This window comes from uncultured Psychroserpens sp. (genome assembly GCF_947492715.1).
Lineage (GTDB): Bacteria > Bacteroidota > Bacteroidia > Flavobacteriales > Flavobacteriaceae > Psychroserpens.
The window spans coordinates 1038085-1153427 of the sequence record NZ_CANLNS010000001.1 but is presented as its reverse complement, the minus strand read 5'-3'; the positions used below and the strand labels follow the sequence as shown (position 1 = coordinate 1153427).

General features: G+C 33.5%; 102 protein-coding genes, 1 tRNA gene and 1 pseudogene (1 of these 104 running past the window's edge). 77 read left to right on the top strand and 27 right to left on the bottom strand.

Annotation, left to right across the window (positions count from 1 at the left end; translation table 11 throughout):
• A protein-coding gene (locus Q0787_RS05130; RefSeq protein ID WP_298901184.1) for an outer membrane beta-barrel family protein crosses the window boundary here: on the bottom strand, positions 1 to 395 show its beginning. Its footprint begins 2020 nt before the window's first position; 395 of the gene's 2415 nt are visible here — the first part of the coding sequence; its start codon is at positions 393 to 395; its stop codon lies beyond the left edge, outside the window.
• A gap of 155 nt (positions 396 to 550) precedes the next feature.
• Between Q0787_RS05130 and lepA the strand changes: the two genes are divergently transcribed.
• From lepA to Q0787_RS05110, 4 genes are all read left to right on the top strand, one after another.
• On the top strand, positions 551 to 2347 hold the full coding sequence (gene lepA, locus Q0787_RS05125) for a translation elongation factor 4 (RefSeq protein WP_298901183.1): 1797 nt from the start codon (positions 551 to 553) through the stop codon (positions 2345 to 2347).
• A gap of 96 nt (positions 2348 to 2443) precedes the next feature.
• Positions 2444 to 3949 carry a LytTR family transcriptional regulator DNA-binding domain-containing protein gene (locus Q0787_RS05120; protein WP_298901182.1) on the top strand — a complete coding sequence of 502 codons (1506 nt, stop codon included), beginning with the start codon at positions 2444 to 2446 and terminating at the stop codon, positions 3947 to 3949.
• A gap of 101 nt (positions 3950 to 4050) precedes the next feature.
• Positions 4051 to 4815, top strand: a complete 765-nt coding sequence (locus tag Q0787_RS05115; RefSeq protein WP_298901180.1) for a hypothetical protein — start codon at positions 4051 to 4053, stop codon at positions 4813 to 4815.
• A gap of 23 nt (positions 4816 to 4838) precedes the next feature.
• On the top strand, positions 4839 to 5582 hold the full coding sequence (locus Q0787_RS05110) for a hypothetical protein (protein WP_298901178.1): 744 nt from the start codon (positions 4839 to 4841) through the stop codon (positions 5580 to 5582).
• 90 nt (positions 5583 to 5672) lie between these two features.
• Here Q0787_RS05110 and Q0787_RS05105 read toward each other — a convergent pair whose 3' ends face one another.
• A complete protein-coding gene (locus tag Q0787_RS05105; protein ID WP_298901177.1) occupies positions 5673 to 7520 on the bottom strand; it encodes a sodium:proton antiporter in 1848 nt (615 codons plus the stop codon).
• A gap of 136 nt (positions 7521 to 7656) precedes the next feature.
• Between Q0787_RS05105 and Q0787_RS05100 the strand changes: the two genes are divergently transcribed.
• From Q0787_RS05100 to Q0787_RS05080, 5 genes are all read left to right on the top strand, one after another.
• Positions 7657 to 8505 carry a universal stress protein gene (locus Q0787_RS05100; protein WP_298901176.1) on the top strand — a complete coding sequence of 283 codons (849 nt, stop codon included), beginning with the start codon at positions 7657 to 7659 and terminating at the stop codon, positions 8503 to 8505.
• Positions 8502 to 10709, top strand: coding sequence for a SulP family inorganic anion transporter (locus Q0787_RS05095; RefSeq protein WP_298901175.1), 2208 nt, complete (start codon positions 8502 to 8504; stop codon positions 10707 to 10709). The genes Q0787_RS05100 and Q0787_RS05095 overlap by 4 nt, the downstream gene beginning before the upstream one ends.
• 130 nt (positions 10710 to 10839) lie before the next feature.
• Complete coding sequence (locus Q0787_RS05090; protein WP_298901174.1) at positions 10840 to 11700, top strand: MBL fold metallo-hydrolase; 861 nt, start codon at positions 10840 to 10842, stop codon at positions 11698 to 11700.
• A gap of 7 nt (positions 11701 to 11707) precedes the next feature.
• Positions 11708 to 13327, top strand: a complete 1620-nt coding sequence (locus tag Q0787_RS05085) for a S8 family peptidase (protein ID WP_298901173.1) — start codon at positions 11708 to 11710, stop codon at positions 13325 to 13327.
• 16 nt (positions 13328 to 13343) lie between these two features.
• Positions 13344 to 15209, top strand: coding sequence for a M1 family metallopeptidase (locus Q0787_RS05080; RefSeq protein WP_298901172.1), 1866 nt, complete (start codon positions 13344 to 13346; stop codon positions 15207 to 15209).
• Positions 15210 to 15271: 62 nt separating this feature from the next.
• On the opposite strand, the gene Q0787_RS05075 is transcribed toward Q0787_RS05080, so the two are convergent.
• From Q0787_RS05075 to Q0787_RS05025, 11 genes are all read right to left on the bottom strand, one after another.
• Positions 15272 to 15910: a peroxiredoxin-like family protein gene (locus Q0787_RS05075; protein WP_298901171.1), complete on the bottom strand. Its 639-nt coding sequence runs from the start codon at positions 15908 to 15910 to the stop codon at positions 15272 to 15274.
• Between the two features lie 27 nt (positions 15911 to 15937).
• On the bottom strand, positions 15938 to 16546 hold the full coding sequence (locus tag Q0787_RS05070) for a hypothetical protein (protein WP_298901170.1): 609 nt from the start codon (positions 16544 to 16546) through the stop codon (positions 15938 to 15940).
• Between the two features lie 91 nt (positions 16547 to 16637).
• Positions 16638 to 17069 (bottom strand): phage holin family protein, encoded by a 432-nt coding sequence (locus tag Q0787_RS05065; protein WP_298901168.1) that lies wholly within the window; start codon positions 17067 to 17069, stop codon positions 16638 to 16640.
• A 17-nt stretch (positions 17070 to 17086) separates the two neighbouring features.
• Positions 17087 to 17518 (bottom strand): TIGR02594 family protein, encoded by a 432-nt coding sequence (locus Q0787_RS05060; protein WP_366915877.1) that lies wholly within the window; start codon positions 17516 to 17518, stop codon positions 17087 to 17089.
• A 299-nt stretch (positions 17519 to 17817) separates the two neighbouring features.
• Positions 17818 to 18321, bottom strand: a complete 504-nt coding sequence (locus Q0787_RS05055) for an endonuclease V (protein ID WP_298901167.1) — start codon at positions 18319 to 18321, stop codon at positions 17818 to 17820.
• A gap of 25 nt (positions 18322 to 18346) precedes the next feature.
• A complete protein-coding gene (locus Q0787_RS05050; RefSeq protein WP_298901166.1) occupies positions 18347 to 18727 on the bottom strand; it encodes a hypothetical protein in 381 nt (126 codons plus the stop codon).
• A gap of 43 nt (positions 18728 to 18770) precedes the next feature.
• Entirely contained in the window at positions 18771 to 19883 is a 1113-nt protein-coding gene (locus tag Q0787_RS05045; protein ID WP_298901165.1) for a WG repeat-containing protein, read from the bottom strand.
• Between the two features lie 156 nt (positions 19884 to 20039).
• Complete coding sequence (locus tag Q0787_RS05040; protein WP_298901164.1) at positions 20040 to 20384, bottom strand: hypothetical protein; 345 nt, start codon at positions 20382 to 20384, stop codon at positions 20040 to 20042.
• A 129-nt stretch (positions 20385 to 20513) separates the two neighbouring features.
• Complete coding sequence (locus Q0787_RS05035) at positions 20514 to 21044, bottom strand: hypothetical protein (protein WP_298901163.1); 531 nt, start codon at positions 21042 to 21044, stop codon at positions 20514 to 20516.
• Between the two features lie 18 nt (positions 21045 to 21062).
• A complete protein-coding gene (locus Q0787_RS05030; RefSeq protein WP_298901162.1) occupies positions 21063 to 23747 on the bottom strand; it encodes a hypothetical protein in 2685 nt (894 codons plus the stop codon).
• A 138-nt stretch (positions 23748 to 23885) separates the two neighbouring features.
• The gene (locus tag Q0787_RS05025) at positions 23886 to 27620 is read right to left on the bottom strand and encodes a hypothetical protein (RefSeq protein ID WP_298901161.1); all 3735 of its coding nucleotides are present in this window, start codon (positions 27618 to 27620) and stop codon (positions 23886 to 23888) included.
• A 347-nt stretch (positions 27621 to 27967) separates the two neighbouring features.
• Here Q0787_RS05025 and Q0787_RS05020 point away from each other — a divergent pair, with 347 nt between their 5' ends.
• The 4 genes from Q0787_RS05020 (at position 27968) to Q0787_RS05005 (ending at position 31709) form a co-directional block, all read left to right on the top strand.
• A complete protein-coding gene (locus Q0787_RS05020) occupies positions 27968 to 28777 on the top strand; it encodes a LexA family transcriptional regulator (RefSeq protein ID WP_298901160.1) in 810 nt (269 codons plus the stop codon).
• A complete protein-coding gene (rnpA, locus tag Q0787_RS05015; protein WP_298901159.1) occupies positions 28778 to 29158 on the top strand; it encodes a ribonuclease P protein component in 381 nt (126 codons plus the stop codon).
• Positions 29159 to 29170: 12 nt separating this feature from the next.
• Positions 29171 to 30805, top strand: a complete 1635-nt coding sequence (locus tag Q0787_RS05010; protein ID WP_298901158.1) for a S41 family peptidase — start codon at positions 29171 to 29173, stop codon at positions 30803 to 30805.
• Positions 30806 to 30872: 67 nt separating this feature from the next.
• A complete protein-coding gene (locus tag Q0787_RS05005; protein ID WP_298901156.1) occupies positions 30873 to 31709 on the top strand; it encodes an OmpA family protein in 837 nt (278 codons plus the stop codon).
• A gap of 170 nt (positions 31710 to 31879) precedes the next feature.
• Here Q0787_RS05005 and Q0787_RS05000 read toward each other — a convergent pair whose 3' ends face one another.
• Both Q0787_RS05000 and rpiB read right to left on the bottom strand, forming a co-directional pair.
• Positions 31880 to 32326 (bottom strand): GNAT family N-acetyltransferase, encoded by a 447-nt coding sequence (locus Q0787_RS05000; RefSeq protein WP_298901155.1) that lies wholly within the window; start codon positions 32324 to 32326, stop codon positions 31880 to 31882.
• A gap of 9 nt (positions 32327 to 32335) precedes the next feature.
• The gene (rpiB, locus tag Q0787_RS04995; protein ID WP_298901154.1) at positions 32336 to 32770 is read right to left on the bottom strand and encodes a ribose 5-phosphate isomerase B; all 435 of its coding nucleotides are present in this window, start codon (positions 32768 to 32770) and stop codon (positions 32336 to 32338) included.
• A 610-nt stretch (positions 32771 to 33380) separates the two neighbouring features.
• On the opposite strand from rpiB, the gene Q0787_RS04990 reads away from it, so the two are divergent.
• From Q0787_RS04990 to Q0787_RS04955, 8 genes and pseudogenes are all read left to right on the top strand, one after another.
• Complete coding sequence (locus Q0787_RS04990; RefSeq protein WP_298901153.1) at positions 33381 to 34859, top strand: T9SS type A sorting domain-containing protein; 1479 nt, start codon at positions 33381 to 33383, stop codon at positions 34857 to 34859.
• Between the two features lie 198 nt (positions 34860 to 35057).
• Entirely contained in the window at positions 35058 to 37247 is a 2190-nt protein-coding gene (rnr, locus tag Q0787_RS04985; RefSeq protein ID WP_298901152.1) for a ribonuclease R, read from the top strand.
• Positions 37248 to 37326: 79 nt separating this feature from the next.
• Entirely contained in the window at positions 37327 to 37620 is a 294-nt protein-coding gene (locus tag Q0787_RS04980; RefSeq protein WP_298901151.1) for a YbjQ family protein, read from the top strand.
• An 8-nt stretch (positions 37621 to 37628) separates the two neighbouring features.
• Positions 37629 to 37733: pseudogene (locus Q0787_RS04975) on the top strand (acyl carrier protein); the annotation flags it as partial.
• A 238-nt stretch (positions 37734 to 37971) separates the two neighbouring features.
• A complete protein-coding gene (locus tag Q0787_RS04970) occupies positions 37972 to 38646 on the top strand; it encodes a head GIN domain-containing protein (RefSeq protein ID WP_298901150.1) in 675 nt (224 codons plus the stop codon).
• Positions 38647 to 38711: 65 nt separating this feature from the next.
• Positions 38712 to 39398, top strand: coding sequence for a LysE family transporter (locus tag Q0787_RS04965; protein WP_298901149.1), 687 nt, complete (start codon positions 38712 to 38714; stop codon positions 39396 to 39398).
• 128 nt (positions 39399 to 39526) lie between these two features.
• On the top strand, positions 39527 to 39940 hold the full coding sequence (locus tag Q0787_RS04960; RefSeq protein WP_298901147.1) for a hypothetical protein: 414 nt from the start codon (positions 39527 to 39529) through the stop codon (positions 39938 to 39940).
• A gap of 14 nt (positions 39941 to 39954) precedes the next feature.
• Positions 39955 to 40821: a hypothetical protein gene (locus tag Q0787_RS04955; protein ID WP_298901146.1), complete on the top strand. Its 867-nt coding sequence runs from the start codon at positions 39955 to 39957 to the stop codon at positions 40819 to 40821.
• A 49-nt stretch (positions 40822 to 40870) separates the two neighbouring features.
• Here the strand turns inward: Q0787_RS04955 and Q0787_RS04950 are convergent.
• Together Q0787_RS04950 and folB are read right to left on the bottom strand one after the other, a co-directional pair.
• Positions 40871 to 40941: transfer RNA gene (locus Q0787_RS04950), tRNA-Cys, on the bottom strand.
• A gap of 68 nt (positions 40942 to 41009) precedes the next feature.
• Positions 41010 to 41372 (bottom strand): dihydroneopterin aldolase, encoded by a 363-nt coding sequence (gene folB, locus Q0787_RS04945; protein ID WP_298901145.1) that lies wholly within the window; start codon positions 41370 to 41372, stop codon positions 41010 to 41012.
• Between the two features lie 63 nt (positions 41373 to 41435).
• Between folB and Q0787_RS04940 the strand changes: the two genes are divergently transcribed.
• From Q0787_RS04940 to Q0787_RS04910, 7 genes are all read left to right on the top strand, one after another.
• Positions 41436 to 42497 carry an AraC family transcriptional regulator gene (locus Q0787_RS04940; protein ID WP_298901144.1) on the top strand — a complete coding sequence of 354 codons (1062 nt, stop codon included), beginning with the start codon at positions 41436 to 41438 and terminating at the stop codon, positions 42495 to 42497.
• A gap of 90 nt (positions 42498 to 42587) precedes the next feature.
• A complete protein-coding gene (locus Q0787_RS04935) occupies positions 42588 to 43460 on the top strand; it encodes a hypothetical protein (RefSeq protein ID WP_298901143.1) in 873 nt (290 codons plus the stop codon).
• 306 nt (positions 43461 to 43766) lie between these two features.
• Positions 43767 to 44387: a hypothetical protein gene (locus Q0787_RS04930; RefSeq protein WP_298901142.1), complete on the top strand. Its 621-nt coding sequence runs from the start codon at positions 43767 to 43769 to the stop codon at positions 44385 to 44387.
• 197 nt (positions 44388 to 44584) lie between these two features.
• Positions 44585 to 46591, top strand: a complete 2007-nt coding sequence (locus Q0787_RS04925) for a glutamine--tRNA ligase/YqeY domain fusion protein (protein ID WP_298901141.1) — start codon at positions 44585 to 44587, stop codon at positions 46589 to 46591.
• A 92-nt stretch (positions 46592 to 46683) separates the two neighbouring features.
• Positions 46684 to 47175, top strand: coding sequence for a DUF1761 domain-containing protein (locus Q0787_RS04920; RefSeq protein ID WP_298901140.1), 492 nt, complete (start codon positions 46684 to 46686; stop codon positions 47173 to 47175).
• Between the two features lie 66 nt (positions 47176 to 47241).
• Positions 47242 to 48399 carry a GNAT family N-acetyltransferase gene (locus tag Q0787_RS04915; protein ID WP_298901139.1) on the top strand — a complete coding sequence of 386 codons (1158 nt, stop codon included), beginning with the start codon at positions 47242 to 47244 and terminating at the stop codon, positions 48397 to 48399.
• Positions 48400 to 48460: 61 nt separating this feature from the next.
• Positions 48461 to 48961 (top strand): hypothetical protein, encoded by a 501-nt coding sequence (locus Q0787_RS04910; protein ID WP_298901138.1) that lies wholly within the window; start codon positions 48461 to 48463, stop codon positions 48959 to 48961.
• Between the two features lie 55 nt (positions 48962 to 49016).
• On the opposite strand, the gene Q0787_RS04905 is transcribed toward Q0787_RS04910, so the two are convergent.
• Entirely contained in the window at positions 49017 to 49946 is a 930-nt protein-coding gene (locus tag Q0787_RS04905) for an SPFH domain-containing protein (RefSeq protein ID WP_298901137.1), read from the bottom strand.
• 77 nt (positions 49947 to 50023) lie between these two features.
• On the opposite strand from Q0787_RS04905, the gene Q0787_RS04900 reads away from it, so the two are divergent.
• Positions 50024 to 50707 carry an outer membrane beta-barrel protein gene (locus tag Q0787_RS04900; protein WP_298901136.1) on the top strand — a complete coding sequence of 228 codons (684 nt, stop codon included), beginning with the start codon at positions 50024 to 50026 and terminating at the stop codon, positions 50705 to 50707.
• Positions 50708 to 50737: 30 nt separating this feature from the next.
• Here the strand turns inward: Q0787_RS04900 and gltX are convergent, their stop codons facing one another.
• Positions 50738 to 52249, bottom strand: coding sequence for a glutamate--tRNA ligase (gltX, locus tag Q0787_RS04895; RefSeq protein WP_298901135.1), 1512 nt, complete (start codon positions 52247 to 52249; stop codon positions 50738 to 50740).
• 345 nt (positions 52250 to 52594) lie between these two features.
• Positions 52595 to 53635 (bottom strand): alkane 1-monooxygenase, encoded by a 1041-nt coding sequence (locus Q0787_RS04890; protein WP_298901134.1) that lies wholly within the window; start codon positions 53633 to 53635, stop codon positions 52595 to 52597.
• Between the two features lie 121 nt (positions 53636 to 53756).
• Here Q0787_RS04890 and Q0787_RS04885 point away from each other — a divergent pair, with 121 nt between their 5' ends.
• The 8 genes from Q0787_RS04885 to Q0787_RS04850 all read left to right on the top strand — a co-directional run bounded on the left by Q0787_RS04885 (position 53757) and on the right by Q0787_RS04850 (position 65496).
• Positions 53757 to 57245: a DUF4175 family protein gene (locus Q0787_RS04885; protein ID WP_298901133.1), complete on the top strand. Its 3489-nt coding sequence runs from the start codon at positions 53757 to 53759 to the stop codon at positions 57243 to 57245.
• Complete coding sequence (ybeY, locus tag Q0787_RS04880; RefSeq protein WP_298901131.1) at positions 57238 to 57648, top strand: rRNA maturation RNase YbeY; 411 nt, start codon at positions 57238 to 57240, stop codon at positions 57646 to 57648. The genes Q0787_RS04885 and ybeY overlap by 8 nt, the downstream gene beginning before the upstream one ends.
• Positions 57649 to 57727: 79 nt before the next feature.
• Positions 57728 to 59599: a tRNA uridine-5-carboxymethylaminomethyl(34) synthesis enzyme MnmG gene (gene mnmG / locus Q0787_RS04875; RefSeq protein ID WP_298901130.1), complete on the top strand. Its 1872-nt coding sequence runs from the start codon at positions 57728 to 57730 to the stop codon at positions 59597 to 59599.
• Positions 59600 to 59667: 68 nt separating this feature from the next.
• A complete protein-coding gene (locus Q0787_RS04870) occupies positions 59668 to 60528 on the top strand; it encodes a class I SAM-dependent methyltransferase (RefSeq protein ID WP_298901129.1) in 861 nt (286 codons plus the stop codon).
• Between the two features lie 219 nt (positions 60529 to 60747).
• The gene (locus Q0787_RS04865) at positions 60748 to 61266 is read left to right on the top strand and encodes an OmpH family outer membrane protein (protein WP_298901128.1); all 519 of its coding nucleotides are present in this window, start codon (positions 60748 to 60750) and stop codon (positions 61264 to 61266) included.
• 387 nt (positions 61267 to 61653) lie between these two features.
• The gene (locus Q0787_RS04860; RefSeq protein ID WP_298901126.1) at positions 61654 to 62169 is read left to right on the top strand and encodes an RNA polymerase sigma factor; all 516 of its coding nucleotides are present in this window, start codon (positions 61654 to 61656) and stop codon (positions 62167 to 62169) included.
• 52 nt (positions 62170 to 62221) lie between these two features.
• Positions 62222 to 63133 (top strand): FecR family protein, encoded by a 912-nt coding sequence (locus Q0787_RS04855; RefSeq protein ID WP_298901125.1) that lies wholly within the window; start codon positions 62222 to 62224, stop codon positions 63131 to 63133.
• On the top strand, positions 63130 to 65496 hold the full coding sequence (locus Q0787_RS04850; RefSeq protein ID WP_298901124.1) for a TonB-dependent receptor plug domain-containing protein: 2367 nt from the start codon (positions 63130 to 63132) through the stop codon (positions 65494 to 65496). Before Q0787_RS04855 ends, Q0787_RS04850 begins: the two co-directional genes overlap by 4 nt.
• Before the next feature lie 2 nt (positions 65497 to 65498).
• On the opposite strand, the gene Q0787_RS04845 is transcribed toward Q0787_RS04850, so the two are convergent.
• Complete coding sequence (locus tag Q0787_RS04845; RefSeq protein ID WP_298901123.1) at positions 65499 to 66653, bottom strand: DNA polymerase III subunit; 1155 nt, start codon at positions 66651 to 66653, stop codon at positions 65499 to 65501.
• Between the two features lie 192 nt (positions 66654 to 66845).
• On the opposite strand from Q0787_RS04845, the gene Q0787_RS04840 reads away from it, so the two are divergent.
• From Q0787_RS04840 to Q0787_RS04825, 4 genes are all read left to right on the top strand, one after another.
• The gene (locus Q0787_RS04840; RefSeq protein ID WP_298901122.1) at positions 66846 to 67916 is read left to right on the top strand and encodes a DUF2652 domain-containing protein; all 1071 of its coding nucleotides are present in this window, start codon (positions 66846 to 66848) and stop codon (positions 67914 to 67916) included.
• A gap of 15 nt (positions 67917 to 67931) precedes the next feature.
• Positions 67932 to 69119: a phosphoglycerate kinase gene (locus Q0787_RS04835; RefSeq protein WP_298901121.1), complete on the top strand. Its 1188-nt coding sequence runs from the start codon at positions 67932 to 67934 to the stop codon at positions 69117 to 69119.
• Positions 69120 to 69254: 135 nt separating this feature from the next.
• Positions 69255 to 70856, top strand: a complete 1602-nt coding sequence (locus Q0787_RS04830; protein WP_298901120.1) for a LysM peptidoglycan-binding domain-containing protein — start codon at positions 69255 to 69257, stop codon at positions 70854 to 70856.
• A gap of 20 nt (positions 70857 to 70876) precedes the next feature.
• Entirely contained in the window at positions 70877 to 71851 is a 975-nt protein-coding gene (locus Q0787_RS04825; RefSeq protein ID WP_298901119.1) for a DUF4837 family protein, read from the top strand.
• Between the two features lie 47 nt (positions 71852 to 71898).
• Here the strand turns inward: Q0787_RS04825 and tatA are convergent, their stop codons facing one another.
• The gene (gene tatA / locus Q0787_RS04820) at positions 71899 to 72090 is read right to left on the bottom strand and encodes a twin-arginine translocase TatA/TatE family subunit (protein WP_298901118.1); all 192 of its coding nucleotides are present in this window, start codon (positions 72088 to 72090) and stop codon (positions 71899 to 71901) included.
• 115 nt (positions 72091 to 72205) lie between these two features.
• Between tatA and Q0787_RS04815 the strand changes: the two genes are divergently transcribed.
• From Q0787_RS04815 to Q0787_RS04675, 29 genes are all read left to right on the top strand, one after another.
• A complete protein-coding gene (locus Q0787_RS04815; RefSeq protein ID WP_298901117.1) occupies positions 72206 to 73072 on the top strand; it encodes a M23 family metallopeptidase in 867 nt (288 codons plus the stop codon).
• The gene (locus Q0787_RS04810; RefSeq protein WP_298901116.1) at positions 73072 to 74574 is read left to right on the top strand and encodes a GH3 auxin-responsive promoter family protein; all 1503 of its coding nucleotides are present in this window, start codon (positions 73072 to 73074) and stop codon (positions 74572 to 74574) included. The genes Q0787_RS04815 and Q0787_RS04810 overlap by 1 nt, the downstream gene beginning before the upstream one ends.
• A gap of 28 nt (positions 74575 to 74602) precedes the next feature.
• Entirely contained in the window at positions 74603 to 76291 is a 1689-nt protein-coding gene (locus Q0787_RS04805; RefSeq protein WP_298901115.1) for a hypothetical protein, read from the top strand.
• 8 nt (positions 76292 to 76299) lie between these two features.
• Positions 76300 to 77352 carry a hypothetical protein gene (locus Q0787_RS04800; protein ID WP_298901114.1) on the top strand — a complete coding sequence of 351 codons (1053 nt, stop codon included), beginning with the start codon at positions 76300 to 76302 and terminating at the stop codon, positions 77350 to 77352.
• Complete coding sequence (gene rfbB, locus Q0787_RS04795; protein ID WP_298901113.1) at positions 77333 to 78361, top strand: dTDP-glucose 4,6-dehydratase; 1029 nt, start codon at positions 77333 to 77335, stop codon at positions 78359 to 78361. Before Q0787_RS04800 ends, rfbB begins: the two co-directional genes overlap by 20 nt.
• Positions 78361 to 79215: a glucose-1-phosphate thymidylyltransferase RfbA gene (gene rfbA / locus Q0787_RS04790; RefSeq protein WP_298901112.1), complete on the top strand. Its 855-nt coding sequence runs from the start codon at positions 78361 to 78363 to the stop codon at positions 79213 to 79215. The genes rfbB and rfbA overlap by 1 nt, the downstream gene beginning before the upstream one ends.
• Before the next feature lie 5 nt (positions 79216 to 79220).
• Positions 79221 to 79772 (top strand): dTDP-4-dehydrorhamnose 3,5-epimerase, encoded by a 552-nt coding sequence (rfbC, locus tag Q0787_RS04785; protein WP_298901111.1) that lies wholly within the window; start codon positions 79221 to 79223, stop codon positions 79770 to 79772.
• Positions 79762 to 80622, top strand: a complete 861-nt coding sequence (gene rfbD / locus Q0787_RS04780; protein ID WP_298901110.1) for a dTDP-4-dehydrorhamnose reductase — start codon at positions 79762 to 79764, stop codon at positions 80620 to 80622. The genes rfbC and rfbD overlap by 11 nt, the downstream gene beginning before the upstream one ends.
• Before the next feature lie 100 nt (positions 80623 to 80722).
• Positions 80723 to 81841 carry a GDP-mannose 4,6-dehydratase gene (gene gmd, locus Q0787_RS04775; protein ID WP_298901109.1) on the top strand — a complete coding sequence of 373 codons (1119 nt, stop codon included), beginning with the start codon at positions 80723 to 80725 and terminating at the stop codon, positions 81839 to 81841.
• Positions 81842 to 83230 (top strand): hypothetical protein, encoded by a 1389-nt coding sequence (locus Q0787_RS04770; protein ID WP_298901108.1) that lies wholly within the window; start codon positions 81842 to 81844, stop codon positions 83228 to 83230. It begins immediately after the preceding gene.
• Positions 83231 to 83232: 2 nt separating this feature from the next.
• The gene (locus Q0787_RS04765) at positions 83233 to 84702 is read left to right on the top strand and encodes an MBOAT family O-acyltransferase (protein WP_298901107.1); all 1470 of its coding nucleotides are present in this window, start codon (positions 83233 to 83235) and stop codon (positions 84700 to 84702) included.
• Between the two features lie 12 nt (positions 84703 to 84714).
• Positions 84715 to 86295: a hypothetical protein gene (locus tag Q0787_RS04760; protein WP_298901106.1), complete on the top strand. Its 1581-nt coding sequence runs from the start codon at positions 84715 to 84717 to the stop codon at positions 86293 to 86295.
• Entirely contained in the window at positions 86288 to 87334 is a 1047-nt protein-coding gene (locus tag Q0787_RS04755) for a GDP-L-fucose synthase (protein WP_298901105.1), read from the top strand. The genes Q0787_RS04760 and Q0787_RS04755 overlap by 8 nt, the downstream gene beginning before the upstream one ends.
• Positions 87312 to 88124 (top strand): 3'(2'),5'-bisphosphate nucleotidase CysQ, encoded by an 813-nt coding sequence (gene cysQ / locus Q0787_RS04750; protein WP_298901104.1) that lies wholly within the window; start codon positions 87312 to 87314, stop codon positions 88122 to 88124. Before Q0787_RS04755 ends, cysQ begins: the two co-directional genes overlap by 23 nt.
• A 10-nt stretch (positions 88125 to 88134) precedes the next feature.
• A complete protein-coding gene (locus Q0787_RS04745; protein ID WP_298901103.1) occupies positions 88135 to 88590 on the top strand; it encodes a DUF2061 domain-containing protein in 456 nt (151 codons plus the stop codon).
• Between the two features lies 1 nt (position 88591).
• Complete coding sequence (cysC, locus tag Q0787_RS04740; protein ID WP_298901102.1) at positions 88592 to 89194, top strand: adenylyl-sulfate kinase; 603 nt, start codon at positions 88592 to 88594, stop codon at positions 89192 to 89194.
• Positions 89187 to 90092 (top strand): sulfate adenylyltransferase subunit CysD, encoded by a 906-nt coding sequence (gene cysD / locus Q0787_RS04735; protein ID WP_298901101.1) that lies wholly within the window; start codon positions 89187 to 89189, stop codon positions 90090 to 90092. The genes cysC and cysD overlap by 8 nt, the downstream gene beginning before the upstream one ends.
• A gap of 15 nt (positions 90093 to 90107) precedes the next feature.
• On the top strand, positions 90108 to 91361 hold the full coding sequence (gene cysN, locus Q0787_RS04730) for a sulfate adenylyltransferase subunit CysN (RefSeq protein ID WP_298901100.1): 1254 nt from the start codon (positions 90108 to 90110) through the stop codon (positions 91359 to 91361).
• A gap of 23 nt (positions 91362 to 91384) precedes the next feature.
• Entirely contained in the window at positions 91385 to 92299 is a 915-nt protein-coding gene (locus Q0787_RS04725) for a DUF4296 domain-containing protein (protein ID WP_298901099.1), read from the top strand.
• A gap of 7 nt (positions 92300 to 92306) precedes the next feature.
• Positions 92307 to 93131 carry a sulfotransferase domain-containing protein gene (locus Q0787_RS04720; protein WP_298901098.1) on the top strand — a complete coding sequence of 275 codons (825 nt, stop codon included), beginning with the start codon at positions 92307 to 92309 and terminating at the stop codon, positions 93129 to 93131.
• A gap of 19 nt (positions 93132 to 93150) precedes the next feature.
• The gene (locus Q0787_RS04715) at positions 93151 to 94470 is read left to right on the top strand and encodes a polysaccharide biosynthesis C-terminal domain-containing protein (RefSeq protein ID WP_298901097.1); all 1320 of its coding nucleotides are present in this window, start codon (positions 93151 to 93153) and stop codon (positions 94468 to 94470) included.
• Positions 94471 to 94710: 240 nt separating this feature from the next.
• Positions 94711 to 95922 carry an O-antigen polysaccharide polymerase Wzy gene (gene wzy, locus Q0787_RS04710; RefSeq protein WP_298901096.1) on the top strand — a complete coding sequence of 404 codons (1212 nt, stop codon included), beginning with the start codon at positions 94711 to 94713 and terminating at the stop codon, positions 95920 to 95922.
• Positions 95919 to 97157, top strand: a complete 1239-nt coding sequence (locus Q0787_RS04705; protein WP_298901095.1) for an O-antigen ligase family protein — start codon at positions 95919 to 95921, stop codon at positions 97155 to 97157. The genes wzy and Q0787_RS04705 overlap by 4 nt, the downstream gene beginning before the upstream one ends.
• Positions 97154 to 98245: a glycosyltransferase family 4 protein gene (locus Q0787_RS04700; protein ID WP_298901094.1), complete on the top strand. Its 1092-nt coding sequence runs from the start codon at positions 97154 to 97156 to the stop codon at positions 98243 to 98245. The genes Q0787_RS04705 and Q0787_RS04700 overlap by 4 nt, the downstream gene beginning before the upstream one ends.
• A gap of 8 nt (positions 98246 to 98253) precedes the next feature.
• Positions 98254 to 98802, top strand: coding sequence for a putative colanic acid biosynthesis acetyltransferase (locus Q0787_RS04695; protein ID WP_298901093.1), 549 nt, complete (start codon positions 98254 to 98256; stop codon positions 98800 to 98802).
• Position 98803: 1 nt separating this feature from the next.
• Positions 98804 to 100018: a WcaI family glycosyltransferase gene (locus Q0787_RS04690; protein WP_298901092.1), complete on the top strand. Its 1215-nt coding sequence runs from the start codon at positions 98804 to 98806 to the stop codon at positions 100016 to 100018.
• A 73-nt stretch (positions 100019 to 100091) separates the two neighbouring features.
• On the top strand, positions 100092 to 101402 hold the full coding sequence (locus Q0787_RS04685; RefSeq protein ID WP_298901091.1) for a UDP-glucose/GDP-mannose dehydrogenase family protein: 1311 nt from the start codon (positions 100092 to 100094) through the stop codon (positions 101400 to 101402).
• Positions 101402 to 102388, top strand: a complete 987-nt coding sequence (locus Q0787_RS04680; protein ID WP_298901090.1) for a UDP-glucuronic acid decarboxylase family protein — start codon at positions 101402 to 101404, stop codon at positions 102386 to 102388. The genes Q0787_RS04685 and Q0787_RS04680 overlap by 1 nt, the downstream gene beginning before the upstream one ends.
• A gap of 1 nt (position 102389) precedes the next feature.
• Positions 102390 to 103745, top strand: coding sequence for an undecaprenyl-phosphate glucose phosphotransferase (locus Q0787_RS04675; RefSeq protein ID WP_298901089.1), 1356 nt, complete (start codon positions 102390 to 102392; stop codon positions 103743 to 103745).
• Here the strand turns inward: Q0787_RS04675 and Q0787_RS04670 are convergent.
• The gene (locus Q0787_RS04670; protein WP_298901088.1) at positions 103742 to 104899 is read right to left on the bottom strand and encodes a glycosyltransferase family 4 protein; all 1158 of its coding nucleotides are present in this window, start codon (positions 104897 to 104899) and stop codon (positions 103742 to 103744) included. The two genes, Q0787_RS04675 and Q0787_RS04670, sit on opposite strands and share 4 nt — an antisense overlap.
• A complete protein-coding gene (locus Q0787_RS04665; RefSeq protein ID WP_298901087.1) occupies positions 104896 to 106215 on the bottom strand; it encodes a phenylacetate--CoA ligase family protein in 1320 nt (439 codons plus the stop codon). The genes Q0787_RS04670 and Q0787_RS04665 overlap by 4 nt, the downstream gene beginning before the upstream one ends.
• A gap of 103 nt (positions 106216 to 106318) precedes the next feature.
• Between Q0787_RS04665 and purD the strand changes: the two genes are divergently transcribed.
• Positions 106319 to 107590, top strand: coding sequence for a phosphoribosylamine--glycine ligase (gene purD, locus Q0787_RS04660; protein ID WP_298901086.1), 1272 nt, complete (start codon positions 106319 to 106321; stop codon positions 107588 to 107590).
• 1 nt (position 107591) lies between these two features.
• Here the strand turns inward: purD and Q0787_RS04655 are convergent, their stop codons facing one another.
• Positions 107592 to 107819, bottom strand: a complete 228-nt coding sequence (locus Q0787_RS04655) for a uracil phosphoribosyltransferase (protein ID WP_298901085.1) — start codon at positions 107817 to 107819, stop codon at positions 107592 to 107594.
• Between the two features lie 97 nt (positions 107820 to 107916).
• On the opposite strand from Q0787_RS04655, the gene Q0787_RS04650 reads away from it, so the two are divergent.
• Positions 107917 to 108840 (top strand): DUF6427 family protein, encoded by a 924-nt coding sequence (locus Q0787_RS04650; protein WP_298901084.1) that lies wholly within the window; start codon positions 107917 to 107919, stop codon positions 108838 to 108840.
• On the opposite strand, the gene upp is transcribed toward Q0787_RS04650, so the two are convergent.
• Positions 108829 to 109488, bottom strand: coding sequence for a uracil phosphoribosyltransferase (upp, locus tag Q0787_RS04645; RefSeq protein WP_298901083.1), 660 nt, complete (start codon positions 109486 to 109488; stop codon positions 108829 to 108831). The two genes, Q0787_RS04650 and upp, sit on opposite strands and share 12 nt — an antisense overlap.
• A 71-nt stretch (positions 109489 to 109559) precedes the next feature.
• On the opposite strand from upp, the gene Q0787_RS04640 reads away from it, so the two are divergent.
• Positions 109560 to 110168 (top strand): DUF4254 domain-containing protein, encoded by a 609-nt coding sequence (locus tag Q0787_RS04640; protein ID WP_298901082.1) that lies wholly within the window; start codon positions 109560 to 109562, stop codon positions 110166 to 110168.
• A gap of 96 nt (positions 110169 to 110264) precedes the next feature.
• A complete protein-coding gene (locus tag Q0787_RS04635; protein WP_298901081.1) occupies positions 110265 to 111284 on the top strand; it encodes a glycosyltransferase family 9 protein in 1020 nt (339 codons plus the stop codon).
• 189 nt (positions 111285 to 111473) lie between these two features.
• On the opposite strand, the gene Q0787_RS04630 is transcribed toward Q0787_RS04635, so the two are convergent.
• Entirely contained in the window at positions 111474 to 112529 is a 1056-nt protein-coding gene (locus Q0787_RS04630) for a ferredoxin--NADP reductase (protein WP_298901080.1), read from the bottom strand.
• Between the two features lie 112 nt (positions 112530 to 112641).
• Here Q0787_RS04630 and Q0787_RS04625 point away from each other — a divergent pair, with 112 nt between their 5' ends.
• The 3 genes from Q0787_RS04625 to Q0787_RS04615 are packed head-to-tail and all read left to right on the top strand — an operon-like array spanning position 112642 to position 115276.
• The gene (locus tag Q0787_RS04625) at positions 112642 to 113046 is read left to right on the top strand and encodes a DUF2059 domain-containing protein (RefSeq protein WP_298901079.1); all 405 of its coding nucleotides are present in this window, start codon (positions 112642 to 112644) and stop codon (positions 113044 to 113046) included.
• 25 nt (positions 113047 to 113071) lie between these two features.
• Positions 113072 to 114553 (top strand): DUF5687 family protein, encoded by a 1482-nt coding sequence (locus Q0787_RS04620; protein ID WP_298901078.1) that lies wholly within the window; start codon positions 113072 to 113074, stop codon positions 114551 to 114553.
• A 15-nt stretch (positions 114554 to 114568) separates the two neighbouring features.
• Positions 114569 to 115276: an ABC transporter ATP-binding protein gene (locus Q0787_RS04615; protein ID WP_298901077.1), complete on the top strand. Its 708-nt coding sequence runs from the start codon at positions 114569 to 114571 to the stop codon at positions 115274 to 115276.
• The last annotated feature ends 67 nt before the right edge of the window (positions 115277 to 115343 follow it).

The following is a 115343-nucleotide window of genomic DNA, read 5'->3' as shown; positions in this document are numbered from 1 at the left end:
ACATTGAAAATGAGGCGATCTGCCTCTCGTTTTAATGTTGGCTTTTTTACAGTAATATTGACTTCATCTAAACCCTCTACACTTTCTGTTAGTTGAATCGTTCTTAAGTCTAAATTACCATTAAGTATAATTTTTTGCTGATAATTATTGAACCCAATAAAACTCACCTTAATAACATAAGTATTAGGTTCGAGGTTATTGAAATTAAAAGTTCCGTTTTCATCTGTTGAAGTTCCCTTTAAAATCTCACTTTCATCTGCATTTAATAAAATAACATTTGCAAATTCTATAGGTGCGTTTTTATCATCAATGACTATCCCAGAAACGGATAGACTCTGCCCATAACTCAAAAAAGAGCATACAAATAATAGTAAAATATTGAGTAGGGTTTTCAAAATTAATTAGGGTTTTGCCTGCAATATAACATTTGTTTTTAAATCCTTTTTACGGTTTTACCACACTTATTAGGGTTTTTGTAAACATTTATAGCGTTTTATGCATAATAAATCAACTATATTTGCAAATCTTTATTGAGATGAATTAGGATGTTATGAAGCACATTAGGAATTTTTGCATTATTGCACATATAGATCACGGAAAAAGCACACTTGCAGACCGTTTACTTGACTTTACAGGCGCAGTAACCGCTCGCGAAAAACAAGATCAGTTGTTAGATAGTATGGACTTAGAGCGTGAGCGCGGTATTACAATTAAGTCGCATGCCATTCAAATGGAATATACATTTGAGGGACAAGAGTATGTGCTTAATCTTATTGACACTCCTGGTCACGTTGATTTTTCTTATGAAGTATCTAGATCTATCGCTGCCTGTGAAGGAGCTCTGCTCATAGTAGATGCCGCACAAAGCATACAAGCACAAACCATTTCTAACTTATATCTAGCCTTAGAAAATGATTTAGAAATAATTCCTGTTCTTAATAAAGTTGATTTACCAAGCGCCAATCCTGAAGAAGTAACAGATGATATCGTGGACTTATTAGGCTGTGATCCTGAAGAAGTTATTCATGCTAGCGGAAAAACAGGGTTTGGTGTTGATAATATTTTAAAAGCGATTATTGAACGTGTTCCCGCGCCGAAAGGAGATCCAGACGCGCCCTTACAAGCCTTGATTTTTGACTCAGTATACAATACTTTTAGAGGTATTGAAACCTATTTTAGAGTCTTTAATGGTGAAATTAAAAAAGGGCAAAAAATTAAGTTTGTCGCTACAGGTAAAGAATATTTTGCAGATGAAGTTGGCACTCTTAAACTGAATCAAGTTGCAAAGAAAACTGTAAAAGCTGGTGATGTTGGATATTTGATTACTGGAATTAAAACGGCTAAAGAAGTAAAAGTTGGTGATACCATAACTGATTTTGAAAACCCTACAACCAACATCGTAGAAGGGTTTGAAGATGTAAAACCTATGGTGTTTGCTGGAATTTATCCCGTTGATACCGAAGATTACGAAGAACTTCGGAATTCTATGGAAAAATTACAATTAAATGATGCATCTTTAGTATTCCAACCAGAAAGTTCTGCCGCTTTAGGTTTTGGGTTTCGTTGTGGATTCTTGGGAATGCTACACATGGAAATTATACAAGAACGCCTTGAACGCGAATTCGATATGACTGTAATTACAACAGTTCCTAACGTGTCGTATCATGCGTATACTAATAAAAACCCAGACGAAGCTTTTGTTGTAAACAACCCTTCTGATTTACCAGAACCTACAACAGTCAATCGTGTTGAAGAGCCTTTTATTAAAGCAACTATTATCACCAAAGCTGATTTTGTTGGTAATGTGATGTCACTCTGTATTGAGAAACGAGGCATGATTATGAATCAAACTTATCTCACCCCAGAACGTGTTGAATTAACTTTTGAAATGCCACTCGCAGAAATCGTCTTCGATTTTTACGATCGCTTAAAAACAGTATCTAAGGGTTATGCATCATTTGATTATTCTCCAATAGGAATGAAAACCTCTAAACTTGTTCGTTTAGATATTTTATTAAATGCACAAACAGTAGATGCGCTTTCAGCTTTAATTCATGCAGACAATGCACATAATATTGGTAAAAAAATGTGTGAAAAGTTAAAAGAATTGATACCAAGACAACAGTTTGATATTCCAATCCAAGCAGCTATTGGTGCAAAAATAATTTCTCGTGAAACTGTAAAAGCCCTACGTAAAGATGTAACTGCAAAATGTTATGGTGGAGATATTTCACGTAAACGTAAACTTTTAGAAAAGCAGAAAAAAGGTAAAAAACGAATGCGTCAAGTAGGTAACGTCGAAATACCTCAGCAAGCATTTATGGCTGTATTAAAACTTAACGACTAGCCATTAAAATAAAAATTATACCATCAACGGAAGAACTTTACTTCCGTTTTTGTATTTTTAGGTATGAGGAATTGGGGAAACTTCATACTTATCGCTATGCTTTTTGTTTCTTTTTTTGGTTTGGCTCAAGTCACACCAAAATCTGAAATAAGAACATTATTAAACAAAGCTCAAGAGTTTCATAAAACAAATCAAGACAGTGCTTTACATTATGCCGAAATCGCCTATGCAAAAAGTATTGTGCTTAATGATGTCACTTTAATTGCGAGGTCTATTGTTTATAAGAACACCTATCTTCTTGTTCAAAAAAAGTATGATGAGGCAGAGCAACTCTTTCAATACAATTTTAATCACTTAGACTCGCTTCCCGAAGGATTAAAAGGTGACACCTATTATAATTTCGGATCTATAAAGTACCTAAAAGAAAATTATGATTTGGCTCTAGAACATTACTTTAACGCCATAATTCATTACAAAAAAGGCGCTGTTGATAAAGGGCTTCGAAAAGCATATTTACAAATTGGTGTTATCTACAGCAAACTTAATAGGGATGATTTAGCCGATTATTTTTATAATAAATCCCTAGCTTCTGGAGCAGATAATCATTCGGCAAAAGGAGAAAACATATTGCCTACCACGCATGACGAACAAGAAAAGTTAATCATGTCAGAAAAACTGCTTTCTGGAATTAAAGATAAAAGTAACTCGAGATTGGCCGCTATTATTTATTACAATATGGCACAGAGTTATATTGAACTCCAAGATTATGAAAACATTATCAAGTATAATCTCGAGTCTGTAAAAATTAAAGATCGCATAAACTATATGGCTAATAAAGACAAAAGCTATGCCTATGTTGGAGAAGCCTATTTCAATTTAAAAAACTACAATTTGGCAATCGAATATCTTAATAAAGCTCTTAAGAATTCTGAGAAGCGACAGTTTAAACTAAAAATTAACGACTTGTTATATCGCGCCTACGAGCACATAGGCGATTATAAAAATGCGCTACGAGTTTCTACAACAATAAATACAGTAAGAGATTCCCTCAATTTATTAGAAGAACGCGAACGTATTGCCGAAATCACTTCGAAGTTTGAAACCGAAAAACAAGCCAAAGAAATCCTGTTGCTTAAACAAGAAAACCAGGCTAAAGAATTACTTATTTCCACCAATGAAAAGAATATCTGGAAATGGACCTTATTGGCATTATTAGCAACATTAATTGCGGTGTTTTTAGGGCAAAAATTGATGGGATCCATAAAGCGACTTAAAACCGTTGAATACGAAAAGGAACAAATTGCTAAAAAAGTTGAAGAGATTGCTGTTATTCTAAACAATAAGTCTAAGATCTATTTAGATAAATTAAAATACATAAAATCTGATGGAAATTATTTGGAATTTGTTACAGACGACAAGACCATCATTGATAGAAATAAACTTAAAGATATTCTTAATGCATTACCGCCAAATTTCGTTCGTGTACATCGATCGTATGTCATAAATAAAAACTTCATAGATGCATTAAATAGTAAATCTCTGTTTTTAAAATCCAATATAGAAATCCCCCTTTCCAGAACCTATAAGGCAAACATTGCCTAATACCTTGGGTTAAACATGTTGTTTTTTGTGTTAGTTATCACATTTTGGAGCATTGAAGTGTTCTATCATATAACTTTAATCTAAACCAAAATTCACATATTATGAAAACCAAGCATTTATTAGCAATGGTGTTGCTCCTATTTATATCGAGCATAACAACACGAGTTGAGGCTCAAAATATCTTTGAAAATAATACTGAATATAATTCGCTATCTCTTTCTTCTGAAACCATCGATTTAAGAACTTATGAAATTAACCTAGACGACGAAATACAATATGACATTTCCAATGCACCTAAAAGTATTACACAATTCGAAGCTCAAAAAAATGCTGTAGCATATGCTCTTAATATGATAGCATTTGGCGTGGGGTTTGGTTTTACCGATTTAGAGACTCTATGGTGTATGCATGCTGAATATTATCTTAGATTGGCATTAGTTCAAAACGCTGCTTTTTATGGCGCTTTTGGAATAGGTTACAGCAGTATTAATGGCGATTTCCTAAACACCAATTTGCTTAACGTCTCTTTAAAATTACTCATGGTTTCTCTATTAGCAAAACAGTTCCAGCAAGTGTTTTTGCAGTATGGGATTTTTGCAAAATACGCTTTCGGAAAAAACAAGTTTAATGATGGTTTTAAAAATGATCTCAATGTCTTAACTGCCGGATTAATTATTGGACTCCATATTTTACTAACAACGCGATGGTCTTTAATGGTTCAAACCAATGTATTGACTTATGAAGAACAAACCATCAAAACAGAAGGTAGTGAAACAAAAAGCGATTCAACCTTTGGGTTAATAAACAAAAATAACATTCTCGCATTATCATTGGTATACACCTTTGGAAACCGCAACCGCAAGTAATCAATTTTTTAAAACCACATATTATGAAAACAATCAATTTAAAACTAATCATGCTCCTATTTTGCTTAGGAGGATTTATGACAATTCAAGCCCAAGGGCTTTACAATTTAGCTACCTTAGATCACGATGACGATGCTCCGCTTAAGTGGTCTAGTGGTGTTGATTTTGGCTACGATGATGTTGTTGACACATTTGATGAAGGTGTTGCATGGGCAAATAATACTATTGGTGGAAGTGCTGGATTTGGGTGGAGTGATAATGACGGTAACAGTGAAACATCATTCTGTGTTGGTGCTGAATATTTACGTAGAATCACAGGTGATAGACAAAACCCAAATGGTGCAGGTTACATAGGAGCTTATGCAACATATCATAACGCAAGTGCTGATAATTTTGATGAAAGTATTTTTAGAGTTGGTCCTAAGTATACTTACTTTGATCGCTTAACAGCATTTAATGAAGTGCAACTTATTTATGGTGCCAATGCTTACTATGAAACAGGAACTCGTGATTTTTCTGGATTTGAAGAAGATGTAACGGGTTATGGAGCTAGCCTATATACAGGTGTAAACATTAGGCTATGCAATAAAGCGTCTCTCGGTGTTGAAGTTCCAGTGGTGTCTTATTTGAGTAGAACATTCGAGGCTAACGGAACCGAGTTTGATCAAGACAATTTTAGGATAGGTATTAATAAAGACAACATGGTGTCTGCGACATTAAGATGGGTTCTTGATGAATTAGATAAAGTCATGACTGAAGAGAAGTAAACGAAAAGAAAATTTATGGTTAATTATAGATAATCATAATTTGTGGAGAACCCTTGCTTTTGACTTTTAAAGCGAGGGTTTACCATATACTTATTCTTCGTGGGTCACCTCTTCTATATCGAAAGGTTTTCCTAAATAGACAAGTTTAGAATTTTCACCAATAGTATCCACTTCCTTATTATAAGACGAAATAATATGAATCTCATTGTCACCGTCTTTAACAAACAATGGAATCATGTCTTTATTGGTGTTAGTGATATCAATTAATGCGTTATAGTGTTCTTTATCATTAATACTTATTTCTTGTATTGATGGGTGTCGCTTTGCGACTTCAGAGAGTGAGTTATAATCATCGGTATGCGAAAATAACCCTTCATGAGGGATGTTGTTTTCATCTAAGACCTCTTCTCTTGAGACCAATCTAAACGATCCATTTTCTCCAAACTGTTTACTAAACTTATTGATGGCATATTTGTTTATATCTGTGTTTCCTGTGAGTGCCATAAGATATCCAACATCATTTAATTCTATATTATCCATTAATGTATCTGAATAGATATTAGTGCTCAATGCCTCTAAACCTAATTCTTTAGCTTTTGCGATATTACTTTCGTTGCTATCAATAAGTACTACATGTCTGCCGTTTGACTCTAAATAATGCCCTAATAAGCGGGATACTTTTGAAGCTCCAACAATTAGTATTCCATTAGATTTAGTAAGAAAAACGCCTACCCATTTTGCAAATAATCTTGCTGTAGTTGCATTTAATAAAACTGTACCAAGCACAATCATAAACACTAAAGGTGTAATATATTGTGCGCCAGTAACACCTTTACTTGCTAATTTAAGTCCGAAAAGGGAAGCAATACCTGCGGCAACAATACCACGAGGACCAACCCAACTTATAAATAGCTTTTCATTTAATTTTAACTTAGAACCATGTGTACTTAAAAACACGCCTAGAGGTCTAATTACAAATACTACTGCTGCAAAAAGTAATGCTGTTTTCCAATTATAAATAAGTAAGAGTTCATCAAAGTTAATATTCGCTGCCAGAAGTATAAATAATATTGATATGAGCAGTACACTTAAAGACTCTTTGAAGTATAAAATGTCCTTTAGGTAGGGAGAGTTTGAATTTCCTAAAACCATTCCCATAACTACAACTGCCAATAAACCAGACTCATGAGCAAATGCATCAGACAACACAAAAACACCCAATACTGCAGCTAATGAAAATACATTCATAAGATAATGTGGCACTAGTTTTTTATTTAATATAAAGTTTAATGCATGCGCAAACGTAAAACCAAATGTAGAACCAAAAAGTACAATTTTTCCAAATTCAATTAGTGCAGTCTTGGTAAATTCTCCACCTGCATCTACGCTTATAAACTCATACACTAATACAGCAACTAAAGCCCCAATTGGGTCAATTAAAATACCTTCCCATTTTAATACAGCCGAAATGTCTTTCTTTAAAGGAATGTTTCTTAAAATAGGCGTAATTACTGTTGGCCCTGTAACAATAATTAACCCAGAAAATAAGAACGAAATCTCCCAGCTTAAATTAAATATAAAATGAGCGGCTATTGCAGCACCAAAAAAGGTGACAAGAGACCCTACTGTTATGAGTTTGGTAATTACTGGACCAACATTTTTTATTTCACTTAATTTTAATGTAAGTCCGCCTTCAAAAAGAATAATACTAATGGCAAGAGATACAAAATAGAATAGGCTTTCTCCAGGAAACAACCCTTCCTTTTGATTCCATATAGGCTCAATCCATTTTGTGCCATCTCCAGATAAAAATTCGGCTGCAATTGGTCCAACTAAAAGCCCAATTAAAATTAGCGGTAAAATTGCTGGTATTTTAAATTTCCAAGCTACCCATTGCGCCAATATTCCTAAGATAATAATTCCTGCTAATTCTAACATAAATTCAAAATTTTGAAACCTAAAGGTAAATCAATTTTAACAACTTCAAAAACAATAAAAATACGAGTAAGCATTTATTGTTTCAGTAAGCCCAAAAAAAATATTACCTTACCGCCCGAATTGATTTTTATAGCCCTTGACTGACAAAATTTTCCATACCATTGGGGTAGGAGTTGCTTTTTCTCCCAACCTGAAGGCTAATATTTATGAAGCGGCACGATTGTCCTTGCTTTTTGAGAGCACTCTGGTGCTTATTCATGTTGGCGAATTGTCTGAAGAAAAAGAACAACAGCTTCTAGATATACTTCAGCCTTTTATAGATCAAAACCTCAACTATGAAATGGTTTTTAAAACAGGAGACCCTGTTGATGTTATTCTATCTATTTCCGAAGAAAAAAAAGTAGACCTTTTAATTTTAGGAGCGCTTCAAAAAGAAAATCTTGTACAGTACTATTTAGGAACTATCGCTAGAAAAATAACAAGGCAAGCAAAATGTTCTATTTTGTTACTCATTAAACCATCTGTAGAGCGTATTGCTTGTAAACACATAGTGGTTAATGGTCTTGATGACCCGAAAACAAAACAGACAATTTCTACCGCCTATTTTGTGTCACACAAATTAGGATCTAAGCGCATTACAATCGTAGAAGAAATTACAAAACAAGAAGTTGCTGTTAGCGTAGATGATGATAAATCACTTCGGAAATCGGCAATCGTTAAAGAACGTCTTAAACATAGGGAAGAGTCTCGTGTAAGAAATATTATTTCTGAAGTTCCTGATGCCTATAAAAAAGATTTAGAGACAAAAACACAATCTATTTTTGGAAAAAGAGGTTATAGTATTGGGCATTATGCTCAATTTATAAGAGCCGACTTATTAGTGATGAATGCACCAATGAAATCTGGTTTTTGGGATCGTTTATTTCCACATGATATCGAATATATTTTATCTGAATTACCAACTGATGTTTTAATAATTAGATGACGCCAAAGAAAAACAATACAGCCCTTTTTTTTAAGCAACTCCCTAAAAATATCTTTTCAGGGTTTGTAGTAAGTCTTATTGCTTTGCCATTAGGTTTAGGCCTTGCTATGGCTAGTAATGCACCTGCCATCGCGGGAGTTATTACAGCTATCGTTGGAGGTGTTATTGTTTCTATTTTAGGAGGTAGTCATGTAACGATTACAGGCCCAGGAAACGGCTTGGTTATTGTAACACTTGGAGCTATTAGTACTTTAGGGTTGGAAGCGGCATATGCTGCTATTATTTGTTCGGGAGTTTTGCTAATGCTTCTTGGGTTTTTACGTATGGGCAACCTTGCCGATTTTTTCCCCTCATCAGCTATTCAGGGTATGTTAGCTGCCATTGGGCTTATCATTTTAGGAAAACAATTTCATATAATGTTTGGTCATGAAATTGTTCGAGATAGTCCGATAAGCTACCTCATCGAAATTCCTTACACAATAAAAGATGCTTTACATTATGAAAACACAGGCTTAATTTATGCGGCAGCAGCTGGTATTTTAAGCTTGTTTATCATGGTTTTCTATTCTAAAATAAGAAACAAATACTTACAACTCATTCCTGCTCCAATGTGGATTGTTATTTTATCGATAGGCTTTAGCTATTATTTTGAAATGGTGTTACATCAAGACAACCCAATTGCTAGAGAATATATGGTTCCTGCGATTCCTACATTTTCTGAAATCACAACGCAATTACCAAAAGTCTCTTTTGCAAATATTGGTGGCTTGGCGTTTTGGGGAAGTGTTATATCGTTAACACTAATTGCGAGTATCGAGTCTTTGTTAAGTATTAAAGCAGTAGATAAATTAGACCCTGAAAAGAGACGCTCAAACGTTAATAGAGATTTAAAAGCCTTAGGTTTAGGAACTATTGGAAGTGGGTTTTTAGGTGGTTTAAATGTGGTTACAGTTATTGCAAGAAGTTCTGTAAATGTTAATAATGGCGGAACCAATAGATCGGCTAACTTTTCTCATGCCTTTTTCCTTGTTGTTTTTATCGTACTCTTTAGCACACAAATGACAAGAATTCCTTTGCCTGCCCTAATGGCTATTCTTGTATATACAGGTTATAAATTGGCGTCACCTGATTTAATTAAAAAGATCTTTTCCGTAGGGAAAGAGCAACTTATTATCTTTTTTGTTACGCTTTTAATAACCTTAAAACTTGGGTTAATCATTGGGATTTCGGCAGGTGTACTTGTTACTGTTATCATCCATTTTATCATCAACAAAAATGTAACACTATTTTTAAGACACTGGGTAAAACCAAATGTCTTAATGTTTAAAGAAGAAGACGCAACATCCAACTATTATGTGAGTGTCAAGCATTTCTGTTCTTTCGCCAACTTTTATAGACTGAAACAAAAATTAGATGCTATTTCAGAAGATAATGATGTTATCGTAGATTTCTCTATGTGTGAGTTCGTTGATCACACGGTCATGGAAAACCTTCATAACTATCAAAGTGCATTTGCAAAAAAAGGAGGGCATTTTGATATTATTGGATTAGACATGCATGATGCCGATTCTAAACACCCGTTTGCTTTAAGGAAACTTGCTGCAGTACCTAAACTCTTTGGATACAACCTAACCAAAAGACAAGAAAACCTAGAAACAATAGCTAAAGATTACAGTCTCTCATATAGTGCCGATAAGAATAAAAACACCGATTTTTTAAGCCCTTTCTTGTTTTTTAAAACGAAACAACCAAAGCATATTTATAATGAGTTAATCGATAGCACCAATCAATTTAAGTTGTTTGATATCGAGTTTTCGGAAGGTGAATTTATCGCTAAAGAAGTCGTAAGAGCATCAATGTTACACATTGATCTAAATACGTCTATTCCTGTTTTCTCATTAGACAGAGAGACCTTAATAGACAAGGTATATGCTATAGCTGGGTTTTCTGATATTAACTTTGAACAACATCAAGACTTTTCGAAACGCTTTCATTTAGTAGGTGAAAACACAGGTACAATTAAACAGTTTTTTAATGACGATTTAGTTCATTTCTTTGAGAGCAATCCATATTATCATATAGAGTCTAATGGAAATAGTTTACTTATTTTTAGTAAGCAACGTTTAGCAAGTACAAAAGAAATAAAAGCGCTTTTAGATTTTGGAAAACGACTAAAATCTGTGATTTCATCTGATATTCTTTAATTTTAGAAACCAGACACTCGTCACAACAACTCTCATAAGTTAATATCGTATTGCTATTGCATTACTATTCAATTCATAATAAACTGCTAAAACCTATCGTGTTCATTATCTTATTTATTAATTTGCATCCATGAATTTATATCCTGTTAATGCTGGAAATTTCAAACTCGACGGAGGCGCTATGTTTGGTGTTGTCCCTAAATCATTATGGACAAGAACCAATCCTGCCGATGCCAACAACATGATAGACATAGCGGCACGCTGTTTGCTTATTGAAGATGGAAACCGATTAATTTTAATCGATACAGGTATGGGAAATAAGCAAAGTGACAAGTTTTATGGCTACTACCATCTTTGGGGTAATGACTCTATAGATAACTCGCTAAAAGCATATGGGTTTCATCGCAACGACATCACAGATGTATTCATGACTCATTTGCATTTTGATCATTGTGGCGGAAGTATTCAATGGAATAAAGACAAAACTGGCTATGAACCCGCCTTTCAAAATGCACACTTTTGGAGTAACGAAAACCATTGGAAATGGGCAACTCAGCCCAATCGTCGTGAAAAGGCTTCATTTTTAAAAGAAAATATATTACCTATGGAGGACAGTGGGCACCTTAAGTTCACCAGACTCCCAGAAACTGATATACTAAAAAACTCTGCATTAGGTTTCGATATTTTTTTTGCTAATGGTCATACCGAAAAACAAATGATTCCTATGATTCATTACCAAGGAAAGACCATTTGTTTTATGGCAGATTTACTGCCTACAGTAGGGCATTTACCTATACCTTTTGTAATGGGGTATGATACTAGACCCTTATTAACTTTAGATGAAAAAGAGCGCTTTTTAAACCTAGCCGCAGATCAAAATTTCTATTTATTTTTGGAGCACGATGCTCATAATGAGATTATAAGCGTTCAACACACCGAAAAAGGTGTTCGACTAAAAGACACTTATACTACAAACGATATTTTTAATTAATATGACTATGAAAAATGTATTTAAACCCGTAATCTATTCAATATTCATTTCAACTATTATGTTGAGCTGTGGATCAACAACAGGCGTGCTTTCTACTCCTGTTGAAAATATAGATACATCACCTATTAAAGAATCTGAATTTACCGAACAAGAGCAAAACACTTGGTCGCATTTAGATTTGGCAAAAGACACCATTCCTGGAATGAGCGTCGATAAAGCTTATAAAGACATCATTAAAGGAAAAAAGGGGCAAACAGTAATTGTGGCTGTTATTGATTCTGGAACAGATATAGACCATGAAGATTTAGATGATGTTCTTTGGACAAACAAAGATGAAATTCCGAACAACGGAAAAGACGACGATAATAATGGGTATGTTGATGATATTCATGGTTGGAATTTTTTAGGAGATGCCTACGACGAACAATTAGAATATGTACGATTATTGGCATCTGGAGATAAAAGTAACCCACGATATGCCGAAGCTGAAGCCTTGTACAAGACTGAATATGAAAAATATTCTGGTTATAAAGCACAGTACGATCAAATTTACCAAGCCGTAGTGTCTGCCGATGATAAATTAAAAGCACACTTTGGAAAAGCTGATTACACAAAAAAAGAAGTCGCTGCTATTAAAACCGAAGACGAAGCCTTAGGACGAGCAAAACAAGTGGCTCAATTTATTTATAGCAACGATATTGAGTCTTTAGCTGCAGCCAGAAAAGAAATAAAAGGCGATTTAGAAGGTATTAATGAGCGTTTAAATGCTAACCTCAACAAAAACTTAAAAGGTCGTAAAACAGGTGATAATCCAAATGACTTAAATGATAAACCTGGTTATGGAAACAACAATCCTAGACCCTCTCGAAAAAGTGAAAGTCATGGTACACATGTTACTGGAATAATTGCTGCCGAGCGTAATAATGGAAAAGGGATGAATGGTGTGGCTAATAACGTAGAAATAATGGCCATTCGTTCAACGCCTAACGGAGACGAATACGATAAAGATGTGGCATTAGCTATTCGTTATGCTGCAGATAATGGCGCAAAGGTCATCAATGCGAGTTTTGGGAAATCATTCTCTCCACATAGTGATTGGGTAAGAGATGCAATTGTGTATGCTGCAGAAAAAGATGTGTTATTTGTGCATGCCGCAGGAAACGATAGTGCAGATATTGATGTGGTTAAAAACTTCCCAAATGATGCTGTTGGTACTGGTCCTGAAGTTGCAGATAATTTTATTACTGTAGGATCACTTACGCAAAATTATGGGTCTGATATGGTCTCTGGTTTTTCAAACTATGGTAAAGTAAATGTAGATGTATTTGCTCCTGGAAGTGATATTTATTCAACCATGCCTGAAAATGAATACGATTTAAATAGTGGCACCTCAATGGCCGCTCCAAATGTAGCTGGTGTTGCGGCCTTAATTCGTTCGCAATATCCAAGTTTAACTGCTGCTCAGGTTAAAAAAATCCTTATGGATTCTGGTCTTCCTATAAAAGCAAAAGTGACAGTTGGTGAAAATAAAGACGCTAAAACACTTTCAGAAATTTCAACTTCTGGGAAAATTGTTAATGCTTATAACGCATTAATCATGGCATCGCAAGTTGCAAATTCTAAATAAATTAAATTTTAGTATTATGAGATTTAAAATTGGTTCAATATTGTGTGTCTGTATGATATTGTTTTCTTCGGAAATCATCGCACAAAACAACACAATTACCTATAAAAAAGATGGGTATTGGCAACAACAAGCCGATTACACCATGAGTATTGATATGGATGTAGAATCCTATCAATTTAAGGGCACTCAAAATATAAAATACACAAATAATTCACCCGATGTTTTAGACAAAGTGTTTTATCACTTGTACTTTAACGCGTTTCAACCAGGAAGTGAAATGGATGCGCGTATACAAAGTATAAAGGATCCAGATGGAAGAATGGCCACTAATGTTGGAACAAAAGAAAATCCTATCTATGAAAGTAGAATTGCGAAATTAAATCCAGATGAAATTGGTTATATCAAAGTAAAGTCGTTAAAACAAAATGGAAAAACACTATCACACGAACTTTCTGGAACTGTTTTAGAGGTTAAACTCAATACCCCGATTCAACCAGGCGAAACTGTTGATTTTGATATGGTTTTTGATGGTCAGGTGCCTGTTCAAATTCGCCGTTCGGGACGTAATAATAAAGAAGGGGTTGCCCTCTCTATGGCACAATGGTATCCTAAATTAGCAGAATATGACGACGAAGGTTGGCATGCTAACGCTTATATAGCAAGGGAATTTCATGGTGTGTGGGGAAATTTTGATGTTAAAATTACCATTGACAAAAATTATACTATTGGTGGTACTGGTTACTTACAAAACCCCGAAGACATTGGACATGGTTATACTGATAAGGAAGTTGTTACTAAAGGAAAAAAGCTCACTTGGCATTTTATAGCGCCTAATGTTCATGACTTTACTTGGGCAGCAGATCCAGAATACATTCATGATCGATTACAAGTTGCCAATGGACCAATGCTTCATTTCTTTTATAAAAAGACAATGCCTCAAGAAAAATTAGACAACTGGAAAAAGCTCCAACCTATTTCAGCACGACTAATGGACTATTACAGTGAGCATGTTGGGAAATATCCATACAAACAATATTCTGTCATCCAAGGTGGCGATGGTGGTATGGAGTATGGAATGTGTACACTTATTGTTGGTGAAGGCAGCATTAATGGCTTAATTGGTGTTACTGCTCACGAAATGGCACATAGCTGGTTTCAGTTTATATTGGCTAGTAATGAATCTAAACATGAGTGGATGGATGAAGGTTTCACGAGCTATATTGAAGACCAAGCTTTGCATGCTTTAACAAATTCAAACAGAACCAATCCTTATACTGGTGGTTATAATGGCTATATTAATTTAGCCAAATCTGGTTTAGAGCAACCGCTTACAACACATGCCGATCGCTATGCTGTTAATCGGGCGTACTCGAGATCAGCTTATAGTAAAGGTGAAGTGTTTTTAGCACAACTAGGCTATATAATGGGTGAAGACAATTTAAAGAAAACCATCAAAAAGTACTTTGCCGATTTTTCGTTTAAACACCCAAAACCTATGGATATCATTCGGACTGCCGAAAAAATATCAGGCATGGAATTGGATTGGTATTTAATGGATTTTGGTCAAACGACCAACACCATAGACTATGCGGTTAAAAGTGTTGATGGAAATACGGTAACCTTAGAACGTATTGGCCTCATGCCAATGCCTATTGATCTAACTGTAACTTATACAGACGGTTCTACCGAAGATTTTTACATTCCGTTGCGTCAAATGCGTGGAGAAAAAGTAACGTCGGCAACAACAAAAGCCGATTGGGCTTGGGCGTATCCAACGTATAGTTTAGAAACCTCAAAGCCTGTAAAGGCTGTACAAATTGATCCTAATCAATTTATGGCAGATATCAATAAGGACAATAATACCTACTCTGTTTCTGAATAAATAAACTTTATATCATAAAAAAACCTCAGCAATAGCTGAGGTTTTTTTATTTCCTTTTTCATTTATAATGCATTCAAAATTGCTTTAGGGTCTGCTCGTAATTTATAATCTTCTTCAATGAAATGATACCTAATCTTTCCTGAAGTATCTATAACATAAGTTGCCGAAATAGGCAGCTCATTATTATCATTTTGCTGACTTTTATTTAAATCTATTTTAAACCTATTAGCATATAGCGCTACTAAATCTTCTGGTAATTGATAGGCTAAATTTAAAGATTTTGCTAAGGCATTGTTTGTGTCTGTTAACACTTCAAAGTCTAAGTTGTTTTTTTCGGTCGTAGATAAGGAATTATCAGGACTTTCAGGGCTTATGGCTACCAATTGAGCACCTCTACTTTTAAACTCTGGCAAGGCATCCTGTAAGGCTCTTAATTCGATATTACAGTAAGGACACCATCCTCCTCTATAAAATGCTACAATCAAAGGTCCTTGTTCTAATAAACTGCTTGAAGATACCTCAATTCCTTTGGCATTAGATAATGTAAACTCCGGAAACGTATCTCCTGTTTTTAACGCTTTATGCGTGAGTTCTGAGGCCGATAATTGATCAATCGCATCACGCATAATGAGCTTTACGGCTTCAGGATATTTTAAAGCAGATTGATCTGCATGGGCTTTTAGTATTTCGGTAAGAGACATCTATTTTCTTTTTGACATTGGTCTCTATTATTTAAATAGCCTTACACCAATACCAATGTTATGTGTAGGCTCTTGTAATTGATTAAGGTTTGCTCTATAACTCACAAACCATTTTCCTTTTCGGTTGTATTGTAAACCCAAACTGATATTATCAAAGCGGTTTTGGTTGCCTCCTATTTCAGAAAAGAGATACAGACCACTTCTATAGGTTTTTGGATATTCAATGGTTTTAGTCACTGTGATTTCTCTCGGCACTTTCAGTTTGTATGCTATCTCACTATCTAATAGTTGTCCGTCTACTAAGTTGTAACTAAAAATATCGATGTCATCATTACTAAGCGTATCTTTATAAGCTCTGGCTTTTACAAAGGCAGACGAATCTTTAGTTTGCGGCCTGGTTTTATATACCGTTTTAATATAATCTCGATCTACATAAACGGTTTGATATTTTATGGTTTGCACTTTAAAGGTGTCTATTTTAGTTTGCCAAACAGTATCTCTAACAATAGTTATTTGGGGGCTATCTTCGGTTTTAGAATTGCCTTTACTGCATTGTCTAAGCAGCATATTAAAAATGACAATCGCTAAAATCGTTAATAGCAGTGTTTTTTCTGTTGATATATGTGGTGTTTTCATAATTTGCTGTTTTAATGAAAGCCTCTGTCTCTAAGCGGTTTTGCTTCCTAAAACTCACTTAGAGACATCATAGGCTTAATGTTTTGTTACTTTACTCAGAATCGGGTTTTGATTTCGATTCATCATCTTCTGTAAGCGTTTCTATGGTTTCCTTAAGCAGTGTTAATTTGATTACATTAACTAAGGCTTTAAAAGGGTTAACACCATAAATAGTATTGTAGTTCTCTAAGATGGATTTGATCTCTGTAATAGCGATAAATCCAGCAATAATCTTTAAAAACGGCACCTCATTAACAATGTGCTTTTCTAAAAAGAACGCTGCTAAAATGACGAGGTTGTAGATAAAGAATTTAGAAATGGTGTGCCCAATTCTAGAACTACGAATAGGTATTTGATTTTTTAATGAGGCGTACGCGCCTGTAATAAAATCGACAATGATTAAAAACACCATTGTTACCATAACTGCAGTAACAGGAGATAGGAGTGCTAGCAACCAAAACAAAAATTTGATTACTTTTTCCATATCTATTGTTTTATAGGTTATTCTTTTGGTGCTAGTTGTCTATAATCTAGCACTCTATGTTTTGGGTATGCCTTGATACATACCATGTTACGTTGGTTTCCTCCAAGAACATACACATAGCTTTTTGTGGCTTTAATGAAAAATCCAACATGACCTTTCCAACTCTTAGGTGATTCGCGCCAAAACACGACAATATCACCTACGTTTGGCGTTGCTGTTGATGTGCCTATGCGCAACCAACTTCTTGCGGTTAGTTTCCCTGAATATTCATATCCAGAGGTTTTAGCCACCCAATTAGTAAACGCACTACACCATGCTGTTTCGTCTTTAAGTTTTGAGCCATCAAAACCAATTTCATTAAAGTATTTTAAAATTCTAAGGTTGTCTTTGGAGCCAACAGTTTCCTTAACGCCATACTCAGATAGCGCTTTAGTGATCATATTCATCATTTAAAATGGTATTTAATTTAAGTGAATAAAAATGTATTCACCTCAAGAAACATCGTGTTGATATTCACACATATGTTTAAGTTGATTTTAAGTAGACCAAACTCTATATCTAAGATATCTTTTGTTGATGTTTTTCTTAACCAGAATAGGATATATCTAGATTTTACGAGTTTCCACTTAACACGAATTGTTATTAACTAAGGTTAAACCTTGTTAGAAAAGCGAATACAAATATAATCATATTACAGAATGTATGCAAACATTTCACAAAGATTATGTATTAAATTTTGTAATTTGTTTTATGCGGTTTTAGTAATGCCGTCTAATATTTTGAGAAGTGTTGGATGCCTATGATTACCATGCATCTCTTTTATAAATTGTGCAGCTTCGGCGACATCTATACCAATGGCTGAAATGTGCAGTGGATTGTTGCTTGTGCCTCTTAGCACCTCTATAATGGTATTTTTATTGGCATGAAAGGCACGTTTAGCCACACCAATAATTGGAACCTGGTTGTGTAATGCCTCATATAAATATCCACCTAAACCAAACTGACCATCATTATCGACATACACATGACCATCAACCAAAATAGCCTGTAAGTCGTTACGATTTACTTTCGAAATTACCTCTAGCAGACAAGGTAATTCGCGTTTATAGAATTCGCCTGGTTGATAAGGCGCTATGTCTTCTAAAGTGCTAATAAGTGTTTCTTGAGGTGTCTCATCATCTTTGGTTAAAAAGGTGACACCTACACTTTTGGCGTAGTTATCTTTATAGTGAACGTCTAAGGCGAGATACATTTTTTTTATTTTGCGGATTAAATTATTATTCTGTGGTTATTTCTGCCCATTCGTAGTCATCACACAGCTGTCCTGTTTCGATAAAGTCTTTTAGTATTTGATAGGCTATGGTTTTGTGACATAGATTTGCGCTAGAGATACTCATTTCTTGCCCTCCAACATAATGTTTATGCATACTAATAGGATCATTATTAATCGTAGGTGAGAGATAGTCTGGGTGCTGCATAATAAATATACCTTCTTTAATTTTAAAAAATATCAAACGCTGCTGATCGTCAATATGGATTGCCGAATCCCCTGAACCTTCTTCCCAACTGTGATAGGGTTTATTTAAAACATCTTGCAAATGGTTTAAATCACTAAATTTTGCTTCTTCGCCAAAATTGTTTGTATATGTATAGGTCATATTTTTAATAGTGATACGTAAGAGTTCTATTTAATTAGTTTTATTAATTCTCGTAATATTTGATACCGTTTTCTCCAATATAATCAAAGTCTCCGTTTTCCATTTTAATCTTATATATTCTATAATCTTCTTTGGCGTTTAGGTCAATAAATTCTGGAAAAGATATCTCGTCATAATCCGTAAAAAAAAGCGCTTTTTTAGCATGGTTGTACATGCCTTTTTGCTGGTTTCTCTCTAATTTAAAAACATCATAGCCATTGTTATTTATGCTATCCATTTCCGTAGGTAAAATAACGTTTGAATCTTCATCTATAAGTCCGAATTTACCTTCTTTTTCAACAATAAACAACACCTTTTGTCCCATGGCGTTATAATCTTTAACCTGAGTTGGTTCTTCGTATAACATTCTATAAGCGACCTCTATAGCATCGTATTCGGGCTTGATGGTTTTATTGGATTTTATCAGGAGTACACCGTGTTTATCACCATTAGAAATACGATTTAAAATATTGCTTTCTTTTGTAATTGAAGTAACCATAGTGCTAAAAAAGTCATCGTCAAAAATGTCTTCGCCTGTGATGCCTATTCCTGTATTGTTTACGATAGATTCACGAGAAGTCTCCCCATTAAGCGTTATGTCCCAATGGGTTAATAGTCTTAATTCTTCTTCGTCTGTTGCAGCTTCAATAGCGTCATACTCGAGAGGGATAATGAAGTCTCCGTTATAATCTACCAGCCCATATTTATCGTCTCGTTTTACTTTTATGTATTGGTTATCGGCTTCCACTTCGTCATAGATAGGCTCTAAAATAAGTTGGTCTTTAAAAAACACACCAATTGTATTGCTATTAGAGGTCACTTCGAAAAAGACAAATTCGGTATCATAAGGATCTACAACCTCAGCATTTTTGTACTGATTAGAGCATTTGATATTGTCTTTATTAATGACATAAAAATGTCCGTTCTTTTTAACTAGAGCGCGATAACTGTCTAGATCTGAAAGCTCTGTTTGATAAAAAAAATCTACCTTATCATATTGTGGGTCGATAAGTATATCGCCCCAAATATTAGCGTAGCCCCAAAGTTTGCCTTTGCGGTAAGGTACGGGTTGGTTAAGCGATTGTTGGTAGTATTGCTCTAAAAAATCGTCTGTCATGAATTGTTGAGGCTTAAATTATAAACACGTTCTAAAATTAAGACAATTTGGCTTTAAAAAAAGCACACATTTAAAATGTGTGCTTAATCTTTTTTAACATAACACGGATTACAAATCCGTGTCATCTGATTGTCTTTCCTTTTATGGCATAATTACCTACTTATGACTATAACGATCTTCATCTGGATACCAATAGGTGTGTAAAGACGGTACCATAGTTCCATTTTCATAATCTGGCAATTGACTTTCTAAAGTGTTAGCTGTACTAAAAGTAACTATCCTTCGTTTTTCTTTTTCTACTAAAAAAGGTGCTGCTCCAACAATGGCGTATTTATGCTCACCAGTTGTAATATGCTTTATACTGTCAAAATAATAAATATTGCCGTAAGGTTTTCTTACTACTTGATTATCTGGATATAACATCAACTCTAAATCTGATGTTTCTTCCATTTTTCTTAAAAATTTTTCTGCTATTTCTAGCATTTCTTGTTCTGTTAACATCGTTTTTATTTTATTTTTAAATATAGAAAATTTACGACAAACTGTAATCAAAAAAAGCACACATCTCATAAAATGTGTGCTTTTTATAAATCATTTATTGGCACGGATTACAAATCCGCGCTATCGGGGTTAGTAAATTATCTTGTCTTTATTAACATGTATGGTAAAACCTTGCTCTATAGCTTCAACGTGGGCTATAGGACTGTCTGTAACGCGATAAGTTATTTGAGTTTCCCCTTCTTTAATATAATCCAGGCCCTCTAACTCTGTTTCTATCCACATAAATACATTTGATTGAGGTTGTTTAAAACGCACTGTAACACTTCTGACATCATTTAGTATTTCAGATTCCACAGTCATTGGTTCAATGTCTTGCGCCTTTCTGGTGTTAATATCTTTATACTTTGGTATGCCTTGCTCATCAAGACCATGCATAGAAGTTTTTAAATATGAAAACTCTATAGGATATCGATCTCTGAATATCCATACTAATGTTTTAACAAAATCTTCTGTACTACTTTCTAATAGTTGATTACAAAATATTTCCTCATTAGGAAAATGTAGTTCTCTCCATTTAGGGTCATCCCAGTCCTCTTTCCCTACGGCTGTTTTATATATGCTTCTATAATATAGCCATTCTGATTTGTTTCTATCTATCATAATAAATTGTTTTTGCTGTTATATAATTACTCGGTAATCTAATACATTTTTAAAAATATCTAATAAAAATTCTTCCTTAAAATCCTCTAATAGTATACGATCATTCAATAAGTTCATATCAAGATTAAACTGCTTAACCCAGTATTTTACTTTTCTTCTATAAATGTCCATAATATCATCTACTTCTCTTTTAGTAATTTTTGCGCCTTGTTTAAGTCTTAGGCTATATATCACATCATCAGCATTAATAGCTCGTATTTCTTTAAGTTGAAATTCAAAAAAAGTTGTAATATCGCTGGAACTAAACCTGGAAAAATTTGGGTGATTATGAGTATATACTGCTCCTTTTAAACTTTCTATTCTTGGTTTAGTAAGTACCCCTTCATCAAAAATATCATCCCAATCTACAAATCCATGTTTTTTAGAGGTTACTGGCTTAATTGTTCGGAATCCTTTCTTATCATTATGAACAAAAGCCCATTCCAATTGATCTTCCGGTTTCACTTTTCCAGTAGGGTTTGCAAGTTTAAGTATGTCTTCCTCTGCTTTTTTTACAACTTTAGAAACATCATCAACACTTTTGCTTAAAAATCTAGCATATAATCTTGCAACACCACCAAAACCAGAAAGCCCTCTGCCAGTGGTAGAACTAGCCATTTGGCGCATTTCTGTTATTATCTTGGTTTTTCTAACTGAGTCTAGTTTGTTGCCATCGATAACCAAATCGTCTAAATGGTTTTCTAGCTCCTTTTCATATTTTAAAAGATCGTCTGCACTCTTACGTAATCCACTCTTTATGGCTGCGGTAAGTTCGCCTCCTAAAGATAGCATTTCTAACCAAAATAAAAAGGTACTGAGTTCTTTCCAAAAAGGCGATTTATTTAAATCTGCCAGCTTTATCAACGCATTTACCGTGCCACTACTTATCTCAATAGCACCAGAAGCCAAACGTATCTTTGAAACCACACTTGCATACTTCCTCGCTTTATCAAATTTGTTAAACCTAGACGCTACTTTAGCGATCTTTGATAAATGCCTAAACTTAGCAATATTACCAACACCAGATAATGTGGTTATAATGTCTACACCATATTCTATACCAGTTACAACATTACTCCAAAAACTTTTATCTTCATTGGCTTTTAAGAAAAATGCTGGAATATACTTTGGTATTGGAATAGCGCTTTCTTGCTCGACATCTACAAGCATTAATGGATGGAAATAATGGTAGGTATAATTATTCTGTTCTTCTACTAATTGATTAATAGCCTTACCCGCTCCAGGATCAAACACACTAATAGCATTATCTACCCAAGTTTCATCCTCAGTCACATAAATGTTGTTATTGGAGATAAAATCAAAATTCTTGTTGCTACTATAAAACCCTATGAACTTTTCGGATTTATAGGGTATTGGCAATGGACCATCACTAGCTTTAAATAAAGTATTATCTAAATCTGTAAATGTACTTTTTACCCATGTATCATATAAAAACCAAATCAAAGAGACAAAATTCTCGCCATCCATCCCTTTATAAAGTATAGAAAAACGTGTTTCCTTGTTTTCTCTTTCTTTAATAAGTTTTAGCAAAAATGCATCTGGACTAGTAGATGTTTCTAGCAACCCTTTAAGTAAGTGCAACACAATATCTTCAGTATCTAGACCTATGTTGTTTATTGAGCCTTCTAAAACTTTATCTAGAACCGTCCATAAGAAATTTTTATCTAATTTCTTAAAATGAAAGGTTGGCACATAGTACAAAACCTCTAATATTTTATTATTGTTTCTTGTATTCAATAAATCATCTACAAAACTTGTATAGTCATCAAAAAAAGCCTGTCTTTCTCTGGTCACATCAAAGTCATCCAACTCATTGAAATAATAAAATATCGTGGCATTCAAAAACAAAAGTTGCGCCCCGAAATGATTGAATTTTAGCTCTAAAACAGGATCGCCTAAAAAGCTATTGTTTGGCACTCCTTTTTCATAATAATTATACCTTAGTTTTGTTTGCCTACAATTAAGATCAATTTTAGGAAAAAGATGCATTAAGCCTGGTTTTTGATTCTTAATAAATTCAACCTTTCTCTTAGCTAAAGAGATATTATTATATGCTCTAGAATATCCCGTGGGATCTAGTTCTGCCCAAACCGTCTCAAGCTCTTCTCCAGAGTAACCTTCTGCATCCTTAAATTGAAAAGAATATTCTCCTGATGGATTGTTTTTTAAATCTTTAGGATGGTATGTAATTTGTTCTGGTAATACTACCACCTCATTTAAAGGCAAATAAATACACTTTTCTAACTCTGAACTGTAATAAAATGTATAACCCACTTTTACTTCGGTAAACGACAAAGGGTTATTAACATGCCAATCTCCATAAGGTAGTTTCTTATATTGATAATGGTCTTCTCCATCTATTTCAATTGGTTTTCTTATATAATACTCTATTTCATCATTAGATATTGTTCTTAAATACAACCTTGAATAATAAGCATTATAAAGATGTTGCAATGTATAATAACCATCGTGGTTTTTTATCTTTTCCTTATCCACATAGATATAATCTTCCTCATGAAATGGAGCATTTAAATCAAAATCTTCGGTAATAATAATTGCTGGTCTATGTGTGGTTTTAGCCTCATTTTCTTCATCTTGCCTCGTATATCTCAGATATTCAATTATTTTATTAAAATCACTCATGATTTTCTTTTTTTATTGTTAAACATTCGTTTAAAACAAACCTCACCCTGTCCCTCTCTCAAAGACCTTGAGAGAGGGTAGGTTTTGATATACTGAAACAAGTTCAGTAGTAACAAAAAGGGTAAGGATGCTAAGTTATTAGACTAAGTCGTCTATGGCATTCTTAATAGATTGCATAGAGATTTGCGCCACAACTTGTCTTGGAGTGTCGTCGGTATTTAACTGTAAATAACCATTAACGATATCTACATTTTCAATATGACGTTCTCCATCACTTTCAGAAATACCAATCTCGGCATCGTTTAATTCAAACTGCTGTGATTGTGGTACCTCATCTGGATTTTCAAAATCAGAAAGATCATCTAAATACGGTAAGGCTTTATTAACGTTTAAGCCAATACTTTGTGCTTGCAATATGGTAAGCGCTGTTGGCACTCTAGTAGCCCAAGCTTTACCAAGTTTTTCACCTTCTGGCTGACGTAATTCTTCAACAAGAGATAAGTACAACTCGTCTTCTATTACAGGAACTTCTCCACCATTCCAAATCTGACCAGTTTGCATGTAATAACGAACCGCTTCTTCAAAGCCTGGACGTACTGTTACAATAACTCTCGCCATACCTGCTTGCATGAAATTTCTAAATAATGGATCGTTGGTTTCATCATACTGATATAAGTTAGACCAGTCTTGACGATTACCCCAATAGTAAGGATACAGGTTATACGACATGATATCCCATTCAAAGGCTTGCTCCATAAACTTCACAAAAGCTGAGTAGTTATCTAAAGCCTGATTTACATTAACTTCAAGATTACCAAAAGTTGCTGGGCCTCCACCTGTTGTTGTAAATAAGTTAGACTTTCCGTAGGTGTTTTGTGCACCTGGATTTTGGTCTATTAAATAAGAAATACAGTTTTTACGTAAGATCTTATTCTCAAACTCGCGATAGAACCCTGGGTTTGTCCCTTTAATTTGAACACCTAATTCGGTTTCAGCTTCAAGTTTTTCATTAAATGCTGCTAAAGCATCTTCATAAGCATCAATGATAGCCTTAAAAGTCTCTTGTTTCCATTTGTTTTCGTGTTCTGTTGTTAATCTACATCTAACTGATGCAGAAACATCTCCACTAATATGGTTACCAAGCGTATAAGATACTGGAACTTCATTAACAAATTCGGCAATAGGACCAGTTAACTGTAATGAGTATCTTCCAAACGAATTATTATACGTTTTTGTATAGTCTCCAATAGTTAACGACAAGATATTTCCTTGTAAATCACCATCACTAGATGCGTTAAAGATCCCTCTAGCACTAACAGTTTTGTAACCTTCAGGAACCTTAATTTTACCATTACCAGAATTAGATTCGGTATGACTTAAGGATGATCCTCCATTTAAATTAACATGGAACGATTCCCCAACAGAAATGTACTGTTTTGGCTTAGGGTTAAACTCAACGTTGTACTTTCCTGCCCAATATTTCAGTTTAGAATCGGTAAGCATTGTGAAATCCTTAAGGCTTTGCGTTGTTGATTTTCTTGGATCTGTAGGTTCAACTAACATCGTATCATTAGTGTTACCTGCATTATTTTCGGCCATTCCAAGTTTATGTAATTTTCCTGGCTGAGGTACCATAAATTCAAACATCAAACGCTTACCATAATTGATCACTTGGTTTTTAAAGATCTTATCTACCCAACGGAAAACACCTACCACGTGCTTGTCTCCTTTGCGGTTATCAAACCCATGAGAATTGTTTTCTTCGAACTCTTCGACAATTTTCTCGATACGTTCTTCTTTTACTTTAGTTACGATTCTATCAAGCGCGCGTTCTGTAATATCTTTAGAGTTTGTAATCGCTTGAAGCGTACTTTGCTCTTTAGAATTATGCGTTGCGTAATTCGCGTTAGCAAACAAACTAAGTTTCTCTGTTGGGTTATAATTAACACCTGCAGAAGCGCTAAAATCTTTACTGTCTGCAATCATCTTAGATACTTCATTTTGCATCTCAAAACGCTCTGTAGAAGTCGTATCGGTCAATTGCTCTCTTTCAGATTCAGAAGAACTTGTAAATGTGTCTTCTTTTCGACGTAAACGTCTTGTGCTACGCTCTTTAAACTCACGAGCCATGACGTTTTCGATATGCGCTACATCACCTTCCACATAACCTTGAGTAGATTGCTCTACTTTATTATAATCTGCAATACCTAATTGCTTTACGCCAAAACCACTTGGTACAAATGGTGTTTCGTTAGATGTTCCTGGATTTGGCGGATTATCATTATCATTTGGGTCAATGATTTCACCAATTAATACTCCCGAGGTACAAGTTCTTAATACAAAATCTGGTGTGCTAAACGTTTTAACCACGCCATTTGTAAATGTAATTGTACCAGTGAACGACTCTAACTGTGCTTGTTCTGAAAGACGAGGCCACCCTATATTAATGTTCTTTAAAAAGATCGTATTTCCTAACCTTAATACACTGTAGGTTTCTAAACCATTGTTGGTATGGTCTTGATCTGTGCGCTCTAAGGTATAATCGAAACTTGCAACCTGCCATGATGCATCTGGAACACTAATTCTAAGATCAGCGTTATATTTCAATCCAAAAGGCGGCTTCACAATTGGTTTAGAACACAATTGATATGAAAAATCTGGGAATGTATTTCCTGTATTTACAGGAACAACCACACCACCAACACTTACTAAAGTCGTGCCTTCATCTTCGGCGTTTTCTGAAATTGTATTATCATTCCCAGAAATCACCTCATGAATGTGTCCGTCAATATCTGTGAAGCCTTCATAGTCTTCAGTAAACGTATCAAATGTCGGTTGTTCGATGCGTTCCATACTTCCAGATTTTTCCTCTACACCTCCTAAAACTAAATCTGATAGCGTTTCAAAGCTTTCTGGGCTTAGTTTTGATTGTAAAAATTCAAAATCTAATTCTTTTCTGAAATCAAACTTGAAATCTGGTAATACAGGTTCTGGAATTGTATTAGGTTGGTTACATGGGTCTTTAGGATCGTAATCGACATTAGGGTCTTTAATTTCACACCATCGTTTCTTTTCGGCCTCTACATCTTTAGTGTATTGATCGAGAATAGGCTTAACCTCCTTTTGGTAACCAGCTTCTGCGAGCTCTAATGCTGCGGTTCTTTCCTTTTGATAGGCTTTTTCAACACGCTTTAACTCTTTAGACAATTGGTTTAATTGTTGGTTGTGAAACTCGGCTTGAGCAATACGTTGTTGCTTAGCCATATCGCTTGTTGGAACTGATGCTTTAGGCGCTTCATCTTTAGAGGCACTTACTTTCTGCTGATTAGCATTTTCAGATTCACTATCACCAAACAATGCTTTAGGTAATACGACTTTAGCATTTAATAAAGCGTCTAACCTATTTTTGTCTCCACCATAGTTAGACAGCACATGATTGGCAATCAATAACTGGATGATTGTTTCTTTGGCATAAAATGTTTCTTGCGTTAAGGTTTGATAAAATAAATTATCCCATAATCTACCTAAAACCTCTTTATCTTCTATTGCTCGAAGTGGTTGGATCATTTCCAAAAACTTTTCAACATCATAAGACAAACGGTTTTTAGCAATTGACACTGATAGCTCATATAATGCCGGATCAATTTTTTTGATGGCTTCTACAGATAAAGCCTCAAAAGATGCGGCGGCCGTTTTCATGGCTTGCCATTTTGATGCGCTATCTGTAAGACTAGCAACTGCAGTATCAAAAGCTCCCTTAGTAACACCATCGTCTCTAAAAACAAAACCATCTAATGGTTTGTTGTCGTCTGTTAACTCAGGGGCTCTCATCGATACAAATCGAAAGAGTGTGTTTTTAATTTCTGTACTCATTTTTAATTTTTTAAAGTTTATACTTGTTTTATTAAGCTCAATTAAGAACTGTTATCGTTTCGCTTTTCTAACAGTTAACCTTAACGTAAAGCCCTAATAACTAAAGGCATAAACTTCTATCGTATTCAATAAAATGTTGGAATACGATACTCTTTTAGATTTTAATAAGACATCTTTTGGATTTAAAATCTGAAGAAAATGCTAATAAAATCTCACAAATGTTTGATTTTTAACTAATTTTAGTATCTTAGCATCTAAATAGAGCACAAATATAAAACATTTTACAAATTAAAACAAACAAATTACAAATAATTTTGTAAAAAGTTATATTTAAAAACATCAAGATTATGGAACAGATCGATGAAAAAATCACAGCCATTATTAATCATTTTCATTTAAACAATTATGCGTTCTCTAAACGCATTGGTGTTACTGGAACCACTATAGATAGTATAGTTAATGGTAGGCCACAAGCAGATGGCTCTCGCAAAAAAACCAAACCTGGTTACGATGTACTCTCTTCAATTATTGACGAATTTAATATCAATCCCGATTACCTCTTTGGAAAAAGTAAGGTGATGTTAAAATCAGAGCTTCCAAATACTCCAACATATTCTGGAATGCCACAAGTTATTTCTACCACTCCTGATGGTGAAGAAAATGTAGTTTATGTTCCTGCAAAAGCGAGAGCTGGTTACTTAGATGGTTATGGCGATGCCGAATACATTGAAACCTTGCCTGCGTTTCATATGCCGCAATTAACAAATGGTACGTTCAGATGTTTTGAAGTCAAGGGAAATTCTATGGTACGTACATTTTTTGATGGTGATATGGTGTTTGGTCGCTATGTTGAAGATTTTAACGATATTAAAGATGGTCGGGTTTATGTAATTATTAGTAAAAATGATGGCGTGGTTTTAAAACGTGTGATAAACCGTATTGGAGAGCGAGGAAAACTTATCCTAAAGAGTGATAACAAAGATGGAAATTATCCAACTTATACTATTAATGCAGAAGATATTATGGAAGTTTGGTATGTCACCATGTTTGCTTCTAAACAAATGCCAGAACCTATCGATGTGTATGATAGGCTTCATGAATTGGAGAGCAAAGTTGTAGACCTTCAACAACTCATTTCTCAAAATTCTAAAAATTAAATGTCGCTTTCTTATTCTAATAAAGAAAAGCTGAAAAGCAAAAAATTAATCGAAGAGCTCTTTTCCGAAGGACAATCGATGGTCACTTACCCATTGCGCCTAGTCTATTTAAAAGCCAGCTTCGATGAGGAGGGCGTTCAATTTAAAACTGGAGTTTCTGTAAGCAAACGTCATTTTAAAAATGCTGTAGATAGAAACCAAATTAAGCGCTTACTTAGAGAAGCCTATCGTCTTAATAAAGCAGAGTATTTTAACAACATTTTATCGTCTTATGCGTTAATGATTTTGTACATTGGTAAGGATGGTACAGATTTTGATTCTGTAAACTCAAAAATGAAACAACTTTTAGATGCTTTTTCTAAAAAAGTATCCCAACAATAAATGATGGAAATCATGAGAAAACTACTACGCAGGCGGATAATCGTTCCGTTATTAGCTTTAACTATTTTTTTTGGTGGAACCGCTTTCAAAAGCGATTTTTTTGAAATTGCTAAACAAATAGAAATCTTCACTACGCTCTTTAAAGAGCTCAATATGAATTATGTAGATGAAACCAATCCTGGGGATCTTATGGATACTGCGATTAAAAGTATGCTTGAAGATTTGGACCCTTATACTAACTATTATAACGAACAAGATGTTGAATCTGCCAGAATAAATAATGCTGGCGATTATACTGGTATTGGAGCCAACGTGCTTACTTTAAAAGACAAGTTGGTGATCGTAGAACCTTATAAAGATTATGCTGCTGACAAAGCTGGACTCAAAGCTGGAGACGAAATTATTAAAGTTGATAATGTTGTAGTTGCCGATTTTAAAGATGATGCCGGAAACTTGCTTCAAGGTGCAGCCGGAACCAATGTAAATGTCACCTATCTTAGAGAGGGTAAAACCGAAACAGCAACTATTAAAAGAGAGGCTGTTGATATTCATGCTGTGCCTCATTATTCGATGGTTAATGATAATATTGGATATATAGTACTTAGAAAATTTAATGAAAAAACATCTGCTGAAACGATAAGTGCATTACGTGCTTTAAAAAATCAAGGTGCCGAAAAACTAATTTTAGATTTGCGTGGAAACCCAGGAGGATTATTGCGTGAAGCTGTAAATGTTACTAATATTTTTGTGCCGAAAAATCAACTTGTTGTAACCACAAAATCTAAAGTTAAAAAGTATAACAAAACCTATTACACTTCAAAAGAACCTATAGATACAGAAATTCCTTTAGTTGTACTTATTGATGGTAGTAGTGCTTCTGCTAGTGAAATTGTCTCTGGAGCTTTACAGGATTTAGATCGTGCTGTTGTAGTTGGCGCACGTAGTTTTGGGAAAGGTCTTGTTCAACGACCTAAGAAGCTCACATATGGTACACAAATGAAAATTACCATTTCAAGATATTATACACCTTCTGGCCGCTGTATTCAGGCTTTAGATTATTGGAATCGTGACGAAAATGGAAATGCAACAAGAGTAAAACAAGAAAATTATAATGCCTTTAAAACAAAAAAGGGACGTACTGTTTATGATGGTGGAGGTGTACAGCCTGATTTAGAATTAGATGCTACAAAACTGAGTACGATTACCAAGGCAATTATTGACGAAAACCTCATCTTTAAGTATGCAACGGCATATTATTATTCGCATGATGTTACAGACTTGAATAACTTTAGTTTGAAGGATTCAGATTTTAATGATTTCAAAAAGTTCTTAGCTGCTAATAACTTTAACTTTGAAACACAAACAGAAAAAGCCTTTGCAAATGCACTTTCAGTGGCAAAAGAAGAGTACTTAAATGAAGAAATCAATGCAGATTACACTGATTTGATTTCGGCTTTAAATCGTTATAAAAGCAAAGCAATTGACGACAATAAAACACAATTATTATCCCTGCTTTCTGATGAAATAGTAAAGCGTTACTTCTATCGTGAAGGTTTATATACCTACTATGTTGCCAATAATTTTGAAATTCAAAAAGCTGTTGAAATATTAAAAAACCCATCTAATTATTTGAGTTATCTAGATTGATACTGACTTAAAAATTTGATGAAAACGTTAAAAAAAATTATATTTAGTTATCTATTAAGGTATTAAAATGAAGAAAATACTCGTCATATTCTTGATGTTTACTCAACTTTTGTGTGCTCAAAAGGAAATGACTCATGAGGTATATTTTGAAACCGATAAGTATGATATTCCGCCTACCGAACATTACCGATTACTGTTGTTTTTATCGGAAATAGAAGCCTTAGATATTCAAAAAGTCTCTATTTATGGATTCACCGACGATCGAGGTAGTGATTCATACAACATGGTATTATCTCAAAATAGAGCTAACTCTATAAAAACTATTTTTTCGAATAATGAGTTTGACGAATCTATCATTACAAACGTTGATGGTAAAGGAGAAATACTACTGAAATTAGTTAAAGAAGAGGATATTCATAAAATTAGAGGCCTTAATAGAAAAGTTGAAATTATCGTTCAACCTTATAATCCGCCTAGAGTTCAAAAAGTTGTAGAAGAAAAACCAAAGGTTGAAGACATTATTAAAGGTGAATTAAAAGCAGGTGATAAATTCACTTTAGATAACATTTTGTTTAAAACAGGTTATAGTAAATTACTTCCTGAATCTAAACCAACATTAGAAAGTATCGCAAAAGCCTTAGTAGAACGAGAAGATATTTATTTTACAATTCAAGGCCACGTATGTTGTACCCAAAACAGTAGAGATGCTATAGATCGTAAAACTAAAAAACGTAATCTTTCTGTGGCCAGAGCAAAATATATTTATGATTATTTAGCTAAAAAAGGCGTAAGTACAAAACGTATGAAATATGTTGGTATGCGCAGAAAATTTCCGTTAGGTGGTGAACCAAAATTTGATCGTCGTGTTGAGATTTTAGTCACTTATGTTGGTGAGAGTAATTAGTCTTCTATAGACATTCCGAAACATAAAATATAGCCGTCAATATCTTCTATTTCAAAATCACGATTTCCATATTCTGTATCCAATTAACACTAAAGCCAAGTTTATCGATACAAAATTTAACCGAAGCTAAAACATCTTTAACGATAAACTGTGGTGCTATCCTATTTATTTTATGCTTTATAAATCATATCAATATGTGGAATCCCATCTTCAAGGTACTCCTCTCCCACTTCTTGAAATTCAAGTCTATTATAAAAGCGTGTTAAATACACTTGTGCCGAGATTTTTATTGTAGATGTATTATATTTTAATTTCACGGCATTAATAGATGCTTCCATAATATCATAACCATACTTATGAGTGCGTTCTTTAGCATCAACCACTACTCTACCGATACTAGCGTTTTCAAAATAATCACCTGGTTTAAAAATTCTAGTATAAGCAACAACCTTACTGTTTTTATAACCAATGACATGCAATGCATTTTGATCTTTACCATCTAAATCCTGATATACACAATCCTGTTCTACAACAAAGACTTCACTTCGTAATTGAAGTATATCATAGAGTTCTTGAGTGGATAACTCTTGGAAGGTTTTTACAGTAATCTCTATCATGAATTTAGATTAACAAGATACTGGAATTTTATTGACACGGTTTTGATGACGACCACCTTCAAAATCTGTATTAAGAAACGTATCAACAATTTGTATGGCTTGTTGTAATGCTGTAAAACGTGCTGGAATACAACAAATATTAGCATTATTATGTTGTCTAGTAAGTTCAGTGATTTCTTTGGTCCAACAAATACCAGCTCTCACTTTCTGATGTTTATTTGCGGTCATAGCTACACCATTAGCGCTTCCGCAGATTAAAATTCCGAAATCTACTTTTTGATTAGCAACATCATTAGCCACGGGATGTACATAATCTGGATAATCTACACTATCACTTGAGTTTGTACCATAGTTATTAACCATAAAACCTTTAGCTTCTAAATGTGCTACAATAGCTTGTTTATACTCGGTTCCTGCGTGATCGTTACCTATTGAAATGGTCATAATTTTAGGGTGTTGTTTAAAACCTTAAAGTTAATAATTGCTTATAAATAAATCGAAGGATAATGAAGTTAGTTATTCATAATATATAAGTTTGAATCGTAACTATTAATCTTTAAAAATCAAGCGTGTTAACTTCTTAGGTGTTTATACCTCATTACTTGTTAATATCTATTGGTAAGATTGTAAAACTTTTTCTTGTATGTGTCATCTTTTTTTTAAAGCAAAAACTGAAACATTAAAACCTAAAAAGTTAGTCCTTTTTTTTAGTCAAGTTATGAGCATTGTATTTAGAAGATACCAACACTAAAATAATAAATACTTATTAAATTTTAGTTGTCAACAGTGGTTATGAACAGTTGTTAATAGAACTATGAATTCTATTTAAAATAAGGAGTTTAGTAAAAGAACTAGTGTTCATTACTTATGCAATAAATCTGATAAGTCATATATCAAAGTAAAGTTTAAAAAAGTTATACTAACTATTAACAAGCTATAATAACCATCATTTTATTTTTAAATTTTTAAAAGAAAAAAGATGATATGTATATATATGTTGATAAGTAAAAAGTGTCGTTAATCTTTTCTACCTTTATAAGAAAATAGTGTGGTTATGAATATTATTAAATTTCTTTTCTTTTTACTATGTCCATTTTTAATTTTTGGACAAGTTCAAATTGGTGGAGATATTGATGGTGAAGCAGAATTTGATCGCTCTGGAGATAGTGTTAGTTTGTCTTCAAATGGTAATTTTTTAGCTATTGGAGCTACTAGAAATGACGGAAATGGTAGTTTATCTGGCCATGTTCGTATCTATGAAAATCAAGCTGGTGTTTGGACTCAAATAGGAAATGACATTAATGGTGAAGTTTCTGGCGATTTATCAGGAAATAGTGTGAGCTTATCGTCTAATGGTTTAATCGTAGCTATAGCTGCTCAAAGTAATAATGTTAATGGAAGTAGTTCTGGTCATGTAAAAGTGTATCAATATAATAGCATTGATACTTGGGTGCAAATGGGTCAAAATCTTAATGGCGAAGCTCAATTTGATGAATTTGGTAGCAGTGTAAAAATCTCGTCTAATGGCCAAATAATTGCTATTGGTGGCAGAGGTAACGATAATAATGGAAATAATTCTGGGCATGTAAAGGTGTATCAATACAATGGAATTGATGCTTGGGTTCAAATAGGAAATGATATTAATGGTGAAGCTTCTGGTGATTTATCAGGTAGTAGTATAAGTTTGTCCTCAGATGGCACAATTGTGGCTATTGGCGCGCCTTCAAATAATAATTTTGTTGGACACGTAAGAGTATATCAATATGATCAGGTAGATACTTGGGTGCAGGTTGGTAATGATATTGATGGTATAGCTTCTGGTGATATTTTTGGTAGTAGCGTAAGTTTGTCTTCAGACGGCTCTAGAGTAGCTATTGGTGCGCCTGAAAGTAATTCAGTTAGTATACAATCCGGTCAAGTAAGTATTTATGAAAATCAAACTAATAATTGGATTCAAATAGGTCAAAATTTAAATGGCGCATCTGATTTTAATTTTTTTGGTGCTGATATAAGTTTAGCTTTAAATGGTAATGTTTTAGCTGTAGGTGCTCCAGGAAATGACATAAATGGAAATGTTCTAAATACAGGTAGTACAAGTATTTATAGATTTATAAATAATAATTGGACACAAATCGGACAAGATATTTATGGTGAAGCAGATGGCGATCTCTCAGGAAGCGCGCTTATGTTGGTTTCAAATGGTAGTATTTTAGCTGTTGGAGCTACCGAAAATGATGATTCTGGCTCTGGATCAGGACATGTAAGAGTTTTTGATTTAAATCTAATTTTAAATACTGAAGATTTTGAATTATATCCATTTAAATTATACCCAAACCCAGCTAAAAACCAATTCACAATCCAGTTAGATGCTTCGGTTCAATTAAAAAAAGTATCTGTTTATAATACCTTAGGTCAAGAGGTGTTGATTTCCGAAAAACCTATAGTAGACACGTCAACCTTGACACCCGGAACTTACATTGTTGAAGTTTTAACCAACAAAGGAAAAACATCTAAAAAACTTATAAAAGAATAACTTTAAACCTTTAATACAATCAAAGAAAGACCTGTAAAATTTACAGGTCTTTTTCATTAATTTAACAGTCTCTAAACACGATTAAAAAATTAAACCGTAGATTTGCACAAACTTAATATCTTCACTCCTCCTTATATTAAGTTTTTTAAAGACTGAATTCCTAACACTTTTAGGAAATGAAAATGATTACAAATTATAATGACAAAAAAGAAAAAAAGGAAATCCAAAAAAGGGATTTCAAACCTTACAAATACAATTCTTAGTATTTTAAAAAAAGATAGAAACCAATCCTTTAATTATAAACAAATTGCTGCTAAACTTGGTGTTAATGATGCTAGTAGTAGAAATCAAATTATAAAAACTCTAGCCAAACTTGCCGCTAAACAAGAGATTGAACAAATAGATCGGGGCAAGTATAAAGCTATTATTAATACCGAGTATCATATAGGAATTATGGATATGGCTTCTCGAGGATCTGGTTATATTATTAGCGATGATTTTGATGAAGATATCTTTATTGCTTCCAATAATATGAATAAGGCCTTAGATGGCGATGAAGTAGAATTTTATGCTTACAAACGAAGAAAACGTGGTAAGATAGAAGGTGAAGTTACCAGTATTGTAAAGCGTGCAAAAACCGAATATGTAGGTGTCATACAAATCCATAAAAACTATGCTTTTGTAATTCCAGATGGAAATAAAATGCATACCGATATTTTTGTTCCAATTAATAAAACTAATAAAGCTGAAGAAGGCGATAAGGTATTAGTAACTTTAGAAGATTGGCCAGAAAAAGCCGATTCTCCATACGGAAGAGTCTTAAAAGTTTTAGGAAAACCTGGCGAGCATAATACAGAAATTCACTCCATTCTTGCAGAGTATGGTTTACCTTACGAGTTTCCTCATGAAGTCGAAGCATATGCAAATACCTTAGATACATCAATTACAAAAGAAGAAATCGCAAAACGTCGTGACATGCGTAAAGATTTAACCTTTACAATAGATCCTAAAGATGCGAAAGACTTTGATGATGCTTTATCCTTTACAGTTTTAGACGATGGTTTGTTTGAAATAGGTATTCACATTGCAGATGTGTCGCATTATTTACAAGAAGGTACGGTTTTAGATGATGAGGCTTACGAACGCGCCACATCGGTATATCTGGTTGATCGTGTGGTACCAATGCTTCCTGAAATATTATCAAATGGAGCTTGTTCACTTAGACCACATGAAGAGAAGTATACGTTTTCTGCAGTGTTTAAAATGAATGATAAAGCCGAAATTAAAGACCAATGGTTTGGTAGAACAGTTACGTATTCTGATGCACGTTTTGCTTATGAAGAAGCAGAATCAATTATAGAAACGAAATCAAATACAATACCTAAAGACGTGTCTTTAACAGGTAAGACGTATCAAGCAGATCAAGCTATTGCTGATGCTGTTTTAAAACTAGATGAATTAGCTAAAATCATGCGTCGAAAGCGTATGAGTACAGGAGCTATTTCGTTTGATAAAGTTGAGGTTAAATTCAATTTAGATGAGGATGCAAATCCAGTTGGTGTGTATTTTAAAACGAGTAAAGATGCTAATAAACTCATTGAAGAGTTTATGTTACTAGCTAATAAAAAAGTGGCCGAATTTATCGGAAAACAAAAGAAAACATTTGTGTATCGTGTACATGATGAACCAGACGATAGTAAATTAGCAGCATTGCAAAATGTTGTAGGTCGTTTTGGTTATAAACTCAATTTTAAAGACCGAAAAAGCATCTCTAATAGTTTAAATAATTTATTGAAAGATGTAAATGGTAAAAAAGAGCAAAACCTTGTAGATACTTTAACTATTAGATCTATGAGTAAAGCAGAGTACACTACACATAACATTGGCCACTATGGATTAGCGTTTGATTATTATAGTCACTTTACGTCACCAATTCGTCGTTATCCAGATGTTATGGCACATCGCTTATTACAACATTATTTAGATGGTGGAAAATCGGTTAGTGAAGACATTTATGAAGATAAGTGTAACCACTCGAGTACTATGGAAAATCTAGCAACTAAGGCTGAAAGAGATTCTATCAAATACATGCAAATCCGTTTTATGGAAGATCATAAGGATGAAGAATTTGTAGGTGTTATTTCTGGAGTGACAGATTGGGGAATTTATGTAGAAATTATTTCTAATAAGTGTGAAGGTATGGTAAGTACGCGAGATATGACTGATGATCATTACGAATTTGATGAAGATCACTATGCACTTATAGGTAAAAATTCAAAAACCATGTATCAGCTTGGTGATGAGGTTGTAGTAAAAGTTAAGAACACAGATCTTGTTAAAAAACACTTAGATTTTACGCTTATCGGCAAACCTGGTGAAAACTCGTAAATACTTATATGTAATTATCTCATAATTTTGTGTTGTAACATTTCAGAAAAAACAACTACCAATTAAAAAAGATATAATTATGATTCTAACCACAACAAATTCTATTGAAGGTTTTAAAATTGTTGAATATAAAGGCATTGTAACAGGAACATCTTCTGAATTAAAAACAAAGTTTTCTTTTAAAACTGAAAAGAACATGACAATTATAGAAGATCTTATGAATGAAGCTAAGGAACAAGCATTTCAAAAAATGCAAACCAATGCTCAACATTTAAATGCTAATGCTGTCGTTGGAATTAGTGTTGATATCGAAACTGTTGGTGGTTCTTATTTCTTTGTTTCTGTAACCGGAACGGCTGTACATGTAGCTTAAAAATGGGTTTAGATACTGTAGAATTAATCATGACGGTTGAAGATCTTTTTGAGATTCAAATACCAGATAATCATGCCGAAAATATTGCTACTGTGCAGCAACTAGCAGATTACGTTTTTGAAAAAATAAAGACGAAACCCACTTATGAAAACATGCCTAAAAAAGAATTTGAAGAACAGATTCTTAGACTAGTAGAAAATCTTACTGGAATTCCATACGAGGAGATAGATATGAGCGCGTCTTTTACTAATGATCTTGGTATGGATTAAATTTGTTATAAGTGTAACAATTATTCGACTATATCATCTGTTATATAGATATCAAACGTAAATACTATTAAAACACAACAATATGAAAACCTTTTTAACCCTCGCATTAATATTAGTTACTTCTATAACAACAGCTCAAAACCCAAAAGAAAAGGGCGTTGGAGATTTTAATGAAGTTAAAGTTTATGACTTAATTGCTGTTAATCTAGTGAAATCAAACGAAGCTAAAGTAGAAATAACAGGAGATGATATTGATGACGTTGTGGTTATTAATAAAGATGGGAAATTAAAAATTAGAATGAAAACTGATAAGAGTTTTAATGGCGATCGTACGTTTGTAACTGTACATTATAAAACCTTAGACGTTATTGATGGAAATGAAGGTGCATTTATCACATCTAACGAACTTATAGAACAAAATCAAATAGAACTAAGGGCACAGGAAGGAGCGCACTTAAAAGTAGGCTTAGACGTTGATCAAGTAGATATAAAAGCCGTTTCTGGTGGTATTGTAGAAACAAGAGGTAAAGCTATTTCTCAGGATATTACACTTAACACTGGTGGCGTTTATGAAGGTAAAGCCTTCGAAACTAAAAACACATCTGTAAATATAAAAGCAGCTGGAGAGGCCGATATTAATGCGTCTAAAACAGTAGATGCACGCGTTATTGCAGGTGGTGATATTTATATTTATGGAAACCCAGAAAGCATTAAAGAAAAAACAACTTTAGGCGGTCGAATTAAACGTATGAACTAATCTGTTTGCTAAACGCATTGAGTACGCGTCTTTTTTATTAGTTTTGTAGGAAAGCTATTTCCTATATGTTTGATGATATTTTAGCAGCTATTCCCTTCGGAATTATCCTAGCATTTACTATTGGACCAGTATTTTTTGTACTGCTGGAAACTAGTGCTACAAAAGGATTTAGAAGCGCTTTAATATTTGATTTAGGTGTTATTTTAGCCGATATCGTCTTTATTTTATTAGCGTTTTATAGTACCAATAACCTTATTGATAAAATTAAAGATGACCCCAACTTCCTTATTTTTGGAGGGATACTTCTTGCGGTCTATGGTTTTATTTCTTTTATAAAGACGTCTAAATCTTTTAGATCTATTGTGAAAGAATATCATCGTGTTGAAATTCAAAAGAATGCCTACGGAAAACTATTTATAAAAGGGTTCTTGCTTAACTTTATTAATATTGGAGTATTACTCGGTTGGCTTGGTTTTATTGTTATAGGAAGTACTATTACTGAATCTGAAAATGGCGTGCTTATTTTTATTATCACAATGCTGACGGTTTATTTTTTAACAGATTTAGTGAAAATTGCTTTGGCAAAACGATTAAAAAATAAATTAACACCACGACTCATTTTCAAAACTAAAAAAATCGTTGCTTTAGTGATTTTAGGTTTTGGAATTCTATTATTAACCCAAGGTTTGTTTCCAGAACTTTATGAAAAAAGTAAAGAACAAATTGAGCGTGTTAATCCTATTGGTAATTAATTCTAATTACAGTGCAAAACTCGACTAAAAAAACGCTTACATTTCCAATTAGAATAGCATTAATACTTCTAGTTTGCGCCATATTATTTAAGGTCCAACACTGGCCTTATGCTAGTCAATTGTTATTAATGAGCACTATTCCATTAGCGCTATTATATAGTCTACGGTTTTTAAACAAAAAAGAAAAAAAACGTATTGATATTGTAAAACTTGGGTTGGTTCTTGTATGGACCATAAATATCGTATTAAAAACGTACCACATTAACTTTATAGCTTATGGCTTTGAATTGGTCTTATTTGTTCTTTTTGTCTGGTGGTTTATTGAAGACGGACTACGCTACTTTTCAAAACGAAAATTTATAAATAATGGCTTTATAAAGTTCTTTTATTATGGGCTTTGTATTCTGACCATAACATTAATTTTATGGGGCACACTCTTTAAAATTCAACATTGGCCTTATGGTTCATTAATTTTGACATTTGGGTTTTTATTTTTAGTTATGATGCTCATAGTTGATTATGTTGTAATTAAAAGATCTTAACACCTCATAATGTTATGAATAACGAAGATATTTTATTAAAAGAACGTCTAAGGTTTTGCAAAAACTGTGTTCATAGAAAAAACAATTTGCAAACAGGTATTCTTTGTGGACTTACAGACCAAAAACCAGATTTCGATAGGTTTTGCAAAGATTACGTTGAAAACACAGCTGTTATAGAAAAAGAACGCGCCAGAGACCCAATGAAGCTCAATAGAAGTTCTACGTGGATTACAGCTTCTGTTGTAATTTCTATTGTATTGTTAGGGTTAAAAGTAGCACGATCGGTTGCACGATACAATAAAAATAACAATCCGCCAGAGCAATCACAATACGATAAATATTTTCAGGAACAACAAGAAAAAGCCTATCAAAGGCGACACCATGTTAATACTATTAATTATTTAAGTGATAGAAATAGACAGGCACATTTCAGTAAGAAACTAATTGAAGATACTGTAGTTGTTTTAAATAAAAAGATGACACTTAAATTACCAGATGGCTTTTATTTATCTATCGCAGATGATGATACACAGTTACCTGTTAGAGCAACCTCTAGAGGGTATTATTTTATTTATAACAAAGTGGATAAAAATGTAGACGAATCCCTTTTCCAGCAATGGAAGACGTTTAGAAATCGCTTAATTAGGCAATATCCTTCTAGTGAATTAAGCGTTAGTAATATTGACTCTTTAACCACTTCTGAACAGATTGATAGAGTGCATTTTGAAATTAAAAATAAGGTGGACAACATTATCGGTGTAGCAAGAATTATAGACCATAATAACGAACGCTATTTTTTTCAATTGATCTCAGACTCTAAAGGTGCAAGCTATTCTCAACTCTATAGGTTTTTAAACTACTATGTTAAGATTAAGAAGTAATCTGGCTGCATAAAACAAAAAAACCTTCAGTAATTACTGAAGGTTTTAGAGGCATCTAGCGGATTCGAACCGCTGTACAAGGTTTTGCAGACCTCTGCCTAGCCACTCGGCCAAGATGCCTTGTTCGTTGTTACTCACAAACGAGGAAGGCAAATGTATAAAAAATTACCATTTTACACTATAAACCCTTAGTTTTTTCGTCTTTTGGTCATTTTTATCGTTACGCTTTCTACATCACCACCAATAGGAGGGTTAAGTTTACTTACGCTTACAGTAGCTTTTTTAACTAATATATCCTCGTTAAAAATACGATCTAATATACGCTTTGCAACGGTTTCTAAAAGTTTAGATGCCCGCTCCATTTCCTCTTTAACAATCTTGTTTAAAAGCACGTAATCAACAGTATCACTCAATTTATCGGTTGTTGCTGAGGTTTGTAAATCGGCTTTTACTTCTAAATCAACGCGATAATCACTACCTATTTTAGTTTCTTCTTTTAAACAACCATGATGCGCAAATACACGAATATTCTCAACTTTTATGATTCCCATATACTAGTTTTATAAAAGCAAAGTTATTTAAAAAAAGAATGTAATTTTATCAAAAACAATTTCATGCAAATTGAATTTTCTTTTTCATCAGTTGTAGATATTCTTTCCATAGCTACAGCATTTATGTTAGGCTTATTATTTTTAACGATAAAATCTAAGAACAAAAGAGCAAATATATTTTTATGTTTATTTCTGTGGAGTTTAACTATAGAGGTTTATAATGCATTTTCTCACAATTTCACCGAAACAATTACCCCTGTATTAGAAACGACTTTATTTACAATTCTTTTTTTAATGTTGTACGTAAACCTTACAATAAATAATACTTTTAAAAAGTGGTTTTTAGTGTTATTTATTCCTGGAATGCTATTAAATATTGTTTTCTTTTTTAACAATGAAATGGACGATTTTAGACCTCTAGAGTATCTATTTAATATAGGCTTGTTACTTTACATTTTAAAAATTTTAAAACAACATAAAAACCATGTCACTAACTATTATTCAGATTTAGAACATAAAACACTGTCTTGGATTAAGGCTATAGTTTTTGTTTTTTTAGGATTTCATGCGTTTTGGATTACAGAAGATATAATTGCGTTTCAGAATGAAGATATTGCGACGCATTTTGTACTACTATCTTCTATTCTAACGCTTTTTATGATATACTGGATTGGCTATAATGGCTTTTCGCAATCTGAAATTTTTAAAAACAAATTATTCACAACTACAGAAGAGATAATACAAGTTAAAAATGAAATAGCGTCGCCTTCCGATGAAACAAACCAGAAGTTTGAAAAACTTAAAGAGAAAATCATTTCAGGTAAACTATTTACAAATACAGAATTGAATTTACGTAGCTTATCCGAATCTTTAGGCGTTAAGGAAAAAGAGCTTTCAAGCCTCATCAATACACACGCTAAGACTAACTTTTATCAGTTCATAAACCATTTTCGGGTTGATGAATTTAAACGACTATTACAATCTCCCAAAGCGAAACAATTGTCAATTCTTGGTTTAGCTCAAGAAGCTGGTTTTAAGTCGAAATCAACATTTTATACCGCTTTTAAGTCTATAGAAGGAATGACACCAAAAGCTTTTGAGTTGTCTTTAAAAATGTCCGAATAGACGCCATTCGGACTTGCTGCTGCGCATAATGATTAACATTGGTCGTTAGTTTGTTACTCATTTAAAAGTAATCCTTAAATCAAAACAATTATGAAGCAATTATTTTCAATAACAGCAGTGTTAATGTTAACAACAATCTTGAGTTGTACATCTTGTTCTAGCGATGATAGTACAACAACTACAACAACAGAAACTATTAATTCAGGAAACGATCCTAACTTTAGCATTGTGGCTAATAATGATGGTATTTTGAGTTCCGCAAATAGAAAAGTGGTGGTTTTCGGTATAGATATTTATGCCGTTTCAGATGTATCAGATGCCAATTTGTTGCATGCTGCAAATGTGATGGCACAATATTTAGATAACGATGAAGATGGCATACCAGATAACCAAGCTGTGGTAGACCAAATGACAGCTAATCAAGCATTTTTATTCATGTGGGCATCAGAGAATGATTTAGATAACATCGACTTTCCAAATGGAAGAGAAGGACAAGATTTAGGTAACGAAGAAACAAACCCCACATATGTATCTAGTGGGCTAACAGGACGCTTTGATGCGGCTTTAGAAGAAGTTTGGCATATTATTACGCATGCAGGCTACTCTCAGGTATATCCTAATGTGTTTGGAGAACAAGCAGGTTCTCAACTTTCAAATGCTATGGACATCGCTAGAGGCGGACAATTTACAAGCATTCCTAATCCTTATCCGGCTGGAGCTTGGTATACCTATGATGACTCCACGTGTGATTACAATTGTATGAATACAGAATATTTCTACTGGGCAATGACATCTATTTTAGGTGCACAGGCTACAGATACTCGTTTAGCTGAAATTCAACAAGAATGGGATTTAAACACACAGGCTTTAGTACAGAATACAGATACTGAGGTATATGGATTACTTACTGATGCGCAGTATAATTTGCCAACTGTGTTACCAGATGGAACCTATAGACAATAATGCAAAAGGGAACTCAGGAAACAGTTTAGAGTACATTAGTAATATTTTAAAGCATGTGGGAAACTTCAATTTAGTGATACAACCATTAATTTGTATTGTTTTTTTGTAGGGTTTTAAAACCTCCACTTGTTATATTAATAAGAACTTTTTTAAAATAGATCGTAATTCACCACTGAAGAAGACATTGGAATTATGATTTAGGAAAGTTTTATGTGAAAAGCATATACTTCAGTAATCACCTTAAGGGTGTTACAGATGTATATGCTTTTTTGGTTTAAAATCATATTAATTTTAAAATTTAGATAAATGAACAAAATGAAGATTCTAAGAGTGATTACAATTTTATTTACAACAGTTTTAGTTAGTTGTAGTAGTGATGATGATGGCAATACAAACCAAATCGAACAAAGACAATTCGGTATTTTTAAAGTTTTAGATAATGATACAACCATAGAAATGGATGGCACTATTGGGAGTTCGTCTTTAGACGATTTCAATAATTTAGAAGCTGAATTTCCTAATGTTGATAGAATACAAATTAAAAATTGTGACGGTTCATCCGATGACACAATTAATTTGCAATTATCTTTAAAAGTACATCAAAAAGGAATGAATATTCGTTTAATGGACAATGGTCTAATAGCTTCAGGTGGTGTAGATTTTTTCTTGGCTGGTATTCAGCGTACAAAAGGTGTAAACACCATGATTGGTGTACATTCATGGTCTGATGGTAGTGGTACAGAGGCCACAGATTTTCCTGTGGGTCACGCCAATCATTTACCATATATTAATTATTATATGAATATCGGGTTTAGTCAACAATGGGCAGAAAGTTTTTATTATTTTACGATTAATGCTGCGCCAGCAGATTCTATTCATTGGATGACCGAGTTAGAAATAACGGAATATGATATACTAACGCAGTAACCAAAAAGCTAAAAAAATGATAATACAAAAAAGTTAATTTTTAACTGGCGGAAAATACGCAACAGAAAACCGCTTCCTCACGTATTAAAATAAATGAAACTTTCTTTTTCAAACCCTTTCAATCTCATGATTTGGAACGGGTTTTTTATATACATATCTCACTTAATTTCTATAACTTTGCCTATTATTTTAAAAGCATGTCTGAAGAAACAAAATCGCTCAATTTTATAGAGCACATCATTGAAGAAGATATACAAAACGGATTGTCAAAAGATAAACTTCGCTTTCGCTTTCCACCAGAGCCTAATGGATATCTTCATATTGGTCACACTAAAGCTATTGGAATTAGTTTTGGTTTAGGTGAAAAATATAAAGCCCCAGTTAACCTTCGTTTCGACGATACAAATCCAGCAAAAGAAGAACAGGAATATGTGGACGCTATCAAGAGAGACATTGCTTGGTTAGGCTACGAATGGGCTAACGAATTGTATTCTTCAGATTATTTTCAAACACTTTATGAATGGGCTGTTCAACTCATTAAAGATGGGAAAGCCTATGTAGATTCTCAAACCAGCGAAGCTATGGCAGAACAAAAAGGAACTCCAACCCAACCAGGTGTTGATGGGCCTTATCGCAATAGAAGTGTTGAAGATAATCTCGATTTATTTGAGCGAATGAAAAACGGCGAGTTCGAAGAAGGCGAACACATTCTCCGAGCTAAGATAGATATGCAACACCCAAACATGTTGATGCGCGACCCATTGATGTATCGTATTTTAAAAAAACACCATCACAGAACAGGAAATGATTGGTGTATTTATCCTATGTACGATTGGACTCATGGAGAAAGCGATTATATCGAACAAATATCACACTCTTTATGTTCGCTTGAATTTAAGCCGCATAGAGAACTGTATAACTGGTTTAAGGAACACGTATATGGTTATGCGTCAAAAGAACTTCCGATGCTTCCTAAACAACGAGAGTTTGCGCGATTAAACTTAAGTTTTACCATTATGAGTAAACGTAAATTACTTAAGTTGGTAGAGCAAGGCATTGTCTCAGGTTGGGATGACCCAAGAATGCCTACAATTTCTGGATTAAGACGTCGCGGATACACACCAAACGCTATTAGACATTTCATTGAACGTGTTGGTGTGGCTAAACGAGAAAACGTTATCGACGTATCATTATTAGAGTTCTGCATTCGTGAGGACTTAAATAAGTCGGCGCCTCGAGTTATGGCTGTTTTAGACCCTATAAAACTTATTGTTACAAACTACCCTGAAGGAAAAGAAGAATGGCTAGAAGCTGAAAATAACCCAGGAGACGAAACCGCTGGGTCGCGACAAGTGCCTTTTACAAGAGAACTTTATATTGAACGTGCCGATTTTAAAGAAGAGGCAAGCAATAAGTTCTTTAGACTTAAATTGGGGAGTGAGGTTCGTCTAAAAAACGCTTACATAATCAAAGGAGAACATGTCGTAAAAGATGCTAATGGCAACATCACCGAAATACACTGTACCTATTCAACAGATACCGAAAAGAAGGTTAAAGGCACACTACATTGGGTCTCTATAAAACACGCTATAAAAGCTGAGGTTAGAGAGTATGATCGTTTATTTATGGATGAAGCTCCAGACAGTCATCAAGACAGAGATTTTATGGAGTTTATCAATCCTAATTCTTTAAAAACTATAGAAGCCTTTGTAGAGCCAAGTTTGGCAGATGTGTCTATTGGCGATCGTTTTCAATTCCAACGTCTTGGTTATTTTAATGTTGATGATGATAGTACACCAGAACATTTAGTGTTTAATAAAACGGTAGGATTAAGAGACTCTTGGGCAAAACAAAAACCAAAGCCTCAACAAAACCAAAACCATAATAAACCACAACAGCAAAAGCAACGTCCTGCAATTGAAGTGATTAAACAGCTAGGAAAAAAGTACACCAATCTTCCTGAAGCGAAGCAAGAAAAGTCGAAAGCTGAAATTTTAAAACTTGCTGAAGAAGTAAGTTATGATGACCTACAACCTTTATTCAATACTGCTACTAAAAAAGTAGGAACGCGTATTGCAACCATGATTGCCTTGGGCGTATTACTTAAAAATGGCCTGCAGCGTAATGATGATATCAACAGCTTTATTGCAAAAGCTCTAGAGGATAAAAATGAACTTTTAGTTAATGAAGCTAGCGCTTTATAAATACTAAGACCGATAGTTTTAACAGCCTCAAAGGATTTCTCTTTGAGGTTTTTTTGTACATTTAAACGTACTAACTAAAAAATTTAAAGATTATGGATACATTACCTATTACCCCTTTAGCAATACCTGTTGCTGCTGTTGCAGCTTTAGTTATTGGAGCTATTTGGTACAACCCTAAAGTTTTTGGAACAGCATGGATGCGTGCAGCAGAAATGACTGAAGAGAAAATGAAAGGTGCTAATATGGCCATTATTTTTGGCTTATCATTGGTTTTTGCAGCGCTGTTAGCAGTCTTACTCATGCAATTTACCAACCACCAATGGGGAGCCTTAGGCATGGTTGGTGGAGAACCAGAAAACGCAAAAGCGTCTTATGAGACGTTTATGGGAGATTACGGAAATGCTTTTAGAACATTCAAACATGGCGCGCTTCATGGGACTATTTTTGGAGTTTTTGGTGCCTTACCAATTATTGGAACGATCGCATTATTTGAACGCAAAAGCGCAAAGTATATTTTTATTAATGCAGGATACTGGATTGTAACACTAGCTGTAATGGGAGCAATACTTTGTGGATGGAATTAAAATTTTTATAAAGAATTAACACTTTTAAAGGCTGAGAATTGTAATTTTCAGCCTTTCTTTTTCGCATTGATAGACTTTAAATTATACCATTCGGTTGCCGACCTACCTGAGACTTGGGATAAACTTCCTGTTGAAGACGTTTTCTTAAAAACACCTTTTTTAAAGGCTTTAGAGGGTTCTAGTCCAACAAATATTTCAACCTACTTTCTTGGTGTTTTTTCTTCGGAAAGATTAGTTGGTATTACCACGATACAGCGTGTTGAAATGTATTTGGATGACGTGTTTAGAAAAACGTCCAATCAGTTTTTTAAACGCTGCGGAAAGGTGCTTATTTCAAAAATTGTAAAAGGTAATGCACTCATTATAGGGAACCTTATGCATACAGGTCAACATGGCATGTACTTTAATGCCGAAGCTATAACACAAGATGAGTTTTTAAACACCATTTCAGAAGGTATCGATGCCCTAACAAAAACAATTAGGCAAACATTTGATAAGAAGATAAGAATCATTGGTTTCAAAGATTTTTTTGAGGATGACCCGATTCATAAAAGCGAGTTATTTTTCAGAAGGCAAAAACTATATAAAGCTCAGGTGCAACCAAATATGATTTTTACGGTGAGACCAGACTGGAAATCACCTGAAGATTATATCAATTCTTTCAATAAAAAATACCGCAGACGCTATAAAACTGCGCGAAAGAAAAGTAAAGGCATTCAATGTAGGGAACTAGGCCTTGATGAGGTTAGGGTGGTTTCAAATGAGCTCTACCAGTTGTACCAAAATGTATCAGATAATGCTGGGGTTAATTCGTTTAAACTCCATAGCGACCATTTTTATAGTTTAAAATTTCAGCTTAAAGAACGTTTCAAATTGTTCGGTTATTTTATAGGGGATCAGCTCGTTGGGTTTTATACATTAATTTTAAATCACGATAAACTTGAAACCTATTTCTTAGGCTATAAGCAAGAGCTTCAGCATCAGCACCAAATGTATCTGAATATGCTCTTTGATATGGCTTTTTTTGGTATCCAGCATCAATATAAAGAGGTTGTTTTTGCTAGAACTGCAATGGAAATTAAGAGTTCAATAGGAGCAAAGCCATATCCAATGCATATATACTTAAAACACACCAATAACGTCATTGCAAACACTGTTTTGAAACTTGTAGTTAAGTATGCTAATCCGGTTAGAGAATGGGATGAGCGCCATCCCTTTTCATAAATTATAGACTATTGTGTTTGTATATGGTGGTTTTTTCGACTGAAGTACAAAACACAAGGTCATGAAAAAAGCATTCTATATTGTATTTGTTTTGCCATTTCTTACATTTTCGCAAGACATGAATAACGACAAACTCAACGACATTTATACTTCTGTTAGTGATTCAATTCAAGGTAATAAAGGAGCTTGGCAGTTTTTTGTCAAAGATGTTCAGTTGGTGTCATTTACGGATACCAACCACAATAGGATGCGTATTATTTCGCCAATAGCAGATGCAAATGTACTTGATGACGACTTGCTTAAAGCTGCTCTAGTAGCAAATTTTCATACGGCTTTAGATGTAAAGTATGCTGTTTCGGAAGGTATTTTATGGGCTGTTTTTATTCATCCACTGAAAGAATTATCAGATCACCAAGTAAAAGATGCTGTGAGTCAAGTGTATCATGCCAATGTGAATTTTGGGACAAGCTTCGCTAGTACAGCACTAACATTTCCTTGGAAAGGAAAAGAAACTAAAGAGCCAGAAAAGAAAAAGAAAAACTCCAAAAAGATTAAAATCTAATAAAAAACCCAGAAACAAGTGATGTTTCCAGGCCGTTTTAGAAATCAATATTGGTCTATTCTAATTTTTTCTTTTTAGCATTTTTCATGGCTTCACCAATTTGATTACTTGCCGTAAAGCTGGCTACCATATCGTTAAGCATTTGACTTCCTGCTTGAGGTGAATTAGGTAACAGTATTAAGTTACTATTTGTTTCTTGACCTATAGATTGTAATGTATCATAGTGCTGTGTTACTACAATTAACGCTGACGCCTCTTGGGAGTTGATACCAACTTTATTTAATACTTCAACAGATTCTTCTAAACCACGAGCAATTTCACGACGTTGGTCTGCAATACCTTGTCCTTGTAAGCGCTTACTTTCTGCTTCAGCTTTTGCTTTCTCTACAATTAGAATACGAGCAGCGTCACCTTCAAATTGCGCAGCCGTTTTTTCTCTGTCTGCGGCATTAATTCTGTTCATGGCTGCTTTTACCTGTGCATCTGGATCAATATCTGTTACTAAGGTTTTTATAATATCATAACCGTATTCCATCATGGCATCATTTAATTCAGACTTTACAGCGATTGCTACATCATCTTTACGAACAAAAACATCATCTAATTTCATTTTTGGCACTTCGGCACGTACAACATCAAATACATATGATGTGATTTGATCGTGTGGATAGTCCAACTTATAGAAGGCGTCATACACCTTGTCTTTGATTACTTTATATTGCACAGATACTTTTAGACGCACAAATACGTCATCTAAAGTTTTGGTTTCGATAATAACATCTAACTGTTGAATTTTTAAACTTAATTTTCCTGCAATGCGATCTACTAATGGGATTTTAAAACGTAACCCAGATTGACGAATCGCTTCAAACCGACCAAAACGTTCAATAATAGCTGCCGTTTGTTGCTTAACAACGAAAAATGCCGAAATAATTATGATTAAGGCTAAAAATATAAAAGGGATGTAATAAATATAATTTTCCATATAATTTTTTTTAATGGTTAGATAAAATAATGAGTTACTAATTTAAGTTATATTTGCTCAAATCACACATTATTCTCATGCAAAAAAAGCAGTTTATTTTATTAGTAGTCTTTTGTGTTAGTTTTGTTACAGTCTCTATGGCACAACATAAACGCTACGCTATTAAAAATGGTTTCGGAATTATTGGAGGATTAACCCAGTATGATATTAAAACAGATAACTTTAGCACAAAAAGCGGAAATGGTTTTATTGGTGGTATGGTTGCTACTGTTGATATTCCTCACAAATGGTATACAGTAAGTTATGGCTTACAGTTTTCTCAGAACTCATTTGAAATAACTGGTAGACCTTCGGCGGCAACAATAACCCAAGAACAAATAGAATATGAACTTAAAGTTGTGCAATTAGCGTTCATGTTTCACGCTAAACTTTTGAGTGATAATCTTACCATAGATTTAGGTCCGCAATTACAATACAATAGTGAACTAGATCTAAAAGACGACAACCAGAGTAACTTTGTAATTAATGGCTATGACAACCTATTAGCTCAAGATATTACACCAATTTCACAATTTAATGTAAATGGAGTAGTGGGCGCATCGGCAGGAATAGGAGGCTTTAAACTAAGAGCTGCCTATAGCTATGGATTCACAAATATCTTCAAAAAACTCAACGACCAAAATCTTAATGTAGGAGGTAATGCAAACCGTTTTGAAGGGAATCAAAGCATGTTATCTTTTGCTTTAATGATTACCTTTTAAGTTCTATAAAATTCTTAGGTTTAATTAAACTTATGCCGTAGCGATTAAATGATCTATACGTTTCACAGTTTCTGCTTTACCAATCATGTACATGATATCAAACACATCTGGACCCTGTAAAGCTCCAACAAGTGCTAGACGCAATGGCATCATTACTTTTCCAAAGCCAATCTCATTAGACGTTATCCATCCTTTAATTGTATTTTGAAGTTCTTCTACACTGAAATCATCAACACTATTAACCAAGTCCTTAACTTTGGTTAGAATATCGCCTGTACCCTCTTTTATAGCCTTTTTAGAGGCTTTTTCATCGTATGTTGAAGGCGCAACAAAGAAGAAATGACTTAAATTCCAAAAATCACTAACAAAAGTTGCACGCTCTTTAATTAAAGCAATGACCATTTCGATATATTGAGTATCAATACTTGATAATGCTTCTGTAGAATTTTGAAAAGCTACAGCTAAACTATAATTATCTTGAGCCTGCATGTAGTGATGATTAAACCACTTAATTTTATCAGGATCAAAACGAGCTCCCGCTTTATTAACGCGATCCAAGTCGAAAGCGCTAATAAGGTCGTCTAAGCTAAAAATTTCTTGTTCTGTACCTGGATTCCATCCTAAAAACGCCAAAAAATTAACCATAGCATCTGCAAAATAGCCATCTTCTCTATAGCCTTTTGAAATGTCGCCAGATTTAGGGTCTGTCCACTCTAAAGGAAATACAGGAAAGCCTAATTTATCGCCATCGCGCTTACTTAATTTTCCTTTACCAGTAGGTTTTAAAATTAATGGTAAATGTGCAAATTCTGGAGCATCCCAACCAAAAGCAGCGTAAAGCTGATAATGAAGTGCCAAAGAAGGTAACCATTCTTCGCCTCGAATCACATGAGAGATTTCCATTAAATGATCATCAACAATATTAGCTAAGTGATAGGTTGGCATACCATCACTTTTAAACAAGACTTTGTCATCTAAAACATTGGTGTCGATTTTAATAGCGCCTCTAATAATATCGTTGAGGTGTAATGTTTCGTCTTGAGGTGATTTAAATCGAATCACATAATCGTCACCAGCCTCTAACCTTGCTTTAACATCACTTTCAGAAAGGGCTAATGAGTTACTTAGTTTTAATCTATTATGCCAGTTATAGATAAAGGTTTTACCGTTGGCCTCATGATCTTTTCTGTGAGCATCTAATTCTTCAGATGTATCAAAAGCATAGTAGGCATGACCTTTAGCAATCAATTCATCTGCATATTGTTTGTATAAGTGCTTACGTTCGCTTTGTCTGTAAGGACCAAATTTTTCATTTTTCTCAACTCCTTCATCAAAAGGAATCCCACACCAATGTAAAGACTCTACTATATAATCTTCTGCACCTTCTACATAACGGTTTTGATCTGTATCTTCAATGCGAAGTACAAACGTACCATTATGTTTTTTCGCAAATAGGTAGTTAAATAGCGCTGTTCTAACGCCTCCAATATGTAATGGTCCTGTAGGACTAGGTGCAAATCGCACACGAACGGGTTTGGTCATTATCTTAAATTTAAGAGTGCAAAGATAGATTGATAAGATTAGAGAACAAAAAAAATAGAGTAGAGTCTAATTATTTCAAGAGAATCGAGTCGTTTTATGCGTTTGTTTATATTTGTTTAATGAAAAAACTGCTTCCATACATTTTATCAAGCATAGGGTATATTTTATTTTTTTTATCCGTTATATTTCTGTTGTTTTTTGTGGCCAAATACGTGACAGACAATTATTTAAACTTAAATAATTTGTATTATTTTATCATAACATTAGCTGCCGCAATACTTCTCATTTATAGCGCTAAAAAATTATTTTAATCAGTTTAAAATGCTGTATTGAAAAATCAAATTTTTAAGCAACCATTTCCTTAGGCACGCGCTTATTCATGATACGAAACCACAAAGGCGGAATCATAGACAACACCATAGATGTTGGATAACCATAAGGCATTTGAGGACTCTCATCATGGCAATCTAAAACTTGATATTTTTTTGAGGATTTAAAATGATGATCGCTATGTCTGGTGAGCTCGTATAAGACAATTCTACCAATCACATGATTGGAATTCCAAGAGTGCATTTCTTTAACGCGTTCGTAACGACCCGATTTTGTTTTGAGCCGCATCAGCCCATAGTGCTCTATATAATTAACGGTTTCTAATAATAAAAACCCTACAACGGCCGCACTAAATGCAAAAACAAGACCATTAACGCCAAAGACAAAGAAGACCAAAAGGAGGTAACTTATTTGAAACACAACATACCACAACATGTCATTTTTTACTGAAAAGAAGGCTTCATTATTGTTATGAAGTAACTTTTTTTGAATGCGCCATGAACTTACATACTGCCTAAACGTAGATGTAAACCAAAACGAATACACGGTCTGGTTGTATTTTGCAGTGGCAGGATCTTCTGGAGTTGCCGCGTGCAAATGATGACCAAAATTATGTTCGATATAAAAATGCATGTATTGAGAAGGAAGGAGCAAGGCCTTACCTATAAAGCGCTCTTTGGTGTTTTGTCTGTGGCCTAACTCATGAGCAACGTTAATCCCATTAACGCCTAGAACGATGCCTAGAGACAATATCATGCCTACCAATTCATAGGTTTCAATTGCTGAGGTAGAGACCTCGTATACACCAAAGATGACAAGCCCATAAACTATGGGAAGATTAAGGTATAACAGCCAATCGAAGATTTGTCGTTTCAATTTATGATCGGCTTCATCGTCGCTGAGGTTTTTAGTGTCAATCGGAAATATCAACTCTAACAACGGAATTATTGCAAATGCATAAATAGGAGTAAGATAGGTGAAATACCCTTTAAAATAAAGGCTTATAAAAGCCACTAAAGGAACCGAAAAAGCTGCGAGATATTTGAGGTCTTTCATCTAAATTTAGGTTTTACTTGGTCTTAATTTTAACACAACTCCTCGAAATTAACAGAATCTTACCAAATTTAGGCATTTACCGTTTAAAATAAAATTGTAGATTAGTGAGTTAATTATCAGTATGGCAAGTAATTTTAATCAAATACAGAGCAAATTAGAGCAATTTATAAGACGTTACTACACTAACGAATTATTGAAAGGCGCTATTTTATTTTTTGCAATCGGGCTCCTATACTTGATTGTTACTTTGCTAATTGAATATTTTTTATGGCTTAATCCAACGGCAAGAACCATTTTATTCTGGGTCTTTGTTAGTGTTGAACTAGCTTTATTTGCTAAGTTTATCGCATTTCCTTTGGCAAAATTATTTAAACTCCAAAAAGGGATTGATTACGAAGATGCCTCACAAATTATAGGAAATCATTTTCCTGAAGTGAATGATAAGCTGCTAAACGTTCTTCAGTTAAATCAAAATAATCAACAATCGGAATTATTAGAAGCTAGTATTGAACAGAAATCGGCAGAATTAAGCCCTATACCTTTCAAACTTGCTGTAAACTTTAAGAAAAACACAAAGTATTTGAAGTATGCTGCAATTCCTGTTGTGATTTTATTACTGTCTGTACTTACTGGAAAAATGGATTGGTTTAACGACAGCTATGAACGCGTTGTAAATTATAGTACAGCGTACGAACCACCAGCACCATTTCAGTTTTTTGTGGTTAATGAGAAATTAAAGGCAATAGAAAATAAAGACTTTAAGGTTGTTGTGAATACAGCAGGCGATATTATCCCTGAAAACGCGCAGATTCATTTTAATGGACAATCGTTTTTTATGCAGCAAAAGTCGCCAGGTCAATTTGAGTATGTTTTTGCGCAACCGAAAGAGGGGTTGACATTTAATTTATCTGCAAATGATGTGACATCAAAGCTGTATAATTTAGATATTATAAAAGTACCTACATTGGTGAATTTTGAAATGGTACTTGATTATCCAGCCTATACCAAAAAGCAAGATGAGGTATTAAAAAGCACTGGAAATTCTACAATCCCTGAAGGTACTAACGTGACCTGGAAGGTAAACACGAAATCTACTGATGATGTTGTTTTTTATTCGAAAGACACCCTCATGTTTGAGCCTATTTCCGAGGGAAAATTTGAGGCAAGCAAACGTATATTTAGCAACACCGATTATAGTATTAGTACTAGCAACGAACAGCTAAAAGATTATGAGAATCTGGCATTTTCAATTAATGTTATTAAGGATAGCTATCCAGAGATGAACGTAAAAATGGAAAAGGATTCCCTAGACAATCAAACCCTTTATTTTTTCGGTCAAGTGAGTGATGATTATGGCCTAAGCAAGCTTCAAATGGTATATTATCCAAGTGAAAATCCAGATGATAAGTCATTCGAAATTATGGATGTCTCTAAATCTAATTTCGATGAGTTTGTAAGTGCTTTCCCTAATCAGCTTAACCTAAAGGAAGGTGTGGATTATGAGTTGTACTTTCAGGTATTTGATAATGATGCATTACATCGTTTTAAAAGTTCTAAAAGCTCGGTATTTAGTTATAGAAAATTAACCAAAGACGAGGAAGAACAGAAACAACTTCAGGAGCAAAATGAAACGATAAAAGATATAAGCAAAACGTTCGACAAACTAAAAGAACAGGATAAGGAACTAAAAGAGTTATCAAAAACTCAAAAGGAAAAGAAAGAATTAAATTTTAACGATAAGAAGAAATTTGAGAATTTTTTGAAGCGTCAGAAGGAGCAAGAGCAACTTATGAAAAACTTCAATAAGAAATTAAAAGAGAATATTGAAGAATTCCAAAATGAAGACAAAGAAAAAGATCAGTTTAAAGAGGATTTACAGAAGCGTTTGGAAGAGAATGAACAACAACTCAAAAAAGATGAAAAACTATTAGAGGAGTTGGAGAAAATGAAGGATAAAATTAACAAGGAAGAATTTACTCAAAAACTCGAACAGTTAGCGAAACAAAACAAAAACAAAGAAAAAAGTTTAAAGCAATTACTAGAATTAACCAAGCGCTTTTATGTGGCTAAAAAAGCCGAGAAATTAATGAAGGCTCTTGAAGATCTTGCAGAGGAACAGGAGAAGTTATCTGAGGAATCGAAAGAGAACAACACTAAAGAGGAGCAAGAAAAGTTGAATGAAAAATTTGAAGACTTCCAGAAAGAAATGGAAGATCTGGAAAAAGAAAATCAGGAACTTCAAAAACCAATGGACTTACCTCAAGATAAGCCAACAGAAGAATCTATAAAGCAAGACCAAAAAGAAGCTACTGAGGCTTTAGAAGAGCAAAAACAAAAAGACGAACAGGAAGAATCTCAGGAGCCACAAGAACAAGGCGAAGAACAAGAGCAAAATGAGCCTCAGGAGCCGCAAGAAGAACAACCTTCACAGCAAAAAGCGAAGAAGAAGCAAAAACAAGCTGCTCAAAAAATGAAACAGATGAGCCAGAAAATGGCACAAGGTATGCAAATGGGAGGCGGAGAACAGATGCAAGAAGATATTGATGTTTTGCGACAAATTCTAGATAACTTGGTATTATTTTCCTTTGATCAGGAAAACCTAATGAACCAATTTAAGAGCATAGAGGTGAATCATAATGAGTATGGTAAATTCTTGAGGAAACAGTACAACCTAAGAGAACATTTTGAGCATGTTGATGATAGCCTATTTGCTTTATCATTGCGACAGCCAGCTATTTCAGAGCAGGTTAATGCCCAAATTACCAATGTGTTTTATAATATAGATAAATCCATGTCGCAATTATCTGAAAATCAGATATATCAAGGAATATCATCTCAACAGTATACCATTACATCAACTAATGAACTTGCTAGTTTTTTAAGTGATGTCTTAGATAATATGAACATGCAAATGAACCCTTCAATGGGTCAAGGGCAAGGTCAGGGCGAGCAGCTTCCAGATATTATTATGAGCCAGGAAGAGCTCAATAAGAAAATGGAAGAAGGCATGAAGAAAGGGGACAAAGGAAAGAAACCTAAAGAAGGGGAAAATGGAGAGCAAGGCGAAGGTCAAAACGAGCAAGATGGCGAAAACGGAAACCCTAAGGATGGTAAAAATGGTAAGGATGGAAAAGAAGGGAAGCAACAAGGTGATGGAGAAGGTCAAGGAGAAGGAGAAGGAGAGGGAAATAGCGAAGACATTAATGGAGAACTGTATGAGATTTACCAAAGACAACAGCAGTTACGACAGGCTCTTGAGAATAGATTAGGTAAAGAAGGAAAAAAAGGTTTAGGCGGAGAATTATTAAAGCAAATGGAAGAGATTGAACTGGATTTGATTAATAAAGGTTTTACCAATCAAACACTTCAAAAGATGATGGATTTGCAGCATCAGTTGTTAAAATTAGAGAATGCAACGTTTATGCAAGGTCAGGATAACAAGCGTAAATCTGAAACAAATAACAAGACCTATGACAATACAACGCCAAATCAAATACCTAAAGCCAAGGAATATTTTAATACTACTGAAATTTTAAATCGTCAAGCATTACCTTTGCAGCAGATTTATAAAAAGAAAGTTCAAGAGTATTTTAAAAAGGCAAATGATTAGTTTTAACTACGAAACAGATTTTCAGCTAGAGACGGAAGGGAATGTTTCAGAATGGATTTCAAACACTATTTTTAACGAAGATTGCAAGGAGGGCGAGATCAATTATATCTTCTGTGATGATGATTACTTGCATCGGCTAAATGTTCAATACCTTGATCATGATACCTTAACAGACATTATTAGTTTCGACTATTCCGTCGGAAAAGAGCTACATGGAGATATTTATATTTCTATAGAAAGAGTTAAAGATAATGCCAAAGATTTTGGTGTTAGTTTTTCCGAGGAACTCGCTCGAGTTATGATTCATGGTGTGTTGCATTATTGTGGATACAAAGACAAAACTGATGATGATGCCCAAGAGATGAGATCTAAAGAAAATTACTACTTAGGTACGCGTGGTTAATATATTAGTATTTAGACGTATATTTGCAAACTGAAATTTTTGAACCCTTAATGTTCCACGTGGAACAATACGATAAATTATGTTTAACGAAGTATATGATGTCATAGTTGTTGGTGGCGGTCACGCTGGAAGTGAAGCCGCTGCTGCTGCTGCCAATATGGGTAGTAAAACCTTACTCATTACCATGAATTTGCAAAACATTGCTCAAATGTCATGCAATCCTGCTATGGGAGGTATTGCTAAGGGTCAAATTGTTAGGGAAATTGATGCGCTTGGTGGTTATAGCGGCATCGTTAGTGATACGTCGGCCATTCAGTTTAAAATGCTTAACAAATCTAAAGGCCCTGCAATGTGGAGTCCTAGAGTGCAAAGTGATAGAATGCGCTTTGCTGAGGATTGGCGCCTATTATTGGAGCAAACACAAAATCTAGATTTTTATCAGGAAATGGTGTCTGGACTTATTGTTAAGAACAATAAGGTTGTTGGTGTTAAAACGTCATTAGGAATTGAAGTAAAAGCTAAGACTGTTGTCTTAACCAATGGCACTTTTTTGAATGGTTTAATTCATATAGGAGACAAGAACTTTGGTGGTGGTAGAGCAGGTGAACGTGCCGCAACAGGAATTACTGAACAACTTATTGATTTAGGTTTTGATTCTGGACGAATGAAAACAGGAACACCACCTAGAGTGGATGGTCGCTCCTTAGATTTTTCAAAAATGATTGAACAACCTGGCGACGAACGACCTGAGAAGTTTTCATATTTAGAGCGCATTAAGCCGTTGACCGAACAGAGATCTTGCCACATGACTTATACAAGTCCGGAAGTTCATGATTTACTCCGAGAAGGGTTTGAACGTTCTCCAATGTTTAATGGGAGAATTAAAAGTATCGGACCAAGATATTGTCCGTCTATTGAAGATAAGATAAATCGTTTTGCAGATAAAGATAGACACCAATTGTTTGTAGAACCTGAAGGCTGGAATACTGTTGAGGTTTATGTTAATGGGTTCTCTACCTCGTTACCTGAGGATGTGCAATACAAAGCATTAAAATCTGTGGTTGGTTTTGAAAACGTGAAGTTTTTTAGACCGGGTTATGCTATAGAATATGATTATTTTCCACCAACACAATTAAAGCACACCTTAGAAACAAAGCTGGTGGAAGGTTTGTTTTTTGCTGGTCAAATAAATGGAACAACGGGTTATGAGGAAGCAGCTTCTCAAGGACTAATGGCAGGTATAAATGCAGCGCTAAAAGTACAAGAAAGAGAAGAATTTATATTGAAGCGTAATGAAGCTTATATAGGTGTTTTGGTAGATGATTTAATTACAAAAGGAACGGAAGAACCATATCGAATGTTTACCTCAAGGGCGGAATATAGAACATTATTGAGACAAGATAATGCAGATTTTAGATTAACACCAAAAGGATTTGAGCTTGGTTTAGCGAGTGAGAAACGACTGCGACGAATGGAAGAGAAGCAAGCGCAATCGGATAATTTTGTTGAGTTTTTTAGGAAGACTAGTGTAAAACCGGAAGAAGCAAATCCCGTTCTAGAGTCTAAAAACTCCTCGTTAGTAAAACAATCTGATAAGATGTTTAAGTTGTTCTCTAGACCCAATATCACAACTGATGACATGCGGAAATTTGAGGCTGTAGAAAGCTATATAAACGAGCATGAATTGGATAGAGAAGTACTGGAGCAAACTGAAATACAAATAAAGTATTCTGGTTATATTGAAAAGGAAAAGAATAATGCCGATAAACTAAACAGGCTTGAGGACGTTAAAATTCCTTCTAATTTTGATTATACAAGATTGAAATCTATGAGCACTGAAGCTATTCAAAAGCTAACAAAAATTCAGCCTGTCACCATTTCTCAAGCGTCTAGAATTAGTGGTGTATCACCGGCAGATGTGTCGGTGTTGTTGGTATATTTGGGACGATAAAATTAATATATCGGTTTAATGTTTCACGTGGAACATTCGCCTAATGCAATTTTTTTAATCTACAATTTGTGACGAATAAAACTCAAAACAAAACATATTTAGAACTTAAGGATTACTCTGTTTCTGGAGAGCATTTTCAGTTATTATATAATAAAGAACTGGATATGTTAGAGACATTTCCACAGCCTTCAGAAGAAAAGTTAGGGTATTATTACCAGAGTGAAGATTATATTTCGCACACAGATGCGAAGCGAAATCTGTTTGAAAAAGCCTATCACTTTGTGAAGTCTTTAGCATTAAAACGAAAACTCAGATTGATTAATTCCTTTGATGTAGACAAAAAAACACTTTTAGATATTGGATGTGGAACAGGAGATTTTTTAAAAATAGCGAAAGAGAATCAATGGGAGGTTACCGGAATAGAACCAAATGAAGACGCGCGAACTATTGCTAATAAAAAAACGGAAGACCGTGTTTTTGATTTGGACCAGTTGTTAAAACTTAAACCTCATAGTTTTGATGTTATTACATTGTGGCATGTATTGGAACACCTTCCTAAGTTGGAAGATCACATTGCTATATTTGAATCACTTTTAAAACCTAATGGACGTTTAGTTATTGCTGTTCCAAATTTTAAAAGTTATGACGCCTTATATTATAAAAACTATTGGGCAGCGTTTGATGTTCCAAGACACTTATGGCACTTTTCTAAAACAGCCATTTCTAAATTGGTCATGCTTAAAAATATGAAGGTGATAAAAACCGTTCCAATGATTTTTGACGCCTTTTATGTTGCGCTACTTTCAGAGAAATATAAAAACGGATCAATGAATCCTGTCAAGGCATTTTGGATAGGGTTGCGCTCTAATATAAAAGCAAGACGCTCAAGAGAGTTCTCATCTTTGATTTATATTATAAAAAAGAGCTAAAACGTGTTTTTAGACGATTTAAAGGTGTTTAGATATTCTGGCTTTATAATTAGGTGTCTGGAAAATTTAAAGCGTATTAAAGTGTGTTTGACGGCCTAAGTTTTGATAGTTTTTAGAAATAGAAAGCCAAAAAACAATAAAAAAAACTTATTGCAGTGTTTTTGTTCAAAAAACACATCGACTTTCATACATTTGCAAAAAATTAAATCACAATCCAAAATGAAAAAAATAATAAGCGTCTTCGCTTTTGTACTTGTTTTAGTATCATGCCAAGAACAACAAAAAATTGCGTTTGTAGATAATGCAGAAGTTGTAAGTAAGTTTAATAAGAAGGTGAATTTCGAAAAGAAATTTCAAGCTAAAATTGAGAAGTTTAATAAAAAGGCGGATAGTTTCCAGCAGGCTATTCAAATTGAAGCACAATTGTTTCAAGCAAAATCGGCTTCAATGTCTAAAAAGAAGGCTGAAACAGAATACCAAGCCTTACTTCAGAAGAAACAGATGCAAGATTATCAATTGAGAGCAGAAGAGCAAAGTTTACAGGCAGAAGGTCAAAAAGAGATTGATACACTTGTTAAACAAGTAAAAGCATTTGTAAAAGACTACGGAAAAAACAATGGATATACTTATATTTTAGGAGCAAATGATGCAGGAAGTGTCATGTATGGTGCTGAAGGTAATGACATTACAGAAGTAATTATAGAAGCATTAAACGCAGAAAATAAAGATGAAGAATAAATTATAAAACACTAATTGTCAGTGCAATAGAAAAAAGAGAGGTGATATTCACCTCTCTTTTTATTAAAAAAGGATAACTAATTCATAACAATTTTTTTCCAACTCTAAATATGTGTTTCCTTTTTCATCCTAACCAAAAGACTAATTTGTCAATGCCATAAAAATGGCTTTATATATTGTTAGTAAACTTGAGACGAGTTTAAAAATTGATGGTTATTAATGTTAAACAGTTAAGAAATGAAACACCCTACTTTTTTTTTCATTTTTTTTCATTTTTATAGAAAGTCTAATGTTGATTACAATAATTTCGTTGGAGTTTGACTTAACTAACATCCTATATTTTAAGTATTTTTTCATAGTTTTAGGGCCAAATCCTTTTTCAAATACATGGCTACGATAAAGAACACCTCAATGTGTGATGAAAAAACCTACGAACTGTTTTTTAAAACACATTCTCAAGTCTTCAGAAATTACATTTATTATAAGTGTGGTGATATTCAACAAGCGGAAGATATTGTACAAGATACGTTTATAAAACTATGGAAAAATTGTGCTAAGGTAGCTCTAGAAAAAGCGAAGTCTTATATGTTTACCTTAGCTAATAATGCGTTTTTAAACCAGGTGGCACATAAAAAGGTTGTGCTGGAGTATCAAAAGACAATAGTTAATCAACAAACAAATGAAAGTCCGGAGTTCGTATTAGAGGAAAAAGAATTTCTTACTAAATTGAATATGGCCATTGCAGATCTACCAGAAAAACAACGCGTTGTATTTTTGTTGAGCAGAATTGATAAGAAGAAATATAGAGAGATTTCAGAGCTCTTAGGGATCTCGGTTAAGGCTGTAGAAAAGCGAATGAGCCAAGCATTAGAAACACTAAGAAAAAAAATAAGTCACATATAAAGTAGGGTAAAACAGGGTATAACGGTTTTACTAAAGTAATAAGAAATTAAAAATGAAGAACGATATTACAAATGGGGAGATTATTAGGAAGTGGCTTGATGGCGAGTTATCTCATGAGGAGATGGAAGCGCTTAAGTCATCTGATGCCTATGATGACTATAAAAAAATCATAGATGCGACTGATAATTTGAACGCACCAGACTATGATATTGAAAAGGAGTATTTCAAAATACAGAACTTAAAAAGCACAAAAAGATCATCTGTTAGACAATTAAAACAATGGATGTATGGAGCAGCGGCAGTTTTATTAGTGACGTTAGGGTATTTTTATTTTGCGAATGCAACAACAACTTATAAGACAGGATTTGGTGAACAGTTAGCCATTTCTTTGCCAGATAATTCTCATGTTAGACTTAATGCCAACTCCACTTTAGAACTTAAAAAGCGTACTTGGGAAGAAGACCGAACGATAGAGCTTACAGGAGAAGCATTTTTTGAAGTTGAAAAAGGAACTCCGTTTATCGTAAAAACAAATGAAGGTACTGTTGAGGTACTTGGAACTAAGTTTAATGTTTCTGTTCAGCCTGATTTTTTCGAAGTAAAATGTTCAGAAGGAAAAGTAAAAGCGACTAAATTTGGACAAGACGGTGAGATTTTAACACAGGGGATGGGCTTTAGAACCACTAACGGAGCAGTTCAAAAATGGAGTTTTAATAATGGACAACCATCTTGGATACAAGGAGAAAGCAGTTTTGTTGATTCGCCTTTAACTCAGGTGCTTATAGCGTTCCAAAACCAATATAATGTTACTTTTGTAACCAAAGATATTGACAAAAACCAACATTTTTCGGGTAGCTTTACACACGACGATATTAATACTGCGTTAAAAACTTTATTTGATGCTATGGAAATTTCATATACTTTTGAGGAAGAACAAAAGATTGTTCTTTTTAAAAGCGAATGAAATTTAGATTTTTAATAGTTATACTATTGCTTTCGTTTACGGCATTCTCCCAAGAATATATAGCTGTAAACTATAACAAAACGCCTTTAGAAGATGTATTAAAAGACATTGAGCTTAAGTATGCCGTAAAGTTTTCTTTTAAGACCAAACTTTTAGACAATCAATTTATTACTTTAAATGATAACGAGATTGATTTAGAGGGCATCTTACAAGCTATCACCACACAATCAAAACTTAGTTTTAAAAAAATCACTGATCGCTATTATACAGTTAGAGCTGGTAACAATAGCTTATCAGACGTACAAGAACTAGACGAAGTTTTCCTGTTAGAATACCCAACCATTGGAATAAATAAAAAAAGTGATGGGTCCATTTCGGTATCACCTGATAAGTTGGCGATATTACCTGGTTTAATTGAACCTGATGTTCTGCAAAGTCTTCAAATTTTACCAGGCTTGCAAAGCCCTGATGAAACAGCATCTGGACTATATATTAGAGGCGCAACGCCAGATCAAAACCTGGTGCTTTGGGATGGTATAAAAATGTACTATTCTGGTCACTTCTTTGGGATATTATCAGCATTTAACCCATATGTTACTAACGAGGTTAATCTCACAAAAAATGGAACAAGAGCTCGCTACGGTAACGCCTTATCTGGTGTTATTGATATTACTTCTACACCCGATATACCCAAAGAATTGAAAGTAGGCTTTGGTTCTAATTTTACACATGCAGACTTTTACGTAAAAACGCCAATAGCAGATAATATCGGACTTGTAATATCTGCGAGACGCTCGTTTACTGACGTTTTTGAAACCGTAACTTTTAGTAATTTTTCTGATCGTGTTTTTCAAGATATACGATCTTATATCGATGAAAATGAACTAAACTCAAGTGTTGATAATACCTTTTATTTTGCTGATTATACAGCCAAAATAATTAGCGAACTTTCTCCAAAAGACAAACTAACATTTAGCACGCTTTATACAAACAACAATTTGGATTACGAATTTAGGTTTGAAGATAACGTAGAAACGTCACAAGATAGGCTAGATATAAAAAACCGAGGAGCGAGCTTAACATGGAATAGACAATGGAATGACAACGTAACATTTAAAACAGAAGCATTCTTCTCTAATTTTAAATTAGACTACTCTGGAGAGAAAACATTTTTTGGCTTTTTTGAGGAAGGAGAAAAAAGAAACGAAATTAAAGAGCTCGGTGCTTCAATTGAAACGAATATTAAACTTAATGAATCACATAGCATAAACGGAGGATATCAATTTTCATCTAATGATGTGAGTTATTCTTTATACAGTTTTCAAGAGTTGTTTGATGAGGTACCTTTTGAAGAATCATTATCCTTAATTAATAATACGCATACGCTGTTTTCTGAATATCAATACAGTAACGACAAACATCAAGTTATAGCAGGCTTAAGAGCAACGCACTATTCTGTTGACGATGAGATGTTTTTGGAGCCTAGATTAGCGATGAAAACAAAACTCACCAACGACATTACTTTAAAAGCAGCCTTAGAAGCAAAGACACAAGCTATAAGTCAGGTTACAGAGTTTCAGTCTTCAAATTTAGGCTTTGGGTTAGAAAATCAAGTGTGGACTTTAGCTTCTGGTGATAGTATTCCTATTCAACGAAGTAAGCAATTTTCGGCAGGTTTTGAATTCCAGAAAAACAAATGGAATATAGATGTTGAAGCATATTATAGAAGTATAAAAGGAATTACAACAAATACAAGAGGTTTTAGAGATGTTTCCTTTTTTTATACTTCAGGAAGTACCGAGGCTTTTGGAGTGGATGTATTAGTTAACAAAAGGATTGGCAATTATAGGACTTGGATCGCCTATTCTTTTTTAAACAATGATATTACGATACAGGAATTAAATTTTGATACTCTGGAGTTTAATGAGGATATGACTTATCCTGGTAATTACGATATTACTCATAATTTTAGTTGGTCGCATGCCTATAATTGGAAAAACTTAGAAGTATCTCTTGGCTGGAGAATTAGGACAGGTAGACCCTATAGAGCTCTAGAATCGATAACATCAGACGAAAATTTTATATTTTTTAATTATGGAGATGTCAATGATGAACGCCTACCTACCTATCATAGACTAGATTTCTCATCTACCTATAAATTTAAGTTTTCTAAAGATGGTAGATGGAAAGGTAAAGTAGGAGTTTCGGTTATTAATCTCTATGATCGAAAAAATGTCCTGTATCGTCAGTTCTTTTTAGGAGATCCTTTAGATGACAGCGCTACTCCAGATTATGAAGTTGTTGAATCTGATTTTATTTCATTTGGATTAACACCAAACTTCGTGTTTAGAGTGGAGTTTTAGATTTATGCATTCGATTTCTTATGCAGCAATCGCGTTAACTTAATCGATAAATCTGTAAGAATGATTTTCGAATTCCCATTTCGTTCAATATGATAAATAGCATCTTGAAGTTCATTTGAAATATCCATAATATTATTACCATGAACAAAGGGAGCAAATTTCTCTAGCTTAAATCCTGTTTTTGGCTCCATAAAAACTAAATCACCTGCATTATAATTGAGAAGTAAGGCCTGTCTAAAAAAATCAAGACAAAAATTCAAAAATTGTTTTTGAGTCTCCCTACCTGTTTTTGCAATAGTCTCACTCCAAGAAATTAAATCGTGAATAGCACTTTTATTGCCTTTAGCCTTAAATGCAGACCGAATCCAATACACAAACCACTCTTCAAACTGTGTATCTTCACTATCGCTATAAACAACATCACAAGCCTTATTATAATTTCCATTGGCTTGATGAGCGATTTTAATAGCGTCAGGCTCAGGGATTTGGTAGTTTCTAATTAAAGCCTCTTTTATAACTTCTTCGGCTAAAGGAGGGAAATGTAATACTTGGCAGCGCGATCTAATAGTATTTATAATTTGCTCCTCATCTTCAGCAACTAAAATAAAGATGGTCTTATTTGGTGGCTCCTCAATGAGTTTTAGCAATTTATTTGCAGCCGATGTATTCATTTTTTCTGCCATCCAGATTAACATCACTTTGTAGCCTCCTTCGTAAGATTTTAACGCTAAGGCCTTCACGATATCTTGAGCCTCATCAACACCAATTTGGCCCTGCTTATTATCTATTCCAAGCAAGCGGTACCAATCAAAAAGATTTCCATAAGGCTGCCTATCTATAAGCTGTCTCCATTCTTCCATAAAATGACTAGAGACAGGATGACTTTTTATTTTATCATTGGTTGCTACAGGAAAAGCAAAATGTAAATCGGGATGTGATAAGTTTTTAAACTTTAGATTACAAGCATCATTACCTTCGGTGTTTTCTCCGTTTGTATTTTTACACAAGAGATACTGAGCATAAGCAATGGCCATTGCTAATGTTCCAGAACCTTCTGGACCAACAAACAATTGAGCGTGTGGAACACGTCCAAAATCTGCGCTTTTGGTCAAATGATTTTTAATATGTTCTTGCCCTAAAATTTCAGAAAATAACATGAAGCAAACCTACATATTTTTTTTAAATCTTTAAGACCTTAACCCATATCTATATTGCTTATCTTATACCTATTTAAAACAATTGTAAAAATAACGAGCTACTTCCTTATTGTTTTTAACACAATATTGTCAGCAATAAAAAATAAATCGACTTACTTTTATACATACAAAATGCTGCTTATAGATTAAAAAATGACTCAAAACGCTATTCTTTTTATTCCTGATATTTCAGGGTTTACCGAGTTTGTGCATAATACAGATATTTACCACAGTCGTCATATTATTTCTGAACTTCTAGAATTACTTATTGATCATAACAATATGGGTTTGGAATTAGCAGAAATTGAAGGTGACGCCCTATTTTTATATAAACTTGAAGACCAGGTTGATTTAAACAAAATTAGGGAACAGGTAAAAGACATGTATTTAGCTTTTCATAAGCATTTAAAACGCTATGAATTCCAACGCATATGTAATTGTGGTGCATGCTCTTCGGCATATAATCTGAGCCTAAAGTTTATAGTACATTATGGTGAAATTGAATTCATAACAATAAAGGACATTAAGAAACCATACGGAAGTAATGTTATTAAAGTTCATAGGTTGCTTAAAAACAAGGTTCCATTAGAAGAATATGCGATGTTTACTGAAACATTAATTCCAGAAACTCTTGATGCCTCTTTAAATATGTTAACCGAAACTTATGATTTTGGAAATATCAAGATCTCTTATGAACCTTTAGAGCATTTAAAATCACTGTTGCCAGTGATAAAACCAATTCCTGATGATGTTCCTAAACATAAACTTTTTGATAGTACTGAAACAATCCAAACTCCAATTCTGGAGCTCTACGAAGTCATTAGTAATTTCGATTATAGGTTGTTATGGGTAAAAGGGGTAGATCGGTTAGAATATGAAAAGAATAAGGTGAATAGGTCTGGGCTTAAACATCAATGTTTAATTAATAAAAAACATGTTGAACAGACCACAATTAAAAAGAAAGTAGCGTCTAATCAATTAGTTTATGGCGAAGCTACCAGAGAAATTCCATTTACAAAGCGGGTCCATGTTTATTATGTTTTAGAGGAGATAAAAAACGGATACACCAAGCTAAACATAGAAGTATTCGCCGATTTTAAACCTTTAGGGGTTCTTATGAGGCCAATTATGAAAAAAAACTTCCAAAAAATTATTTCAGAAAACATTAAAGAACTTATTTTGCTAATCGATTCTGGATTTACAACAGAACAGCCTAACAACTAAAAATAATTTAAGCTTGTGAAAACTTTAAACGATTTCAATTTTGACCATAAAAAAGCACTAATTCGAGTAGACTTCAATGTTCCTCTAAATGAAAATTTTGAAGTGACTGATGCTACGCGAGTTATGTCTGCAAAGCCTACCATAATTAAAGTTCTGGAAGATGGTGGCAGCTGTATTTTAATGTCTCATTTAGGACGACCAAAAGGAGTTCAAGATCAATTTTCTTTAAAACATATCGTGAGTAAAGTTGAAGATGTGCTAGGTGTATCTATCAAATTTGTTGAGAATTGTATCGGTCTTGAAGCAGAGGAAGCTGCGGCAAACCTCAAACCAGGAGAAATATTATTATTAGAAAACTTGCGTTTTCATGAAGAAGAGAAGCAAGGCGACATCGCATTTGCAGAAGCACTTTCAAAATTAGGTGACATTTATGTAAACGATGCTTTTGGAACTGCGCATAGAGCGCACGCCTCTACAACCATTATTGCGCAGTTTTTTCCTGAAACAAAATGCTTCGGACATTTACTAGCTCAAGAAATTGAAAGTATTGATAAAGTAATGAAAACTGGAGAAAAACCTGTTTTAGCTGTTCTAGGTGGCGCTAAAGTATCTTCAAAAATTACGATTATTGAAAACATATTAGACAAAGTTGACCATCTTATTATTGGAGGAGGAATGACTTTTACGTTTATAAAAGCTCAAGGGGGGACTATAGGAGATTCTATTTGTGAAGACGATAAAATGGATTTGGCTATGGATATTTTAAAACAAGCTAAAGAAAAAAATGTTCAAATTCACTTACCTGTGGACGTTGTAGCTGCTAATGCATTTAGTAACGATGCCGAGACGCAAATTACAGATGTTAACGCCATTCCTAAAGGATGGCAAGGTCTAGACTCTGGGCCAAAATCTAATGCCTTATTTCATAATATTGTGATGCAGTGTAAGACGATTTTATGGAATGGACCATTAGGCGTTTTTGAAATGGAGAGTTTTGCCAACGGAACTATTGCTCTTGGAGAGGCTATTGCAGAAGCCACCAAAAACGGAGCGTTTTCGCTTGTTGGAGGAGGAGATTCTGTGGCGGCAGTAAAACAGTTTGGCTTTGAAAACAAGGTGAGTTATGTAAGTACCGGAGGAGGAGCAATGTTGGAAAGTTTGGAAGGTAAGACGCTCCCAGGAATAGCTGCAATTTTAAAATAAACACCTGTTTATAAACACATTAACATTAAGAATAGTCTTACAAGTCTTGTTAAATTGTCTAATTAAACTTTCATTTTAACTAAAAAAATACGATTTTAGCTGACCTGTCGTTTAAGATAGATAAATAGTTAACCAATGAAATCTAAACTAATAACCCTAACGTTTGGTGTTCTGTTCTGCGGCTTTTTTGGCTTTGGTCAAGATTCAATTCCAAAGACTTTTAAAACACAAAGACTAACAGAATCAGACTTTATTGAAGGTGAAACCTATGTGGTTGATACCATTATTGATGGTAAAACGTATTTTAAGAAACACCTTGGGATTAAAGCAAAAATAGACTCAACAACATCTAGAAAGCTAGAAGATCATAAGCTAGCTGCTGAAATTGATGAGAAATGGTTAGAAGAATTATACAGCAACAATTTGTTTGATACAATTTACAAATCTGTTTCTGAGCTAAAATACGACCCAGTAAACTACCCTGAGCTTTCTACAGATACCTTAAAGGCTCGACTAAAGCGCCTTAATGCAAGAACTCCTTTTAATATTGAATACAATCCATCTTTGGAGAGTGTTATAAAATCGTATTTAAAGCATCGACGAAACTCCATGTCTCGTTTGATGTCTTTAAGTCATTATTATTTCCCTCTATTTGAAGAATCATTAGATAACCACGACATTCCGTTAGAAGTCAAATATTTGGCCATTGTAGAATCTGCCTTAAAACCAAGAGCTAGGTCTAGGGTTGGAGCAACAGGACTATGGCAATTTATGTTTGGAACTGGAAAGGAGTACGGACTTAATGTAAGCAGTTATGTAGACGAACGAAGCGACCCTATAAAATCAACAGAAGCGGCTAGCAAGTATTTGGCTAAACTCTACAAGATTTTTGGCGATTGGGATTTGGCCTTAGCAGCATATAATTCTGGACCAGGAAATGTGACTAAAGCCATTCGTCGTTCTGGAGGTTATGAAAACTATTGGAATATTAGACCTCACCTCCCTCGTGAAACAGCTGGGTATCTTCCTGCTTTTTTAGCAACCATGTATATATTTGAGTTTGCCGAAGAGCATGGCTTCAAGATAGAGAAACCAAACTATCACTATGTAGAAACAGATACTTTACATGTGAAAAAAATGATAACCTTAGATCAGGTTTCAGAATTGGTTGATGTACCCATAGAGCAACTACAGTTTTTAAACCCATCTTATAAACTCGATATCATTCCATACATAAAAGGAGAAAATTATACGCTGAGGTTACCACGCGAAGCCATTGGGAAATTTGTAACAAATGAAACTCAAATTTATGCATTTGTGGAGGAGGAACTGAATAAACGAGAAAAGCCACTTCCTCAGTTTTTTGACGCCAGTAGTAAAATAAGATATAGGGTTCGATCTGGAGATTATCTAGGAAAAATTGCCAGAAAATATGGAGTTAGAGTGAGCCAAATTAAGCGCTGGAATGGGTTGAGAAGTAATAACTTAAAAATAGGTCAACGCCTCACTATTTATCCTAGAAAACCGTCAACATCTTCTGGTTCTAAAGTAAGTAGTAATACACCTAAAAAGGTTATAAATACCGAAGGAAAATCTACGTATAGAGTTCAAAAAGGTGATTCACTTTGGAGCATTTCTCAAAAATTTCCTGGAGTTTCTGTTCAAAATATCAAAGAATGGAACGATATTAGCAGTAACAAACTAAAAATCGGAATGACGCTTGTTGTATCTAAGTAAGCGTAATAAATTTAGAAAAAATGATAAAAAAAGCATTAAGCCTACTGTTAGTCGTTGTTTTATTTAGTTCGTGTGATGATAAAAAAGCACAACGCTTTGTAGGTAAGTCATCAGGAAACATTAATAGCGTTGTCGTTGTGGCAGATAATCAATTATGGGAAGGCCGAGTTGGAGACGCTATTAGAGATGTATTAGCGGCACCAGTTGAAGGATTATCTTTAGAAGAACCTCAATTCACAATGAGTCAAATGCCTACACAAGTTTTCACAGGATTTGCTAAAAAGAACAGAACGATTCTAAAAATAGAAAAGGGAAAAGAGGCATCTACTAAGGTAGCTGCAGATGCTTATGCTACCCCTCAAACAATGGTGGTTGTATCTGGAATGACAAATGCAGAGATAATTAATGAAATCGAAACAAATGCAGCTAAAATTATTAATGCTTTTAAAAAGACAGAAATAACAGAAAGACAACGAAGAACATCTAAATCACTGTTTAATGATAGCAAGATTAAAGAACAGTTAGGCATATCTCTTAAGTTTCCATCCGCATATAGAATTGCTAAATCTGATGGTGACTTTTTCTGGATTAGAAGAGATATTAAAACTGGAAATGTTGATTTAATGGTATATGAGGTGCCCTTATCTGCTATAAGAAAAGGCGATAGTACTGTTTTAGATGTAATAAGATTACGCGATTCTGTGGGTAAAATTCATATAGAAGGATCTGTTGATGGGTCTCATATGGCCACAGAGCCACATTTCACACCCTACATAAAAGAGTCGATTGTAGATAATAAACCAGCATTTGAAACCAAAGGGCTTTGGGATTTGAAAAACGCTTTTATGTCTGGGCCATTTATAAATTATGCCGTAGAAGATAAAGTAAACGATAGATACATTATTGTTGAAGGCTATGTGTTTGCGCCTTCAGTAGAGAAGCGAGATTATGTCTTTGAACTCGAATCGATTATAAAATCATTAGTGATACAATAAAAAAAAAGCCAACATTTAATGTTGGCTTTTTTTTTATTGTAAAATTTCTATTCTTTTTTATCTGTAGCGGATGAATTTTCATCTTCCTTACTGGCATCTTTAAATTCTTTAATACCACTTCCTAGACCTCTCATAAGTTCAGGAATTTTCTTTCCTCCAAATAAAAGCAATATAACCACAACGATTAATATAATAGAACCGTATCCTGGCATTCCTAAAAAAATTGAACTTGATATCATAATATATTATTTTGAACTGCAAATTTAATAATTAAACTTCAAACTAAACGTTTAAATTTAAACTTTAAGAGTCCTCAGAATAACTTGGAGTAATTTTATTTAATTTTGTAGTCTTATGGCGAATAAAAACAAACAAAAAAAATTCTCAAAAAAACTGCTACATAAGTATCGACTCGTTGTCCTAAACGAAGACACTTTTGAAGAGCGCTTTGCTATAAAATTAACACGACTTAATGTGTTTGTTATTTTGTCTTTAGGCACCATTTTATTAATTGCTGGTACTATATTTTTAATAGCTTTTACATCGCTAAAAGAATATATCCCTGGTTACTCATCTACAGAGTTAAAAAAGAAAGCCACCGTTTTAAATTATAAAACAGATTCTTTACAACAGGTAATTAATCTCAATGAACAATATTATGCATCCATAAAAAAAGTGCTTACTGGAGATGTTAGTACGGTCGAATTTAACAGGGACTCTATCGTTGATGCCTCGACTATAGATCCTAGCGATTTAGATTTAGCACCAACAAAAGAGGATTCATTGCTAAGAGAATTAGTAGATAAAGAAGATAAATACAATGTGTTTGAAACCACAACCTCCTCATCTAACTTTGTGCTGTTTCCCCCTGTAAATGGAACCATTTCTGAAGGTTATAACTTAAAAGAAAAACACTTTGCTGTTGATGTTGTAGTGGCAAAAGACACGCCTGTAAAAGCCACTGCAGATGGCACTGTAATTTTTGCTGAATGGACAGCAGAAACAGGTTACGTGATTATTATTGAGCATGGCTCCGAACTCATATCTGTATATAAACATAATGCTTCAATCACGAAACAACAAGGCGATCTAGTAAAGTCGGGAGAAGTTATAGCTATGGCTGGTAATACAGGTGAGCTAACTACAGGTCCGCATTTGCATTTTGAACTTTGGAAAAAAGGATATCCAGTAAATCCAACACAATTTATAGATTTTAATTAATGATATCACTAAAACCTAAACTAGCAAAACTATTTGCCAAAAACGTTAGGAAGTCCATTTTAAGATGGTCAAATAAACCGCTTGAGACGCAACAAAAAGTCTTTCGAAAGTTAATTAAGGACGCTAACAATACCATGTTTGGAAAGGATCATGATTTTAAATGTATAAACTCTTATAACGACTTTGTGAAACGAGTGCCTATTAGAGATTACGAAGATTTAAAACCGTATGTAGATAAGGTTGTTGCTGGAGAAGAAAATATACTTTGGAAAGGGAAACCTTTATATTTTGCAAAAACATCAGGAACAACTTCTGGTGCTAAGTATATTCCTTTAACAAAGGAAAGCATGCCAACGCATGTTGAGGCAGCCCGTAATGCTATCTTAATGTATATTGCTGAAACAGGAAAGAGTAAGTTTGTTGATGGCAAGATGATTTTCTTACAAGGAAGCCCAATTCTCGAAGAAAGCAATGGAATTCAATTAGGGCGCCTTTCTGGAATTGTAGCGCACTACGTCCCAAAATATCTTCAAAAAAACAGAATGCCATCCTTTGAAACCAATTGTATTGAAGATTGGGAAGCAAAAGTGGATGCTATAGTCGAAGAGACTTTACCAAAAAATATGACAATCATTTCAGGAATTCCGTCTTGGGTTCAGATGTATTTTGAGAAAATTCAGGAGAAAACTGGACAAAAAGTTGGAGAGGTTTTTAAAAACTTCAACCTATTCATTTTTGGAGGTGTTAATTATGAACCTTATCGATCTAAATTTGAAAACCTTATTGGTAGAAAAGTAGATAGTATAGAGTTGTATCCAGCTAGTGAAGGCTTTTTTGCTTTTCAAGATTCACAAAATGAAAAGGGGATGTTGCTACAGCTCAATTCAGGAATATTCTACGAATTTATTGAAGCCAATACTTTTTTTGACGACAACCCTAAGCGATTAATGATTTCCGATGTTAAGGTTGGTGTTAACTACGTAATGATTATTTCAACCAATGCAGGGTTGTGGGCTTACAATATTGGAGATACAGTTGAATTTACATCAACAAAACCTTATCGTGTTATTGTGTCTGGAAGAATAAAACATTTTATCTCAGCATTTGGAGAGCATGTTATTGGTAAAGAAGTAGAGCAATCTCTTAAAGAGGCTATAGAGTCATCGTTAGTTAGTGTTTCAGAATTTACGGTAGCACCGCAAATAAACCCTGAATCTGGATTGCCGTTTCACGAATGGTTTATTGAATTTGAAAAAGAGCCTCAGGATATATTAAGTTTAGCAGAGCGTATCGATGCTTCTTTACAGGAACAAAACAGCTATTATTACGACCTCATTGCTGGAAAGGTGCTACAACCTTTAAAAATTACAACTGTACGAAAGAATGGGTTTCAGGATTATATGAAATCTATTGGGAAATTAGGAGGTCAAAACAAGATACCAAGATTATCTAATGATAGAAAAATCGCAGATGCTATATACCATCAAAAATTAACTAAATAGTGCTATATTTGTGCGCAAACCTATGCGTATGAGTAAAAAGAAACATCATGAAAGAACGAGAGCTCAAGAAAGCTCGAATGCTATTGAAAGAATGTATGTTACGATGAGACACTTGTTTAATCGTGGCTTCTATAAACCAATGGGTGTTTCAGGTGAAACACTTAGAGAATCTTTACTTTTATTACGACCTGAAATATATGGTTCTATTGCTGAAGAAAAGGCAGAACTAGAGGGACTACTTTATGTTGTAGATCGACTCCCAGAAGGAATCGAAGAATGCACATTTATTAACCTTACAAGTGATGAAGGTTATGGTAGCTCACATTTCAAACCTATTATTCCCCCTAAAAGACGTCGTAATTGTTATCGAATTGATGACGAACAAATGAATATTGAGATTACAAGAGGACGCTCTGAAATATATGATATCCTCACACATTTAACCTTTTTATTCGTAGAATCTCATAAAATAAGCAAACGTGTTTTAATTGATGAAGATGGCGCAACAACCAGAGATTGGATTAAACTAGAAAAAGCAGTACTTTCTAAAAAGAAACTTACGCAACAAGAGCGTGAGATTGCTATTACGCATACCGCAAATATTTTAGGGAGAACCTTTGAAGAGTTAACAAATGCACACGCCTTATTTGCAACTAAAACAAAACCTGAACGGTTATTACATATAGTATACTGGTTGGGAAAACTTGCTATTGAAGAGGTCATTAGAAATAATAAACGAACTGTAACTTTTAGTCCTGTATTACGTGAACGACTAGGACACCATATTCATGGAGAAATTTGGGCAGACAACATTAAAGAGGTGTTATATAATAATAACCTTTTAAACCGTCCAATTCATGTTATAAGTGCAAACATGCACAGTGTAATGAACTCAATTTTTGCACCTGTTGCTCTTAAAACACTTACATCTAAAAAAGACATATTTGAGGTTTATGAAGCAATAAGTCAAAAGGAAAACGAAACATTACGCAATAAAATCACCAAAGAAGCGTTGCAGAGAGGAATGACCTATATTAAAGACACCTCTGGAACCAATATAGATGTTCAAATTTTTGATACAGAAAAAATTGACTTTTCTAAAACAGATATTGAACTAGGAGATGCCTTTAAAAAAGAAGACATGCCAGTATTATTTGTTATGGACTATGCGTTTGGAGAACAGGCCTATGAGACTATAGATGAATTATTAAAACCAGTTAAGGTGAATGGTGAAAAAGTTCACTTAAACGTAGAATCGGTATCTATAATGGGTAAGGCAGGTATTTTAGAAGGAGGAAAAGGAGATATTATGATTCCTTCAGCTCACATTTTTGAAGGAACAGCAGATAACTATCCTTTTAAGAACGAATTGTGTAAATCAGATTTAGAAGGCCAAGGTGTAGCTGTTTATGAAGGATCAATGATTACAGTTTTAGGAACCTCACTTCAAAATAAGGAGATATTAAAGTTTTTCTATAACTCGACATGGAACGTTATTGGTCTTGAGATGGAAGGAGCGCATTACCAAAAGGCCATTCAAGCGGCATCAAAAGTTAGAGGAAGCATCAATCCAAATGTAAAAGTAAGATATGCTTATTATGCTAGTGACAACCCATTAGAAACAGGAAGCACATTGGCTTCTGGAGGTTTAGGGACTTCGGGAGTAAAACCAACATATTTAATAACACGAAAAATATTACAACAGATATTTAAATAACAACAGATATGAGTGAAAATTTACCTAATAATAATCCAAATGAAGACGTCGATTTAGGGATTTTATTTAACGCTATTGGAAATTTCTTTACTAAGATATTTGATTTTATATCAAGTATTCTCAAGGCTATTTTCTCTTCAATAATATACTTAATCAAAGCTGTAATTGAAAACTTCAAATTAATTTCGATTGTGGTGTTATTGGCTTTAATTCTTGGATATGGTTTAGAAAAAATAAAAGAACCTGTTTTTTATTCTGAGATGTTAGTAAAACCTTACTTTAATTCAAAGTATCAATTGGTGTCTAACATAGATTATTATAATTCTTTGCTAGAAAGTGAAAACTATACGAGTTTGGGTGTTATTTTTGATCTTCCCGAAGACGATTTAAAAACAATTAAAAAGTTTGAAATAGATATAGGTCCTGAAACCGAAAATCAACTCATTCAGGAATATGATAAATACGTAAAATCTATTGACAGTATTAGAGCTCAAGACGTTAGTTTTGAAGACTTTGTTGATAACAGGGATTTATACTCAAGCGATCTTTTTAGCATCAAGGTGGAGTCTACCAAAAGAGATATTTTTAAAGATTTATCAAAAGGCCTAGAGAGCACCTTCAATAACGACTACTCAAAAAAAATGATGCGTGTTAGAGATTCGACTATAGCCATTAAGAAATCCATGTATTTTGAGGACCTAAGAAAAATAGATTCCCTACAAAAAACATACATAAAAATATTAAACCAAGAGTCTGAAAAAGGAACTTTGTCTATTGGAGTAGATGGTCTTTTGCCAATTACTCAGGAAAGAACACCAACCAAAGAATACGATTTATTTAGAAATGAAATTAATATTAGAGATTCTATAAGAGTATTAGACCAATTAAAGATTGAGGAAAATGTATATTATGATGTATTATCCGATTTCACGGATATTGGCTTGAGATCTAATGAACTCTCTAAGAAATATGCGCTAATATTTCCAGCATTAGCCATCATAGCTTTATTTTTAATGTATGTAGCAACTAAAGTGATAAAGTATGCCAGAGAATATGAATAATAAAACAATTTTAATTACTGGAGGAGCAGGTTTTATTGGGTCTAATTTTATTCCATATTTTTTAAAAAATTACAACACTGTTAAAGTTATAAATTTAGACAAGCTCACTTATGCAGGTGAGCTTTCTAATTTAAAAGAAATTTCAACACACGAGAACTATGTTTTTGTAGAAGGTGATATTTGTGATAGAAACTTAATCGAACAGCTTTTTGAAACTCATGATTTTGATGCAATTATTCACTTTGCCGCAGAATCTCATGTGGATAACTCTATTGAAAAACCAGATGAATTTATCAAGACCAATATTTTTGGAACATTTAATCTTTTAGACGTTGCAAAAAATCACTGGATGGAAAGTTCAAACAAATTTAAACCTGGATGTGAATCTAAACGTTTTCACCATATTTCTACAGATGAAGTCTATGGAACATTAGGAGAAACAGGATTGTTTACTGAAGAAACATCATATGCGCCTAACAGCCCATATAGTGCCTCTAAAGCGTCTTCAGATTTTATAGTAAGAAGTTATTTTCACACCTACGGAATGAACGTAGTCACAACGAATTGCTCTAATAATTATGGACCAAAACAACATAATGAAAAGTTGATTCCCACAATTATAAGAAAAGCAATTAATGGTGAACAAATTCCTATCTATGGCGATGGTAAGAATATTAGAGATTGGCTTTACGTTCTCGATCATTGCAAAGGAATAGATTTGGTGTTTCAAAATGGAATATCTGGAGAAACTTATAATATAGGTGGCCGAAATGAAAGAGACAACCTGTATATAGCTAATAAAATATGTGAGCTATTAGATGAAATAAAACCAGGACAACAGTCATACAAGAAACAAATAACATTTGTAAAAGACAGACCTGGTCACGATTTTAGATATGCCATTGATGCCTCTAAGATTGAAAGCGAATTAGGCTGGCAAGCAGATGAGAACTTTGAAACAGGAATAAAAAAAACAATCAATTGGTATTTAGATAAATATAAAAACTAATGAAAGGAATTATTTTAGCAGGAGGCTCTGGCACAAGGTTACACCCATTAACAAGAGTTGTAAGCAAACAATTAATGCCTGTTTACGACAAACCAATGATCTATTATCCATTAACAACGTTAATGTCTGCGGGAATTAGAGAGATTTTAATTATCTCAACGTCAAAAGATACTCCGAGATTTAAAGAATTACTTGGTAATGGAGAGGATTATGGATGTGTTTTTGAATATGAAGTTCAGGAAAATCCAAACGGTCTAGCAGAAGCATTTATAATTGGTGAGTCTTTTGTAGGTGATGATAAAGTCGCACTAATTTTAGGAGACAACATATTTTATGGCTCAGGTTTAGAAGAAAAACTTAGACAATTGAACGATATCGATGGAGGAATTATTTTCGCATATCATGTTCAAGACCCGCAACGATATGGTGTAGTAGATTTTGATGAAAATAACAAAGCACTTTCAATAGAAGAGAAACCAACAAACCCAAAATCAAACTACGCGGTACCAGGAATTTACTTTTATGATAATTCTGTCATCGAAATAGCTAAAAACATAAAACCAAGTGCTAGAGGGGAACTAGAGATTACAGATGTAAATAAAACGTATCTAGAACAAGGAGATTTGAAAGTTCAAATTTTAGACAAAGGAACAGCGTGGCTAGACACAGGGACCTTTAACTCCCTTATGCAAGCCTCGCAGTTTGTTCAGGTTATAGAAGAACGACAAGGACTAAAAATAGGCTGTATTGAAGAGACCGCCTATAAAATGGGGTTTATTGATAGAGATCAACTTACAAAGTTAGCAGAACCCTTACTTAAAAGTGGTTACGGAGCATACTTACAAAACTTATAGTTGCTATGACTGTAGAAGAAACACACCTCAAAGATTGTTACGTTATAAACCCTCAGGTGTTTAAAGACAATAGAGGCTATTTTTTTGAAAGTTTTAATGCAGATAAATTTCAAAATATAACAGGTTTAACTATCGATTTTGTTCAAGATAATGAATCTAAATCCAGTAAAAATGTCTTAAGAGGACTGCATTTTCAAATTGGTGATTATGAACAATCAAAGCTTGTTAGAGTTGTCAAAGGAGCCGTTATAGATGTATGCGTTGATCTAAGAAAAGATTCACCAACATTTAAACAATCATTCTCAATAGAGCTTAACGAAGACAATAAAAAACAATTATTTGTTCCAAAAGGCTTTGCACATGGTTTTGTGGTGTTAAAAGACGACACGATTATTAACTATAAATGCGATAATTTTTACCATAAACTGTCGGAAAGAGGAATTATATTTAACGATAAAGATTTAAATATAAATTGGGGAATTTCTGAAGGCGATGCCATACTTTCTGAAAAAGACATAAAATTACCAACACTGTCAGATTATTTAAATGAAAAGTAAAGTTTTAGTCACTGGAGCCAATGGTCAATTAGGGAAAACAATAAAAGAGATTTCTAGTAATTATATTGAATCTATTACTTTTGTTTTCGTTGAAAAGTCAGAATTAGATATTACTAAAAAGGATGAGGTCGACCGCTTTTTTAAATTAAATGATTTTGATTACTGCATCAATTGTGCAGCCTATACCAATGTGGATTTAGCCGAGACTGAAATAGAAATAGCATTAGATGCTAATGCTAACGCTGTGAAACATTTAGCACTTAGTTCCAAAACCTATGATGTTACTTTAATTCATATCTCTACAGACTATGTTTTTGATGGGACTAACACGAGACCATATAAAGAAGACGACACTACCAACCCAATAAATCAGTACGGTGAAACCAAACTTTTAGGCGAACAATACATTAAAGAAAACCTAGAAGATTATTTTATTATCAGAACCTCATGGTTATACTCTAAATTCAATAAGAATTTTGTAAAAACGATTTTCAACAAATTGAAAACCGATGAGAAGCTCACCATAATTACGTCACAGCAAGGCACACCAACCAGTTGTTTAGACTTATCAAACTTCATTGTTTTCTTGATTAAAAATACGATTAAAAATTATGGTGTCTATCACTTTTCAGCTAGAGGAAATACGACTTGGTATGGCCTAGGGGCTCACATATCGGCTTACCTAAACAAAACAACAAATGTTTCACCAATAGAAGATTATCCTTCAAAGGCTAAGCGTCCACAGTATAGTGTTTTGGATAACCAAAAAGTAGAGACGCTTACTAATAAGCCTCTTAAAAATTGGGAAGAAAGTGTAGATGAAGTTCTTAAGAGTTTATCACAGCATTAAGCTTCGCTTTATTGTGTGATAAATAGCGACAAAAATCATACATTTGCAGATTAATAAATAGATCCACATTAGGATTATTTTAATGTTTTAAATTGAAAAAATGCAACAAAAAATAGCATTAATTACAGGCGTAACTGGTCAAGATGGAGCTTATTTAAGTGAGTTCTTATTAAAAAAAGGATACATAGTTCACGGAGTTAAGAGAAGGTCATCATTGTTTAATACAGCAAGAATAGATCACTTATATCAAGATCCACATGAAGAAGATCAAAATTTCATATTACACTATGGAGATTTGACAGATAGTACTAACCTAATTAGAATTATCCAAGATGTAAAACCTGATGAAATTTACAACTTGGCAGCCATGAGTCATGTACATGTGTCTTTTGAAACACCTGAGTATACAGCCAATGCAGATGGTGTTGGAACATTAAGACTTTTAGAAGCGGTTAGAATTCTTGGATTAGAGAAGTCTACAAGAATATACCAAGCATCAACGTCAGAGTTGTATGGGAAAGTTCAAGAAGTACCTCAAACAGAAACCACTCCTTTTTACCCAAGAAGTCCATATGCAGTTGCTAAAATGTACGCCTATTGGATTACAGTAAATTATAGGGAAGCCTACGGAATCTATGCCTGTAATGGAATCTTATTCAATCATGAATCACCTATTAGAGGAGAAACTTTTGTTACTAGAAAAATAACTAGAGCAACATCTAGAATAGCTTTAGGTCTTCAAGATAAAATATATCTAGGAAACCTAGATGCCCAAAGAGATTGGGGACATGCAAAGGATTATATTCGAATGATGTGGATGATTTTACAAGCTGATACTCCTGAAGATTGGGTTATTGCTACAGGTAAAACAACATCAGTAAGAGATTTTGTTAGAATGAGCTTTGATCATGTTGGAATTGAACTAGAATTTAAAGGCAAAGGCTCAAATGAAAAAGGCTATATCAAATCTTGTAGTAATCCAGACTACCAGGTAGAAATAGGAAAAGAAGTGGTGGCTGTTGACGAAAAATATTATAGACCAACTGAAGTTGATTTACTTATAGGAGATGCAACAAAAGCAAGAGAAAAGCTTGGATGGATACCTAAGTATGACCTACCAGCATTAGTTGAAGATATGATGTCTAGCGATATTAAGTTAATGCAAAAACAACAATACTTAAAAGATGGTGGTTATAGAATTAAAAACTACTTTGAGTAAATGAAATACAATAAGTCAGGTTTTTTAGTTCTTTTCTTTGCGATCATTACTGTGACATGTTTTTGTTGTGCCGACTCTTCTGCTCAGCAAGAAGATATAAAACATACAGGCATAGACAGAACATTATATCTACTTAATAACAGCACTAAAGAACAACCAAACCAAGTAGAGATTTTGTTTTATGGGCAGTCTATAATTGGTGGTATGAAAACCAGTTTATTAGTAGACTCTCTTAAGGCACGTTTTCCTTATGCAAAGATTACATATAAACACAAACCTATAGGAGGATTTACCATACCAGATTTAACCAAAACGGTTCAACATGATGTATATCAAGAAAATCCAGATCTTATCATTTTCCATGCCTATGATGGTATAGAAGACAGTCTTTATGATGCCTTTATTAAAAATATAAGAAAACAAACTCCTGCCGATATTTTATTATTGGACCATCACTATGTTTGGGATACACCAAGTGATCGACTAGAGTCTATAAATAAGTCTCACGATTTTGATTCTAAGGCTATTCAAACCATAGCGAAAAAATACAATTGCGGTTTTGTTAATGTAAGGGAGCAATGGAAAACACATTTAGAAGAAAATACAATATCACCAAACCAATTAATGGGGAATACAATAGATCCTAATGTACACCCAAATGAAAAAGGTAATAGATTATTGAGGCAAATAGTGCTTTCAAAATTCCCAAAATCTGATGCTATAGATTATAACATTAAGGAAGAAAACTTAAGAATAATAATCCAGCCTAATCAGTTAGATAAGGATATCGAAATACCTTCAACTACTACTAATGTAGAACTTGTTTTAGAACGTTCAATAAGAAAAGTTGATACGTGTTATGTTGAGGTATTTATAGATGATAAAAAACCATCCGAGTTTCGAAGCTCTTATCATATAGAAAGACCTTCAAAAGGGTTTGAAAGCTGGATGCCAGGCATAAGCCGTGTTACTCTTGGTAAACCATTTCCTATTGAAGAAGAATGGACGATAACTATTTTTGATATGGATAGAGAACATCAAACATTTAAGTTTAAACTAGAAGGAGAGAAAACAGGATTTGATGGCGAAGGAAACAATACTGAAAAGTTTTTATCCAACTCTAAAAGAATACGTATCAATGGAGCTGATTTCAATCTATTCAGAATAGAAAAAATTTTAAAAAACGAAACACCAGAAAACTTTAAAATTAAATTTAGAGTTAATCAAATCATAAAAGACACAATTAAGCTAGAGCCAGATGTAAACAAGTACAAATTATTTAGATCTAATAGCGCTCAACATCAAGCCCACAAGTTAAAGATAAATGTTGTTGGGGATCAACCTAATATTAAGCATTTAATGATTTCAACGCCTTATATAACAGACTAACCATGTTATTTAATTCTATAGATTTTGCAATATTTTTACCAGTAGTTTTAACACTCTACTGGGTTGTTTCCAAAAACTTAGTTTCTAGAAATGTTTTGATCCTTGTGTCAAGTTATTTTTTCTATGGTTGGTGGGATTGGCGATTTCTTATTTTAATAGCAATTAGCTCCTTAGTAGATTATTCGGTAGGCCTTAAAATGCATAAGACCGATAATTCCAAAACTAGAAAGCGACTCTTATTTGTGAGCTTGTTTGTTAACTTAGGCTTCCTTGTTTACTTCAAGTACACCAATTTTTTTATTGAAACTTTTGTTGATGCATTTACATTATTTGGAAGAGAGATGGAAATCTCAACTCTAAATATTATTCTTCCTGTTGGGATTAGTTTTTATACATTTCAAACCCTAAGTTATACTATAGATATTTATAGAAAACAACTTGAGCCTACAAAAAATGCTTTAGCCTTTTTTGCTTTTGTCTCCTTTTTCCCTCAATTAGTAGCAGGTCCAATCGAGAGAGCTTCACATTTATTACCTCAATTTTTTAAAATCTATAAGTTTAATTATGAAAGGGTAAAATCTGGTTTGCTTTTAATAGCATTTGGGTTGTTTAAAAAGATGGTAATAGCAGATAGAGCTGCCGTAGTCGTTAATCAGGTGTATAATAATCCTGAAGCCTATCAAGGCATTGACGTCGTGTTGGCAACCGTTCTTTTTGCTTTTCAAATTTATTGTGATTTTTCAGGTTATTCAGATATAGCGATAGGAACAGCCAGAACTATGGGGTTTGATTTAATGAAAAACTTTGATAGCCCTTATTTTTCAAAGTCCATTACAGAATTTTGGCGCCGCTGGCACATTTCACTCTCTACTTGGTTTAGAGATTATGTCTATATTCCGTTAGGAGGTAGCCGAAAAGGTAAATACAAGACATATTTTAACCTGTTCTTGGTGTTTTTGCTAAGTGGTTTATGGCATGGCGCAGCTATAAATTTTGTGATTTGGGGAGCGGTTCACGGACTAATAATAGTATTAGAAAAAGCAACATATAAAAACAGAAAAAAAGTATACGCCAAACTAGGTCTAGATAAAAAGCAGTTTTCTAACAACCTCTTTTTTTCAATTGTAACCTTTATCATTGTTTGCTTCGCATGGATATTTTTTAGAGCAGACACGTTTATTAATGCTAAACTTTTAATCAAAAATATTTTTGTAAATAATTATGTATCTGTCGTTTCAGATTCTATTTACAACTTAGGACTAGAAAAAACACATATGATTCCGCTTTTTGTGTTTATTGTATTATTATTAGTTTTTGAAATTATCCATAGTCGTAAAAATGTCTTGTCTTTTTTTAATAAGCAATCCATTATCTTTAGGTGGCTTTTTTATATTATTATCGTGTTTACAATTATGCTTTATGGTGTTTATGGAGATGACGACACTTCACAATTTATTTATTTTCAATTTTAAATCTAAAGTGTAATGAGTAAACTATATATAAAATCAATCATATTCTTAATCATTACCGTAATACTGGTTAAAGTTATTGATCGCTATTGTATCCAAGATGAGTTTTTTCATACCACATATAATAATTTTTTAAATGAGGATAACGACTATGATTTTGTGTATATGGGGAATTCACTATCTCAAAGAACATATAATACAAGGTATGTAGATAGTATACTTCACACTAAAAGTGTTAACATTGGCAGTTCTGCACAACACTTTGCTATCACCAAGGCAATATTTGATCACTTTATTGAAAATGAAAAACTGCACCCAAAACAAGTGTTGGTTATTGAAATATCGCCATGGCAATTTAAAAAATATGAAACCGAGCGATTAAAATTTCTTCAAATGGCAGCTTTAGATGAATTAAAATTCTCTAAAGAATACCTATCGTTAATAGGAAAGTTTTACGAGCCTACCGAGTACCCTAGAGCTATGAGTCCTACGATTAGATTTCACGATAATCTATCAAAAGAGCTTATTGAAACCAGAAACAGAACAGACTACTTAAGCAAAGCTAACATTGATGGTTTTGAACTTAATGAATCACACATCTTAAAAGAAGAGTTAAAGAACAAGAAAAAGGATTATAAACAAGTAGCATCCGAGTATAGCACTCTGGTTGATAACGCTTCAGAAATTAAATTAGATGCTGAAAGTGAAGACTTGATTTTGGGGATTATAGAAAAATGTAAAGAAAAGAACATAAAATTACTTTTTGTTACAGCTCCTGCTTTAAACATGATCTACGAAAAGAATGAATATGGAAAAATGAAGTACATTGAAACATTCTTAAAATCTCATAATGCAACACATTTTAATTTTAACCGAATTTTTAATCAAATCAATTTAACGGCAAATGATTTTAGTGATTTATCTCACCTAAACAAGTATGGAAACAGAAAACTTGCGCCCATTCTGCTAGATTCGATCACCACATCGTTTGATATTAAAAGGGGAGTTAAAAATGATGTTTCAGAAAAAAACACTTCGGAAAAAGAAGTACAACCTGAAACCACTAAAAATATCACGAGTGATAACATTAAAGGTTGGAGTCGTGTAAATACTCTAATTAAAAACACTGATTTAATTTATAATTCTAAAGATAGCATAAGCCATATTTCAAGGCACGAAGATTCTAAAAATGCCTATGTGAGAGTTAAAGGAATAGGATCAAAAGAGGATGCAGATTACGGGGTTAGTTTTACAGTAAAAAAAGGAGATTTAGGAAGTTATTTTGGTTTAAGAATATCAGGAGTATATCCAAATAGAGTAGATGCTATTTTTGATCTGGAGAAAGGTGTAGTAAAAGGTGTAGCGGCGGCAGGAGATTTTAAAAATGAAAACGCAAGTATCAAATCATTAGGAGATGGCTGGTATATATGTTCGTTATCCGGAAACGCAAATACCACCAACTTACATGTTATATTTGGTCCAACAGATAAAGACAGACAAGTACCAACTTGGGAAGGAGGCACTAAAAGCACCAATGATGTTTATCTCGTACCTAATAGTATAGAATTTATGAAACCATCTTTTGAAAATGAATAAGAACTCAAAAATTTATGTTGCTGGCCATAGAGGTCTTGTTGGGAGTGCATTATTAGAAAACCTTCAACAAAAAGGATATACCAATATTGTTACAAGAACCCATAAAGAACTAGACCTAACTAATCAAGTTGCTGTTGCCGAGTTTTTTAAAACAGAAACACCAGAATATGTGTTTTTAGCAGCCGCAAAAGTTGGAGGCATAATAGCAAATAATGTCTATAGGGCAGATTTTATATACGCCAATATGATGATTCAAAACAATGTAATTCATCATAGCTACATTAATAATGTTAAGAAGCTGCTGTTTTTAGGAAGCACATGTATCTATCCTAAAAATGCACCCCAACCAATGAAAGAAGATTATCTTCTTACAGACGTTTTGGAGTATACAAATGAACCTTATGCGATTGCGAAAATTGCTGGTATCAAAATGTGTGAAAGTTACAACTTGCAGTATGGCACAGATTTTATTTCGGTAATGCCTACCAATTTGTATGGTCCTAATGATAATTTTGATTTAGAAAAATCACATGTACTTCCAGCCTTAATAAGAAAAATCCACCTTTCAAAACTATTAAGTGAATCAGCATTTGACGAGATATTGAAAGATACAGGACTATCAACTATTGAAGAGGCAAAAACATATTTGTCGTCCTTTGGGGTATCAGAAAACACGGTTGAGATATGGGGAACAGGTAAACCAAAGCGCGAATTTTTATGGTCTAAAGACATGGCTGATGCTTGTGTGTTTATTATGGAACATAGAGGTTTTAAAGACACCTTTTTAGAAGGCGAAAAAGAAATAAGAAACACGCACATCAATATTGGTACAGGAGAAGATATTTCAATTAAAGAACTGGCCGAAACCATAAAAAATGTTATAGGTTACAATGGCTCGCTTGTGTTTAATACAGATAAACCAGATGGTACACTTAGAAAACTAACCGACGTATCTAAGTTACATGCTTTAGGGTGGACGCATAAAATGAAATTAGAGAACGGAATAAAACACATATATGATTGGTATAGAAATAAATAAAAACTTACAAACTGCCATAGAAGCATCACTTAAAGCGGGAGATGTTATTATGCAAGTTTATGATACGGCGTTTGATGTTGAACTTAAAGATGACAAATCTCCTTTAACTGAAGCCGATAAGAAAGCAAACGATGTTATTAACTCATATTTAGAACCTACATCTATTCCTATTATTAGTGAAGAGAATAAGCAAACCGATTTTACGATTAGAAAGACATGGTCTACTTGCTGGGTTGTAGACCCCGTAGATGGCACCAAAGAATTTATAAAGCGTAACGGCGAATTTACAGTTAATATCGCATTGGTTAGAGAAGGAAAACCTATATTAGGAGTTATTTACGTTCCTGTTGTGAAAACATTGTACTTTGCTAATGTAGAACAAAATAAAGCATACAAATGCGAATTGAAGGAACATGATACATCGTTAGCTTCAATTAGTGAAAATGCTATCCCGCTTCAACCTAAAACCAATACATCTCAATTAGTTCAAGTTGTAGGAAGCAGATCTCATATGAGCCAAGAAACTTTAGATTATGTTAATGATTTAAAGGAAAAAGACTATGATGTTGAAATTGTATCTAAAGGAAGTTCACTTAAATTTTGCTTAGTGGCCGAAGGCAGTGCAGATGTGTATCCAAGATTTGCACCAACAATGGAATGGGATACAGCAGCCGGACAAGCCATTTGTGAGGCTGTAGGAGTTGAGGTTATTTCGAAAGAAACAAATGCATCATTACTTTACAATAAAGAAAACTTATTAAACCCATGGTTTATAGTTTCTAAGAGTTAATATCTTAACTATGACTACTTACAAGAAAGAGTCGCATATTAGAAGTCTCTTAAAAGGGATTTCATGGAGAATTGTAGCAACTACAGATACTATTTTAGTTGTTCTGCTCATTACTTGTATTACAGGACATTGTAGTATTGAGAACGCTATCAAGATAGGTTCTATAGAATTTCTTATTAAATTTTTAGTGTATTATGTTCATGAGAGAATATGGCAAAGAGTGTTGGTGCATAAAACTGTAAAACAAAAACAAACACTACAAAAAACAATTTCGTGGCGCATTATTGCCACTTCAATGACCTTTGTAATTTCAGGGTCTGTCTTAGATGCTTTTGATGAAATAGCATTATATATTGCACTTACAGAATTATTTACGAAATTCGCATTGTATTACTTACACGAGAGACTTTGGCTAAAACTCCCTTTAGGCAGAATTAGACATTTTTTTTTCGGTAAAAAAAGATAACATGTCAAAACACATTATTCCCCATAGCTATCAGGTTTCTAAAAACGACAGAATAGCAGCTAATAAACACGGCTCTTTTTTAATTTGGTTTACAGGCCTTTCTGGTTCTGGAAAGTCCACCATTGCTAACTTAGTTGAAAAAAAACTTTTTGAAAATGGAGTAAAAACATATGCTCTTGATGGAGATAATATTAGAAAAGGTATTAATAAAGACCTATCATTTTCTCCAGAAGACAGAAAAGAAAATATTAGACGTATAGCCGAAATAGCCAACTTAATGATTGATGCAGGACTAGTTGTTTTAGCAGCATTCGTTTCTCCATATAAAAAAGACAGAGAGAACATCAGAACTATCGTTAAAGATGTTAACTTTGTCGAAGTTTATATAAACACAAGTATTGAAGAATGTGAGCGACGAGATGTTAAGGGGCTTTATAAAAAAGCAAGGGCAGGAGAAATAAAGAATATGACTGGGATTTCGGCGCCTTATGAAGCTCCAGAAACTCCAGATATTGAGATAAAAACTGAGGATGAATCTATAGAAGATTCTGTAAAAAGAATAGTAGATTTAATAACAACAAAATTACAACTCAACAATGAGTAAGTATTATTTAAATTATTTAGACGAATTAGAAAGTGAGGCCATTTATATTTTACGCGAAGTATGGGCTCAGTTTGACAATCCAGTAATTTTATTTTCAGGAGGGAAAGATTCTATTTTAGTAACACATTTGGCTAAAAAAGCATTTTATCCTGCTAAAATTCCTTTTCCATTAATGCACGTCGATACAGGTCATAATTTTCCTGAAACGATTCAGTTTAGAGATGATATTATTAAAGATTTAGGTGTAGAACTTATTGTTGGTTCTGTACAGGAATCTATTGATGAAGGTAGAGTTGCCGAAGAAAAAGGAAAAAACGCTACTAGAAATGCGCTTCAAATCACAACCTTACTTGACGCTATAGAATACAATAAAATCGATTGTGCTATTGGAGGTGGACGACGTGATGAAGAAAAAGCAAGAGCAAAAGAGCGCTTTTTCTCGCATAGAGATGATTTTGGACAATGGGATCCAAAAAACCAACGACCAGAATTGTGGAATATTTTTAATGGAAAACATTTTGAAGGTGAACATTTTAGAGCGTTTCCAATTAGTAACTGGACAGAAATGGATGTTTGGAACTATATTAAAAGAGAAAACATTGCTATTCCGTCATTGTATTTTGCACACGAAAGAGAAGTGGTTTGGAGACAAGATAGCTGGATACCAAACTCAGAGTTTTTAGTTCTTGAAGACAACGAAGAGATTGTAACTAAAAAGATAAGATTTAGAACCTTAGGCGATATTACCATCACAGGTGGGATAGAATCTGATGCCGATACCCTAGAAAAAATAGCAGATGAAGTTTCTGGAATGCGTCAAACCGAAAGAGGAAATAGAAGTGATGATAAGCGTTCTGAATCGGCAATGGAAGATAGAAAACGTCAAGGATACTTTTAAAAAGAAATTAAGCTAATGTTAGATAATAATCAATTATTACGTTTTACAACTGCGGGAAGTGTAGACGACGGAAAAAGTACATTAATCGGTCGTTTGCTGTACGATTCAAAATCTATTTTTGAAGATCAATTACAAGCTATTGAGAATACAAGTAAAAAGAAAGGCCATGATGGTGTTGATTTAGCCTTATTTACAGACGGATTAAAAGACGAACGAGAGCAAGGAATTACAATAGATGTAGCCTATAGATATTTTACAACTCCTAAACGCAAATTTATAATTGCCGATACACCAGGACATATTCAATATACAAGAAATATGGTCACAGGAGCGTCAACTGCTAACGCCGCAATTATATTGGTAGATGCAAGACACGGTGTAATTGAACAAACTAAACGCCATTCCTTCATTGCTTCTTTACTTCAAATACCTCATATTATTGTATGTATCAATAAAATGGATTTAGTAGATTATTCTGAAGAGGCTTATAACAAGGTGATTAATCAATTTGAAGAATTTTCATCTAAATTATTGGTTCACGATATTCGTTTTATTCCAATAAGCGCCTTAAACGGAGATAACGTGGTTAATAGATCTGAAACGATGAAATGGTATCAAGGAGCTCCTTTATTACATACCTTAGAAACAATGCATATTAGTAGTGATATTAATAAGGTAGATGCACGATTTCCTGTTCAAACAGTTTTGAGACCACAGAGTGAAAGCCATAGAGACTACAGAGGTTATGCTGGTAGAGTTGCTAGTGGGATTTTTAGAGTAGGTGATGAGGTCACTATAATGCCTTCTGGCTTTACTTCAAAAATAAAAACAATCGACACATTAAAAGACAGCTTAGAGGAGGCTTATGCACCTATGTCTGTTTCAATTACTCTAGAAGATGATATAGATATTTCTAGAGGTGATATGATTGTAAGATCTAATAACAAACCAGAACCTGTTCAAGATATAGAAGTAATGCTTTGTTGGTTGCACAATAACCCAGCAAAACCAAGAGCAAAATATAGTATTCGTCATACAAGTAACGAACAAAAGGCAATGATCAAAGACATTGTCTATAAAATAAACATCGAAACTTTAGATCGTAATGTTGACGATAAAGACCTTAAAATGAATGATATTTCTAAGGTGAAAATAAGAACAACAAAACCATTAATGATTGACTCTTATAGAGAAAACAGAACTACAGGTAGCATTATACTTATAGACGACACAACTAATGAAACTGTTGCCGCCGGAATGATTGTTTAATTTACCAAAGAAAACGTATATAAATGAAAGTTTCAATAACAGGGTTTCTCATTATAGGATTGCTTTTATTTTCCTGCTCTAATAAAGTCCCTAAACCAGATAATCTTATTTCTGAAGGGAAAATGGTTGATATCATTTATGATGTTTCAATTTTAGCCGCTGCCAAAGGGGTGAACAAAAAACTTATTGAAGACAAGGGTATTTTACCTGAAACATTTATTTATTCTAAACACAATATAGATAGCCTACAATTTGTGGCTAGTCTCAACTACTACGCTGATGATCCAGAATTATACAATTCTATTTATACACGAGTTGAGAACAAGATTCTAGCAAAGCAAGAGAGCATTGGTGGAGCAACCGAAAAAAAGGAAAATACCACAAAAGACGACCAAATTGCAAATAGATCTAGAACCCTTTTAAATAATAAAAATTTAAGTGACCTAAGTGATGGCTATAGTGTTAATATCATTGGTACTAGCGTTGAGAAAACCGATCTTAAATTTAAAGGTAAAGATGTTATTAAGGTTACTAGAAACTCTATCGTTAGAGCAGCGTACGTTGTTATAAATGATGTTGAAATTGATGCCCAAAAAGACATAGAAATATCTGTTTTTGTTAAAAAGACCCAAAATGTAAGTGCCTTCGGACTAAGAATTTCTGATGTATATCCTAATAGGGTTGATGCGATATTTGATTTAACCCAAGGTCAACTAAAAGGGATTAAATCTACAGGCTACTTTGAAAATGGAGGTGCCACAATAGAACAGGTTGATAAAGACTGGTTTGAATGTAAAATAAAAACCAAAACCAAAACCGATAAAGTAAAAATTATTTTTGGACCAACAGATATTGATAAACCTATAGAAGGCTGGGAGGGAAAGTCTGACGTGCTATCAAATGTATACGTTACACTTCCTATGGTAGAAAAAGATTAATTTAACTATGAAAATAAAACAGATACTAAACAAGTTTGAACATGCTACTAGGTTATTATATATTAATTCTGTTACCTTAATAAATACTTCTGTTTTAGTTGTCGAATATCCAAAATCTGGAGGCACATGGTTAGCTCAATTGCTGTCAGGATGCTTAAAGCTACCCTTTCCTAGAAACCAATATCCTATACTTAAAAAAGCAGTATATCACAGCCATTACCAACCTAAATACTTAATTGATAAAAACAAACATATTGTTTGGCTACTAAGAGATGGTCGAGATATTATGGTCTCATCTTATTTTCACCATTTGGTATGGAATGATAAAAACAAAAAAGACCCTAAACTAGTAAACTACTATAGAAGTAAGTTGAAGTTTGAAGATTATTCTGATATAAAAACAAACCTTGCTACCTATATTGAGTTTTTGTTTACAGATAAACCGTCTAAGTTCCTCTTTTTTAATTATCCTGGAAATTGGAAAGACTATAATCAAAAATGGCTAGATGCTTCAAAAAAATTAGATAATATATACCTAATTAGATATGAAGACATGCTGAAAGACACCTTTTCGGAAACCGAAAAACTTATGTGCTTTTTCTCAAATAAAGCAAACCATGATAAAGAGCATATTCGAGCAACAGTTAATAGATATTCATTTGAAAATCAAACGAAACGTAAACCTGGAGAGGAAAATACCACGAGCTTTTTAAGAAAAGGAATTTCAGGAGATTGGAAAAACTACTTTACAGAAGACGCAAAAAAGGTCTTTAAAAAATATGCAGGAGAAATGCTCGTAGATTTAGGTTATGAAGAAGACTTAAATTGGTAAATATTAGCTAAACTTAAATATGGGACCACTAAAAAAGCTTTTTAATACACTTAAAGACTCTGTAGTTAAAAAGAGTCTTTATGTTTTAGTTTTAAGAGCTTCTGGAGCGGCTTTACAAATATTAGTTTTACTACTCATAACCAATAATGCTAGTGAAGAACTAGTAGGACAATACAATTACTTTAATTCTACCATTATTGTATTAAGTGCACTTACATTACTTGGTATGAATAGTTCATTTCTTCAGTTTTCTGGAAAACTAGATGCTTTAGGTGAATTTGGGAAAATCGTATCGTTATATAAGAAAAAGATAACGCTCTTAGTAATCATGTATCTTGTTTTACTATGTGGGTTTTTAATTACGTCCAGATTATTTTCAATTACTTATTTCCAAGACCCAGAGGTCGTTTATGTACTCAATAAGGTATTTATTGTACTACTGCCGTTCGCAATTACGTTACTTAATTTAGAGGTATTAAGAGCTCTAGACTTACTGTATACATCAGAAACGTTAAGAAATGTAGGTCGTTTTGGTTTACTCTTACTGCTAGTATTAATTATTATTTATGTGGATAATATAGGCTTGCTATTTGATGCTTTTATAGTGTCTTTTTTAATTTTAGCAGTGTTTTCATCAGTGTTAATTTTACTTAAAATAAAAGAAGTAACTGTTATTAAAAACGCCCTTAATATAAGCTATAAAGAGATTATAAAAGTATCGTTCCCAATGTCTTTTAGCCTTATCTCATTACTTATAATGCAAAGTTTTGATGTTTATGTTTTGGAAATGTACTTTTCATTTACAATTGTAGCGTATTATGGTATAGCAATTAAGATATCGGCTGTGGTGGGTATTATACTTACATCTATTAACGCTACAATAGCGCCTCAAATATCAAAACTGTTTTATGAAGATAATAAACCAGATTTAAGGAAAGTAATCACCAAGGCCACAACATTAAATGTAGCGCTATCAATACCTTTGATAATTGGAATTATAATGTGTTCTAATTTAATCTTATCTTTTTTCGGTGAAAACTACGTTATGGCAAAACAAGCGCTATACGTTATTCTTTTTGGTCAAATAATTAACACCTTATGTGGACCCGTTGGGTTGTATTTGAACATGACGGGAAGACAAGTTTTTTTTCAACGTGTATTATTAGTAGCTCTTGTTATAAATGTGGTAATGAATCTCATTTTAATACCAAAATATGAAATGATTGGAGCAGCGATAAGTACAGCGTTTTCTTTTACTTTTTGGAATATTATTGGATTGATTTATATCTGGAAAAAAGATAAAATTAATTTGTCTATATTTAAATCTTTCAACATTTAATCTGAAAAAAGAGAAGCTTTAAAAATGAAATTAAGCAACATTGTCATAATCTTATATTTATTTGTTAGCGCACTGTTGTTCGTTTCTTTTTTTGTTAACTTATTTGTTTGGGCTTCATTCTTTATAAATTGGGTATTCTTAACCGCAATTTTTCTCTATCATCTAAAAATAGAAAAAGATTATTCCCCTTTTTTATCGGCTTATATCACGTTTAATTTTTTGTTTTTTTTACTGGCCCCAATGGTACAGATAAAAGCATTTACGGCTACAGAAAATACGTTTCCAAACTATTTCCCTTATACTGAAAGTGGAGTGTTCTATACCAATTTAGTCATATTAGTATCGCATGTCGTGTTTTTTTTAAGCTATGTATATATTAAAAAAAGACAGCGGAAAGCAAAGGTTAAAACGTCTATTTATAAAATGAGCAGGTATGTTCCTCTCAATTTATTAATTATGCTAGTTATTGGAGTGATTACCTTGATCATGAGCTATGATTATTTATTTACACTTTTAACAGAGTCCCAGTGGAAAAGTGCTAAGATTTATGAAATGTCTGTATCTGGGCAACTCATATTAAAAAAAGTGCTTTATATGATTCCTTTTGGAGCGATTGTATTAGCGTATACTTATCTTAAAAAGAGAGATAAAATCACTTCAAATACAATAATAATTTTTGTAATATTTCTAAGTTTTTTATTTCTATTAATATTCTTTAAAAACCCCCTTACTGAAAAGAGAAATGCAATAGGTCCAATATACATTACACTTATATTTTTATTCATGCCTAAACTTTTGAATACCAATATTAAGTCGTTTGTTTTCCTGTTTTTCTCTTTAGTTATTTTATTTCCATTAATTTCTGGCTTAACTCACCTAGATGCTTCGGTAGACGAAATTTTTGCAAATCCTGGTCTAATCGTTGAGAGATATAATCGAGAAAGCATTACCAAAACATTTAACTCCTTACATTATGACGCCTTTGCAAATGTCATGGCAACTGTAGATTATACCGTTAAGCATGGATTTTCATTTGGTTATCAATTATTAAGTGGCCTGCTCTTCTTTGTTCCAAGAAGTTTATGGGCATCTAAACCATATTCTACTGGAGAACTCATAGGTGATTATGTTATTGAAGATTATGGTTTCGAATATAGTAATCTATCAAATCCTGTTGTAGCCGAAGGTTATATAAATTTCGGTTTTTTCGGAGTTATATTACTTAGTTTTTTCTTAGCCTTTTTTATCGTTAAATTCATGTATTGGTTAAAGAGCGACGATCCTTTTAAAAGGATAATGGCGTTCTATTTTGCGGTGCACCTTATATTTCTTTTAAGAGGTGATTTTACTAACGGATTTTCTTATTTCATAGGAACATTAATAGGCATAATGGTGATCCCTAAAGCAATTGATTATGCCCTTAGAATTTCATTTAAAAAAAGCAATAAATGATTAAGCCGTTTTCTAAGAATAAAATAACAAACCTGTATTTATTTATACTGTGCTTTTTTGGAATTTCAATCTTATTACCAGAAAACATTAGAAATATTAACCTGTTTTTATTTTTAGCATTATCAATTGTTTTAATATTTCAAAAACCTCACAGCAGAACGGATGCATTAAAACCATTATTTATTAATGCGTCTTTATTTTTTGTTTTAGCCCTATCACTTAGTTACACCAAAGATCTAGACTTAGGGTTTAAACGCCTCATGGTTATGGCAGCATTTCCAATATTCTCTATAGGGTTTTATCTTGTGAATAGTAGATATGATATAGACCATAAAAAGACTTTAGAAAAATTCTACTTCGTTTTTTACATAGCTACTGTGCTTTTTTTTATTGGTGTTTTCATTCAAAATATATTTAATGATCACATCAATGAATTTATATTTAGAGACTATAGTGAGAGAATAAATTCTAAATATGGTAAATACTCAATGCATCCTATTTATGCGTCACTGTATATCTCTATTGCACTTATAATTTCTACTCAATTACCGCGTCTAATTGCTTCTAAATTTAAAAAAGTACTTCTCTATATTTCAATACTTTTCCTAGTAATTATATTAGTGGTTTTGGCCAGAAAAGGCGTTATAGTTGTTTTAAGTTTATTATTCACCTATTATTTTCTAAGAACTAAAAGAAAAAGAAGCATTATTATATTTTTCTTACTGGTTTTAATCTTGTTTGCTTTTTCTTACCTCATTGAGCCAATTAGAAATAGATATTTAGAATTTGTAAATGCTTTTTTTAGCCCAGAAACGTCTTTCTTAGGCTCTACATCTTATAGACTAAATATTTATGAATGTTCTATTGGTAAGATATTTGAAAGTCCTTTATTTGGATATGGAGTAGGAGACACCAAAGCTGTACTTACAAGTTGTTACGAAGAAAAAGCTACTATTTTTAATGGCTTGTATTTTAATTCGCATAATCAATTTTTAAGTGTTTGGCTAGCTTCAGGAGTATTTGGATTAATAGCATTAATATATACGCTTTTCTTTAATTTTAAACGAGCAATCCAAAGAACAAATTTTATATATTTTTCTGTTTTAATTTTGTTCTTAGTGACTTTATTAACCGAAAATATATTAGAAAGACAAAACGGGGTACTGCTTTTTTCATTTTTTATTAATTTATTTGCATTTACAAGTCTGAAGGAAAACCCTAAAGAGGTCAAATGAAAAAAATATTAATTATAGGTCCAATACCAGAGCCTACAACGGGAGTTTCTCTTGCAAATAAAGTTGTTGCTGACAATCTTATTGAGCATGATGGTTTTAGTGTTGATACCATCAACACCTCTTACAATAAATTTGATGAAAATTTAGGTGCTTTTTCGCTATCTAAGTTTTTGTTCTATCTAAAACTAAACTTCTTTGCTTATAAAATATTTAAGGCCAATATAATTTATATAACACCCGGACAAACCTTTTTTGGGGTAGTAAAATACACCTTGTTTATAGCCCTCTCTAAATTAGCCGGTAAAGAGTTGATTACTCATATTCATGGGAATTATGTTGGAAAAGAATACGGCTTATTAAAGGGTTTAAAAAAACAGATTTTCAAAATACTTTTGAGCAAAACCTCTAAAGGTATTGTGCTATCTGAAAGCCTCACAGGAAATATGTCTCCTTTTATACCCAAGGATAATATATTTGTGCTCTATAATTTTGTTGAAAATTACTTGTTCCCAACATCAAATGAAGTCAAAGAAAAGGTACAGTCCTTCAAAAAACCTAAAATTGTTTTTTTGAGTAATTTAATGGAAGAAAAAGGAATTTTCGCATTATTGGAAGCATTAAAAATTTTAGAAAATGAAGGTGTTGATTATGAGGCTAAAATAGCAGGGCATATAGATGCATCTAACAAGGATAAAGTGACAGCGTATTTTGATGATTTAAAACACACTACATATTGTGGTGTCGTGAGAGGTCAAGAGAAAAAAGACCTATTGATTTGGGCGAATACTTTTATCTTACCTACATGGTATACCATGGAAGGCCAACCTATCTCTATTTTGGAAGCGATGGCCACTGCTAATGTTGTTTTAACAACAAACCATGCTGGAATTCCAGACATCTTCAAAGCATCTATAAATGGGTTTTATGTCAATAAAAATGACCCTAATAGTATCGTAAATATGGTGAAAACCTTATCAGATAACCATGAAAGTTCTAATAAGATACAAGAACATAATTTTAATGAAGCTAAAGAAAAGTATAAAGTAAAAAGCTTTATTGACAATGCAGTTAGTATCTTTAGAGCCTAAATAAAAAAATGAGTCATTCTATACAAGATTTAAACTTGTACAAAACCCCAAAAGGTTTTAGAGGCAAGTCGGCAATTGTAGTGCAATTATGGTGGGTTGTACAAGGAACTTTGTTTGCCTTGTCACCACAATTTTTGTATGGATGGCGACGTTTTTTAGCGAAGATTTTTGGAGCTAAAATTGGTAAAAATGTATTGCTTAGACCAAGTGTAAAAATGACTTATCCATGGAAAGTTTCTATTGGCGATAATAGTTGGATTGGTGATGATGTTGTCTTGTATTCTCTAGGCGAAATAGAAATTGGTAGTAATACAGTCGTGTCTCAAAAAGGGTATATTTGTACAGGTTCTCATAATTATGACAAAATAGATTTTCCAATCTATGCTAAAAAAATCACCATCGGAAACCAATGCTGGCTAGCCACAGATGTTTTTGTTGCCCCCGGAATTTCTATTGGAGATGGTACTGTAGTTGGCGCAAGAAGTTCGGTTATTGATAATTTAGATGGGTTTTCTGTATATGTTGGGTCTCCTGCAAAATTTTTAAAGAAAAGGTAGCTTGAGTAAAAAAAACATTACAATTATTGGTGTTAACTATTATCCAGAAGATAGTGCCATTGGATTATATACAACCCAAAAAGCCGAATATTTAGTTTCTAAAGGTTATAACGTATCAGTCGTAACGGGTTTTCCTTATTATCCGCAATGGAAAATACGATCAGATTATAAGAACAAAAAAAGGTGGTATAAAGAAACCATTAACGACGTATCAGTCTATAGATATAAGCAATATGTACCATCCAATCCTTCTTTCGTAAAACGAATTATACATCTACTTAGTTTTACCTTCGGAAATGTTATTAATTTGTTTAAAATCGCTAAACCAGATCATGTCATCTGTATTGTTCCGTTTACATCATCAATATTACTTGGGTGGTTTTTAAAACTTAGATATAGATCAAAATTATGGATTCATATTCAAGATTTTGAGTTTGATGCTGCGATAGATTCTGGTCTTTTAAGTAGTAATAAATCGGTATTTATTAAGCTCCTTCTTTGGATTGAGAGAAGCCTATTTAAAAAAGCCAATACCATAAGTACTATAAGCAACGGAATGCTTAGCAAACTAAACTCGAAAGTTAAAAACAAGCCAACCTATTATCTAACGAATTGGTTAGACACTTCTAAATTTAGAATTAAAATAGATAAAAAACACCCACATTTAAATTCCGAAAAATTTAAAATCCTGTATTCAGGAAATATTGGAGCCAAACAGGATTGGAGTTTTTTCTTTAAAGTACTAGATAAACTTGAGTCAATAGATAATATAGAAGTTATAGTTGTGGGAGAAGGCGCCGAGAAATCAAAAGTAGTAGAAGCCATTAAAAAATACGACTTTGTTAAACATTTTAACTTAGTTCCTTATGAAGAATTACCAGTACTTTTATCAAGTGCAGATGTACATATCCTTTTTCAAAAAAGTGATGTCATAGATACTGTTATGCCTTCCAAGCTATTAGGGATGATGGCAAGCTCTAAACCCTCTATAGTTACAGGTAATAAGGATTCAGAGGTTGCTACCGTATACGAGGATTCACAAGGAGGGTTTTATTTCAGTGATAATTCTGAAAACCAAGTCGTGGATTGTATTGAAACATTGAAAAATGATAAAGACCTCTGCATCAAATTAGGAAAGAATGCAGCAACCTATGTTGTGAAAAATTATTCTAAAGAAAACATCCTAGACCGTTTTATTCTCGCACTAGAAAAGTAATCCTTGTTTTTAGATTAAATTATTATAATCTACCACCTTTATTTTTCTATTTTTGTTTTAAATAATATAATTAATGAAGATATCAGTAATTGGTACTGGTTATGTAGGCTTAGTAACAGGTACTTGTTTGGCAGAAACAGGTAACGAAGTGCTTTGTATAGATATTGACCAGAGTAAAGTTGAACAAATGCAAAGTGGCGTTGTTCCAATATACGAACCTCATTTAGATGTTCTATTTGAACGAAATATTAAGGCGAACAGACTTAAGTTTTCTACCGATCTATCCGAAGGTTTAGAACATGGAGATATTATCTTTTTAGCACTTCCAACTCCAGAAGATGAAGACGGATCAGCAGATTTATCATATGTTTTAGGTGTTGCCAAGGAAATCGGAAAAAACATAAAAAGTTATAAAGTTATTGTTGATAAAAGCACTGTACCTGTAGGCACCTCAGATCGCGTAAAAGAAACTATTGACAAAGAAACAAATGTCCCTTTTGATGTCGTTTCTAATCCAGAATTTTTAAGAGAAGGCTTCGCCGTTGACGACTTTTTAAAACCTGAAAGAATTGTGGTTGGGTCAAGTTCTGAAAGAGCAACAAAATTAATGCAAAAGCTCTATAAACCTTTTGTGCGTTCAGGTAACCCAATTATAATTATGGACGAACGTTCGGCAGAGCTTACAAAATATGCCGCCAATTCCTTTTTAGCAACTAAAATCACTTTTATGAATGAGATTGCTAATTTTTGTGAAAAAGTGGGTGCAGATGTAGATAAGGTTAGAGTTGGAATGGGAACAGATTCTAGAATAGGTAAACGTTTTTTATTTCCTGGAATAGGTTATGGCGGGTCGTGTTTTCCTAAAGATGTGAAAGCCCTATTTAAATCGGGTCAAGATCATGGCTATGAGTTTGATATCTTGAAATCTGTAATAAAAGTAAATGACATTCAGAAAAAAATTCTGATGCCAAAAATCACTTCTCATTTTGATAATACTTTGAAAGGTAAAACATTTGGTATATGGGGATTAGCATTTAAACCCGAAACAGATGATATTAGAGAAGCTCCCTCTTTATATATGATTGATGAGTTATTAAAACAAGGAGTTTCACTTCGGGTTTTTGATCCAGAAGCCATGCCAAACGTAAAAAGAAAACTCGGAAATAAACTGTATTATGCAGACAATATGTACGATGTTTTAGAAGATATTGATGCTTTGATTATCTGTACAGAATGGAGTATATTTAGAACACCAGATTTTAATAAATTAAAATCAAAAATGAAACACCCTATTATTTTTGACGGACGAAATCTATATGATGTTAGTGACGTACAGAGTGAAGGGTTTTATTACGCATCTATAGGGCGAAATACAGAGAGTTAATGAAAAAGGCACTTATAACTGGAGCCGCCGGGTTTTTAGGCTCACACTTATGTGATCGCTTCATAAAAGAAGGGTTTTATGTTATTGGTATGGATAATTTCATCACAGGTGATATCCGTAATTTAGAGCACTTACAATCAAATCCAAATTTTGAATTTATTGAGCACGATGTAACGAAACATATCACTATTGAAAAACCCTTAGATTATATATTACATTTTGCATCTCCTGCCAGCCCAATAGATTATTTGAAAATCCCAATCCAAACCTTAAAAGTAGGCTCGTTAGGAACGCATAACTTATTAGGCTTAGCGAAAGCAAAAAGAGCAAGACTTTTAATCGCATCAACCTCTGAGGTGTACGGAGATCCTTTGGTACATCCTCAAAACGAAGCCTACTACGGAAATGTAAACACCATTGGACCTAGAGGCGTTTATGATGAAGCGAAGCGTTTTCAGGAGTCTATTACTATGGCATATCATAGATTTCATGGATTGGAAACAAGAATTGTTCGTATTTTTAATACTTACGGACCAAGAATGAGATTAAATGACGGAAGAGTAATACCGGCCTTTATGGGTCAAGCGCTTAGAGGAGAAGACTTAACTGTTTTTGGGGATGGTTCACAAACCCGGTCGTTTTGTTATATTGATGATCAAGTTGAAGGGATTTATAGATTATTACTTAGTGATTATGTGTATCCAGTAAATATTGGAAACCCTCACGAAATATCTATAAGTGATTTTGCTGAAGAAATAATAAAGCTTACTAATACATCACAAAAGGTCGTTTATAAAGATTTACCTGTAGATGATCCAATGCAAAGACAACCCGATATTTCCTTAGCGAAAAAGTTGTTAAATTGGGAACCAAAAGTGAGTCGTGAGGAAGGCATGAAAAAAACATACGCGTATTTTAAAAGCCTGTCTAAAGAAGATTTATTTAAAAGAGAACACAGAGATTTTTCTAAACATATAAAACCATAATTTGAGCTTATTTAAACAAGGACGATATTCGGGTTATTTAAGACCAATTTCATATTTAATTGATTTAAGTATGGTTAATGGTCTAGCCATTTTATATTTTTTTAAAAATATTGATCCATTTATTTTTATACTATTTACATCAATATCTTGGGTGACCTTGTCGGTTTACTCTAAATTCTATCAAGTTTATAGATACACAAGAGAGGTAAAGATTTTTTCTTTAATTCTCACTCAAATGGTGCTGTTTACGTTGATAGTATTTGCGTTCTCTGGGTATTATCACGATTTAAATATCTATCCAATTACCATTTTTAAATATATCTTCTTCGTTTTTTTAGGGGTAACTTTTTTTAAGTTCACTATTTATTATTTACTTCAAAAATACCGTATCTCTTTTGGAGGTAATTTTAGAAGAACTGTAATTTTTGGAGCTAACAAAAAAACTCAAGCACTCGAAACCTTCTTTAATAAGAATCCAGAATATGGCTATGTTCATGTGAACACATTCAGCATTAAAGACAAGAATGAGAATCTCGATAATTACTTTGATTATATTAAAGAAGAAGATATCGATGAAATTTATTGTTCCATTTCAGAATTATCTAACAGGCAAATAAGCGACATAGCAGATTTTGTAGATAATAATTTAAAAATCTTGAAATTCTTACCCGACAATAAAGAGATTTATTCTAAAAAATTAAAATATGAGTACTATGATTATATACCTATTTTATCACTTAGGAATATACCTTTAGAGGACTCATTTAACATGGTGATTAAGAGAATTTTTGATATCATTTTCTCAAGTTTAGTGGTTATTTTTATTTTGTCGTGGCTTACGCCTATCATAGCCATCTTAATAAAAATAGAATCGAAAGGTCCAGTGTTTTTTAAACAATCCAGAAATGGATTTAATTACAAAGAATTTGATTGCTACAAATTTAGATCTATGATGCCTAATAAGGATGCTCATTTATATCAAGCAACACGAGGAGACCAGCGCATCACTAAAATTGGAAAATTTATTAGAAAGACAAGTATTGATGAGCTGCCACAGTTTTTTAATGTTCTTTTTGGAGATATGTCTGTTGTTGGCCCAAGACCACATATGGTAAGCCACACCAATATGTATGCAAAAAAAATCGACAAATTTATGGTACGTCATTTTGTAAAGCCTGGCATTACTGGTCTAGCTCAAATTAGTGGTTTTAGAGGCGAAATAGAAACAGATAAAGACATCATTGGTCGTGTAAAATATGATATATTCTATATCGAAAACTGGTCGCTTCTATTAGATTTAAAAATCATCACCCAAACTTTTCTAAATGCCGTAAGAGGTGAAGACAAGGCGTATTAAATTAAAACTTTTAAGCGTTCTAATTGACTATTAAAATCAAAATGAGTTATGGCCTCTTTATGAATAGTTCTTTTCTGTGCTTCTGAAAAAGGACTAATAGTTGAAATAATACTATTTAAATGATTATAGTCGCCAGATTTTGCAACCCAGCCTAATTTGTGGTTTTCAATAAGAAATTCACCTTCACCACCACCAAAATAAAGCATTGGTAAACCCAAACGCGCATATTCAAATATTTTCGAAGGCACACTACCATAAATCCGATTAAGTAGTGGAATAATAGCAACATCGTACTGCATTAAAACAGTATGGAGCACATCTCTAGTGACATGACCATGATAAAAAACGGGTAACTCAGGATGTTCTGCTACGAATGTTTCTATTTTATGTTGTTCTGCTCCAGAACCATAAATATGGAATTCAATAGTATCGTATTTAAGTTCATTACATAATTTATAAATTCCTTGGGCAATACCCAATAACCCAGCATAGACAATTTTAAGTTTCCCTTGGCTTTCGGGCGATACTATTTCTGGGACATTAAAGTCGGGAAAATTTCGATATAAAAACGTTGTCTTTTCCGGGAACATTGCATTTATATGAGTTAAGATCTCTTCACTTTGCCCCAATATCAGGCTGGCTTTTTTGTAGTTATAATGCTCAATTTTTTCTAAAACCCTATAACTGAAATTTTTTTTAAATGCGCCTAATTCTAAGCCAGCAATAGGCCAAAGATCACTAACATTTAAAATGAGGTTTCTATTTTTTTTTCGCAAAAAGAGCATGCAAGTAAACGCCACTATTAATGGAGGAGATTGTACAATAACAGTCTTAGGAATTTTATTCCATGCAAAAAACCAGACGAGACTAAAGCTATATGATAACATGGCCATTAGGCGTAACAGCTTATTTTTTGAGTTGCTAGCATAAACCCAAAGACGATGGATTGTTACATTGTTCTCAACAGAGACTTGTTTAAACTTTCCTCGATATCCCTCAAATATCTTGCCTGTTGGATAATTAGGTAAAGGCGTTAATACACTAACATTAAAATCGCTATGTTGTAAACCTGTTGCCAACTGGAAAATCCGATTGGACGCTGCTCCAATTTCTGGAGGAAAATAGCTTGTAATGACTAAAACGTCTTTTTTCATTGCGTTGAGGTTACAAAAGAAGTGAACTGTTTTAATTTACCACTTTTAGATCGTTTTAATTGATCTTGTCTTTCAAAGATGATAGTGAGCCCTTTTTCTAAGTAATTTTCCATTGCTTTAATAATGGTTTGTTTTTTTTCTTCCGAAAGTAGTTTAGCGCTTACATATATAATTTTAAAACGATGTTTTTCTAATTGCTCAATAACAAATTCCTTAACATTGCCGTCATCTTCAATAATACTCTTCGTGATATAATAAAAGGTTAATCCAGCGGCTCGTTTTCCACTTGGTAAGATGGCGATATCATTTGTTCTTCCAATTAATGTTTTCAAAATGGGAATGCGAGGTGTGCTTTTTTCAGATAAGGCTCCAATATCTCCAATATCATATCTAATAAAAGGGTGTGCTTTATTGTAGAGAGAGGTAATAACAACACGTCCTTCTTTTCCAACAGGAAGTGTGTTATCATCATCATCTAAAATTTCAACAAACAAGGTTTCACTATTAAGTTGCCAGTCATTATTATGATTCTGAAATGCTATTAAATCCAGTTCCGAAGCTCCATATTCGTTAATCACAGGAACGCCAAATTGATTTTCCATAAGCCGTTTGTCGTCGTCAAATAACATTTCCGAAGTCACTACACATGCTTTTAATGTTGGGCAGATAGATCTTAAAATGAGCTCTTGTCGTTCCAAAAACTTTGCAAACTGAACAATAGAACTTGTATATCCATTTATATATTCAAATGCTGTCGACTTAAATTTCTTTATGTGTTTCGCAAAAGCATCATCACTTAGGTCAAACACTGAAAATCTAAAACGTTTACTCAAACTGTCCTTAAAACGTTCTTTATAATATCCTTTTTTATCTAACGGAATACCATAAAAACGAGCCTGACGAGAGGTGTTAAAATCTAAATTATACCAACCAAATCTATCTTGAATAATTGCCCAGGTCATGGCATGTGAAAATTTATCCTTCGCAAAAATAAAAGGGTCACCAGAAGAACCAGAGGTCTTGTTAATGTAAACATTTTTAGCTGTAAACCCTGTTGATAAACGCTCTTTGAGTGGTTGTTGCAAATCTTTTTTTGTCATCACTGGAACTGAACTCCAGTTGTCTAAATTGAGATTAGGAGCTAGAGATTTATAAAACAAATTTTGACTTAAATGATACGCAACAATGTCATAACGTTTTTGGCCTATATATTGCTTAAAGTCTTTATCGGTTTTTTTTTGAATAGAAGCCAATTCTGTTTTTGCTTCCTTCAAAGGATAGCCATTAAGTTTTAAAGAAAAATCGAAAAGGTTCAAAAAAAGTGTGTTTGTATTTCTTGTAAAGTAAAGAAAAAAAGTCTTGTCTGTAAACTTCGAAAGACGCTAAAAACAATTATTTTTGCACAAACAAATTGACAATATGACGATTTTAATTCTTGGTTCTGGAGGTAGAGAACATACATTTGCTTGGAAAACAGCTCAAAGCCCTTTATGTGACAAACTTTTTGTCGCTCCTGGAAACTCTGGAACAGCTCAAATAGCTACTAATGTAAATATTAGCGTTACCGATTTTGACGCCATTAAAGATTTAGTTTTAAAGCATCATATTGATATGGTAGTTGTGGGTCCAGAAGATCCTTTAGTTCAAGGTGTGCATGATTTCTTTCTAAATGACGAAAGGCTAAAGCACGTAGCGGTTATTGGACCTCAAAAGGCGGCTGCCGAATTAGAAGGTAGCAAGGAGTTTGCTAAAGAGTTTTTATTTAGGCATAATATCCCAACAGCTGCGTATCAAAGTTTTAATCCCTCTAATGTTGAAGATGGTTATAAATTTCTAGAAACTTTAAATCCTCCTTATGTATTAAAAGCCGATGGATTGGCTGCTGGAAAAGGTGTTTTGATTCTTGATGATTTAAATGAAGCAAAAGCCGAACTTAAGAATATGCTTGTAGATGCCAAGTTTGGTGATGCCAGTTCAAAAGTTGTTATAGAAGAATTTTTAGATGGGATTGAGCTTAGTTGCTTCGTGTTAACTGATGGGAAACACTATAAAATTTTGCCTACGGCTAAAGACTATAAGCGTATTGGAGAAGGTGATACAGGTTTAAATACTGGAGGCATGGGAGCCGTATCTCCAGTTCCTTTTGCAACTAAAGAGTTCTTGACTAAAATTGAAGAACAAATCGTGAAACCTACAGTAACAGGTTTGGCTAAAGACAACTTGCCCTATAAAGGATTTATTTTTATAGGTTTAATTAAGGTGGGCGATGACCCAAAAGTTATTGAGTATAACGTAAGAATGGGAGACCCAGAAACAGAAGTTGTTTTACCAAGATTAAAAACAGATATTGTTGAGGTGTTTAAAGCTATAGCAGAGGAGCGTTTAAATGAGATTAATATCGAGATTGATGAAAGAGCGGCCACAACAGTGATGCTTGTGTCTGGAGGGTATCCCGAATCTTATGAAAAAGGAAAAGAAATCTCTGGGTTAGAACACGTAGAGAACTCTATTGTATTTCATGCAGGAGCAATCGAAAAAGGGGAGAAAATTGTAACGTCTGGAGGTCGTGTTATGGCAATAACATCTTACGGAAACACGTATAAAGAAGCCATAAAAAAATCTTATCAAAATATAGATAAACTACATTTTGATAAGATGAATTATCGTAAAGATATCGGTTTCGATTTATAACTTATAGATAAGAATGAGAAGAGATACTCTTATCTTCTTCATTGTTATCATTATATTTTTTAAGCTCTTTCATCCAGTAAGCCATGGCAACAATACCAATGATGATGAAAATCCAAGAAACAGTGTTGGCTGTCCACCAGTTTTCTAATTCCAACGATGCTAACCAATCAAAAGGTTTGAATAAAAAGTTAACAAATAAATCTTGTATTGCGTAAAAAAAGTCTTTCATTATGTTGATATTTTTAGAATCTCTTAACGAGCTTCAAGGGTATAATCATATATTTACAGTGCAAAATTACATATTTTTTTCATTTTAAACTAAACCAATGATTTCAAATTTTTTTAGTAAATCAAAACCAATTCACTACATCGTAGTTAGCATTATGCTGTTGGTTGTTTTTGTGCTAGTTAAATTTAAAATATTAACCGAAAATTTCGATGCCATTGCAGTCGCAAAGCAAGTAGGTTTGTTTCTAATATGCCTAATGTCTGTTTTTGTATTCGACTTTTTAGTAACCAGAAATGGCTTAACAAAAAAGAACAGCTACAACATTGTTTTGTATGTGTTGTTTTTTGCAGTACTACCGCCAACAATTCTAAACTCTCAAATATTAGTAGCTAATTTTTTTGTACTCTTGGCATTACGCCGATTAATAAGTTTAAGGTCTCAAAAAGCAATTAAGAAAAAGTTATTTGATGCCTCATTTTGGATTGCTATTGCGAGTCTGTTTTACTTCTGGTCCTCAGTGTTTTTTATTCTCATTTTCGCAGCATTGCTAGTATATGCAATTTTAGATTTAAAAAACTACATCATACCACTTATGGGCATAGCAACAGTGGCAGTTATTACAAGCTCATATCTTATTTTAAACAACACAGACATTTTAAGCTTTGCTAATGGATTATTTGACTTTAGTTTAGATTTTAGCGCATTAAATTCAAGACAAATTATAGTGGGATCAACCATATTATTGTCTTTTGGGCTATGGGCTTTATTCTATTATATTAAGAATATTAGGTCTCAAATGAAGAGCTATAGACCATCATTTAAACTTATTATTTTAACAGCGGTATTAGGCCTAGTCATTGTTGCTGTAGCTCCTTCTAAAAATGGAAGCGAGTTTCTATTCTTATTTGCGCCACTATCAATTATTATGACAAATTATCTAGAGGTGATTTCAGAAAAGTGGTTTAAAGAAACACTACTCTGGGTTATTATTATAACACCTATTGCTCTTTTATTGCTGTAACTTTTTTCCAAAGGCTAAATCTCCAGCATCTCCTAAACCAGGTATAATATAACCTTTATCACTAAGGGTTTGGTCTATGGCGGCAATCCATAAATGAGTGTCTTTTCCGAAATGATTATTTACAAAATCAACACCATCTTGGGCTCCAATGACACTTACTAAATGAATGTTTTTTGGAGTTCCAAAAGGTTTTAATGCTTCAAAAGTAGCAACCATAGATTGACCTGTGGCAAGCATTGGATCTGCTAAAACAAGCGTTTTTCCTTCAAGACTAGGACAAGCCAAATACTCTACAATAATTTCAAAAGTTTCAGGATTGTCTTTATGATGTCTATAGGCAGAAATAAAGGCATTCTCTGCGTCGTCAAAATAATTCAGAAGCCCACTGTGTAATGGTACACCTGCCCTTAAGATAGAACACAACACGATATCGTCATTGTACAGTTGCGTATCACTTTTTCCTAAAGGGGTGGTAATTGTTTTTGATTTATAATCTAAAGTTTTACTCATTTCATAACATAAAACCTCACCAATGCGTTCAATATTTCGCCTAAATCGCATACGATCGGTTTGAATACGATTATCTCTAATTTCAGATATAAAAGAATTTAAAATAGAATTTTCTTTCGATAGATTATGAATGTGCATGTTTTGAAGTTAAATTTAAGAATGATAAAGTTAATAAATACCTATATATTTGCACTTTAAAATAAGAGATTATGTTTTCAGAAAACGCAAATAAAATATTTCAGGATGTTATTGAGAAATATCATGTTATAAATACTGTAGATCAACCATTTACTAATGTGTATGATAAAAACTCTAACCTATTAGAACATCTACTTTATAGAAAATGTTGGATAGATACCGTACAATGGCATTATGAAGACATTATTCGCGACCCACAGATAGATCCCGTTGCTGCTTTAAAATTGAAACGTCAAATTGATGCTTCAAATCAAGACAGAACAGATATGGTAGAGTACATTGATAGTTATTTTTTAGAAAAATATGATGATGTTGTTGCCAAGGAAGACGCTACGATTAATACAGAAAGCCCTGCTTGGGGAGTTGACAGATTGTCGATTTTAGCACTTAAAATCTATCATATGAATGAAGAAGCTACCAGAACAGATGCCTCAGATTCACATAGAGATGCATGTAAGAAAAAATTAGATATTTTATTAGAGCAACGTGTTGATTTATCAACAGCCATTGATACGCTTTTAGATGATATAAATAAAGGAGATAAGTACATGAAAGTTTATAAGCAAATGAAAATGTATAACGACGACGAACTTAATCCTGTTTTGAGAAGCCAGAAATAACATAATTATAGCAGCCTAATTTTGATTTTAAATCATTCTTAGCAATATAATCTACAAGATGCTTAACAGAGTTAAGTGTGATAAGAGAGCTAGAGCATGCCAAAACCTAAACACATTCTTGTCATCCGTCTATCAGCCATGGGCGATGTTGCTATGAGTGTACCAGTATTACGTGCATTTTCTTCTCAATATCCCGATGTTAAACTTACCGTTCTAACAAAACCTTTCTTTAGACCTTTTTTTAGAGATATACCTAATGTAGATGTTGTTGGCGCTCAGATTAGAGGTAAGCATAAAGGGATCTATGGGTTATGGAAACTTTCACGTGAACTTCGTCAATTACAATTTGATGTGGTTGCCGATTTACACAATGTTTTGCGTAGCAAAATATTGAAACTGTTTTTCTTAGGAAAAAGGATAGTACAAATAGATAAAGGACGTCAAGAAAAAAGAGCGCTTACATCTGGCAAAAATTTTAAACAACTTAAAACCACACAACAACGCTACGTAGATGTTTTTGAAAAACTAGGCTTTCCTTTAGATATGTCTAAACCGATGTTTTCAGAAAAGACAAGTCTTAGTTCTAAATATCTAGATGTTATAGGCAATGATACAAAACGATGGATTGGCATTGCCCCATTTGCTGCTTTTAAAGGGAAGATGTATCCTATCGATTTAATGACAACCGTAGTTGAGGAGCTTGCTAAAACATATAAGATTTTGCTCTTTGGAGCAGGAAACAGTGAAGCTCAAGTATTAGAAGGTATAGCGAATAAATTTGAAAACGTAATAAACTTAGCAGGTCAATTTTCCTTGGACGAAGAATTGGATATCATATCCAATTTAGACCTTATGCTCGCTATGGATTCTGGAAATGCGCACATAGCTGCTATGCTAGGTATAAAGGTTGTTACAGTTTGGGGCGTTACACATCCTTTTGCTGGTTTTTTACCTTATAATCAAAATGAAGATTCTACAGTTCTAGTAAATAGAACACAATATCCAAAAATACCTACATCTATCTATGGGAATGTCTTACCTCAAGGTTATGAAGATGTGATGAGGTCTATTTCTCCAGAGGACATTATTTCTAAAATTTACGAGACTTTAAAATAAAAAAACCTCGCTCCAGAAGAACGAGGTAAGATTTAGAATTTTTAGATAATCCCTATGATTAAATTCTAATCGTGGGCTAAGTTATTTTGATTAAAATTAGCCGTCAAGAATTTGTAGGAATATCTTCGATTTTTTCGATAAAGTGCTGATTATTACGACTAAAACCAATTTTAGCAGATGACGTGTATTTTACACATCGTCATAATCCACAAAAAGTGTTGGCGTTGTTGGGTGAGCTTGGCAGGTTAAAATAAGTCCATCTGCCAATTCACCATCTGTTAAAATATTATTTTGCCTCATGGTTGCTTTGCCTTCTGTAATTTTGGCAATACAACTGCTACAGATACCCCCTTGACAAGAGTATGGCGCATCAATATCTTCATCTAAAGCAGCCTCCAGAACAGATTGTTTCTGTGACATTTCAAAAGTTAAGGTTTCATCATCTAGAAGCACAGTGACTTTTGTTCTACCATCAGGAACCGATGTGTTGTTAATTTCAGCAGGTTTGGCCGCCTTAAATAACTCAAAGTGTATGCGGTTTTCGTCGATATCATGATCAGTTAAAACATCCTTAACTGTATGTATCATTCCTTCAGGACCACAAAGATAATACGCATCAACTTCCACATGTTTATACCTATTTTTCATGACATAGTTAACTGTGCTTTTTTCAATTCTACCAAAAATAGCATCATCTTCATCGGCCTGACTAAATACAAACTGAATTGAAAAACGAGAACTGTATTGATGTTGCAACTCTAAAAGTTCTTTTAAGAACATGGTGTCTTTTGTAGATTTATTACCATAAACCAATATCACCTTGCTCTGCACTTCTTCTTCTAAAGCACATTTAATAATACTCAATACTGGTGTAATCCCACTTCCAGCAGCAAAAAGGGCAATATTTTTTGTTTTAGAATCGTTAGGTTCAAAGACAAAACGACCTTTTGGTGGAGCGACTTCTAAAATAGCACCAGATTTAAGTTCGTGATTTGCATATGCCGAAAATGTGCCATCTTCTACTTCTTTTACTGCAACCTTAAGTGTTCCGCTTTTAGGAGATGTACAAAGTGAATAATCGCGTCTAACTTCATTGCCATTAATGGTTGTTTTTAAGGTAATATATTGTCCAGCCTTAAACTGGAAGGTATCTTTAAGTTCTGGAGGGACATCAAAGCTAATAGTTACAGCTTTTTCCGTTTCTTTGGTTATTTCCTTTATAGTGAGATTGTGAAATTGTGACATGAATATTTTTTTTGTAAAAATAACAAATCGAACTAGGAATCGTATTTTAGTTGTAACAAAATCAAATTTAGCGACACTAACATTTCATAATAATCAAACATTGACACAAACCATGAAAAAATTAATTTACCTTATTGCATTTGTTTGCACGTTTTCAATCCAGGCTCAAGATCATTCAGAGTTTAAAACGCAAACCATTGAGTTTATAAAACTTACGGGAACTACAGATATGTTTAATAACGCTATTTCGCAAATTGGAGCAATGGTACCTACCGACAAAAAAGAGGCCTATACTAAAGAAGCCAATGGCACCTTAGATGGTTTATATAGTAAATTAGCAGATGTATATATGAAAGAATTCTCAAAAGAGGAGATTCAAGGTTTGGTAGCTTTTTATAATTCGGATTTAGGAAAAAAATTGGCATCAAAGCAAACAGAGCTAACTCAAGCAGGAATGTCTATCGGCCAATCTTGGGGAATGGAATTATCTCAAATAGCTCAAAAATACACTAACTAATTAGTGATTAACTAACCAAAAACATATGAAACTTAAGCATTTTTTAAACTTAGAATGGAAGCAGTTTTTTCGTTCGGCAAGTTTTGGTAAAAGTATTGCGATTAATATCTTGATGATCTTTTTTGCGCTGTACTTTGTTGGAATTTTTCTATTCCTAGGTATCTTTTTACATAAACTTTTAGGAAAAATAAATCCAGATCAAGACCCTCTGTCAACGTTAAACGCGTTCATGTTTTACTATATTATTGCAGATATTGCCATGCGTTTCTTTTTTCAGAAATTACCTGTGATGTCGGTAAAACCTTTACTTACATTACCTGTAAAACGCAGCAAAGTGGTTAATTATGTTTTGCGGAAATCGGCATTTTCATTTTTTAATTTTTTACCGCTGTTTGCGTTTATACCATTTAGCATCACACTGTTAACTAAAGGATATCCTACAGCTTCAGTACTTGCATGGTTATTAACAGCGATTGCAGTGACCCTTATCATTAATTTTTTGAATTTTATTTTAGAGAGTTTTTCTTCAGAAAGAGAACTGTCTTTTCTACCTGTAATTGTACTCGTAGGAGGATTATTTGCTTTAAATCATTTTAATGTTATATCATTTGCAGATATCGTAGCGCAAGGCTATACAGCTATTTACGATAATCCAGTATTCGTTCTGGTACCAATAGCTATACTGGTGGCTTTATATGTGATTAATTTTAAACAGTTGAGGTCTAAACTTTTCCTTGATAGTTCATTAAAAACAAAGACTACTGTTGTCAACGCTTCTAATATGGATTGGACTAGGCGTTTTGGGGATATTGCACCTTTTATGCAATTAGATTTAAAGTTGATATGGAGAAATAAACGAACTAAATCTATGGTTATGCTTTTAGCGATTGGATTACTATATGGATTGTTCTTTTATCCACAGCCTATATATAGAAACATGGTATTTATGTATGCATTTATTGGTGTGTTTTCTACTGGATTTTTTCTTATTAATTTCGGTCAATTTATTCCAGCTTGGGATAGTGGATACTATAAAATGCTTATGAGTCAAAACATTAAATACGAGCAATACCTTCGCTCTAAATTTATTCTTATGATTATGAGTGTGGTGATTTTATTTGTACTAGGTATTCCATATGTATATTTTGGTTGGAAAATTCTAATTGCGCATTTTGCCGCAGCGGTCTATAACATTGGTGTGAATTCTCATGTGATTTTATTAGGAGGCTCTTTCAACAGAAAAAAAATAGACTTAGATAAAAGAGCTGCATTTAATTACCAAGGGACAGGAGCTGTGCAGTGGTTAATAGGTATTCCTTTAATGGTGCTTCCAATGGGCTTGTTTGGTATTACCAATTGGTTGGCTGGGTTTGAAGCCGCAATTGCAGTTCTCCTAATATTGGGTATTTTAGGAATTGTATTTCATAAAAAAATAATGAAATTCATCACTCAAAAATATCTCAATTCAAAATATAAAATGATTGACGCGTTTAGTCAAGATAGTTAAAAAGACAAAAATATTATGATTTATACAAAAGACCTTTCAAAAGCATATAATGGAAAGCAAGTTTTAAAAATAGATGAACTAGGAATTCCAAAAGGACAAAGTTTCGGACTTGTAGGAAATAATGGTGCAGGTAAAACAACTTACTTTAGCTTGCTATTAGACCTCATAAAACCAACCACAGGAAACATTACAAATAATAGTGTAGTTGTTGATAAAAGTGAAGATTGGAAACCCTTTACATCAGCATTTATCGATGAAAGTTTCCTTATTGGTTATTTAACTCCAGAAGAATATTTTTACTTTATAGGTGAATTGAGAGGGCAGAATAGGGCAGATGTGGACAGTTTGGTGTCACAGTTTGAAGACTTTTTTCACGACGAAATATTAGGGCAAAAAAAATATCTTAGAGATCTTAGTAAAGGAAACCAGAAAAAAGCAGGAATTGTTGCCGCTCTTATAGGAAATCCTGACGTAATCATCCTAGATGAGCCTTTTGCAAACTTAGACCCTACAACACAAATACGTTTGAAAGGAATTATTAAGAACCTCGCAGAAAAACAAGGTGTAACAGTTTTGGTATCAAGCCATGATTTATTACACGTTACAGATGTCTGCGAACGTATAGTCGTTTTGGAAAAAGGAGAGGTTGTAAAAGACTTAGAAACTAATGAGGCGACTCTTAAAGAATTAGAGGCGCATTTTTCAGGTTCAGAGGTCGTTTAAGAGTTTACAATACATCTAAAAACAGGCCATTTTTCGGTGATAATTCAAAAAGATGCTTATTTTTACA

Coding starts and splice junctions, on each gene's coding strand:
- rfbA (WP_298901112.1), top strand. CDS start 78,361: ATGAAAGGAATTATTTTAGCAGGAGGCTCTGGCACAAGGTTACACCCA.
- Q0787_RS04890 (WP_298901134.1), bottom strand. CDS start 53,635: ATGAAAGACCTCAAATATCTCGCAGCTTTTTCGGTTCCTTTAGTGGCT.
- Q0787_RS04700 (WP_298901094.1), top strand. CDS start 97,154: ATGAAAAAAATATTAATTATAGGTCCAATACCAGAGCCTACAACGGGA.
- Q0787_RS04840 (WP_298901122.1), top strand. CDS start 66,846: ATGACTCAAAACGCTATTCTTTTTATTCCTGATATTTCAGGGTTTACC.
- Q0787_RS05080 (WP_298901172.1), top strand. CDS start 13,344: ATGAGATTTAAAATTGGTTCAATATTGTGTGTCTGTATGATATTGTTT.
- Q0787_RS05060 (WP_366915877.1), bottom strand. CDS start 17,518: ATGATGAATATGATCACTAAAGCGCTATCTGAGTATGGCGTTAAGGAA.
- Q0787_RS04685 (WP_298901091.1), top strand. CDS start 100,092: ATGAAGATATCAGTAATTGGTACTGGTTATGTAGGCTTAGTAACAGGT.
- Q0787_RS04825 (WP_298901119.1), top strand. CDS start 70,877: ATGATAAAAAAAGCATTAAGCCTACTGTTAGTCGTTGTTTTATTTAGT.
- Q0787_RS04805 (WP_298901115.1), top strand. CDS start 74,603: ATGAGTAAAAAGAAACATCATGAAAGAACGAGAGCTCAAGAAAGCTCG.
- Q0787_RS04720 (WP_298901098.1), top strand. CDS start 92,307: ATGAAAATAAAACAGATACTAAACAAGTTTGAACATGCTACTAGGTTA.
- Q0787_RS04695 (WP_298901093.1), top strand. CDS start 98,254: ATGAGTCATTCTATACAAGATTTAAACTTGTACAAAACCCCAAAAGGT.
- Q0787_RS04620 (WP_298901078.1), top strand. CDS start 113,072: ATGAAACTTAAGCATTTTTTAAACTTAGAATGGAAGCAGTTTTTTCGT.
- cysQ (WP_298901104.1), top strand. CDS start 87,312: ATGATTGGTATAGAAATAAATAAAAACTTACAAACTGCCATAGAAGCA.
- Q0787_RS05000 (WP_298901155.1), bottom strand. CDS start 32,326: ATGATAGAGATTACTGTAAAAACCTTCCAAGAGTTATCCACTCAAGAA.
- Q0787_RS04680 (WP_298901090.1), top strand. CDS start 101,402: ATGAAAAAGGCACTTATAACTGGAGCCGCCGGGTTTTTAGGCTCACAC.
- Q0787_RS04745 (WP_298901103.1), top strand. CDS start 88,135: ATGACTACTTACAAGAAAGAGTCGCATATTAGAAGTCTCTTAAAAGGG.
- Q0787_RS04725 (WP_298901099.1), top strand. CDS start 91,385: ATGAAAGTTTCAATAACAGGGTTTCTCATTATAGGATTGCTTTTATTT.
- Q0787_RS05120 (WP_298901182.1), top strand. CDS start 2,444: ATGCTTTTTGTTTCTTTTTTTGGTTTGGCTCAAGTCACACCAAAATCT.
- Q0787_RS04765 (WP_298901107.1), top strand. CDS start 83,233: ATGTTATTTAATTCTATAGATTTTGCAATATTTTTACCAGTAGTTTTA.
- rpiB (WP_298901154.1), bottom strand. CDS start 32,770: ATGACCATTTCAATAGGTAACGATCACGCAGGAACCGAGTATAAACAA.
- Q0787_RS05085 (WP_298901173.1), top strand. CDS start 11,708: ATGAAAAATGTATTTAAACCCGTAATCTATTCAATATTCATTTCAACT.
- Q0787_RS05005 (WP_298901156.1), top strand. CDS start 30,873: ATGAAGAAAATACTCGTCATATTCTTGATGTTTACTCAACTTTTGTGT.
- cysC (WP_298901102.1), top strand. CDS start 88,592: ATGTCAAAACACATTATTCCCCATAGCTATCAGGTTTCTAAAAACGAC.
- Q0787_RS05110 (WP_298901178.1), top strand. CDS start 4,839: ATGAAAACAATCAATTTAAAACTAATCATGCTCCTATTTTGCTTAGGA.
- wzy (WP_298901096.1), top strand. CDS start 94,711: ATGGTACAGATAAAAGCATTTACGGCTACAGAAAATACGTTTCCAAAC.
- Q0787_RS04755 (WP_298901105.1), top strand. CDS start 86,288: ATGAATAAGAACTCAAAAATTTATGTTGCTGGCCATAGAGGTCTTGTT.
- Q0787_RS04650 (WP_298901084.1), top strand. CDS start 107,917: ATGATTTCAAATTTTTTTAGTAAATCAAAACCAATTCACTACATCGTA.
- Q0787_RS05090 (WP_298901174.1), top strand. CDS start 10,840: ATGAATTTATATCCTGTTAATGCTGGAAATTTCAAACTCGACGGAGGC.
- Q0787_RS05115 (WP_298901180.1), top strand. CDS start 4,051: ATGAAAACCAAGCATTTATTAGCAATGGTGTTGCTCCTATTTATATCG.
- Q0787_RS04885 (WP_298901133.1), top strand. CDS start 53,757: ATGGCAAGTAATTTTAATCAAATACAGAGCAAATTAGAGCAATTTATA.
- gltX (WP_298901135.1), bottom strand. CDS start 52,249: ATGACCAAACCCGTTCGTGTGCGATTTGCACCTAGTCCTACAGGACCA.
- Q0787_RS04800 (WP_298901114.1), top strand. CDS start 76,300: ATGAGTGAAAATTTACCTAATAATAATCCAAATGAAGACGTCGATTTA.
- Q0787_RS04850 (WP_298901124.1), top strand. CDS start 63,130: ATGAAATTTAGATTTTTAATAGTTATACTATTGCTTTCGTTTACGGCA.
- Q0787_RS04670 (WP_298901088.1), bottom strand. CDS start 104,899: ATGAAAAAAGACGTTTTAGTCATTACAAGCTATTTTCCTCCAGAAATT.
- mnmG (WP_298901130.1), top strand. CDS start 57,728: ATGTTTAACGAAGTATATGATGTCATAGTTGTTGGTGGCGGTCACGCT.
- Q0787_RS04860 (WP_298901126.1), top strand. CDS start 61,654: ATGGCTACGATAAAGAACACCTCAATGTGTGATGAAAAAACCTACGAA.
- Q0787_RS05075 (WP_298901171.1), bottom strand. CDS start 15,910: ATGTCTCTTACCGAAATACTAAAAGCCCATGCAGATCAATCTGCTTTA.
- Q0787_RS04635 (WP_298901081.1), top strand. CDS start 110,265: ATGCCAAAACCTAAACACATTCTTGTCATCCGTCTATCAGCCATGGGC.
- Q0787_RS04900 (WP_298901136.1), top strand. CDS start 50,024: ATGCAAAAAAAGCAGTTTATTTTATTAGTAGTCTTTTGTGTTAGTTTT.
- gmd (WP_298901109.1), top strand. CDS start 80,723: ATGCAACAAAAAATAGCATTAATTACAGGCGTAACTGGTCAAGATGGA.
- Q0787_RS05025 (WP_298901161.1), bottom strand. CDS start 27,620: ATGAGTACAGAAATTAAAAACACACTCTTTCGATTTGTATCGATGAGA.
- Q0787_RS04930 (WP_298901142.1), top strand. CDS start 43,767: ATGAACAAAATGAAGATTCTAAGAGTGATTACAATTTTATTTACAACA.
- Q0787_RS04980 (WP_298901151.1), top strand. CDS start 37,327: ATGATTCTAACCACAACAAATTCTATTGAAGGTTTTAAAATTGTTGAA.
- Q0787_RS05035 (WP_298901163.1), bottom strand. CDS start 21,044: ATGATAGATAGAAACAAATCAGAATGGCTATATTATAGAAGCATATAT.
- rnpA (WP_298901159.1), top strand. CDS start 28,778: ATGTCGCTTTCTTATTCTAATAAAGAAAAGCTGAAAAGCAAAAAATTA.
- Q0787_RS04905 (WP_298901137.1), bottom strand. CDS start 49,946: ATGGAAAATTATATTTATTACATCCCTTTTATATTTTTAGCCTTAATC.
- Q0787_RS05070 (WP_298901170.1), bottom strand. CDS start 16,546: ATGAAAACACCACATATATCAACAGAAAAAACACTGCTATTAACGATT.
- Q0787_RS05105 (WP_298901177.1), bottom strand. CDS start 7,520: ATGTTAGAATTAGCAGGAATTATTATCTTAGGAATATTGGCGCAATGG.
- rfbD (WP_298901110.1), top strand. CDS start 79,762: ATGAAAAGTAAAGTTTTAGTCACTGGAGCCAATGGTCAATTAGGGAAA.
- rfbB (WP_298901113.1), top strand. CDS start 77,333: ATGCCAGAGAATATGAATAATAAAACAATTTTAATTACTGGAGGAGCA.
- Q0787_RS04990 (WP_298901153.1), top strand. CDS start 33,381: ATGAATATTATTAAATTTCTTTTCTTTTTACTATGTCCATTTTTAATT.
- Q0787_RS04760 (WP_298901106.1), top strand. CDS start 84,715: ATGAGTAAACTATATATAAAATCAATCATATTCTTAATCATTACCGTA.
- Q0787_RS05050 (WP_298901166.1), bottom strand. CDS start 18,727: ATGACCTATACATATACAAACAATTTTGGCGAAGAAGCAAAATTTAGT.
- rfbC (WP_298901111.1), top strand. CDS start 79,221: ATGACTGTAGAAGAAACACACCTCAAAGATTGTTACGTTATAAACCCT.
- Q0787_RS04970 (WP_298901150.1), top strand. CDS start 37,972: ATGAAAACCTTTTTAACCCTCGCATTAATATTAGTTACTTCTATAACA.
- Q0787_RS05055 (WP_298901167.1), bottom strand. CDS start 18,321: ATGTATCTCGCCTTAGACGTTCACTATAAAGATAACTACGCCAAAAGT.
- Q0787_RS04715 (WP_298901097.1), top strand. CDS start 93,151: ATGGGACCACTAAAAAAGCTTTTTAATACACTTAAAGACTCTGTAGTT.
- Q0787_RS04960 (WP_298901147.1), top strand. CDS start 39,527: ATGAGCACTATTCCATTAGCGCTATTATATAGTCTACGGTTTTTAAAC.
- Q0787_RS04770 (WP_298901108.1), top strand. CDS start 81,842: ATGAAATACAATAAGTCAGGTTTTTTAGTTCTTTTCTTTGCGATCATT.
- Q0787_RS05030 (WP_298901162.1), bottom strand. CDS start 23,747: ATGAGTGATTTTAATAAAATAATTGAATATCTGAGATATACGAGGCAA.
- Q0787_RS05010 (WP_298901158.1), top strand. CDS start 29,171: ATGAGAAAACTACTACGCAGGCGGATAATCGTTCCGTTATTAGCTTTA.
- cysD (WP_298901101.1), top strand. CDS start 89,187: ATGAGTAAGTATTATTTAAATTATTTAGACGAATTAGAAAGTGAGGCC.
- Q0787_RS04920 (WP_298901140.1), top strand. CDS start 46,684: ATGGATACATTACCTATTACCCCTTTAGCAATACCTGTTGCTGCTGTT.
- rnr (WP_298901152.1), top strand. CDS start 35,058: ATGACAAAAAAGAAAAAAAGGAAATCCAAAAAAGGGATTTCAAACCTT.
- Q0787_RS04705 (WP_298901095.1), top strand. CDS start 95,919: ATGATTAAGCCGTTTTCTAAGAATAAAATAACAAACCTGTATTTATTT.
- Q0787_RS05040 (WP_298901164.1), bottom strand. CDS start 20,384: ATGTTAACAGAACAAGAAATGCTAGAAATAGCAGAAAAATTTTTAAGA.
- Q0787_RS04910 (WP_298901138.1), top strand. CDS start 48,461: ATGAAAAAAGCATTCTATATTGTATTTGTTTTGCCATTTCTTACATTT.
- Q0787_RS04855 (WP_298901125.1), top strand. CDS start 62,222: ATGAAGAACGATATTACAAATGGGGAGATTATTAGGAAGTGGCTTGAT.
- Q0787_RS04640 (WP_298901082.1), top strand. CDS start 109,560: ATGTTTTCAGAAAACGCAAATAAAATATTTCAGGATGTTATTGAGAAA.
- Q0787_RS04810 (WP_298901116.1), top strand. CDS start 73,072: ATGATATCACTAAAACCTAAACTAGCAAAACTATTTGCCAAAAACGTT.
- purD (WP_298901086.1), top strand. CDS start 106,319: ATGACGATTTTAATTCTTGGTTCTGGAGGTAGAGAACATACATTTGCT.
- Q0787_RS04815 (WP_298901117.1), top strand. CDS start 72,206: ATGGCGAATAAAAACAAACAAAAAAAATTCTCAAAAAAACTGCTACAT.
- Q0787_RS04830 (WP_298901120.1), top strand. CDS start 69,255: ATGAAATCTAAACTAATAACCCTAACGTTTGGTGTTCTGTTCTGCGGC.
- Q0787_RS04625 (WP_298901079.1), top strand. CDS start 112,642: ATGAAAAAATTAATTTACCTTATTGCATTTGTTTGCACGTTTTCAATC.
- Q0787_RS04925 (WP_298901141.1), top strand. CDS start 44,585: ATGTCTGAAGAAACAAAATCGCTCAATTTTATAGAGCACATCATTGAA.
- Q0787_RS04940 (WP_298901144.1), top strand. CDS start 41,436: ATGCAAATTGAATTTTCTTTTTCATCAGTTGTAGATATTCTTTCCATA.
- Q0787_RS04655 (WP_298901085.1), bottom strand. CDS start 107,819: ATGAAAGACTTTTTTTACGCAATACAAGATTTATTTGTTAACTTTTTA.
- Q0787_RS05095 (WP_298901175.1), top strand. CDS start 8,502: ATGACGCCAAAGAAAAACAATACAGCCCTTTTTTTTAAGCAACTCCCT.
- ybeY (WP_298901131.1), top strand. CDS start 57,238: ATGATTAGTTTTAACTACGAAACAGATTTTCAGCTAGAGACGGAAGGG.
- Q0787_RS05065 (WP_298901168.1), bottom strand. CDS start 17,069: ATGGAAAAAGTAATCAAATTTTTGTTTTGGTTGCTAGCACTCCTATCT.
- Q0787_RS04845 (WP_298901123.1), bottom strand. CDS start 66,653: ATGTTATTTTCTGAAATTTTAGGGCAAGAACATATTAAAAATCATTTG.
- Q0787_RS04615 (WP_298901077.1), top strand. CDS start 114,569: ATGATTTATACAAAAGACCTTTCAAAAGCATATAATGGAAAGCAAGTT.
- Q0787_RS04965 (WP_298901149.1), top strand. CDS start 38,712: ATGTTTGATGATATTTTAGCAGCTATTCCCTTCGGAATTATCCTAGCA.
- Q0787_RS04865 (WP_298901128.1), top strand. CDS start 60,748: ATGAAAAAAATAATAAGCGTCTTCGCTTTTGTACTTGTTTTAGTATCA.
- Q0787_RS04935 (WP_298901143.1), top strand. CDS start 42,588: ATGAAGCAATTATTTTCAATAACAGCAGTGTTAATGTTAACAACAATC.
- cysN (WP_298901100.1), top strand. CDS start 90,108: ATGTTAGATAATAATCAATTATTACGTTTTACAACTGCGGGAAGTGTA.
- Q0787_RS05020 (WP_298901160.1), top strand. CDS start 27,968: ATGGAACAGATCGATGAAAAAATCACAGCCATTATTAATCATTTTCAT.
- Q0787_RS05045 (WP_298901165.1), bottom strand. CDS start 19,883: ATGACAGACGATTTTTTAGAGCAATACTACCAACAATCGCTTAACCAA.
- lepA (WP_298901183.1), top strand. CDS start 551: ATGAAGCACATTAGGAATTTTTGCATTATTGCACATATAGATCACGGA.
- folB (WP_298901145.1), bottom strand. CDS start 41,372: ATGGGAATCATAAAAGTTGAGAATATTCGTGTATTTGCGCATCATGGT.
- Q0787_RS04630 (WP_298901080.1), bottom strand. CDS start 112,529: ATGTCACAATTTCACAATCTCACTATAAAGGAAATAACCAAAGAAACG.
- upp (WP_298901083.1), bottom strand. CDS start 109,488: ATGCACATTCATAATCTATCGAAAGAAAATTCTATTTTAAATTCTTTT.
- tatA (WP_298901118.1), bottom strand. CDS start 72,090: ATGATATCAAGTTCAATTTTTTTAGGAATGCCAGGATACGGTTCTATT.
- Q0787_RS04955 (WP_298901146.1), top strand. CDS start 39,955: ATGAATAACGAAGATATTTTATTAAAAGAACGTCTAAGGTTTTGCAAA.